We start from the raw sequence: 115,343 nt of genomic DNA, 5'->3' as shown, positions 1-115,343 counted from the left end.
CCGTGCACGCTGCGCTCCAGGACCGGCTCGCAGAGTCGGACCGCTGAGCACCGTCGTGGCCCGCATCGACGTTGAGCTGGTACGTCGCGGCCTGGCACGGTCCCGCGGCGAGGCCGGCCAGCTGATCGCGGCCGGTCGGGTGCGGCTTGACGGATCACCCGTCGTGCGTCCTTCGGCTGCCGTGGACGCCGAGCGCGAGCTCGTCGTGGACCCCGACCCCGAGGATCCCGGATACGCGTCACGCGCAGGCCACAAGCTGGCAGGTGCACTCGACGTGTGGCAGTCGCGCGGCCTCGTCGTCGCCGGACGACGGTGCCTGGACGCGGGGGCGAGCACCGGCGGTTTCACCGACGTCTTGCTGCGGAGGGGGGCGGCATCGGTCGTCGCCGTGGACGTGGGGCACGGTCAGCTGCGGCCGGAGCTGCGTGCCGACCCGCGCGTCGAGGTGCGCGAGGGCGTCAACGTCCGTGACCTCGCTGCCGGCGACGTGCAGCCGCCGCCGCAGCTGGTGGTCGCAGACCTGTCGTTCATCTCGCTCCGCCTCGTCGTGGCGCCGCTGACGGCCGTCGCCGCACGTGGCGCCGATCTGGTGCTGCTGGTGAAGCCGCAGTTCGAGGTGGGGCGCGAGCGGCTCGGGTCCGGCGGCGTGGTGCGCAGCCGGTCGCTGCACAGGGACGCGTTGCTCGGTGTGCTGGAGGCCGCCGATGCGGTGGGGCTGGTCCCCGTGGACCTGCTCCGGAGCGTGCTCCCAGGGCCGAGCGGCAACGTGGAGTACCTGCTGCGGCTCGTCGCGCCCGGAGCTGCCCGACCGGTCGAACCGATGCAGGCGGACCGCGTCGACGCGGTCGTCCTGGAGGAGGACGCATGACACGTCGTGCACTGGTGGTGACCCACCGCGGCCGACCGGAGGCCGTGGCCGCGACGCTCGTCGTGGTGCGGGAGCTGGAGCGCGCCGGTGTGGAGCCGGTCACCGCCGAGGAGGACGCGACGGCGGCCGACCTGCCGGCGTTCGACCTCGCCGTGGTTCTCGGGGGCGACGGCACGATCCTGCGCGCTGCGGAGCTCACCCGCGGGACCGGTGTGCCGATGCTCGGCGTCAACCTCGGCCATGTCGGCTTCCTGGCGGAGATCGAGCCGGACAACGTCACCGCGGCCGTCCGGAGACTGACGAGCGGTGACTTCGTCGTCGAGGAGCGCAGCACGCTCGAGGTGCGGGTCATCGGCCCGGACGGCGAGGAGCGCACGGGCTGGGCGCTCAACGACGCCGCGCTCCAGAAGACCGAGGCGGCCAAGATGATCGAGGTGATCACGGAGGTCGACGACCGGCCGCTCGCCTCGTTCGGCACGGACGGGATCGTCGTCGCGACGGCGACCGGGTCCACGGCCCACGCCTTCTCCGGCGGGGGGCCCGTGGTCTGGCCCGACGTCGAGGGCCTCATCGTCGTCCCGCTGGCGGCGCACGCGCTGTTCGCCCGCCCCCTGGTGATCGGTCCGCACAGCGTCGTCGCGGTCGAGATCCTCGAACGGTCACCCTCGGGTGCGGTGCTGACCAACGACGGACGGCGCCGGCTCGACGCGCCCCCCGGGTCCCGGCTGGAGGTGTGGCTCAGCGACGTGCCGGTGCGGATGGCCCGCCTGACGCCGGCGCCGTTCACCACCCGGCTCGTGAACAAGTTCGGGTTGTCGGTCCAGGGGTGGCGCGGGCACTCGGCGGTCGTCCGACCACGCAGGGGTCGAGCTGTCGCGGCAGCCGAGACGGTCGCCCGGCCGGCTCGCCCTGAGCAGCAGGCGGAGACGCCCGCGGAGGACGTGCCGTGATCGAGGAGATCCGGATCAGCGACCTGGGCGTGATCGGCCAGGCTCAGATGGCATTGGGACCGGGCCTGACGGTGCTGACCGGCGAGACCGGGGCCGGCAAGACGATGGTGCTGACCGCGCTCTCGCTGCTGCTGGGGGGCAAGGCGGACCCTGCGACCGTGCGCGTGGGCGCACCGGCGGCCGCCGTCGAGGGACGGGTGCACCTCGACGGCCACCCGGACGCGATCGCGCGCGTCACCGACGCGGGCGCGGAGCTGGACGACGACGGCTCGCTGGTTCTGCTCCGGACCGTGACGGCCGCCGGACCGGACAGCGTGGGTCGGTCCCGCGCCCACCTCGGCGGTCGGTCCGTCCCCCAGGGGGTCCTGGCGGAGATCGCGGACGCGTTGGTGACGGTGCACGGGCAGGCCGACCAGCTGCGCCTGCGGACCCCGGCGGCCCAGCGCGAGGCGCTCGACGAGTTCGTCGGACCGGAGCACCGGGATCGTCTGGCGGCCTACCGAGCGGCATGGACCACCCGCGCCCAGGTGGACGCCGAGCTGACCGAGCTCGTGGAGCGGGCGCAGGACCGCTCGCGCGAGGCGGAGCTCCTGCGCCTCGGACTCGTCGAGGTGGAGCGGATCGACCCCCAGCCCGAGGAGGACGTCGCGCTCGCCGACGAGGCGGAGCGCCTGACTCACGCCGAGGACCTGCGGTCTGCCGCGAGCGAGGCGCACGGCGCGCTCGCGGGTGAGGACGAGGCCGGTGAGGCCCCCGCAGCGACGCTCCTCGTGGACGCCGCGCGGCGCCTGCTGGACCAGGCGGGCGCGCACGACCCGACCTTGGCCGCCCTGGCGACGCGCGTGGCCGAGGCGGGATACCTGCTGGCGGACGTCGCGACGGACCTCGCCGGGTACCTGCAGGACCTGCAGGCGGACCCGGCACGCCTCGAGGCCGTGCAGTCCCGGCGTGCCGAGCTGGCCACCCTGACCCGGAGCCACGGCGGCGATGTCGCCGGTGTGCTGGCCTGGGCCCAGCAGGCGGGCCTGCGGCTGCTGGAGCTCGAGGACGACGGCGGCCGGATCGAGGCGCTGCGGACCCGCCGCGCCGAGCTCGACGCCGAGGTCCAGGCGCTGGCCGCCGAGATCGGCGTGGCCCGGCGCGCGGCCGCGACCAGGCTGGCAGAGAGCGTCACGGCCGAGCTCGCGGGTCTCGCCATGGCGGGCGCGCGCCTCGAGGTGGCGGTCGAGGACGCGGACGAGCCCTCGGTGCACGGGGCGGACCGGGTGGAGCTGCTGCTGGTGCCGCACGCCGGCGCGCCGGCGCGGCCGCTCGGCAAGGGGGCGTCCGGTGGCGAGCTGTCGCGGGTGATGCTCGCGATCGAGGTGTCGTTGGCGACGGCGGGCGGCACTCGGGCGCAGACCCCGGGCACCTTCGTGTTCGACGAGGTGGACGCCGGCGTGGGCGGCAAGGCCGCGGTCGAGGTCGGGCGACGCCTGGCGCAGCTCGCCCGGTCGGCGCAGGTGCTCGTCGTCACCCACCTGGCGCAGGTCGCCGCGTTCGCGGACACGCATCTCGTCGTGACGAAGTCCACGGCGGGTGGGCACGACGTGGTCACCGAGTCGGACGTCCGATCGGTCGCGGGCGAGGACCGGGTCCGTGAGCTGGCACGCATGCTGGCTGGTCAGGAGGACTCCGAGGCGGCTCGCGCACACGCGGCGGAGCTCCTGGAGCAGTCGGGCGTGGGACGATGAACCGCGATGAAACTCTCCCTGCGCAGGCACGGTCAGACGGCCGGCGCCGACGAGGTCGTGGGCCCTGCCCGGGTCGACCGCCGCACGAAGGCCCTGACCAAACGTCTACGGCCCGGTGACGTCGCGGTCATCGACCACCTCGACCTCGACCGCGTCGCAGCGGAAGCCCTGGTCGCCTGCCGTCCCGCCGCGGTGCTCAACGCCGCTCGCTCGACGTCCGGCCGGTACCCGAACCTGGGCCCCGAGATCCTGGTGGCGGCGGGGGTCCCGCTGGTCGACGACCTCGGCCCGGACGTCATGTCGGTGTCCGACGGACGGGTGATCCGGGTCGCGGACGGCGCGGTGTTCGACCAGGACCGCCTGATCGCCGAGGGGGACCTGCAGACGGTGGAGTCCGTCGCTGCCTCGATGGAGGCGGCGCGTGCGGGCCTCTCGGTGCAGCTCGAGTCGTTCGCCGCCAACACGATGGACTACCTGCGGCGGGAGCGGGAGCTGCTGCTCGACGGCGTCGGCGTGCCCGACGTCCGCACGCCCATCGAGGGTCGTCAGGTGCTCGTCGTGGTGCGGGGTTACCACTACAAGGAGGACCTGGTCGCGCTCCGCCCGTACATCCGGGAGTTCCACCCCGTGCTGATCGGGGTGGACGGCGGGGCGGACGCGATCCTCGAGGCCGGTGCGCGGCCCGACCTCATCGTCGGCGACATGGACTCCGTCTCCGACCGCGCCCTGCGGTGCGGTGCCGAGGTGGTGGTGCACGCCTATCGCGACGGGCGGGCGCCCGGCCTCGCGCGGGTCGAGGCGCTCGGCATCCCGTACGTGGTGTTCCCGGCGACGGGGACCAGCGAAGACGTGGCGATGCTGCTCGCGGACGACAAGGGCGCGGAGCTGATCGTGGCGCTCGGCACGCACGCGACGTTGGTGGAGTTCCTCGACAAGGGCCGTTCCGGCATGGCCAGCACGTTCCTGACCCGCCTCCGGGTGGGCGGCAAGCTGGTGGACGCCAAGGGGGTGTCGCAGCTGTACCGGCACGGCATCTCCAACCTCCAACTGGTGCTGCTGATCGCCGCAGGCCTGTTCGCGTTGGGCGTCGCGCTCGCGTCGACCGCCGGCGGTCAGGCGCTGTACGGGCTGCTCGGCGCTCGTCTGGACGACGTCGTCTCGTGGGTGCGCGGCTTGTTCGGGGGCCTGCCGTGACGTCCGACCCGCCTGCCCGTCCCGACCTCGACCGAGAGCGCGTCCAGTGATCGACTTCCGGTACCACCTCGTCTCCCTGATCTCCGTCTTCCTCGCGCTCGCCGTGGGCATCGCCCTCGGTGCCGGCCCGTTGAAGCAGACGCTGGGCGACACCCTCACGGGCCAGGTGCAGCAGCTCCGCACGGAGAAGGCGCAGCTGCGCAGCCAGCTCGACGACACGGCGGGACAGCTGAAGAACAGCGATGCCTACCTGGACGCGGTGAGCGGCCAGCTGGTGCAGGGGACCCTGAAGGACCGGCGCGTCGCTGTCGTGGCGCTCGGTGCCGTGCCGCAGGACGAGCGCACCGCCGTCGACGCCAGGCTCACGCAGGCGGGGGCGACGATCAGCGCCCACGTGACCCTGACCGACGCGTGGTCGTCGACCGACCAGCGCAGCTTCCGGCAGGGGCTGGTCGGCTACCTCCTTGGCTACCTGAACCCGGCACCCGACCAGGGGGCGGGTGTGCAGGCCCAGCTGGCGCAGGCGCTGGTGCAGGGCCTGGTCCGGGCCGAGTCCGGCAAGCCCGACACCCTGACGCAGGACTCGACGGTGCTGCTGCAGCTGCTGTCCTCGGGGCAGACGCCGCTGATCACGCTCGCCAACCCCGTCACGGCGCCGGCCGACGCCGTCGTGGTGCTGGCCGTCCCGGTCGCGACGACGAGCGCGGCGACCCCGGCACCGACCCCGGCGCAGGACGCGACCAGCTCGGCGCTCGCGGTGGTCGGCGCCGCACAGTCGTTCTCGCACGGCGCCGTGCTGGTGGACGGGTCGGTCGCGGCGGGTTCGCTGGTGTCGGCCGTGCTGGCCGACAAGTCGCTCAACGGTGCGGTGACCACGGTGTCCGGCGCGGACACGATCACAGGCCAGGTCACCGTGCCGCTCGCCCTCGCGGCGCGCATCGCGGGGACCAACGGCCACTACGGCTTCGGCAGCGGTCTGTCCCCGATGCCGGCGCGCACGGCGGTGCCGACGACCGCCGGCACCCGGACCGCCGGGTGAGCGTCGGGCTGCTGCGCCGCGCCCTCACCGGTCTCGCGGCGGCCGCGACCACCTCGGTGGTCCGCGGCGCGCTGGACTGGCAGCCCCCCGGCGGCCCGGCCCGGTGGACGCGCCGGAACCATGCCGGCGAGCCGGTCAGCCTGCTTGAGGGACCGGCCGTGACCGTCGGTGTGCTCACTGGGGCGCTGAGCGGTGCGACGACCGCTCAGGGAGGGCTCGCCGCGGCGGTGGCCGTGCTGGGCGCCGGCGGCTTCGGACTGCTCGACGACCTGGGTGAAGGCGGTGCGGAGCCGACCAAGGGACTGCGTGGGCACCTGGGTGCACTGGCGCGGGGCCGGCTGACCACGGGCGGGCTGAAGGTGCTGGGGATCGGCGCCTCGGCAGTGCTGGCGGCGGCGCTGCTGCCCCGCGTGGGCCCGCGCGGACGGCGCACCGCCGACGTGCTGGTGGACGCTGCGATCATCGCCGGGACGGCGAACCTGGTGAACCTGCTCGACCTGCGTCCGGGTCGGGCGCTGAAGGCCGCCGCGGCCGTCGCCGGACCGGTGGCGCTGGCGGCCGGGCCCGGTGCGGTGCCGGCGAGCGCGGTGCTCGGCGCCGCGGTGGCGGCCTCCGAGCAGGATCTGGCCGAGACCGACATGCTCGGGGACTGCGGCGCGAACGCGCTCGGGGCGGCCCTCGGCACGGCCATCGCGCAGAGCGGCCCGCGGGCCGTCCGCATCGCGTGGCTGGTGACCGTCGGTGCCCTCACGGTGGTGAGCGAACGGGTCAGCTTCACTGCCGTGATCGAGCGGACGCCGGCGCTCGCGGCCGTCGACGCCTGGGGCCGGCGTCGTCGGCCGGGCCGGGGGTGAGTCCCGCGCGCCGCCGGCTGCTCGGCGGGCTGGCGGGCGCCGCGGCGATGATCGCCGTCGTCACCGCGCTGTCCCGCGTGCTGGGCTTCGTCCGCTACCTGGTCGGCGCGGGCACCGTCGGGATGGGTGGGGTGGCCGACGCCTACAACTCCGCCAACGTGCTGCCGAACGTGCTGTTCGAGGTGGCGGCCGGCGGAGCCCTCGCCGGTGCGCTCGTGCCGCTGCTGGCGGCACCGGTGCTGCGCCGCGACGCGGCGGAGGTGGACCGGATCGTCGGCGCCGCGCTCGGCTGGACCCTGCTGGTCCTCGCCCCGCTCGGGCTGCTGCTGGCGGCCGTGTCCGGTCCGGTGGCCCGCCTCGTCGCGGGCGACCGGGGTGCGGGGGCGGTCGAGGTCCTGCGCTTCTTCGTCGTCGTCTTCGCGGTGCAGGTGCCGATGTACGGGTTGACGGTGCTGCTGTACGCGGTGCTGCAGGCGCACCGGCGGTTCTTCTGGCCGGCCTTCGCGCCCGTGATGTCGTCCCTGGTGGTCGTCGCGACCTTCCTCGGGTACGGGTTGCTGGCGCACGGCCAGCGGGACGACCCGGCCGCGGTCCCCGGCGTCGCCCTGCAGGTGCTGGCCTGGGGGACCACGGCGGGCGTGGCGTCCATGTGCTTCCCGATGCTCGTCCCGGTACGTCGGCTCGGGGTCGCGGTCCGCCCGACGCTGCGGTTCCCCCCGGGGGTGGCTCGGCGGTTCAGGGCGCTCGCGTTCGCGGGTGTCGGGGCCGTCGCCGCGCAGCAGCTCTCGGTGCTGGTGGTGCTGCAGCTCGCGGTGACCCGCGGCACGAGCGGCTCGTACACGACGTTCGTCTACGGGCAGCAGGTGTACCTGCTGCCCTACGCGATCCTCGTCGTGCCCCTGGCGACGTCGACCTTCCCGCGGGTCGCGGCCCGGGTCGCCGCGGCGGACCAGGACGGGTTCGCCCGGCTGTCCGCGCTCACCACCCGCGCCGTGCTGGCCGCCGCGGCCGCCGGAGCCGCAGCGCTGCTGGCGGCCGCACCGGCGGTGGCGCGGGTGTTCGCGGCGCTGTCGCACAGTCCTTCCGTGCAGCCCGACATGACGGCCCTGCTCACCTGGATGCTGCCCGGGGTGGTCGGTTTCGCGGCGATGTTCCACGTGTCCCGGACGCTGTACGCCCTCGAGCGGGCGCGTTCGGCCGTCGTGAGCGCCGCCGTCGGCTGGGGCACGGTGGCGGTCGTCGCGGTGGTGGCCGCCGTCGCGCTGACGTCGCACGGACCCGACCGTGCCGCCGTGCTGACCGCGCTCGGCCTCGCCACGACGGCCGGGATGACGGCCGGGGGCGGCGCGACACTCGTGGCGCTGCGACGCGCGGCGGGTCCGGCGGCGCTGGACGGACTGACCCGCACGCTGCTCGTCCTGGGCGGTTCCGGCGCGGTGGCAGCCGTCGCGGGCCGGTGGGTGGCGGACGCGGTGTCGCGCGTCGCCGGCACGGGCGCGTGGACCGCGCTCGGGGCGGCGGCCGGCGCCGGGCTCGTCGCGCTGCTCGTGGTGGTCGGGGCGGTGCTGGGCCTGGACCGCGAGACCGTGCACGGCATGCTGCGAGCGGAGCACGAACCGGCCCGGAGCTGACCGACGGCAGTCGTGCGGCCCCGGGCCGGCGGGCGCCGCGACGGGGCACGGGAGCGCTCGGCGGTCGGACCGGTCGGGCGCCTCGGGACGGCCCGGCGGCGCCGCGGGGGCGCGCCGCGGCCCCGGGGAGGTCGGGCCGTCCGGTAGGGTGGAAGCCCGTGATGGATCGCGCGCACCGACTCTCCGGGCGGTCGGATTCTCTGACCCGGCACATCTTCGTCACCGGAGGCGTCGCCTCTTCTCTGGGCAAGGGCCTGACGGCCAGCAGCCTCGGGCGCCTCCTGCGCTCGCGCGGTCTGCGGGTCACCATGCAGAAGCTCGACCCCTACCTCAACGTGGACCCGGGCACCATGAACCCGTTCCAGCACGGTGAGGTGTTCGTCACGGACGACGGTGCGGAGACGGACCTCGACGTCGGCCACTACGAGCGGTTCCTCGACGTGAACCTGGTCGGCTCGGCCAACGTGACCACCGGCCAGATCTACTCGTCGGTGATCGCCCGCGAGCGGCGCGGGGAGTACCTGGGCGACACCGTGCAGGTGATCCCGCACATCACGGACGAGATCAAGGCGCGGATGCGCGCGCAGGCCGGTGACGACGTCGACGTGATCATCACCGAGATCGGTGGCACCGTCGGCGACATCGAGTCGCTGCCGTTCCTCGAGGCGGCCCGTCAGGTGCGGCACGACGTCGGCCGCGCCAACGTCTTCTTCCTGCACGTGTCGCTGGTGCCGTACATCGGCCCCTCGGGGGAGCTGAAGACCAAGCCGACCCAGCACTCGGTCGCCGCACTGCGGAGCATCGGCATCCAGCCGGACGCCATCGTGCTGCGCGCCGACCGGGAGGTGCCGGAGTCCACGAAGCGCAAGATCGCGCTGATGTGCGACGTCGACGTCGAGGGCGTGGTGACGGCCGCCGACGCCCCGAGCATCTACGAGATCCCGCGCGTGCTGCACTCGGAGGGCCTCGACGCGTACGTGGTGCAGCGGCTCGCGCTGCCCTTCCGGGACGTCGACTGGAGCGGCTGGGACGCGCTGCTCCAGCGCGTGCACCGCCCGGCGCACCAGGTCGAGATCGCGCTCGTCGGCAAGTACATCGACCTGCCGGACGCCTACCTGTCCGTCACGGAGGCGCTGCGCGCCGGTGGCTTCCACCACGACGCCCGGGTGAAGATCCGCTGGGTCACCTCGGACGACTGCCAGACGCTGGACGGTGCGGCAGCCGCGCTCGAGGGCGTGGACGGTGTGGTGATCCCCGGCGGTTTCGGGGTTCGCGGCATCGAGGGCAAGGTCGGCGCGCTGCGCTGGGCCCGCGAGAACAAGGTCCCGACGCTGGGCCTGTGCCTCGGCCTGCAGTGCATGGTGATCGAGTACTCCCGCAACGTGCTGGGGCTGGACGGGGCCTCGTCCTCGGAGTTCGACCCGGACACGCCGCACGCCGTGATCGCGACGATGGCGGAGCAGCTGGCGATCGTCGGCGGCGAGGGCGACCTGGGTGGCACCATGCGGCTCGGCGCCTACGAGGCCGTGCTGACCCCGGGCTCGCTGGTCGCGGAGCTCTACGGCGCCGACAAGGTGTCCGAGCGGCACCGCCACCGGTACGAGGTTAACAACGCCTACCGGGACAAGCTCGAGGAGGCCGGTCTGGTCATCTCCGGCGTCTCCCCGGACACGTCGCTGGTGGAGTTCGTGGAGCTCCCGCGCGAGGAGCACCCCTACTTCGTCGCGACGCAGGCGCACCCGGAGTTCAAGTCGCGTCCGACCCGGGCGCACCCGCTGTTCGCAGGGCTGGTCGGGGCGGCGCTGGCGCGGCGCTCCGCATGACGACCCGGCCCGCCACCCCGGGACCGACCGACACGGTCGCGAGCCGTCCGGTCGTGCAGCACCGCGTGCTGCACGACGGGAAGGTGTTCGACGTGGTCGCCGACCACGTCGACCTGGGTGGCGAGCCGGTGCTGCGCGAGTACACGGCGCACCCCGGTGCGGTCGGTGTGATCGCGCTGGACGACGACGACCGGGTGCTGCTGCTGTCCCAGTACCGGCACCCGGTCCGTCGGGAGCTGTGGGAGCCGCCGGCCGGGCTCCTGGACGTCGAGGGGGAGGACCCCGTCGCGGCGGCAGCGCGCGAGCTCGCCGAGGAGGCCGACCTGCGGGCGGGCTCGTGGTGGCGGCTGGTCGACTTCTTCACCTCACCGGGCAGCTCGGACGAGTCGATCACGGTCTACCTCGCGCGGGACCTCTCACCGGTGCCGCACGGCGAGCGCCACGAGCGCATCGACGAGGAGGCGACCATGGTCGCCTCCTGGCTGCCGCTCGACGAGGCCGTCGCCTCGGTGCTGGGTGGACGGCTGCACAACCCGACGGCCGTGGTGGGCATTCTCGCGGCGGCGGCCGCTCGCTCTGCCGGGTGGTCCACGCTCGAGGCAGTCACGGCGTAGCGCGACCACCGTCGTCGCGGCCTCGCGAGGGCGGGGCGGCGTGCCGCCGTCGGCCGTTCAGGCCGCGCGGGCCGCTGCCGCGGGCTGCGGACCCGGTGCCGGGAGAGCAGGTACCGGACCGCGCGTGCGGAGCGTGCCGGCCAGCAGGACGACCGCGACGACGAGCGCTGCAGCGCCCAGCATGTGCAGGTCGACCAGTGCGATGGGCAGCCCGGTGAACAGCTGGACGTACCCGATGAGCGCCTGCGCCGCGGTGACGGCGAGGAGCAGCCAGGCGGCTCGTCGGGCGGTGGGCGGTCCGGTACGACGCAGCCGCAGCAGGACGGCGACGAGCAGCGCGACGAAGAGCCAGACGGTCAGCGAGTGCACGCGCGCCATCTGGAACGGGTCGACGGCGAACCGGTAGCCGACCCGGTCGTCGCCCGAGTGGGGGCCGGCCCCCGTCACCACGACGCCGAGGGCGACGACCGCGACGGCCGCGGCACCGAGCCCGGCGACCAGCCGGCGCGTGACCCCGTCGACCACGGGCACCGACGGTGCGTCGCTCTCCCGCGATCGGACCACCAGCCACGTCGACACGGCGACGAGCACCATCGACAGGAGCATGTGGCCGCTGACGACGGCCGGCGGCAGCTGGTACAGGACCGCCATCCCCCCGACGACGGCCTGGACGACGACGCCGACGAGCGGCACCCACGCCATCGTCCGGTAGGACGCCGAGCGACGACGGTCGAGGCCGACGAGGAGCGCGACCGCGAGCGAGACGACGACGAGGACGCCGGTGATGGTGCGGTTGCCGAACTCGATGAACGGGTGGTAGCTGGTCGCGTCGTGCACGGTCGGCGTGAAGTGCCCCGGCTCGCAGCTGGGCCACGACGAGCAGCCGAGGCCGGAGGCCGTCAGGCGCACCAGACCGCCGGTGACGATGATCAGCACCTGCGCGACGAGGTTGGCCACCACCGCGCGCCAGCGCCAGACGTCGAGGCGGTCGCGGACGGGAGGTGCGGAGGCCGCTGCGCTGGTCACGGTCACCAGGGTAGATCGCCGCGGGAACCGGTCCCGGCGGGCTACGACCAGCGGAACCAGCGGGCGGCCGCCGCGGACAGCGCGGCCGCCCACACGGCGAGGACCACCAGCGGCCCCGCGGCCCAGGTGCCGTGCAGCAGCGCGGCGCGCAGCCCCTCGCCGAGCGCGCCCGACGGGAGCCACCCGACGACGTGGGCGAGCCCGGCGGGCAGCACGCTCGCGGGCAGCACCACCCCGCCGAAGGCCAGGATCACCAGCACGAGGTTCGCCAGCGCGATCACCGCCTCGGCGCGGACCCGCCCCGCGGCGAGCAGGGCCGCGGCGCCCCAGGCCGTCGTGCCGAGCAGCCACGCGACGACCGCCGGCAGGATGCCACCCGGGTCGGGCCGCCAGCCGAGCGCGACGGCCGCACCGCCGATCACCACGACCTGCATCACCTGGACGGCCAGCACCGCAGCGAGCTTGCCGACGAGCAGCCCGGTGGGGCCGAGCGGCGTGGTCGCCATCAGGCGCAGCACCCCGTTGCGCCGGTCGAACGCCGTGGTGATCGCCGGTGAGGTGAAGGCCGAGCTCATCAGCGCGAACGCGAGCACGCCCGGTGCGACCAGGTCGATGCGGGTCGCGCCGCCGGTGTCCAGCGCGACGAAGGTGGCCCGGGCGAGGCCGCCCAGCAGGATCAGCGGCAGCAGGACCGTCACCATCACCTGCTCGCCGTTGCGGAGCACCGCGCGCAGCTCGAAGGCGCTCTGCGCGGCGATCCGCCGGGAGGCGGGGGCGGCGGTGGTCATCGCAGGCTCCGCCCGGTCAGGTCGAGGAAGACGTCCTCGAGCGTGCGGCGGCCGAGCTCCAGGCGGGTGACCTGCACGTCCGCATCGGCGAGCGTCGCGGTGACGGTGGCGACCGACCTGGGGTCGACAGGTCCGGCGACGCTGCAGGCCGTGCGGCCGGCGGCCTCGACCGTGAACGCCGATCCCAGCGCCGCGGCCAGCACCGCCGGGTCGAGGGGCTGAGCGGCCTCGACGCGCAGCGTGGTGGTGCCCCCCGAGGCGACGAGGTCGGCGACCGTGCCGGAGGCGATCGCACGGCCGTGGTCGACGATCACGACGTGGTCGGCGAGGGCCTCCGCCTCGGCCATGAAGTGCGTGGTGAGCACCACGGACACCCCGTCGGCGGACAGCTCGCCGACGAGGTCCCACACGGCGCGGCGCGCCTGGGGGTCCAGCCCCGCGCTCGGCTCGTCGAGGAAGACCAGGCGGGGACGTCCGACGAGCGCCACCGCCAGCGCGAGCCGCTGCCTCTCTCCGCCGGACAGCCGTCGCACGGAGGTGCGCGCGAACGTGCGCAGCCCGAGGCGTTCCGTGAGCTCGCCGGTGTCGACCGGGTCGGCGTACATGCGCGCGACGTGCTCCAGGACGTCGCCCGCGCGCTGCGTGTTCGGCAGGCCCCCGTCCTGGAGCATCACGCCGACCAGCGGCCGTAGGGCCGTGGCGTCGTGCGCGGGGTCGAGCCCCAGCACCCGCACGTCGCCGCCGTCGCGATGCCGCAGACCCTCGCAGATCTCGACGGTCGTGGTCTTGCCGGCGCCGTTGGGGCCGAGCACCGCGGTGACCTGTCCGGACTCCGCGACCAGGTCGAGCCCCTCGACGGCGACGTCCGTGCCGTAGCGCTTGAGCAGCCCCGTCACCTCGACGGCTGGGGAGAGCGGCACGGGCGCGACTCTATCCCGGCGCCCTGAGGCCTCCGCCACGGGCGGTGGCGGACCGCGCGCCGCGTGGGTGGTGTGCGGCAGGGTGGTCGCGTGCTGCTCCTGGTCACCCGGCGCTCCGACGGGACGACCGCACGCGTGCGCCGGGTGGACGAGCAGGTGCCGCACGGCCTCGTCGGCCGCGAGTCGGCGCCGCGCTGGGTGTGGAGCGACACGTCGGCCCTGTACCCCGGGCTGCTGGCCGACGGGGTGCGGGTCGAACGCTGCCTGGACCTGCGGCTCGCACATCGCGTCCTGCGGCTCGCACCGGCAGCCGCGACCTCGCCGCTGGCGACCGCCGCCGCCGGCCCGTTCGACGCGCCGGCTCCGGCCGAGCCCGAGCCTTCCACCGGGACGCTCTTCGAGGAGGGCCGGGCCGAGCGGCCGATCGACGAGGAGACCTGCCTGGCCGAGCTCACCGCGCAGGACGACGCCGTGGGGTCCGCCGCCCCACCGGCACGGTTGCGGCTGCTGCTGGCTGCCGAGTCGGCCGGTGCGCTGGCCGCGGCGGAGATGCGCCATGCCGGTGTGCCGTGGGACCCGGGGGTGCACGACGAGGTGCTCCGCTCGCTCCTGGGGCCACGTCCGCGTGCCGGCGAGCGTCCCCGTCGTCTCGAGCAGCTCGCGCAGCAGCTGCGGTCGGAGCTGGACGCACCGGCGCTGAACCCCGACTCGCAGCCGGACCTGCTCCGTGCGCTGCGCCGCGTCGGGCTGCCCGTGACCTCCACCCGGAAGTGGGAGCTCGAGGGCCTTGACCACGCGGCTGTCGCACCGCTGGTGGAGTACAAGCGGCTGTCGCGCCTGCACACCGCCAACGGCTGGGCGTGGCTGGACAGCTGGGTGCACGACGGTCGGTTCCGCCCCGAGTACGTGGTCGGAGGGGTGGTCACCGGCCGGTGGGGGAGCAGCGGCGGCGGTGCGCTGCAGCTGCCGCGTCACCTGCGGGGAGCCGTGCGTGCCGACGAGGGGTGGAGCCTGGTGGTCGCTGATGCGGCGCAGCTGGAGCCGCGGGTGCTGGCCGGGCTGGCGCACGACGAGCAGCTCGCCGCAGCCGGCCGGGGCCACGACCTCTACGCCGCCATGGTGGCGGCCGGGGTGGTGCCGGAGCGGGCGCTGGCGAAGGTCGGCATGCTGGGCGCGCTCTACGGCGGCACCACGGGCGCGAGCGCGGCGGTGCTGCCGCGGATCGCCCGGGCGTACCCGGACGCCCTGGCGTACGTCGAGGCGGCCGCTCGCGCGGGCGAGCGCGGGGAGGTGGTCACCACCCTGCTGGGGCGCGGCTCGCCGCGCCCCGGGGAGGCCTGGGCCCGGTCCCAGGTCGAGGCGCTGTCCGACGAAGCCGGTGCGGGGGAGGAGTCCCGGGCGCGCGCGGTGAGCCGGGGCTGGGGCCGGTTCACCAGGAACTTCGTCGTGCAGGGCACGGCAGCGGAGTGGGCGCTGGCGTGGATCGCCGAGACCCGACGCAGGTTGTGGGCGATGGGCCAGACGGCTGTGGTCGGCCGCGCGGCGGAGCCGTTCGCCGCGCGTCCGCACCTCGTCTACTTCCTGCACGACGAGCTGGTGGTCCACACGCCTACGGCCCTGGCGCCCGCGGTGCTCGAGGAGGTCCGCGCGGCCGCGGTGGCCGCCGGGCGGCTGCTGTTCGGCGACTTCCCGGTCGAGTTCCCGCTCTCCGTCGGCGTCGCTGCGTCGTACGGCGACGCCAAGGGCGCCTGACCTGCGCGGTCGTGCGCGCGGTCGGCCGCTGGGCGGTCGCATCGCGGACGAGGAAGGTGAGCCTTGCTTGCCGGGATGTATTTTGGCAACAACGATGTTGCCGATATCGGGAGCGACGAACCCGCCGCTCCGGACGTCCCGCCCGGCGCCGTGCGCGCCGGAGCGGTGCGAGTCTCCCCTGGAGGTGTGCGCATGAGCAGCCTGCTGCCCGTCGCTGCGCCCGTCGACGGTGCGCCCAGCCGCGCCGTGGACGACCTGGAGACCCGGACCCGTCAGCGGGTACTCGAGCTGATCGCGACGGACGGCCCGATCAGCGCCGCGGAGCTCGCGGCGTCCCTCGACCTCACTGCAGCTGGGGTGCGTCGCCACCTCACGGCGCTCGAGCAGCGCGGGCAGATCGCCCCGCACACCGCGGCGGGGACCGCCCCGGCACGGCGCGGTCGCCCGGCCCGCCGATTCGTCGTCGCCTCTCGCGGTCAGCACGACCTGGAGCACCGGTACGCCGAGATCGCCGCCGAGGCGCTCGCGTTCCTGGCCAGCGCGGCGGGGGCGCAGGCGGTCGAGCAGTTCGCGGCCGAGCGGGTGGGCGACCTCGAACGGCAGATCGCCCCCGCCGTGGATGCCGCGGGGACCGACGTCGCGGCCCGTGCGGAGGCGCTCGCGCGCGCCCTGGACGACCATGGCTACGCGGCGTCGGCACGACCGGTGCCCGGGACGGAGGCCGTGCAGCTGTGCCAGGGCCACTGCCCCGTGCAGGACGTCGCGGCCCAGTTCCCCCAGCTGTGCGAGGCGGAGACCCGCGCGTTCGGCCACCTGCTGGGCGTGCACGTCCAGCGTCTGGCCACCCTCACCTCCGGCGGCCACGTCTGCACCACCAGCATCCCCACCGGCACCCGCCGGGTCCCAGCAGCACCGACCACCCCCGTGATCGCGACGGAAGGACCGACAGCATGAGCGCACCCACGGAGCCGATCACCACGCCTTCGACCCAGCTGACGCAGGACGAGGCCATCGCCTCGATCGGCACCTACGGCTACGGCTGGCACGACAAGGACGTGGCCGGCGCGAGCGCGCGCCGCGGCCTGTCGGAGGACGTGGTCCGCGACATCTCCCGGCTGAAGAACGAGCCGGAGTGGATGCTCAAGACGCGGCTGAAGGCCCTGCGCCTGTTCGACAAGAAGCCGATGCCCGCCTGGGGCGCCGACCTCTCCGGCATCCACTTCGACAACATCAAGTACTTCGTCCGGTCGACGGAGAAGCAGGCCGCCAGCTGGGAGGACCTGCCCGAGGACATCAAGAACACGTACGACCGGCTCGGCATCCCGGAGGCGGAGAAGCAGCGCCTGGTCGCCGGCGTCGCCGCGCAGTACGAGTCCGAGGTGGTGTACCACCAGATCCAGGAGGAGCTGGAGAAGCAGGGTGTCGTCTTCCTCGACACCGACACCGGCCTCAAGGAGTACCCCGAGATCTTCGAGCAGTACTTCGGCTCGGTGATCCCGCCGGGGGACAACAAGTTCGCGTCGCTGAACACGTCGGTGTGGTCGGGAGGCTCGTTCGTCTACGTGCCGCCGGGCGTGCACGTCGACATCCCGCTGCAGGCCTACTTCCGGATCAACACCGAGAACATGGGCCAGTTCGAGCGGACGCTGATCATCGCGGACGAGGGCTCGTACGTGCACTACGTCGAGGGCTGCACGGCGCCGATCTACCAGAGCGACTCGCTGCACTCCGCGGTGGTCGAGATCATCGTGAAGAAGAACGCCCGCGTGCGGTACACGACCATCCAGAACTGGTCGACCAACGTGTACAACCTGGTCACCAAGCGGGCGACGGTCGCCGAGGGCGGCACGATGGAGTGGGTCGACGGCAACATCGGCTCCAAGGTCACCATGAAGTACCCGGCGGTCTACCTGATGGGCGAGCACGCCAGCGGCGAGACGCTGTCGATCGCATTCGCCGGCGAGGGCCAGCACCAGGACACCGGCTCGAAGATGGTGCACGCCGCGCCGAACACGTCCAGCCACATCATCAGCAAGTCGGTGGCACGCGGCGGTGGCCGCTGCTCGTACCGCGGCCTGGTGCAGATCCTCGAGGGGGCCGAGGCCTCCCGGTCCTCGGTGCTGTGCGACGCGCTGCTGGTGGACCAGATCTCGCGGTCGGACACCTACCCGTACGTCGACGTCCGCGAGGACGACGTGACGATGGGCCACGAGGCGACGGTCTCCCGCGTCAGCGAGGACCAGCTGTTCTACCTGATGTCCCGAGGCCTGCCCGAGCAGGAGGCCGTGGCGACCATCGTGCGCGGGTTCGTCGAGCCCATCGCCCGTGAGCTGCCCATGGAGTACGCGCTCGAGCTCAACCGCCTCATCGAGCTCCAGATGGAAGGTGCCGTCGGCTGATGACGACCACGACGAACGAGCCCGCCGGGCTGTCGACCGACCACTCGCGGGCGGTCGCCGACCAGGCGCACAGCCACGGTGTGGCGACCGTCCCCGAGACGAGCCGCGCCGCCCGGCGCACCAGCTTCGACGTCGCCGACTTCCCCGTGCCGACCGGCCGCGAGGAGGAGTGGCGGTTCTCGCCGATGGACCGCCTGGCCCCCCTCGTCGCGGCCGACGGCGGGGTGCTGACCGGCCACGGCGTGCTCACCACCGTGGTGGAGAGCCCCGAGGTGCGGGTCGAGATCGTCGAGCGTGACGACGAGCGGCTGGGCCGCGCAGGCCGCCCCGGCGACCGGATCGCGGCCGCCTCGTGGGCGTCCTTCCCCCGCTCGACGGTGGTGACGCTGCCGCGGGAGGCCGTGGCGTCCCAGGTCACCTCGGTGGTGCTCGAGGGCTCGTCCACGGACCCGACGGCGGCGCACCTGCTGGTGCACGCCGAGCCGATGTCCCAGGGCACCGTGGTGATCGACCACGTCGGTCAGGCAGCGCTCGCGGAGACCGTCGAGATCGTCGCCGACGAGGGTGCGCACCTCACCGTCGTGTCGCTGCAGGACTGGGCGCCGGGCTCGGTGCACGACGCCGCCCACCGGCTGCGCATCGGTCGCGACGCGACCGTGCGGCACATCGTCGTCACGCTCGGCGGGGACGTCGTCCGGATCACCCCCGACGCGGAGTTCGTCGGCGAGGGCGGTGACGTCACGGCGCTCGGCCTGTACTTCGCCGACGCCGGCCAGCACCAGGAGCACCGGCTGTTCATCGACCACGCGGTGCCGTCGTGCCGCTCGCGCGTGACCTACAAGGGCGCCCTGCAGGGCGAGGGCGCGCACGCCGTGTGGGTCGGCGACGTGCTGATCCAGGCGCAGGCAGAGGGCACCGACACGTACGAGCTCAACCGCAACCTGGTGCTCACGGACGGCGCGCGTGCCGACTCGGTACCCAACCTCGAGATCGAGACCGGTCTGATCGAGGGTGCGGGCCACGCCAGCGCGACCGGTCGGTTCGACGACGAGCAGCTGTTCTACCTGCGCTCGCGCGGCATCCACGAGGTCGATGCGCGACGTCTGGTCGTGCTCGGCTTCTTCGCGGAGGTGCTGCACCAGATCGGCGTCCCCGAGATCGAGGACCGCCTGCTCGCCTCGATCGAGCGCGAGCTGGCGGCGTCCGGTGCGGTCGTCCTCGAGGCGGCCGCCGAGGCGGAGCAGGCATGAGCGCTCAGCGCGTCTGCCTGGCCTCGGACGTGCCCGTCGCCGGCACCCTGCGGGTGGAGCTCGAGGGCGCCGACGGCACGGTCGAGGTGGCCGTCGTCCGTGACGAGGACGGCGAGCTGCACGCCATCAGCGACATCTGCTCGCACGGCCAGGTCTCGCTGTCCGACGGCGAGGTCGAGGGCGCCACGATCGAGTGCTGGCTGCACGGCTCACGCTTCGACCTGCGCACCGGCAAGCCGCTGTCCCCGCCGGCCGTCCGGCCCGTCCCCGTCTACCCCCTGACCGTCGAGGGCGAGCAGGTGCTCGTCGACGTCGACGCCCCGCTCTGAGAACGAGGAGAACCATGTCCACCCTGCAGATCTCCGACCTGCACGTCAGCGTCGAGACCAAGGAAGGGCCCAAGCCCATCCTCCGTGGCGTCGACCTCACCGTGAACAGCGGTGAGACCCACGCGATCATGGGGCCGAACGGCTCCGGCAAGTCCACGCTCGCGTACTCGCTGGCCGGTCACCCGAAGTACCACGTCACCTCGGGCTCCGTGACGCTGGACGGCCAGGACGTCCTCGCGATGAAGGTCGACGAGCGCGCCCGCGCCGGCCTCTTCCTGGCCATGCAGTACCCGGTCGAGGTGCCGGGGGTCTCGGTGTCGAACTTCCTGCGCACGGCCAAGACGGCCGTCTCCGGTCAGGCTCCGGCGCTGCGCACGTGGGTCAAGGACGTGCGGACCGCGATGGACAACCTGCGCATGGACCCGGCGTTCTCCGAGCGCTCGGTGAACGAGGGCTTCTCCGGCGGCGAGAAGAAGCGCCACGAGATCCTGCAGATGGAGCTCCTGGCACCGAAGTTCGCGATCCTCGACGAGACGGACTCCGGTCTCGACGTCGACGCGCTGCGCATCGTGTCCGAGGGCGTGAACCGCGTGGCGAGCAAGACGGACGTCGGCGTGCTGCTGATCACGCACTACACCCGGATCCTGCGGTACATCCGCCCCGACTTCGTGCACGTCTTCGTCGACGGGCGCATCGCCGAGGAGGGCGGCTCCGACCTGGCCGACCGGCTCGAGGACGAGGGCTACGACCGCTTCACCCAGGGCGCCCCGCTCGTCTGAGCCCGGCCTGCACCTGCCTACCCAGCCGACCGTCCGAGCGGAGGACCGATGACCAGCACGCTGGACGCCACCCGCACGCTGAGCCCCGAGGAGCTCGCCGCGGTGCGGGCGGACTTCCCGCTGCTGTCCCGCACCCTGCGCGACGGGCGGCCGCTGGTGTACCTCGACTCGGGTGCCACCTCGCAGAAGCCCGAGGTGGTGCTCGACGCCGAGGAGGACTTCTACACGCAGCGGAACGCCGCCGTGCACCGCGGTGCGCACCAGCTCGCCGAGGAGGCGACCGAGGCGTTCGAGAACGCCCGGTCGCGCGTCGCGACGTTCGTCGGCGTGGCGGCCGACGAGCTCGTGTGGACGTCCAACGCGACCGCGGGGATCAACCTCGTCGCGTACGCGATGTCCAACGCGAGCCTCGGCCGCGGCGGGGCGGCGGCACGGCGCTTCGCGCTCGGCCCGGGCGACGAGATCGTGGTCACCGAGGCCGAGCACCACGCCAACCTCGTGCCGTGGCAGGAGCTCGCGGCGCGGACCGGGGCGACCCTGCGCTGGCTCGGCGTGGACGACGACGGCCGCATCCGGCTCGACGACCTCGCGACGGTGGTCGGGGAGCGCACGCGGGTGCTGGCGTTCACGCACGCCTCGAACGTCACCGGGGCGATCACGCCGGTCGAGGCGTTCGTCGCCCGCGCGCGTGAGGTCGGTGCGTTCACGGTCCTGGACGCGTGCCAGTCCGTCCCGCACCTGCCGGTGGACCTGCATGCGCTCGGGGTGGACTTCGCCGCCTTCTCCGGTCACAAGATGCTCGGCCCCACCGGTGTCGGCGCCCTGTACGGGCGCCGCGAGCTGCTGGCGGACCTGCCGCCGTTCCTCACCGGCGGGTCGATGGTCGAGGTGGTCACCATGGAGCAGACGACCTTCGCGCCGCCGCCGCAGCGGTTCGAGGCCGGCACCCAGATGGTCGCCCAGGCCGTCGGCATGGGGGTCGCGGCGGACTACCTGGCGGAGCTCGGCATGGATGCGGTGGCGGCGCACGAGCGGCAGCTCGCCGGGCTGCTGCTGGACGCGGTCGCCTCGGTGCCCGGCGCGCGGGTGATCGGCCCGACGGAGAACCGGGACCGGCTCGCCACGGTGTCGTTCGTGGTGGACGGCGTGCACGCGCACGACGTCGGGCAGGTGCTGGACGACGCCGGCGTCGCCGTGCGCGTCGGTCACCACTGCGCCCAGCCGCTGCACCGCCGCTTCGGCGTGGCCGCGACGGCGCGCGCCACCGCGTCGGTGTACACCACCGAGGCGGAGATCGAGGTGTTCCGGGAAGCGCTGGCGGGGGTCCGGGCGTTCTTCGGTGCGGACGACGACGCGCGCGTCCACCGACACGGAGGTGACCAGTGAGCTCCGGCTCGATGGAACAGCTGTACCAGCAGGTGATCCTGGACCACGCGAAGTACCCGCACGGGCGCGGTCTGCCCGAGGGGTCGGGCACCGTCGCGGTGGCGATCGCCGAGCACGCCGACGCCTGTGGGGTGTCCCACCAGGTCAACCCGACCTGCGGCGACGAGCTGACGGTCCGGGTCGACGTGGACACCAGCGGCCCCGTTCCGGTGGTGCGCGACCTGCGCTGGGACGGCCAGGGCTGCTCGATCTCGCAGGCGTCGGCGTCCGTGCTGCACGACCTCGTCGTCGGCCAGGACCTGCGCACGGTGGACGCGCTGCACGACTCGTTCCGTGCGCTGATGCAGTCCCGCGGCGCGGGCCTGGACGACGAGGCCGCCGAGGAGGCGCTGGGCGACGCCGCGGCGTTCACCGGCGTTTCCCGCTACTCCGCCCGCGTCAAGTGCGCCCTGCTCGGCTGGGTCGCCATGTCCGACGCCCTCATCCTGTCCGGCGCCCGTACCCAGGAGGACGCATGAGCATCGACCAGAACCCCGGCGCCCGTACGGAGCCGGCCACCGCAGCCGACGTCGAGGAGGCCATGCGCGACGTGATCGACCCCGAGCTCGGCGTGAACGTCGTCGACCTCGGGCTGGTGTACGGCGTGCTGGTGGACCAGACCAACACCGCGACGATCGACATGACGCTGACGTCGGCGGCCTGCCCGCTGACCGACATGATCGAGGACCAGACGGCCCAGGTGCTCGACGGCATCGTCGACGCCTTCCGCATCAACTGGGTGTGGATGCCGCCGTGGGGCCCGGAGAAGATCACCGAGGACGGGCGCGAGCAGATGCGGGCCATCGGCTTCAACATCTGACACCGCCGCGTCGGCACGCCCCTGCGACGCCGGTCGTGGGGGCGTCGTCGTCCCCGCGTGACCGTGCGCCTCTCTGCATCCCGGCGCGTCAGGGTGCTGTCAGAGGTGCTGTCAGAGGCTCGGCGCCGAGAAGGTGTCGCACGCGGCCAGGGTGCCCTTCTGGTACCCGGTGGTGAACCACCTCTCGCGCTGGGCACTCGATCCGTGGGTCCACGTGTCCGGGTCGACCCCGCCGTCGGACTGCTGCTGGATGTGGTCGTCGCCCACGGCCTGCGCCGCGGCCAGCGCGTTCGACAGCTGCTGCGGCGTGACGGGGTCGAGGAAGACCACCCCCGTCTGGGGGTCCTTGGTCGTCGCGGCGTGGCCGATCCAGATGCCGGCGTAGCAGTCGGCCTGCAGCTCGAGCTTGACCGAGTCGGACGTCGCGCCGGTGCCCTGGTGGTCGGTCCTGCCCATCGTGCCGAGCAGGTTCTGCACGTGGTGCCCGTACTCGTGGGCCGTGACGTACATCTCCGCGAGCGGTCCGTCCTCGGCCCCGAACTGGCTCTGCAGCTGGTCGTAGAAGCCGAGGTCGAGGTACACCGTCCGGTCCGTCGGGCAGTAGAACGGCCCCGTGGCGCTGGAGGCGGTGCCGCAGCCGGTGCTGGTCTGCGAGGTGAACGAGACCACCGGCGGCTGGCTGAACGGCGTGCCCTGGGCGGCCAGCGTCTGCTGCCAGTAGGCGTCCAGGCCCTGCACGGTCGCGGAGAGCCGGCAGTCACGCTGGGTGTTCGCCTGCTCCGCCGAGCAGCGCTGGATGGTGGTGCCCTGGGACGTGCCGCCGGACTGCGACCCACCGCCCACCGCGTCCAGCACGTCGCCGAGGTTGCCGCCGTTGAGCAGCGTCACCAGCACCACGACCACCAGTCCGGTGATGCCGCCGCCGATCTCGATCCCGCGTCCGGGTCCGCGGCTCTGCACCCGGCCACCCTCGAAGTCGCCGCCCTCGTGGAACGTCACGCGGGGACGCTAACCCGGCACCCGTCCTCCGGCCACCGGATGATCCGCCGCCGGTGCCGACCGACTCAGTCGTCCGGCAGCCCGCGAGCGGCGAGCGCCTCGCCGACCCGTCGGGCGTGCGCGACGGTGCGCACCCCGGCCGGCACCACGAGCGCGCGTGGTGACCGGTCGAGCCCGCGGGCGCGGGCGGCGTCGGCCGACTCGCCGAGCACGGTGACCAGGACCGGGACGGAGCGCAGCATGACCGCGACCCCGAGGCCGACCGATCCGGGCCGCACTCCGAACCGCTTCAGGTGCGTGGTGGCCCCGGCCACGGTGCTCACCAGCTCGTCCGCCGGGGTGGTCGCCGCGAGCACGACGCCGGCGAGCACCACGGCGAGCAGGTCCAGCGCCCCCGCGACGCCGGCTGCTGCGCCGCCGGTCCACCAGCGTCCCAGGCCGACGAACGCCGCCGCGACCAGGCCGGGCCTCAGGCCGAGCACCAGCCGCCGCCACGGCAGCTGGGCGACCGCGGCGGCGCCGCACGCAACGAGCACCCCGGTCACCGCGGCCGGCACACCGGGCACCAGCACGACCGCCGCGGTGAACACCGCGGTGCCGAGCAGGGACGCCCACACCGGCAGACGGTGCAGCGGGCTGGTGCCGGGGACGTACAGGCCGAGCGGTCCCGTCCAGCCGTCCCGTCGGCCGCGCCTCACGGCGCGTGCGCCGCGGCGGGCCGCGGCACCCCGCTCATCAGCGCCCGGTACGCCGCCAGGGCGGTGGCGGGCGGACCGTCGTGCACCAGCTGCCCCTCGTCGACCACCAGCACGCGGTCGGCGCGGGCGGCCGCCTCGAGGTCGTGGGTGACCAGCACCACCTGCTGCTCCAGGGCGTCGAGGAGCTGGTCCACGACGCGCCGCCACCGCAGGTCGAGCAGCGTGGTCGGCTCGTCGCACACCAGCACCGCGGGTTGCGTGGCCAGCACCGCGGCCAGCGCCAGCAGCTGCCGCTGGCCGGCGGACAGCACGTGAACCGGCAGGTCGGCGTGGGCCGCGAGGCCGAACCGGTCGAGCCAGGCGCGCGCTGCCGAGCGGCTCTCCGCGGTGCTGCCCACCGTCCGGCGCAACGAGAGCGCCACGTCCTCCGCGGGCGTCGGCATCACCACCTGGGCGTCGGGGTCGGTGAACAGGAAGCCGACCCGGCGGCGCACCGCCGCGCCGTCGTGCGCGGTGTCGAGACCGTCGACCCGCACCGTGCCGGCGGAGGGGAGCACCAGCCCGTCGATCAGACGGGCCAGGGTGGACTTCCCGGAGCCGTTCGCACCCACCACAGCCACCCTGCGCTCGGCCAGCGACAGCGTCACCGGACCGAGGATCCGCACGGTGCGGTCGCGACCGCTGACCGGATCGGGGCTCCAGACGGTCACCTCCGCCCGGTCGAGCTCGATCACCGCCGGTCGCGCAGCAGGTCCGGGAACGCCCGCAGCGCCGCCGCGGCGACGGCCGCCGCCAGCAGGCACTTGATCAGGTCACCGGGCCAGAAGCGCAGGTCGACGACGAACGCCGCCCGCACCGACATGCCGGTGCGCCAGGCGAGGCCGGCGATGCCGAGCGGCCGGACGACCAGCCAGGTGGCGGCCACCCCGGCCGCGGCGAGCACCAGGAACCGGCTCGCCGGTCGGGCCTTGCGCGCCGCTCCGGCGAACCACCCCGTCAGCGCGGTGGCGGGCACGAACGCCGCCAGGTAGCCGACCGTCGGACCAGCCAGCACGCCGATGCCCCCGGTGCCACCGGCCAGCACCGGGACGCCCGCCAGGCCCACCACGAGGTAGAGCGCGACCGCCAGTGCACCTCGACGCGCACCCAGCAGCAGTCCCGCGAGGGTGATGGCGAACGTCTGGAGCGTGATCGGCACGGCCGTTCCCGTGGGGATCGGCGGCAGCACCGCACAGGCCGCGATGAACGCCGCGAGCACCCCGACCAGGGCGACGTCACCGGCGGGGGAGCGTCGCGCGACAGGCGCCGGCAGGAGGGCCTCGCGCGGCCCGCCGAGGGCGGTCAGCCCGTCCGCGGCCCGACCTCCGGTCGCGGCGTCGTCGGGCGTCGGGCTGGGGAATCCGCTGGACATCGGCTGCTCCGGTCGTCAGGGTCGGGTGGTCGGACGCGTCGAGCGTCCGGCAGTCGTGGTCCGGGCCTGGTCCGGTCGGTGGCACCGGCGGGGGAGGCTGTTCGGACCTCGGTCACGCTAGCCGGTCGTAGACTGGCGGGCGTTTGTGCCCCGGCCCAAGGCCCGAGCGCCCGTCGTCGGAGGAACCCACCAGTGATCGTCGCCCAGGGCGTGGAGCTGCGCATCGGCGCCCGCGTCCTTCTCGAGCCCACCAGCTTCCGCGTCGCCGCCGGTGACCGGATCGGCCTCGTCGGCCGCAACGGCGCGGGCAAGACCACCCTGACCCGCGTGCTCGCCGGTCAGGGGCAGCCCACGGGTGGTCAGGTGACCCGCGGCGGTGAGATCGGCTACCTGCCGCAGGACCCGAGCACGGGGGACGCCGACCAGCTGGCGCTGCACCGTGTGCTGTCCGCCCGCGGGCTGGACGAGGTGGTGCGGGCGATGCGGGAGACCGAGGGCGCGATGGCCAGCGCCGACGACGCCACCCGCGAGACCGCGATGGAGCGGTACTCCCGCCTCGAGGCCCGGTTCACCGCCGCGGGCGGGTACGCCGCGGAGAGCGAGGCCCACCGGATCACCTCGAACCTGGGCCTGGACGACCGGGTGCTGTCGCAGCACCTCGGCACGCTCTCGGGCGGCCAGCGGCGCCGCGTCGAGCTGGCCCGCATCCTGTTCTCCGGTGCGCAGACGCTCCTCCTCGACGAGCCGACCAACCACCTCGACGCCGACTCGATCGCCTGGCTGCGCGACTGGCTCAAGGCCTACTCCGGCGGGTTCGTCGTCATCAGCCACGACGCCGAGCTGCTGCGCGCCTGCGTCAACAAGGTGTTCCACCTCGATGCGAACCGCGGCGTGATCGACCAGTACGCGCTCGGCTGGGACGCCTACCTGACGCAGCGGGAGACGGACGAGAAGCGCCGCCGCCGGGAGCGCGCCAACGCCGAGAAGAAGGCGGCGGTACTCCTGGCGCAGGCCGACAAGATGCGCGCGAAGGCGACCAAGGCGGTCGCCGCGCAGAACATGGCCAAGCGTGCGGAGCGGCTCCTGTCCGGCCTCGAGCAGGTGCGTGCGTCCGACAAGGTGGCGCACCTGCGCTTCCCCGACCCGGCGCCGTGCGGCAAGACCCCGCTGACGGCGGAGGGCCTGTCGAAGTCGTACGGGTCGCTCGAGGTGTTCACCGACGTCGACCTGGCGATCGACCGCGGGTCCAAGGTGGTCGTGCTCGGTCTGAACGGCGCGGGCAAGACGACGCTGCTGCGGATCCTCGGCGGCCTCGAGCCGAGCGACACCGGCGAGGTCCGCCCTGGTCACGGCCTCAAGCTCGGCTACTACGCCCAGGAGCACGAGACCCTGGACCTGTCCCGCACCGTGGTGGAGAACCTCCGCTCGGCGGCTCCCGACCTGACCGACACGCAGGTGCGCTCGGTGCTGGGCTCGTTCCTCTTCTCGGGGGACGACGCCGACAAACCGGCGAACGTGCTCTCCGGCGGGGAGAAGACACGGCTCGCGCTCGCGGCCCTGGTGGTCTCGAGCGCCAACGTGCTCCTGCTGGACGAGCCGACCAACAACCTGGACCCGGCGTCACGCGAGGAGATCCTCGCGGCGCTGCGCGGCTACGCGGGCGCGGTCGTGCTCGTCAGCCACGACGAGGGTGCCGTCGCGGCGCTGAACCCGGAGCGGGTGCTGCTGCTGCCGGACGGTGCCGAGGACCTGTGGGGACCGGACTACCTGGACCTGATCGCCCTGGCCTGACGCCGGACGCGCGGTACCTGCGGCGCGACCGACGCCATCGGACCCTGGGCCGCCGCTCAGCGTGCTGCGGCGTCCTCCGGACGGCCGGACGCCCCGCTTGGCGACCCGCCGCCGAGCTGCGCGTCCACCAACGCGTCCTCGGCGAGCTCGTCACGCCCGGGCCGGCGCCGTGGCCGCTTGTGCGACGACCCGGCCGCAGCACGGCCCACGTCGGCCGCACCGGAGCCCTTCGCCGGTGGCGTCACCGGCCCGGGCGTCTCGTCCCGTCGCGCGTCGTCGCCCACGGACGCGCTCGTGGTCGCGGCCGCGAGGCTGTCCCCCTCGTCGAGACGTCGTGCCGGTGCGGCGCCCCGCTCCTGGCGCTCGTCCAGCAGCTCGCGCCGGGCGGACCACACGCAGGCGGCGAACCCGCCCAGGGCGAACACCCACCACTGGAACGCGTACGAGAGGTGCGGACCGGGGTCCGTGTCCGGCGGGTCCAGGGCGCCCAGCGCCTGCGCCGGAGCGGGGTCCTCGGTCGAGACCGCCACGTAGAACGGGTACGCGGTGCCGGCCGGGGCGGCGGGTCCGGCCGCTGCGAGCACCTGCGGGACGTCGATCGACTGCACCTGACCGGGAGGCGCCCCTCGGGTCGATGCGGTCTCCGGCATACGCACGCGGCCGACCAGGGTGGTCGTGCCGGCCGGTGGCGCGGCAGGTGTCGGCGCGGTCGACCCGTTGCTGCCGATCGGCACCCAGCCGCGGTCGACCACCAGCACGGACCCGTCCTGCGTCACGAACGGCACCAGCACGTGGTAGGCCGAGTGGCTGGCCACCGGCCGGTTGCGCAGCAGCACCGTGGCGGAGGGCACGTAGTGACCCTCCGCACGGACGGAGCGCCACTCCGACGCCGGCGTCAGGCCGGTCCCGGACGGCGCGAGGGTGCTCAACGGAACCGGGGCCGCCGCCCAGTTCGCCTGGACGACGGCGATCAGCCGGTCCTTCACCACGTGCCGGTGCCACTGCCACCGACCGAGGAAGGTGCAGGTCACCGCCACGACGACACCGATCAGCACCAGCCCGACGGCCCGGCGAACCGCCGGCCTCACGGTGTGGGCCCGCCCTGGTCCGACTGCACCAGCTCGTCGACCGGCACGACGTCCCGAAGGAACGCCCGCACCTGCAGGTACTCCGACAGCGAGCCGCGGTGCTCCTCGCACGCGAGCCAGACCTTGCGCCGGTCCGGGGTGTGCAGGCGAGGGTTGTTCCACAGCAGCCCCCAGGCCGCCGGCTGACGGCAGCCGCGCCCGCTGCAGACCAGCTCGCCGACCGTGTCCGGCACGGCCGTGCCCCGGTCCGCCTCGCTCATCGCTCTCCTCCGGCCTGCCGTCGCCGTTCTTCGGACGTCGCACGGGACGCCGCGCCGTCGGCCGTGGTGCCGGTGTCGCCGCGGTCTGCCGGGGCCGCCCGCCCGTCCGGTCGCGACGAGCTGCCGATCAGCCGCGGGTCGAGGAAGGACGCGTCGCGGGCCTGCCGCTCACGACCCGCGTTGGCCACCAGCACCGCCGTGTACGGGAGCACCACGGCGCCGATCACCAGCAGGACGGTCACCAGCACCGGCACCCGGTGGAACGTGGCCACCGCCCCGACGAAGCACACCACCCGGATGCCCATCTGGATCAGGTAGCTGCGCTGCCGGCGGGACTGGTCGGCCGACAACGAGGGTGGTGCGGTGGTGATGCGGTGCACCGGAGGCTGCTCCGGCGGCAGCCCGCTCGGCGTGCTCACCCACAGATCCTAGGTCGGCGGTCCCTTGTGGACCTTCCACAACAGCGGACCGCCGGACGTTAGCCGTGCCCTCCGGCGTCCGGCCGTCGTCGTCGGCTAGCGTCGTGACCCGTGCCTGCCTCCGACGAGACCCAGCCCCAGCCGGCCCGTGCCCCCCGCAGCGTCCTCGTGACCGGCGCCGGACGAGGCATCGGCCGCACCATCGCCGAGCGCTTCCTCGCCCTGGGCGACAAGGTCGCCACCCTGGACCGGACGGCCGACTCGCCGGCGGGTGCGCTGGCCGTCGTCGGGGACGTGCGCGACACCGCGTCGGTCGACGCGGCCTTCAGCGAGGTCGAGGCGGCTCACGGACCCGTCGAGGTGCTCGTCGCGAACGCGGGCATCACGCGCGACCAGCTGCTGCTGCGGATGACGGACCAGGAGTTCGACGATGTGCTGGACGTCAACCTCGCCGGAGCGTTCCGGGTGGTGCGACGTGCCTCCAAGGGCATGATCCGGATGCGCCGTGGGCGGATCGTGCTGATGGGGTCGGTCGTCGGCCTGTACGGCGGCCCCGGCCAGGTGAACTACTCCGCCTCGAAGGCGGCCCTTGTCGGCATGGCTCGCTCGGTCACCCGAGAGCTCGGCGGCCGCGGCATCACCGCCAACGTCGTCGCGCCCGGCTTCATCGACACCGCGATGACCCAGGCGCTCCCGCAGGAGCGGCAGCAGGCGTACCTCGCCGCGATCCCCGCCGGCCGCTTCGGCGACGTGGACGACATCGCCGGTGTGGTGGAGTTCCTCGCCTCACCGCTCGCCTCGTACATCAGCGGCGCCGTCATCCCGGTGGACGGCGGCCTCGGCATGGGCCACTGACCCCCACCTCGCGACCTCCTGAACCTGACGCATCCGATCGACGAAGGGTCCCCCCATGGCTCTGCTGGACGGCAAGTCGCTGCTGATCACCGGGGTGCTCACCGACACCTCGATCGCGTTCCACGTCGCCCGCCTGGCCCAGCAGGAGGGCGCCGACGTGGTGCTCACCTCGTTCGGCCGTCAGTTCCGGCTGACCGAGGTGATCGCGCGGCGGCTCCCCAAGCCGGTGCCGGTCGTCCAGCTCGACGCGACCAGCGAGGACGACCTCGCGGCGCTCGCCGACCGGCTGCGCGAGCACACCGACCACCTGGACGGCGTGGTGCACTCGATCGGGTTCGCACCGCAGTCCGTGATGGGCGGCAACTTCCTCGCCGGCCAGTGGGACGACGTGGCGACCGCCCTGCACGTGTCCGCGTTCTCGCTCAAGTCCCTCGCGGTGGCGGCCCAGCCCCTCCTCGTGCGCGGCTCGGCCGTCGTCGGCCTCACCTTCGACGCCCGCTACGCCTGGCCGGTCTACGACTGGATGGGCGTCGCCAAGGCGGCGTTCGAGTCCACGGCCCGGTACCTCGCCCGCGACCTGGGCCCTTCCGGGGTGCGGGTGAACCTGGTGTCCGCCGGGCCGATCCGCACGACCGCGGCCAAGTCGATTCCGGGGTTCGAGGCGATGGAGGGCGGCTGGCCGAACCGGGCGCCGCTGGGCTGGGACGTCCACGACCCCGAGCCGACGGCACGTGCGGTCGCTGCGCTCCTGTCGGACTGGTTTCCCGCGACGACGGGTGAGATCGTGCACGTCGACGGTGGCGTGCACGCGATGGGCCAGTAGCCCGCGGGCCGCCGTGGGGGAGGGCGACCCAGGTGGCCGACGACGAGACCGACGCGGTGCAGCCAGGTGCTGCGCCGCCGACGCGCACGTTGCTGCTCCTCCGGCACGCCAAGGCGGACCGGCCGCACGGCGTGGTCGACCACGAACGTCCGCTGTCGCTGGAGGGGCGCCGTCAGGCGGCGCAGGTCGGTGCCCGGTGGGCGGCAGCGGGGCTGCTGCCTGACGTCGTCTGGTGCTCGTCCGCCCTGCGGACCCGTCAGACGTGGGAGCTGGTCGCTCGGTCCTCCGGCGCCGAAGCCCGGCTGCTGCTGAGCGACGACGTGTACGACGCGGGGGCGGCCGACCTCGTGGAGCTGTTGCGCACCACCCCCGCGGATGCGCGGACGGTCGCCGTGGTCGGCCACGAGCCGTCCATCTCGACGGTGTCGGCGGTCCTCGCCGCGCTGGGGTCGGACCCGGCCGCCGTGGCGCAGGTGCGCGCCGGTGTGCCGACCGCGGCCTGGAGCGTGCTGCGACCGTACGACGGCTGGTCGGAGCTGGGCCGTGGCCGCGCCCGGCTCCTCGCGGTGCACCGACCCTGAGGGGCCCGGCTACCGGAGGCGAGGCACCAGCAGCGGAGGGAGCTCCAGGACGGCGTCGAGGCGGCCCGTGACGGCGGCGTCCGCCTGCGCCGCCACCACCGGCTTGGCGTTGAACGCCACGGAGAACCCCGCCGTCGCCATCATCTCCAGGTCGTTGGCCCCGTCGCCGATCGCCACCGTCCGGTCCAGCGGCACGCGCAGCTCCGTCGCCCACTCGCGCAGCGCTGCGGCCTTCGCAGCCCGGTCGACGACCGCCCCCGCGACTCGACCCGTCAGGTAGCCGCCCGCCACCTCGAGCCGGTTCGCCCGGCGCCGCTCGATCCCGAGCCGCTCGGCCAGCGGGCCGACCACCTCGATGAACCCGCCGGACACGAGTCCGAGCGGCCAGCCGCGCTCCCGCAGCCCGGCGACGAGCTCCTCGGCTCCCGGGGTCAGCTCCACCTCGTCGAGGACCTCGCTGAGCACCCGCAACGGCAGCCCGGCGAGCGTGGCGACACGCTCCCGCAGCGACGCGGCGAAGTCGAGCTCACCGCGCATCGCACGGTCGGTGATCGCCGCGACCCGCTCCCGGCTGCCCGCGTGCGCGGCCAGCATCTCGATCACCTCACCGGTGATGAGCGTGGAGTCCACGTCCATCACCACCAGCCGGTCCGGGCGGGCCGCGAAGGGCATGGTGGTCACGCGCGCAGGCTAGCGGGCCGGCGCGGGGGAGCGTCCTGTGGTGTCAGTCCGCGATGACGGTGCCCTTGGGGACGACGGTGACGCCGCTCTCCGTGATGGTGAACCCGCGAGCCAGGTCGTGCTCGTGGTCCAGGCCCACCCGGGCGCGCTCGGGGACGATGACGTTCTTGTCGAGGATCGCCCGGTGCACCTGCGCGTACCGGTTCACCTGCACGCCGTCCATCAGCACCGAGTCCGTCACCTGTGCCCAGGAGTGCAGCCGTACACCGGGGGACAGCACGGAACCGGCGACGGTCGCACCGGACACGAGCACCCCCGGGGACACGATGGAGTCGGCGGCGTGCCCGAGACGTCCCGGGCCGGCGTGCACGAACTTCGCCGGCGGCAGCCCGATGTAGCCCGTGTAGAGCGGCCAGTCGTCGTTGTAGAGGTTGAACACGGGCTCGATGGAGATCAGGTCCTGGTTCGCCTCGTAGTACGCGTCGATCGTGCCGACGTCGCGCCAGTAGTCGCGGTCGCGGTCGGTGGAGCCCGGCACGTCGTTGCGGATGAAGTCGTAGACGCCCGCCGTCCCCTGCGAGACGAAGTACGGCACGATGTCGCCGCCCATGTCGTGGCGCGAGTTGACGTCCTCTGCGTCCAGCGTGACCGCCCGGACCAGGGCGTCGGCGTTGGCCACGTAGTTGCCCATCGAGGCGAGGATCTCGCCGGGGGAGTCGGGCAGGCCGACGGGGTCGCTCGGCTTCTCGCGGAAGGCGGCGATCCGCGTCGGGTCGTCCGTCGCCGTCTCGATGACGCCGAACTGGTCCGCCCAGCTGATCGGCTGGCGGATGCCGGCCACCGTCAGCTCCGCTCCCGAGTCGATGTGCGAGTCGACCATCTGGGAGAAGTCCATGCGGTAGACGTGGTCGGCGCCGACGACCACCACGATGTCGGGACGCTCGTCGTCGATGATGTTCAGGCACTGGTAGATCGCGTCCGCGCTGCCGAGGTACCAGTGCTTGCCGACCCGCTGCTGCGCCGGCACCGCGGCGACGTAGTTGCCGAGCAGCTGGGACATCCGCCACGTCTGCGCCACGTGCCGGTCCAGGCTGTGCGACTTGTACTGCGTCAGCACGATGACGTGCAGGTACCGCGAGTTGATCACGTTGGACAGCGCGAAGTCGACGAGACGGTAGATCCCGCCGAAGGGCACCGCTGGCTTGGCGCGGTGGGCGGTGAGCGGCATCAGCCGCTTGCCCTCCCCACCTGCGAGGACGATAGCGAGGACGCGCGGCGTTGCCATGGCACGAACCCTAGGCCCACGCGGCAGCCCCAGCGAGGCGGCTCCCGTCAGGCGCGCTAGCGTGTCGCCCGTGGCCCCGCGGGGGCCGGGCGAGGAGGCCTGACGTGCGCGTCGATCTGCTGACCCGGGAGTACCCCCCGCACGTGTACGGCGGTGCCGGCGTGCACGTCGCCGGGCTGACCGGCGTGCTGCGCGACGTGGTCGACGTGCAGGTGCACTGCTTCGACGGGCCGCGTGACGACCCGGGCGTGCACGGCTACGACGTCCCCGCCGAGCTGAGCGACGCGAACGCGGCCCTGCAGACCTTCGGCGTGGACCTGGCCATGGTCGCCGGCATCACCGCCGGTACCGACCTGGTGCACTCGCACACCTGGTACGCCAACCTCGCCGGCCACCTGGCGGGGCTCCTGCACGGCGTGCCCCACGTGGTGACGGCGCACAGCCTCGAACCGCTGCGCCCCTGGAAGGCCGAGCAGCTCGGTGGCGGCTACGCCCTCTCGAGCTGGGCGGAGAAGACGGCGTACGAGGCGGCCGCCGCGGTGATCGCGGTCAGCGGCGGCATGCGGGCCGACATCCTGCGCTCGTACCCGGCGGTCGACCCGGCGAAGGTGCACGTGGTCCACAACGGCATCGACCTGGACTCCTGGCGGCGACCCACCTCGGAGGCGGACCTGGCGCGTGACGAGCAGACGGTGCGCGAGCTGGGCATCGACCCGAGCCGCCCGTCGGTCGTGTTCGTCGGGCGCATCACCCGGCAGAAGGGCCTGCCCTACCTGCTGCGTGCCGCCGAGCTGCTGCCGCCGGACGTGCAGCTGGTGCTCTGCGCCGGTGCGCCGGACACCCCGGAGATCCTCGCCGAGGTCAGCGGTCTCGTGGAGCGGTTGCGCGAGCGGCGCACGGGCGTGGTGTGGATCGAGCGGATGCTGCCGCGCGCCGAGCTGGTGGCCGTGCTGTCGCACGGGACGGTGTTCGCCTGCCCGTCGGTGTACGAGCCGCTCGGGATCGTCAACCTCGAGGCGATGGCGGTCGACCTGCCGGTGGTCGGCACGGCGACGGGCGGCATCCCCGAGGTGGTCGACGACGGCGTCACCGGTCGGCTGGTGCCCATCGACCAGGTGCAGGACGGGACGGGGACCCCCACCGATCCGGACCGGTTCGTGCGGGACCTGGCGGCCGCACTCACCGAAGTGGTGTCCGACCCGGTGCGCGCCGCGCAGTGGGGTCGCGCGGCCCGGCAGCGGGTGGAGGACCACTTCTCGTGGTCCGCCATCGGGGAGCGGACGCTCGAGGTGTACCGGTCCGTTCTCGCCTGACGAGGGCGCGGGGACGCGGGGACGCCCGGGCGGGCCATCGAGCAGCGGACGTCGCGCGGGGTCAGGCGTCCAGCGTCGTCGCCGCCGCGGCGAGCGCCCGACGTGCCACCCGATCCACCTCGCGCAGCGCGGTGGACCGCTGGTCGGCCTGCCACAGGTTCACCGCGCCGCCGTCGTCCTGCGTCGCCAGGCGGACGATCGCGCGCAGCCGCGCGGCGCTCGCGAGCACCCGGACGCGACGACCCTCGATGCCCACCGGCAGTCGGGACGCCGGCAGCACCGCGTCCCGGACCGCACCGATCTGCGCTGCGGCCTCCGGCCGCCACCGGGCCACGTCCAGGTCGACCAGCGCCTCGGTGGCCGTCGCGAGGCCCTCGCGCAGCTCCCGCTCGGCGTCCGCCAGCGATCCGAGGTGCGCCAGCACGCCAGGACGCCAGTCGCCCGTCTCCACCACCGTCCACGTGACCAGGTGGCCGAAGTCGATCGCGGAGCCGAACCGCTGGATGTGCGGCACCAGCGCGCGGCAGCCTCCGTCGGCCGTCCGGAGCAGCACCGCCTCGCCGGCCACCGTGGCGGCCTCCGTCACCTCGCGCGGCGCCGATGCGGGGTCACCGGGCACCGGCAGCACGGCGGCGGCCTGCGCGACGGGGCGGACCGTGGCCGCGAGGAGGCCGCGCAGGTCGGGCGGCTCGACGCCAGGCACGGTGTGCGGCTCGTCCTCGTCCTCCACCGCGGCGCTGGCGGTCGTCGCGTCCGCCCGGACCGCCAGCCACAGCGCGAGCACCACCGAACGGGGCAGCTCGAGGGTGGACGGGGTGTGCACGGTCAGCCGATCGCGTGCACCGGGGCGGCGAGGGGAGTGCCCGAGCCGTCACGGCGCTCGTCGAGAGCCGGCAGCGCGACGGCTTGACCGCCGGAACCGGTGGCACGGGCCGGTGCCGGGCCGACCCAGGCCTGCAGCAGCGTGTCCTCGCCCTTCAGGAACCGCTGGGACCGGACGCCGCCGGTCGCTCGGCCCTTCGCCGGGTACAGGTTGAACGGCGTCACCTTCGCGGTACCCGCCTGGGTGCCGGGCAGTGCGTCCGCGCTGCCCGCGACGGTCGCGACCACGGAGTCGTCCGCCGCGCCGGCCGGCACGACGGCGAAGGCCACGACCCGTCGGCCGGCGGCGAGGTTGATCCCCGCCATGCCACCGGCGGCCCTGCCCTGCGGGCGGACCGCAGCGGCTCCGAAGCGCAGCAGCGACGAGTCGGAGGAGATCAGCACCAGCTCGGCGTCGTCGGGGCCCGCGGCCGCGCCGACCACCGTGTCGCCCTCCTTGAGGCTGATCACCTCCCACGAGTCCCGGTTGCCCGGGGCATCACCCGGCAGCACCCGCTTGACGGTGCCCTGCGCGGTGGCGAGGGCGAGCGGGGGCGCGTCGGCCGCGAGGGAGGCGAGTGCGACGACGTGCTCGCCGCGCTCCAGACCGATCACCTCGCCCACCGGCACACCGCCCGACAAGGACGGTGCTCCGTCGGTGGGCGGCAGCCCCGGCAGGTCGACCACCGGGACCCGGACCACCCGACCCCGGTCGGTGACGGCACCGACCTCGGACCGCGCGGTGGTCGGTACGGCGGACGTGAGGGCGTCGTGCCGGTGGCGCTGACCGTCGGCCCCACGGGACGGGACCTCGTCGGAGGCCGTGCGGGCCAGCAGGCCGGTGGCGGACAGCAGCACCCAGCACGGGGAGTCCGCGATCTGCAGCGGCGCGGCACCGGCCGCAGAGGTGCGCGCAGCCGGAGCGCCGCTGAGGGAGGGACCGCCGGCCGACTCCAGCAGGATCGTGCGTCGTGGAGTGCCGTACGCGGCGGCGACCTTGGCCATCTCGTCGGACACCTGGGTGCGCAGCAGGGCGTCGTCCGCCAGCAGCGCCTGGAGCTGGGCGATCTCGGCCGTCAGCTCGGCCTGCTCGCGCTCCAGCTCGATGCGCGAGAAGCGCGTCAGCCGCCGCAGCCGCAGCTCGAGGATGTACTCGGCCTGCGGCTCCGACAGGTCGAACACCGTCCGCAGGCGTGCGCGTGCGGCCTCCGCGTCGTCCGACGAGCGGATGACCTGGATCACCTCGTCGATGTCGAGGATCGCGATCAGCAGGCCCTCGACCAGGTGCAGGCGTTCCTGCCGACGGGCCAGCCGGTACGCCGACCGGCGGCGCACCACGCTCACCCGGTGGTCGACCCAGACCTGCAGCAGCTCGCGCAGGCCCAGGGTGCGCGGCTGACCGTCCACCAGCGCGACGTTGTTGATCGCGAACGACTCCTCGAGAGGCGTGAGCCGGTACAGCTGCTCGAGCACTGCGTCGGGGTCGAAGCCCGACTTGACCTCCACCACCAGCCGCAGGCCGTGCGTGCCGTCGGTGAGGTCGACGGCGTCGTTGATGCCCGAGATGCGCTTGGCCTTGACGCCTTCGGAGATCTTCTCGATCACCTTCTCCGGCCCGACGCCGAAGGGCAGCTCCGTGAACACGATGCCCTTGCGCTTGGGCGTGACGCTCTCGATGCGCGCCGTCGCGCGGGTGCGGAACGCGCCCCGCCCCGTGCGGTACGCCTCGCGCACGCCGTCCAGGCCGACGATCTTGCCGCCACCGGGGAGATCGGGCCCGGGCACGAACCGCATGAGGTCCTCGAGGCTCGCCTCCGGGTGCAGCACCAGGTGCCGGGCGGCGGCGATCACCTCGACCAGGTTGTGCGGGGCCATGTTGGTCGCCATGCCGACGGCGATCCCGGTCGCGCCGTTGACCAGGAGGTTCGGGATCGCGGCCGGCAGCACCGACGGCTGCATCAGCTTGTTGTCGTAGTTCGGGACGAAGTCGACCTCGTCCTCGTCGACACCCTGCGTCATCGCCAGGGCGGCCGGAGCCAGGCGCGCCTCGGTGTACCGGGGTGCGGCCGGACCGGCGTCGAGGGAGCCGAAGTTGCCGTGCCCGTCCACCAGGGGCAGTCGCAGGGAGAACGGCTGGGCGAGACGCACCATCGCGTCGTAGATCGCCGAGTCGCCGTGCGGGTGCAGCTTGCCCATCACGTCGCCCACCACCCGGGCGGACTTCACGTACGGCCGGTCGGGGCGCAGGCCCATCTCGCCCATCTGGAACAGGATGCGGCGCTGCACCGGCTTGAGCCCGTCCCGTGCGTCCGGCAGGGCCCGGGCGTAGATCACCGAGTACGCGTACTCGAGGAACGAGCCCTCCATCTCGTTCGCGACGTCGATGTCGACGATGTGCTCGACGAGGTCGTCGGGAGGCAGCGAGGGGGTGGCCGGGCGGCGCGCCATGCGGGCGGGACTCCTGTCAGAGGGGGTGGATCGCGACCATTGTCGCCGCCGACCGGCGTCGCACCCGCACGGCACGCCCGCACCGGCTCGTCGTGAGGGTGGCCCGATAGCCTCGGACCATGTCGTACCCCGACGCCACGGCCGCCGACGGCCCGGCGGGCTACCCCGCCGCCTGGGAGGCGGACGTGGTGCTGCACGACGGCTCGACGGCGCGGGTGCGCCCCATCCGTCCGCAGGACGCGGACGCGCTCCAGGCCTTCCACGTCGGCCAGTCGGAGCGCTCCACCTACCTGCGGTTCTTCGCGCCGCTCGGCCGCCTGTCCGACCGCGACCTCGAGCGGCTGGTCACCGTGGACCATCGCGACCGGGTGGCCCTGGTCGCCCTGGCGGGGTCGGCCGGCGAGGAGCGGATCATCGGCGTCGCGCGGTACGACCGGATCGACCCGGACACCGCCGAGGTCGCGTTCAACATCGCGGACGCCCGGCAGGGCCTCGGCCTGGCGTCCGTGCTGCTCGAGCACCTCGCCGCGGCGGCGAGAGAGCGCGGGGTGCGCCGGTTCGTCGCCGAGGTCCTGCCGCAGAACGGCCGGATGATCTCGGTGTTCCGGGAGGCCGGCTACGAGGTGCGGCAACGGACCGAGGACGGTGTCGTCGCCGTGTCGTTCGGCATCGACCCGACCGACCGCTCGCAGGAGGTGATGGCCGACCGTGAGCACCGGGCCGAGGCGCGGTCGATGCGCGCGCTGCTCGAGTCGAGGTCCGTCGTCGTCGTCGGACCCGGGACCGACGACCCGCGGCCCCTGCACGTCGGCATGGTCACGCGCGTGCTCGCCGGGCTGGCCGCGGCGGCGACCAGCGGGGCGGTCGTCGTCCACGCCACCGGTGTCCCCCCGGAGTCGCTCGCCGGCACCGGTGCCACCTGGTGGCCGGACCTCGAGTCGGTACCGGGTCCGGTGGACCTCGCGGCGGTCGCCGTGGCGGGGGAACGGGCCGAACCGGTGGTCCGGGCGCTGTCCCGGCTGTCGGTGCGAGCGGTCGTGCTGCTGTCCTCAGGATTCGCCGAGGACGGGGCCGCGGGCCTGGAGCGGCAGCGTCGGCTGCTGCGGACCGCGCACGGTGCGGGCATGCGGATGGTCGGCCCGGCGTCGTACGGGGTGCTCGCCACGGGCCCGGACGGCACGCTGGACGTGTCCCTGGCGCGCAGCGTGCCCGTGCCCGGTGGGATCGGGCTGTTCTGCCAGTCGGCACCGTTCTCGGTCGCCCTCCTGTCGGCGCTCGAGCACCGCAACCTCGGCCTGTCGCAGTTCGTCTCTGCCGGCCACCGCGCGGACGTGTCCGGCAACGACCTCATGCAGTTCTGGGCCGAGGACGAGCAGACCGTCGCCGTGGGCCTGCACATGGAGTCGGTCGGCAACCCGCGCAAGTTCTCCCGGGTCGCGCGCCGGCTCGCGGCGGTGAAGCCGGTCGTCGTGATGACGGCGGGCCGCTCCGGACAGGTGGTGCCGCCCGGCCACGCCGTGCGGGCCACCCAGGCGCCGGCGCGGGTGCTCAGCCAGGTGATGCGCCAGTCCGGGGTGATCCGGGTGGACAACACCCACCAGATGTTCGACGTGCTGCAGCTGGTGGCGCACCAGCCGCTGCCCTCGGGACGCCGCACCGGCATCCTGGCCAGCTCCGCGTCGGCGGCGACGCTGGTCGCCGAGCTCGCCGCGACGCACGGGCTCCGGATCGGCCGGCACGTGTCCCTCGTCCCGGAGGACGCGGCACCGGAGGTGCTCGAGCAGGCGGTGCACGAGCTGTACGACGAGCCGGACCTCGACGCCGTGATCGCCGTGCGGATCCCCGTGGTCGGGGAGCTCGACCCGACGGTGGCGCGGGCCGTCGCCGAGGCAGCGGTGCGCACGGGACGTCCGACGGTGGCGGTGATGGGCGGTCTGCACGGCGTGACCGACGAGCTGACGGCGCCCGGTCCCGACGGCGAGCCCCGCACGGTGCCGGCGTACGCCACGCCGGCCGACGCGGTGCTGGCGCTGGGCCACGCCGCTCGCTACGCCCGGTGGCGCGCAGCGGACCGCGGTGCCCCGTTGCACCCCGAGGGCTTCGACCTGCGCGCCGCGCGCCGCCTCGTCGACGAGTGGCTGCCCGCCGACGCGGGACCAGAGGTGCGGCTCGAGCCGGACCGGACCGCACAGCTGCTCGCCTGCGCCGGTATCGGTGTGCAGCGGACCATCGGGGTCCACGACGCGGACTCCGCCGTGGCCGCGGCGGACGAGCTCGGGTGGCCGGTCGCGGTCAAGACGACCGTCCCGGCCCTGCGGCACCGTGCCGACCTGGGCGGGGTGCGGCTCGACGTGGGCGACGAGGCCGAGCTGCGGGCCGACGTGGCCGAGGTGCTCGAGCTGGCGGCCTCGCTCGGACCGCCGCCCGCGGGCCACCCCCTGGAGGTCCAGTCGATGGCGCCGCACGGCTCCGCGTGCGTGATCCGCTCGGCGGAGGACCCCCTGTTCGGTCCCGTGATCAGCTTCGGGCTCGCCGGCGACGCCACGGACCTGCTGGGGGACACCGCGTACGGCGTGCCGCCGCTGACGGACGTCGACGTCGGCCAGCTGGTGCGGACGCCTCGCACCGCACCGCGGCTCTTCGGCTACCGCGGGCTGCCCGCCCTCGACGTCGTGGCGCTGGAGGACGTGGTCGCGCGCGTCTCGGTGCTCGCGGACGGGCTCCCGGAGCTGCGTCGCCTCGAGCTGAACCCGGTCGTGGTCGCCGAGCACGGTGCGGTGGTGCTCGCGGCGGCCGCGACCCTCGCGCACGCCGACCGCTCGGACGCCACCCGCCGCCTGCCGCGCACGTGACCTGCAGCGCCGCCCGGCGGGGTGGGAGGATGGTCCGGTGCCTGCCGTGACACCCCTGGACAAGGACCTGCACCGCGACCTGCACCGCGCGGGGTACTACCCCGAGCTGGTGGCCGACGTGCTCGACGTCGCGCTGGCGGGCGAGCCGGTCGAGGCGCACCTCGTGCACCCCGAGACCACGTTCGACGACGCGGAGGTCCGCCGTCACGTGACCGTCCTGGTGCTCACACCGACGCGCCTCGTGGTCGCCCACGTGGACGACCACGCGCCGGACGCCGAGCACCCGTCGGCCTCGGCATCGGCCACCACCGAGGCCGTGCCGCTGCGGGAGCTCCGGTCGGTGGCGCTCACCCACGTGGTCGACGACCCGCAGCGGCACCGCCAGGGCCACGGTGCGCTGGAGCTGACGATGGTGATCGGGTGGGGCGCCGTGTCCCGCGTGGACCTCGAGCCGGCCACCTGCGGGGACCCGGAGTGCGAGGCCGACCACGGCCTGACCGGCACCCTGGCCCCGGACGACGTCGTGCTCCGGGTGAGCTCGGTCGCGGACGGTGCCGAGGCCGTGCGTGCGGCTCAGACGTTCGCCCGCAGGCTGTCCGCGGCCACCGCGGCGACGCGGTGACGCACCTCGTCGGTGGTGGCCGCACTCCCGCACCTGGCGCCGACGACGAGCTGATCGAGCCGGACCTGCTCGGACGGTCGCTCGGACAGGTGCTCCCCGCCGTGGCCGGTGCCCTCGGCGTCGACCTGCCCGGCGCCGACGCCGCCCGCGCGCTGCTCGGCCTGCCGGCGGCCGAGCGGGTGTGCGTCGTGCTGGTGGACGGCCTCGGCCACACCAACCTCTCGCAGCGGTCGGGCCACGCGCCGTTCCTGCGGTCGCTCCTCGTCGGTTCGGCGCCCCTGACGACCACGTTCCCGTCGACGACCGCCACCGCCATGGGGACCTTCGGCACCGGACTGCCGCCGGGTCGTACCGCGATGCTGGGCTACACCGTCCGCGACCCGGCGACGGGTCTGCTGGGGAACCTCGTCTCGTGGACGGACCTGCCCCCCGCGGAGACGTGGCAGCCGGAGCGCAGCGTGCTGGGCAGGCTGGCGGACGTCGGCGTGCGGGTGCTCAGCGTCGGGCCGGCGCGCTTCCAGGGGTCGGGGCTCACCCGGGCGGCGCTCTCCGGTGCGGCGTACCGGCCCGCCGAGTCGCTCGACCAGCGCGTCGACGTGGCCGCCCGTGAGCTGCGCCGGCCCGGGGTGGCCTACCTCTACTGGGGCGACGTCGACAAGGTCGGCCACCACGCGGGCTGTGACTCGTGGGAGTGGGGAGACGCGCTCGAGGCCCTCGACGCCCAGCTCGCCCGCCTCGCTCGGCTGCTGCCGTCGGGCACGCTGCTCCTGGTCACCGCCGACCACGGCATGGTGGACGTCGACCCGTCGCTCCGCTGGGACGTCGCGCGCACACCGGCCCTCGCCGAGGGCGTCGCGCTCGTGGCGGGGGAGCCGCGCGCGTTGCACCTCCACCTCGACCCGGCCGCCGAGGCCGCCGACGTGGTCCGGCGCTGGCAGGACGTGCTGGGAGACGGGGCCGTCGTGCGGACCCGCGAGGAGGCCGTCGCCACGGGGTGGTTCGGGATCGTGGCGGACCGCGTGCGGCCGGTGATCGGCGACGTCGTCGTCGCCACCACCGGACGGGTCACGGTGGTGGACTCCCGCACGCAGACGCCCGCGTCGCTGGGCCTGGTCGGGGTGCACGGGTCGCTGACCCGGCAGGAGATGCTGGTGCCCTGCCTCGTCACGCAGGTGTGAGAGAGCTTCGAGGGAGACGCGGATGGCCGAGCTGGTGTTCTTCTCCGGCACCATGGACTGCGGGAAGTCGACGCTGGCGCTGCAGATGCACCACAACCACGCCGCACGCGGGCGCGACGGTGTGCTGTTCACCCGGCACGACCGCGCGGGCACCGCGACCATCTCCTCGCGCCTCGGCCTGGCACGGCGCGCGAACGAGGTCGACGACGACACCGACTTCTGGGCGGAGGTGGTGCACCGCCGCACGCACGGCCGCCCGGTGGACTACCTGATCGCGGACGAGGCGCAGTTCTATACCGCCGCGCAGGTGGACCAGCTGGCACGGGTCGTCGACGAGCTGGCGGTCGACGTGTTCGCGTTCGGGATCAGCACCGACTTCCGTGCCCGGCTGTTCCCGGGGTCGGCGCGGCTCGTCGAGCTCGCCGATCGCGTCGAGGTGCTGCAGGTACGTGCCCTGTGCTGGTGCGGGCAGCGCGCCACGCACAACGCCCGCACGGTGGACGGTGTGATGGTGGTCGAGGGGGAGCAGGTGGTCGTCGGCGACGTCGCGGGCACCGCCGAGGTCGCCTACGAGGTGCTCTGTCGTCGGCACCACATGCGCCGGATGACGGCGGCGACCGCACGTGCCGCCGCCCCGACCGCTCAGACCTTGCTGACGGCCACCACCGGCCAGCCCGCCGAGGCCTGAGCGCGGCGGTTCACTCGGGCTTGGCGCCGAAGACGATCTCGTCCCAGCTCGGCACCTTGGCCCGGCCCCGCCGGCTGCGCGGACGGTCCGCCGCGGGTGCCGGCTCGTCGGGCGGCCCTGCAGGGGCGGGCACCGTCGCGACCGGCGGTGTCTCGCCGGCCGCGTCCTCGGTCTCGCCGGGGCCGGCCGCGTGCAGGTGCGCCACCGACAGCACCCGGGCCTCGGCGACGGGGTCGGCGTCGACGGGGTGCGCGCCGGGCACCTGCTGCTCGAACGTGCCGAGGTCGAACGCCCGCTGCGGTCCGAATCCCTCGAACCGCTCTCCGTCGTCCTCGTCGTCCTCGACGTCCAGGCCCTGACGGACGCCCCGGCGGCTGCGCAGGTCGTCCAGCAGGGCGGCCGTCCGTTCGACCGGGTCCGCGACCGGCTCGTCGTCCTCGCTGTCGAGCGGTGCCGGATCCGAGCGGAAGTCGAAGACGACGTCGCGCACCGCCGCCAGGTGGCGCCGTCCCACGGGCTCGTCGAGCTCGGTCTCGGACAGCCACCGTGCCTCGTCGTCGAGCGCGACGAGGGCGTGCGAGGCGGCGTCGAAACTCCACCTGGCCTCACGCGGCTCACCCCCGACGACGAAGTGCGCCAGCACCGTCCAGGGCGATGAGCCGTCACGGGCCGCGTCCCAGCCCAGCGTGCTGACGTCGACCCCGCGGGCGGCCAGACGGTCGGTCACCAGGTCGCCCAGCGCGGGGGAGCCGTTCTCGTGCCCGACGTGCGCCGACCGCGCCTGCTCGGCGATGTACTCCCGCTCGGCGAGCACCGGACCGTCGTAGCGACGCACGGCCTCGACGGGCAGGCCCGCGGAGTCCGCGACCTCCTGCGCCGTTGCACCCGCCCGGATCCGCGCCTGGATCTCCCGGGGGCTGAGAGTGCCCGCGCGCTCCGAGCGCAGCTGTTCCAGCTGCGGACGGTCCCGGCGGACGGCAGCCCGCAGCGGCTCGTCGATGCGCAACCGGAACCGCTGTCCGTCGGGGCCGGACAGCACCAGGTGCTCCCCGTCCTCGTGCAGTCCCACCAGCTCGAGCTCGCCCATGGCCTCTCGCCTCCCTTCCGGCGCCCAGGTTGCCACCCATCCGGCCCAGCGCGGCGCACCTCGGCCGGTGAGCCGCGAGCCCTGCGGCAGGATGGAGGTGTGAGCCAGCACCGCACCCCGACGGACCCCGACGTCGTCGCAGAGCTCCGCTCCGTCGCCGAGGCGGTGGCGCGGGAGGCGGGAGCGCTGGTCGGCGACGGACGCCCGGACCGGGTCACGGTCGCCGCGACCAAGTCGAGCCCGCAGGACGTGGTGACCGCCATGGACCTCGCCTCCGAGGCGCTGCTGCGGCGCAGGCTCGCGGAGCTGCGGCCCGGGGACGCGGTGCTCGGCGAGGAGGGCGGCTTCGAGCCGGGCAGCACGGGCATCACCTGGGTCGTGGACCCGATCGACGGGACGGTGAACTACCTGTACGGCCTGCCGTCGTACTCCGTCTCCGTCGCGGCGGTCACGTCTCCCGACCCCGCCGTGGCGCCGTCGCCGCACACGTGGACGGTGCTGGCGGGCTGCGTCCACGCCCCGACGATCGGGATCACGTACACCGCGGGACGCGGTTCCGGTGCGTGGCTCGACGGCCGACCGCTGCACGTGCCGCCCGCACCCGCGCTGCCGGACGCCCTGCTCAGCACGGGTTTCGGCTACGTCGCGCAGCGCCGACGCGCACAGGCCCGCGTGGTGGCCGACCTCCTGCCGCGCGTGCGGGACATCCGCCGCATCGGGTCGGCCGCGCTCGACCTCTGCTCGGTGGCGGCGGGCACCCTCGACCTGCACTACGAACGGGGTCTGCAGCCGTGGGACATGGCGGCGGCCTCCCTGATCGCGGAGGAGGCCGGAGCCGTCGTGACGGGGCTCCGCGGTCGCCCCGCGGACGCCGAGATGACGGTGGCCGGGGCGCCCGTCCTCGTCGCCGAGGTGGTGGCTCTCCTCGAGGCGCTGGGCGCCGACTCGGACGAGTGACGTCACGCTCGACGAGGTGCTCGGCGAGACCTGGTCGCGCCGCGTTCGCATCCCCTCGGGATGTGGTGCACAATCCCCTCCGCGCGGGGAACAAACCGCGCCCGCTGAGCATTGAGCACCCGTACCCCAGACCAGTCCACGGAATGTGAGCCCCCATGGCGACCGACTACGACGCGCCGCGCAAGACGGAGGAGGACCTCAGCGAGGACTCGCTGCAGGAGCTCCAGGCCCGGCGCTCGGACAAGAACTCGGGCGTGGTCGACGAGGACGAGACCGAAGCAGCCGAAGGCTTCGAGCTGCCCGGCGCCGACCTGTCCGGCGAGGAGCTGTCGGTGCGCGTGCTGCCTCGGCAGGCCGACGAGTTCACCTGCTCCCGCTGCTTCCTGGTGCACCACCGCAGCCAGCTCGCCTACGAGCGCGACGGCCAGCCCGTCTGCTCGGAGTGCGCCGCCTGAGCTGTCCCGCAGCGCGTACCCGTTCCACCGACGGCCGGTCCCCCCGGGGCCGGCCGTCGTCGTGCCCAGGGACTCACGCCCCGGTCGGCGTGGACGTACGAGCGCCTGCCGCCTCGAGCGCGGCGACCAACCGGTCGGGTCGGCGCGTGCTGACCACCCAGTACGGGGTGGGGTCCTGCGGGTCGTGCAGCTCGATCCGCACGGCCCGGTGCACCCAGCCCCGCAGGCAGAGGTACGCCCGGGCGTCCAGCGCCGGGCCGAGCTCCGTGCGCAGCGCCTCGCCCTCCAGCGCCGCCGCCGGGCCGACCAGACGGGCCGGGATCCGCGCCGCGCCGGCGCGCAGGATGCCTCGGCTCACCTCGACGCGCGGTGTGGTCAGCACGGCGACCAGCACGCCGCCCGCCACCCCGAGCACGGCCACCACCAGGGCCAACGTGTCGTTCACCGGCAGGAGGGCGATGCCGAGCAGGACGCCGAACACGACGACGAGCAGCCACCCGAGCGGGCCCGGCCACAGCCGTTCGGCGTACGAGGTGCCAGCAGGCGACCCGGTCGCCCCGTCCGCAGGTCTGCTGTCGGCCATGGCGACAGCATCGCACCCGTCGAGCGGACTGTAGGGTCGGCACCCGTGACCGAGCCGACCGTCGAGGTGCTGCTGCTGAGGCTGGACCCGGAGCTGCCGGTGCCGTCCTACGCGCACCCCGGCGACGCCGGTGCCGACCTGGTGACCCGGGTCGACGTGACCGTGCCCGCTCAGGGTCGGGTCACGGTGCCGACCGGGGTGGCGATCGCGCTGCCCGATGGCTACGCCGCCTTCGTGCACCCCCGGTCCGGTCTGGCGTCCCGGCACGGGCTGACCATCGTGAACGCCCCGGGCACCGTCGACGCCGGCTACCGCGGCGAGATCTTGGTCACCCTGCTCAACACGGACACCGAGCACGACCTGGTGCTGCACCGCGGGGACCGCGTCGCCCAGCTCGTGGTGCAGCGCGTCGAGCGGGCACGGTTCGTCGAGGCGGAGCGGCTGCCGGGCTCGCACCGCGGTGACGGCGGGTTCGGCTCGAGCGGGGGCTGGAAGTCGGCCGGCGGAGCGGGCGATCGCACGTCCACGTCGCAGAAGAGCGACACTGGAGCCTGAGACCGACGTGCACGCGCACGGCGGGGAGGAGATGGAGTGGCACTGTTCCGGCGCGGCAGCAAGAGTGCTGCCGCCGACGACGCCGTCCCGCAGGACGAGAACGTGACGACCCCCGAGACGTCGTCCCCGCAGTCCGCGCCCACCACGGGGCCGTGGGACGTCGAGGACGCCCCCGGCGACGTGCCGCGGGTCGACCTCGGTGCCGTGCAGCTGCCGGGCATCGAGGGCATGGAGCTGCGGATGGAGATCGACGAGGCCAGCCGCACCGTGTCCGGCGTGTCGGTCGCCCTCGACGGCTCGATCATGCAGGTCCAGGCCTTCGCCGCACCGCGGACCGAGGGCATCTGGGACGAGATCCGCACCGAGATCGCCGCGTCGATCACGCAGCAGGGCGGCACCGTCGACGACCTGCCCGGCCCGTTCGGCCGCGAGCTGCTGGCCCGCATGCCCGTGCGGACACCGGAGGGCCGCACCGGACACCGCCCCGCGCGGTTCATCGGCGCCGACGGCCCCCGCTGGTTCCTGCGCGGCGTGCTGACCGGCAGGGCCGCCGTCGAACCGGAGGCGGCGTCGGCGCTCGAGCAGGTGTTTGCCCAGATCGTCGTCGTGCGAGGCACCGACGCCCGCCCCCCGCGCGACCTGCTGCCGCTGCGTCTCCCGGACCAGAGCGGGCCGGCACCTGCCGGTCCGGAGGGCGGTGCCGAGCCGGACTTCGACCCGCTGCGGCGCGGCCCCGAGATCACCGAGATCAGATGAGGACCCGATGAGCCTGAAGTCACGGCTGCACCACCTGCTCGCCTCCCAGGCCGAGCTCGAGGCCGACGAGGAGCGCGACCAGGTGCGTCGGATGGGCGGCTGCACGCCTGTCGAGAAGGTGGGGGACCGCACCCGCGCGCGGGTGTCCGGCGTCCTCCGCTCGGTCACCCTGCGCCCTCGGGAGAACGTGGCCGCCCTCGAGGCGGAGCTGTACGACGGCAGCGGCACCCTCGACCTCGTCTGGTTGGGCCGACGCGAGATCGCCGGCATCACCCCGGGACGGCGTCTGCGTGCCGAGGGTCTCGTGTGCGTGGTCGACGGGCGCCGGACCGTCTTCAACCCCCGGTACGAGCTCCAGCCCCGACCCGGTGAGTGAGCAGCATGGCGCGTCCGCGCGTGGCCTGCGGGCGCTGACCGGCGAGGAGTTCTCCGCGACGGAGGCGCTCGGCGGCGTCCGCGGCGTGGTGGAGTCGGTGGCGCCGGGCCTGCTGTTCGTCGTGGTGTACCTCGCGGCGGGGGAGCGGCTGCGGCCGGCGCTGATCGCGGCGGTGGCCGGGGCGGTGCTTGCCGTGGCGGCGCGTCTGGTGCAGCGGACGCCGGTGACGCAGGCGTTCTCGGGGCTGCTCGGTGTGGCCGTCGGCGTCGTGTGGGCCTGGCGGTCCGGTGCTGCGAGCAACTACTTCCTCGTCGGGCTGCTGACCAACGGTGCCTACCTCGTCGGGACCGCGCTGACGATCGTCCTCGGCTTCCCGCTGGTCGGTCTGGTCGTCGGGCTCTTCGCCAAGGAGGGCCCTCTGTCGGGCGGCCCCTGGTCCGCGGTGCTCGCCTGGCGCGGCGACCGGTCGCGGCGCCGTGCGTACGCCCTGGCCACGTGGCCGTGGGTCGGCATGTTCGCGGTCCGGCTGGCCGTCCAGGTCCCGCTCTACCTGCGGTCGGACGTCGCGTGGCTCGGGACCGCCAAGCTGGCGATGGGCCTGCCCCTGACCGCGCTGGTGCTCGGGGTCAGCTGGCGGATGGTCCGTGCAGCAGAAGGTCCTCCAGCTGTTGCTCCTGAGCATCCCGCCCGGTGACGAACAGCAGCTCGTCGCGACCCTCGAGGGTGTCGTCCGCGCTCGGTGCCAGCGGTCGCGTGTCGCGCACGATCGCGGCGAGCACCGTGTCTGCCGGCCACACGATCTCGCCGACACGCACGCCGACCAGCGGCGAGTCCGACGGGAGCGTGAGCTCGAGGATGTCCGCGCGCGACTGATGGAAGGTGAAGATCTTCACCAGGTCGCCGACGGCGACGGCCTCCTCGACCATCGCCGTCATGATCCGCGGCGTCGAGACGGCGACGTCCACGCCCCACGCCTCGTCGAACATCCACTCGTTCTTCGGGTTGTTCACCCGGGCGACCGTGCGCGGCACGCCGAACTCCGTCTTCGCCAGCAGCGCGACGACCAGGTTCGCCTTGTCGTCACCGGTCGCGGCGACCATCACGTCGCACTCGTCGGCCTTGACCTCGCGCAGGGTCGGCAGCTCGCAGGCGTCCGCCAGCAACCACTCGGCATCCGGCACCTGGGCGACCCGCATGGCGGACGGCTGCCGGTCGATCAGCGTCACCTGGTGCTCGTGCGCGAGCAGCTCGCGCGCGATCGACCGGCCGACGGACCCCGCGCCCGCGATCACGACCCTCACTCCGTCACCCCCGGTGCGGTGCCGAGCACGCGCTCGACGGCGTCCATGTCCTCGACGCGCTGCAGCACGTGCAGCACGTCGTTCTCCTGCAGCACCGTGTCGGCGGCCGGGAGGATGCCGTCCCCGTACCGGGTGACGTAGGCGACCCGGGCGCCGGTGGCAGCCTCGATCGCGCGCAGCGGCCGGCCGATCCAGCCGGCGTGGACGTCGACCTGCGCCAGGCTGATGTGCCCGGAGGCGTCGCGGTACTGGTCCTGCGCCCCCATCGGGAGCATGCGGCGCAGCACCTGGTCGGCCGTCCAGCGCACGGTCGCCACGGTGGGGATGCCCAGGCGCTGGTAGATCTCGGCACGGTGCGGGTCGTAGATGCGGGCGACGACGTTCTGCACCCCGAACGTCTCGCGGACCACCCGCGCCGCGAGGATGTTCGAGTTGTCACCGTCCGAGACGGCGGCGAAGGCGAACGCCTCCTCGATGCCGGCACCCGTCAGCGTGTCGCGGTCGAACCCGAGGCCCGTGACCTTCTTTCCCTCGAAGCTGGCGTCGAGCCGACGGAACGCCTCGGGGTTCTGGTCGATCACCGCGACGGAGTGACCACGGCCCTCCAGGGAGAGCGCGAGCGTCGCGCCGACGCGGCCGCAGCCCATGATGACGAAGTGCACAGGCGGTCACGCTACAGCCTCGTCCCGCGGGGCGCGGTGCGGCCGCGGCCTTGCGGACCGCGGGCAGTCGACCGTCGCGACGGCCTCCGGGGGCACGTCCGTGCGCCGGCTGGTGAGGCTGTGCGTGGTGCACCCGGGGCATACGATCTGGCCTCGTGTCCGAGATCGCCGATGCGGCCAAGCGGCTCCTGCTGGGCCGCCCCATGCGCAGCGACCGCCTCGGTCACACGCTGCTCCCGAAACGCATCGCCCTGCCGGTGTTCGCGTCCGACGCGCTCTCGTCGGTGGCGTACGCCCCCGACGAGATCCTGCTGACGCTGTCCATCGCCGGGGTGGCCGCGCTGGCGATCTCGCCGTGGATCGGTGTCGCCGTGGTCGTCGTCATGGTGACCGTGGTCGCCTCCTACCGGCAGAACGTGCACGCGTACCCGTCCGGGGGCGGCGACTACGAGGTCGCGACCGTGAACCTCGGACCGAACGCGGGCGTCACCGTCGCCAGCGCGCTGCTGGTCGACTACGTGCTGACGGTGGCGGTGTCCATCTCGTCGGGCGCCCAGTACGCGGCGACGGCGATCCCCGCGCTGCAAGGTCACGAGCGCGACTTCGCCGTCGGCCTGGTCGTCGTGCTCATGCTGATCAACCTGCGTGGGGTCAAGGAGTCCGGGACCGCGTTCGCCATCCCGGTGTACTGCTTCATGGGAGTGATCGGCCTGCTGGCGGTCGTCGGCGCGATCCGCTACGTGACCGGCCACCTCCCGCTGGCCGAGAGTGCCGGCTTCACGCTCACGCCCGAGGCGGGCTACCAGACCGGGGTCACGGGCCTCGGGGGCGCCTTCCTGGTGCTGCGCGCCTTCGCGTCCGGGTCGGCGGCGCTGACCGGCGTCGAGGCGATCTCGAACGGCGTCCCGGCGTTCCGCAAGCCGAAGTCGAAGAACGCCGCCACCACCCTGGCGATGCTCGGCGGCATCTCGATCACCATGATCATGTCGATCCTGCTGCTGTCGCGCGCCACCGGGATCACGTTCGCCGACCGGCCCGCCGAGCAGCTGCTGCGCCACGGGGTCCCGGTCGGGGACTCCTACGTGCAGCACCCGGTGATCAGCCAGCTCGCCGCGTCGGTGTTCCACGGCGCCGGCTGGATGTTCGCCATCACGGCAGTGGTGACCGGCCTGATCCTGACGCTGGCCGCGAACACCGCGTTCAACGGGTTCCCGGTGCTGGGCTCGATCCTCGCCCGCGACGGCTACCTGCCCCGGCAGCTGCACACGCGCGGCGACCGGTTGGCGTTCTCCAACGGCATCGTCACCCTCGCGGCCGGCGCCGTCGTCCTCATCTGGGCGTTCGACGCGCAGGTCACCCGGCTGATCCAGCTGTACATCGTGGGCGTGTTCGTCTCCTTCACGCTGAGCCAGCTCGGCATGACGCGGCACTGGACCCGCGAGCTGCGCACCGAGCAGGACGCGGCTCGGCGGTCGGCGATGAAGCGGTCACGGGTGATCAACACGTTCGGCTTCCTCATGACCTCGGCCGTGCTCCTGGTGGTCCTCATCACCAAGTTCGTGCGCGGCGCGTACATCGCCATCCTCGCGATGGCGGCGGTGTTCCTGCTCATGCAGGCGATCCACAAGCACTACACGCGGGTGCGCCGCGAGCTGGCGCTGCAGGACGTCGGCGCCGCGAAGGCGCTGCCGAGCCGCGTGCACGCCATCGTGCTCGTCTCCCACCTGCACCGGCCGACCATGCGTGCACTGTCCTACGCCCGGGCGTCCCGGCCGCAGGTGCTCGAGGCGGTCACCGTCGGCGTGGAGCCGGACGAGGTGGCGGCGCTGCAGGCCGCGTGGGAACGGCTCGAGGTGCCCGTCCCGCTGAAGGTGCTGGACTCGCCGTTCCGCGAGATCACCCGGCCGGTGGTCGCCTACGTCCGGTCGATCCACCGCGAGAGCCCGCGCGACCTGGTCGTGGTGTACATCCCCGAGTACGTGGTCGGGCACTGGTGGGAGGCGCTGCTGCACAACCAGAGCGCCCTGCGGCTCAAGGGACGCCTGCTGTTCACGCCGGGAGTCGTGGTCGCGTCGGTGCCCTGGCAGCTGGCGTCCAGCGAGGGCCAGACCGGTCTCGAGGAGCGCACCCCGGGGACCGTGCCACGTGCCTGGTGAGTCGTTGGTCGAGCTCGAGGTGGGTCCGGTCGCGCACGGGGGACACTGCGTCGCCCGTCTGCACGGCCGCGTGGTGTTCGTGCGGCACAGCCTGCCCGGCGAGCGGGTGCGCGCCCGGCTGACCGAGTCGGGCGAGGGGCGCCGGTTCTGGCGCGCCGACGCCGTCGAGGTGCTGGAGGCCTCCCCGGACCGGGTGCCGTCCGTCTGGCCGGCGGCGGGCCCCGGCGGAGTGGGCGGCGGCGAGCTCGCTCACGTGGCGCTGCACGCGCAGCGCGCGTGGAAGGCAGCCGTGCTCGACGAGCAGCTGCGCCGACTGGCTCACGTCGAGCTGGATGTGCCCGTGCTGGCCGCACCGGGGGACGAGGACCGTGACGGGCTGGGCTACCGCACCCGCATCGACCTCGTGGCCGACGGCTCGGGCCGCGCCGGTATGCGCCGCTTCCGGTCGCACGACGTCCAGGCGCTCGACTCCATGCCGCTCGCCACCGAGGCGATCGCCGGGCTCGGCCTGTTCGAGCGGCGCTGGCCCGCCGGCGCGCGGATCGAGGCGGTCGCCCCCGCCGGTGGTGACGAGCCGCTGGTGCTGCTCGACGGTGTCCCGTTCGACCTGCGCCGCGGCCGCCCGGACACCCGTCCCAACGCGCGTTCCTCCGTCCACGAGCGAGTCGGCGACCACCTCTACCGCGTGTCCGCGGCCGGCTTCTGGCAGGTGCACCGAGAGGCTCCGGCCGTGCTGGTCGACGCGGTCGTGACCGGCGTCGGCGACGTCGTGGGGGCCACGGTGGCGGACCTGTACTCCGGCGCCGGCCTGTTCACCGTGCCGCTGGCCGGGGCGGTCGGGCCGACCGGGTCCGTGGTGAGCGTCGAGGGTGACGAGCGCGCCGTGCGCGATGCCCGTCGGACGCTGCACGACCGAGACAACGTCGCCCTGCACCACGGGGACGTGGCACAGGTGCTGAACGGTGCGGACGACGTGGTGCACGCCGACGTCGTCGTGCTCGACCCGCCACGGACCGGTGCCGGACGGGTGGTCGTCGGCGCCGTTGCGGCGCTGCGCCCGGACCGCGTCGTCTACGTGGCGTGCGACCCCGCCGCGCTCGCCCGCGACATCGGGTTGCTCGGCGACGCCGGCTACCGGCTCACGGGGCTGCAGGGCTTCGACCTGTTCCCGCACACCCACCATCTCGAGGCGGTCGCGGTCCTCGAGCGCTGACCCGTCCGCCGCCGGCCTGACGTGCTGGCGGGCGGCCTCGCCTGGGGGGTCGGCACGCTGCTGCGCCGGTCGGGCGACGCCCGGACGCGGCCTGGGTGACCTGGTCCGGGGCCGGTGCGGGCAGCCCGGTGCGCGCCTAGGGTGGTTGTGACAGCGGTCACCTCGCCGAGGAGGGAGCACGGCAGTGAGCGAGGAGAGGGAGGTCGCCACCCAGCGCCTGGCCGAGGCCAAGCGGGCGGTGACGGAGGAGCTGTTCAAGCAGGGCACGCCGGACTACGACCCCCGTACCTACGAGCGTCTGGTCGAGGCCGAGCGCAAGGCCGCCGAGGCGGTCGAGCACCGGGACACACCTGCCGGCTGAGGTGCCGGTCGGGAGCCGGGCAGGGTAAGGTATCTCGACGTCGAGATAAATCGGACCTGCCCGGCTCCTGACCGCGCGGGGCCGACCCGTCCAGCGAAGGAGCACCTCGTGAGTGTCGACAGCTTCGGATCCCGGGGCACCATCGAGGTGGGCGGCACCTCGTACGAGGTGTTCCGGCTCGCCGCCGTACCGGGCGTCGAGCGACTGCCCTACAGCCTGAAGGTTCTTGCCGAGAACCTGCTCCGCACGGAGGACGGCGCCAACATCACCGCGGACCACGTGCGCGCGCTAGCCGCGTGGGACGCCGACGCCCAGCCGGACACCGAGATCCAGTTCACGCCGGCGCGCGTGATCATGCAGGACTTTACCGGCGTGCCCTGCGTCGTCGACCTGGCGACGATGCGGGAGGCCGTCGTCGAGCTCGGTGGCGACCCGTCCCGGATCAACCCGCTGGCACCGGCCGAGCTGGTGATCGACCACTCGGTGCAGATCGACGTCGCCGGTCGTCGGGACGCCTTCGAGCGCAACGTCGAGCTGGAGTACCAGCGCAACCACGAGCGGTACCAGTTCCTGCGCTGGGGGCAGACGGCGTTCGACGACTTCAAGGTCGTCCCGCCGGGCACCGGCATCGTGCACCAGGTCAACATCGAGTACCTGGCCCGCGTCGTGATGACGCGCGAGGTGGACGGTGTGCTGCGCGCCTACCCGGACACCTGCGTCGGCACCGACTCGCACACCACGATGGTCAACGGGCTCGGCGTGCTGGGATGGGGCGTCGGCGGCATCGAGGCCGAGGCCGCCATGCTGGGCCAGCCGGTGTCGATGCTGATCCCGCGCGTGGTCGGCTTCAAGCTGACCGGTTCCATCCCGTCCGGGGTCACGGCGACGGACGTGGTGCTGACGATCACGCAGATGCTCCGGGCGCACGGCGTGGTGGGCAAGTTCGTCGAGTTCTACGGTGCCGGCGTGGCTGCGGTGCCGCTGGCCAACCGGGCGACCATCGGGAACATGAGCCCCGAGTTCGGCTCCACCGCGGCGATCTTCCCGATCGACGACGTCACGCTGGACTACCTGCGGCTGACCGGCCGCAGCGACCAGCAGGTGGCGCTGGTCGAGGCGTACGCCCGCGAGCAGGGGCTGTGGCACGACCCCGACGTCGAGCCGGTGTACTCGGAGTACCTCGAGCTGGACCTCGGGTCCGTCGTGCCGTCGATCGCCGGTCCCAAGCGCCCGCAGGACCGCATCGAGCTGCGGCAGGCGAAGGCCGCGTTCGAGCGGGACCTGCCGACGTACGCCTCCGACGTGCTCGATGCCGTCGACCAGGCGGAGGAGGAGTCGTTCCCGGCCTCCGACTCGCCCGCCGTGGGCGGCCGGTCGCTGCGCACCGTGCCGGTGACCGACAGCAACGGCAAGCAGTTCGACCTGTTCCACGGCGCGGTGGCGATCGCCTCGATCACGTCGTGCACCAACACCTCCAACCCGTCGGTGATGCTCGCGGCCGGCCTGCTGGCCAAGAAGGCCGTCGAGCACGGCCTGACCGCCAAGCCGTGGGTGAAGACCTCGATGGCGCCCGGCTCCCAGGTGGTGACCAACTACTACGAGAAGGCCGGCCTGTGGCCGTACCTCGAGAAGCTCGGGTTCCACCTGGTCGGCTACGGCTGCGGCACCTGCATCGGCAACTCGGGCCCGCTCGACGAGCAGGTGTCCGCCGCGGTGAACGAGCACGACCTCGCGGTCGTCTCCGTGCTGTCCGGCAACCGGAACTTCGAGGGCCGGATCAACCCCGACGTCAAGATGAACTACCTGGCCAGCCCGCCGCTGGTGATCGCCTACGCCCTGGCCGGCACGATGGACTTCGACTTCGAGCACGAGCCGCTCGGGCGGTCGGAGGAGGGGCACCCGGTGTTCCTGCGGGACATCTGGCCGTCGCCCCAGGAAGTCCAGGACGCCATCGACGCGTCGATCGACCGCGCCATGTTCACCGCGGACTACGCCGACGTGTTCGCGGGCGACGACAGGTGGCGCTCGCTGCCGACCCCGGAGGGTGACGTGTTCGCGTGGGACGCGGAGTCGACCTACGTCCGCAAGCCTCCGTACTTCGAGGGGATGACGGCGACCCCGGCGCCGGTCCAGGACATCAGCGGCGCGCGCGTGCTCGCCAAGCTGGGCGACTCGGTCACCACGGACCACATCAGCCCGGCGGGGTCGATCAAGGCGGACAGCCCGGCAGGCCGGTACCTGGCCGAGCACGGCATCGAGCGCAAGGACTTCAACTCCTACGGCTCGCGCCGCGGCAACCACGAGGTGATGATCCGCGGCACGTTCGCCAACATCCGGCTGCGCAACCAGCTGGTGCCGGGCGTCGAGGGCGGCTACACGGTCAACTTCCTCACCGGCGAGCAGCAGGCGATCTACGACGCATCGACGGCCTACCAGGCGGCCGGCGTGCCGCTCGTCGTCCTCGGCGGCAAGGAGTACGGGTCGGGGTCCTCCCGTGACTGGGCGGCCAAGGGCACGGCGCTGCTCGGCGTCCGCGCGGTGATCGCCGAGAGCTTCGAGCGCATCCACCGCTCCAACCTCATCGGGATGGGGGTGCTGCCGCTGCAGTTCCCGGAGGGTGAGTCGGCCGACTCGCTGGGGCTGGACGGCACCGAGACGTTCGACGTCAGCGGGGTCACGGAGCTGAACGAGGGCAGCACGCCCCGGACGGTCCACGTGCGGGCGACGAAGCAGGACGGCAGCGTCGTCGAGCTCGACGCGGTGGTCCGCATCGACACCCCCGGAGAGGCGGACTACTACCGCAACGGCGGGATCCTGCAGTACGTGCTGCGGCAGGTCGCCGGCGTCGCCTGACGCCGAAGCACGAGGCCGCCTCGACCTGGTCCGGTTCCGGACAGGTGGGGCGGCCTCGTCGTCGGGGCGCCTGCCCGGGTGCGCGTCCCGCAGGTTAGGGCAGCTCGATGCGGCGTGAGGCGTCCCAGGGCCGGGTCCAGCCGAGAGCGTCGAACATGCCGGAGAGCACCAGGGCGGTGAAGCCCCAGACGACCACGCCGGCCACGTCGAAGGCCGGCGTGCTGACCGCCGGCGCGCGGCGCACACGCACCGTGCCGCGGTTCGCCGGGTCCAGCAGGTCGGCGACGGGGATGCGGAACACGTCCACCGTCTCGCCGTGGTCGACGGCCGCCACCCGGGACGGACGTGCCCACCACGCCGGGACCGGCGTGACCACATGGCGGCTGACCGGCAGCGGCAGCGCCGGGAGGGAACCGAGCACCTCGACACCGGCCGGGTCGAGACCCGTCTCCTCGACCGCCTCGCGGACCGCGGCCTGCTCAGGCGTCTCGCCCGCCTCCAGCCGTCCGCCCGGGAAGGCGATCTGGCCGGGATGGTGCCCGAGGGTCGCCGCACGGCGTTGCAGCAGCACGTCGAGATCGGTGGAGACCGGCGCGCCCGCGGCCGCACGCGCCGGGACCGCGTCCAGCACGCCGAACAGCACGAGGACGGCGGCGGCACGCGAGCCGGGTACCGCCACGGAGCGGACGCTGTCGAGCCGCCACGGCGGAGCCGCCGCGACGAGCGCGGACAGCTCGGCGCGCGCGTCCTTGCTCACCCGCGGCTGCGCACCTGGTCGGCGAAGGCGTCGACCACGGAGGTGCCGGCGACCGTCAGGGCGGGCAGGTGCGCCGCGGCCGCCGCGCGCAGGGCGGCCACCTCGTCCTCGTCGAGCTCGCCGACCATCTCGGGCGTCGCCAGCCACAGCTCGAGCTGGTCCGCGCCGACCTCGAGGTGGAACTGGATGCCCAGCGCCGAACCGGCCCGGAAGGCCTGCACCGGCGTCACCTCGGACCGCGCCAGCAGGGTGGCGCCGTCCGGCAGCTCGACGGCATCGGAGTGCCAGTGCAGCACCGTGGGCGCGCTGCCGACCGCACCGAGCGCCGACAGCACCGGGTCGTCGGCCACGAGCTCGACGGGGCCGAAGCCGAGCTCGGACCCGGCCCGCCGACGGAGCGGTGCGCCGAGGGCGAGACCCAGCAGCTGCATGCCGAGGCACACGCCCAGCACCGGGACGCCGGCACGGACCGCGGCGGCGATCAGCTCACGCTCGGCGGCCAGACCCGGATGACCGGCGACGTCGTCGGCGTCCATCGGTCCGCCCATCACGACCAGCCCGGACAGCGCGTCGACCTCAGGCAGCCGCGGTGCCGGGTCGTCCAGCACGGTGCGCACCCGGTAGGGCGCGTCGAGAGCCGGGCCGATCAGCCCCGGACCCTCGTGCGGCGCGTGCGTCAGGATCAGCGCAGGGCGCACCGGCTCACCAGCCGTCCGGCAGCGGGCGACCCTCGTCGTACCCGGCGGCGGACTGCAGGCCGACCACCGCGCGCTCGTGCAGCTCCTCGAGGGTGCTCGCGCCGACGTAGGTGGCGGCGGAGCGGACGCCGGCCGTGATGGAGTCGATCAGGTCCTCGACACCCGGACGCCGCGGGTCGAGGTACATCCGCGAGGACGAGATGCCCTCCTCGTAGAGCCCCTTGCGCGCACGCTCGAACGGCGAGCCGCCGCGCGTGCGAGCGGCGACGGCGCGGGCCGACGCCATGCCGAAGCTCTCCTTGTACAGCCGCCCGTCGGGATCCGTGTGCAGGTCGCCGGGCGACTCGTGGGTCCCGGCGAACCATGACCCGATCATCACCTGCGCCGCACCGGCGGACAGCGCCAGCGCGACGTCGCGCGGGTACCGGACGCCGCCGTCGGCCCAGACGCTGCGGCCGAGCCGGCGCGCCTCCTGCGCGCACTCCAGGACGGCCGAGAACTGCGGCCGGCCGACGGCGGTCATCATGCGCGTGGTGCACATCGCGCCCGGACCCACGCCGACCTTGACGATGTCGGCGCCCGCCTCGACGAGGTCCCGCGTGCCCTGCGCGGTGACGACGTTCCCGGCGACCACCGGGACCTGCGGGTCGAGCGAGCGGACCGCCGCCAGCGCGTCCAGCATCTTGCGCTGGTGCCCGTGCGCCGTGTCGACCACCAGCACGTCCACCTCGGCCTCGAGCAGGCTCGCCGCCTTCGCCCTCACGTCGCCGTTGATGCCCACCGCCGCGCCGACGCGCAGCCGGCCTCGTCCGTCGAGGGCAGGCGTGTAGATCGAGGACCGCAGGGCGCCGACCTGGGTCAGCACCCCGACCAGCAGGCCGTCCCGTACGACCGGGGCGAACCGGCGCCGCGAGGCGTGCAGGCGCTCGTACGCGTCCTCGAGGCCGGCGGTCCCGCGCTGCTCCAGCACGTGCAGGTCGAGCGTCGTCGGGTTCTGCGCCATCACCTCGGCCACCTGGGTGAACCGGTCGACGTCGCGACAGTCGGCCTCGGTGACGACGCCGACCGGGCGGCCCTCGTCCACCACCACGGCCGCGCCGTGCGAGCGCTTGCCGATCAGGGTGACCGCGGTCTGCACGGTGTCGTGCGGGCTGACCACCACGGCGGTCTCGACGACGGGGTGCCGGGACTTGACGGACTCGACCACCTCGGCCACCACGTCCGTCGGGGTGTCCTGAGGCAGCACCGCGAGGCCGCCGCGGCGGGCGACCGTCTCGGCCATCCGTCGCCCCGCGACGGCGGTCATGTTCGCGACGACGACCGGGATGGTCGTCCCGGTGCCGTCACCGGTGGTGAGGTCGACGTCGAACCGGGAGACGACCTCCGACCGGGACGGCACGAGGAAGACGTCGCCGTAGGTCAGGTCGCCGGAGGCCGTGTGGCCGGGCAGGAAGCGCATGGGAGTTTCCCCTTTCCGACACAGCCTACCGGGGGCCGCACGACAGCCCTCGGGTCGCTCGAGCGCGCACACGCGAACGAGCGGCGGTCCATGGGCCGCGCGTCGCCGCACCGCGCTGGTGAGCGCGACGGTCCGGGGTCGGCGGCCATACAGTGTCCTTCGGCCTTCGTGCGGTGCGGCGGTCGAGCGGCGGCCGGAGGGAGGGCAGCGTGGGTCTCCTCGAGCACATCTCGTCGCCCGCGGACGTCCGGCGGCTGAGCCCCCGCGAGGTGGACGAGCTCGCCGGCGAGATCCGGCACTTCCTGGTGGAGTCCGTGTCCCGCACGGGTGGGCACCTCGGGCCGAACCTCGGCGTCGTCGAGCTGACGATCGCGCTGCACCGGGTGTTCCGTTCCCCGCACGACACCCTGGTGTTCGACACGGGTCACCAGGCGTACGTGCACAAGCTGCTGACCGGTCGGTCCGACTTCACGCAGCTGCGGCGCCGTGGCGGCCTGTCCGGGTACCCCAGTCGCAGCGAGTCCGAGCACGACGTGGTGGAGAACTCGCACGCGTCGACGGCCCTGAGCTGGGCCGACGGCATCGCCAAGGCCTACGAGCTGCGCGGCGAGCCGGACCGGCACGTCGTCGCGGTGATCGGTGACGGGGCGTTGACCGGAGGCATGGCCTGGGAGGCGCTCAACAACATCGCCGCGGGGGAGGACCGCCGCCTCGTCGTGGTCGTGAACGACAACGGCCGCAGCTACGCCCCGACGATCGGCGGCCTCGCGCGGCACCTCGACACGCTCCGCACCACGCAGGGGTACGAGAGCGTCCTCAGCTGGGGCAAGGCGACGCTGCGCCGGTCCGGTCCGCCGGGACGCCTGGCGTACGACGCGCTGCACGGCCTGAAGAAGGGCCTGAAGGACGTCGTCGCGCCTCAGGGCATGTTCGAGGACCTGGGCCTGAAGTACATCGGCCCCGTCGACGGCCACGACGAGCGCGAGGTCGAGCGGGCGCTGCGCCGGGCGCGCGCCTACGGCGGTCCGGTGATCGTGCACGTGATCACCGAGAAGGGCCGCGGCTACACCCCCGCCGAGCAGGACGTCGCCGACCGCTTCCACGCGGTGGGCCAGATCCACCCGGAGACCGGTCTGCCCCTGGCGCCCTCGCGCTTCGGCTGGACGAGCGTGTTCGCGGACGAGATCGTCCGCATCGGCCGTCGGCGCCGTGACGTCGTCGCGGTCACGGCCGCGATGCTCCAGCCGGTCGGGCTGGCGCCCTTCGCGGCCGAGTTCCCCGAGCGCGTGTTCGACGTCGGCATCGCCGAGCAGCACGCCGCGACGTCCGCCGCCGGGATGGCCTTCGCCGGGCTGCATCCCGTCGTGGCGGTGTACGCGACCTTCCTCAACCGCGCCTTCGACCAGGTGCTGATGGACGTGGCGCTGCACCGTGCCGGTGTGACGTTCGTCCTCGACCGCGCCGGCATCACCGGGGACGACGGCGCCAGCCACAACGGCATGTGGGACCTCTCGTTGCTCTCGCTGGTGCCGGGGCTGCGCCTGGCAGCGCCGCGTGACGAGGCGACGCTGCGCACGGCGCTGCGCACCGCCGTCGACGTCGACGACGCTCCCACGGTCGTGCGGTACCCGAAGGGTGCGCTGCCTGAGCCCGTGCCCGCGTTCGAGCACCTCGACGGCGTCGACGTGCTCGCCCGGCACGTGGTGAAGGACCGCACTGCGGCCGCACGCGTGCTGGTCGTCGGGGTCGGTGCGATGGTGCCGACCGCCCTGGCGGTCGGCGACCTGCTCGCCGCGCACGGTCTCGCCGTGACGGTGGTCGACCCGTTGTGGCCGGTGCCGGTCCCACCGACGCTGGTGAAGCTGGTCGGTGAGCACGACCACGTGGTCACGCTCGAGGACGGCCTGGTCGACGGAGGTGTCGGGTCGCTCCTCGCGCAGCGGTGCGTCGAGCAGGGGCTGCGCGGGGCCGTGCAGTCGTTCGGCATCCCGCGCGCGTTCCTGGGTCATGCCACGCGTGAGCAGCTGGTGGACCAGCTCCGGCTCGGCGCGGCGGACGTGGCGGCGGACGTGCTGACGGCGCTCGGCACGCCCGACTGACCTGCGTCCGCCCTGCTTGACCTGGGGACGAACGTCCCGAGACATCCTATGAATTGGGTCATAACGTCGTCGTAGACCCGATACCAGGAGCTCTGGATGCCTCTGACCGCCGCCTCCCTCCGTCGCGACAGCGCGCTGCCGCGCGCGTGGGAGGGCTTCGTCCCCGGACCCTGGGCGGACCGCATCGACGTCCGGGACTTCGTCCAGCGCAACTACACGCCGTACACCGGCGACGGTGCGTTCCTCGCCGGTCCGACGCCGCGCACCCTGGCGGTCTGGGACGAGCTGACCCCCATGTTCGCCGTCGAGCGCGAGAAGGGTGTCTACGACGTCGACGCCGCCACGCCGTCCACCATCACCTCGCACCGGCCGGGCTGGATCGACAGGGAGCGCGAGCTGATCGTCGGCCTGCAGACCGACGCGCCGCTCAAGCGCGCGATCATGCCGAACGGCGGCTGGCGGATGGTGGAGCAGGCGCTGGCCACGTACGGCTACGCCGCACCGCGCGAGATCGTCGACGTGTTCACCAGGTACCGCAAGACCCACAACGACGGCGTGTTCGACGTCTACCCGCCCGCGGTGCGGGCGGCGCGCTCCAGCCACCTGATCACCGGCCTGCCCGACGGGTACGGCCGCGGCCGGATCATCGGCGACTACCGGCGCGTCGCGCTGTACGGCGTGGATGCCCTGATCGAGGGCAAGCGCCTCGAGAAGGCATCCCTGGACATGGAGCGGTCGACGGAGGACGTGATCCGCGACCGCGAGGAGCTCGCGGAGCAGATCCGGGCGCTGGGCGAGCTGGCGCAGATGGCGTCGTCGTACGGCCTCGACATCAGCCGGCCGGCGCGTACCGCGCACGAGGCGGTGCAGTGGCTGTACCTCGCCTACCTCGGCGCCGTGAAGGAGCAGAACGGCGCGGCGATGTCGCTGGGCCGCACCTCGACCTTCCTCGACGTGTACCTGCAGCGCGACCTCGAGGCGGGGGTGCTGACGGAGGAGCAGGCGCAGGAGCTGGTCGACGACTTCGTCATCAAGCTCCGCATCGTGCGGTTCCTGCGGACGCCGGAGTACGACGCGCTGTTCTCCGGCGACCCGACGTGGGTCACCGAGACGATCGGCGGCATGGGCGAGGACGGGCGCACGCTGGTGACCCGGACGTCGTTCCGCTACCTGCAGACGCTGCGCAACCTCGGTCCGGCCCCGGAGCCGAACCTGACGGTGCTCTGGAGCGAGCGGCTGCCCGAGGGTTTCAAGCGGTTCTGCGCCGAGATCTCGATCGACAGCTCGGCGATCCAGTACGAGTCCGACGAGCTGATCCGCTCCTCGTGGGGCGACGACGCGGCGATCGCGTGCTGCGTGTCCCCGATGCGGGTCGGCAAGCAGATGCAGTTCTTCGGTGCTCGGGTGAACCTCGCCAAGGCTCTGCTGTACGCGATCAACGGCGGCCGGGACGAGATGACGGGCCGGCAGGTCGGCCCGGTGACGGCGCCGGTCGAGGGCGAGGTGCTCGACTACGACGACGTGGTGGCCAAGTTCGACCGGATGCTCGACTGGTTGGCCCAGACCTACGTCGACGCCCTGAACTGCGTGCACTACATGCACGACAAGTACGCGTACGAGCGCCTGGAGATGGCGCTGCACGACCGCACGGTGCTGCGCACCCTCGCGTGCGGCATCGCCGGCCTGTCCGTCGTCGCCGACTCGTTGTCCGCCATCAAGCACACGACGGTGCGCGCGCTGCGCACCACCGACGGCCTGGTCACCGAGTACGCCGTGGAGGGGGAGTACCCCACCTTCGGCAACGACGACGACCGGGTGGACGACATCGCCGCCTGGGTGGTGCGCACGTTCATGGCCAAGCTCCGGCAGCAGCCGACGTACCGCAACGCGCTGCACACGCAGTCGGTGCTGACCATCACCTCGAACGTCGTCTACGGCAAGGCGACCGGGTCCACCCCGGACGGTCGTCGCTACGGCGAGCCGTTCGCGCCGGGAGCCAACCCGATGAACGGCCGGGACACGCACGGCATGCTCGCCTCGGCGCTGTCGGTCGCCAAGCTGCCGTACTCGGAGGCGCAGGACGGCATCTCGCTGACCAGCTCCGTGCTGCCCTCCGGTCTGGGTCGCACCCGGGCGGAGCAGGTGGCCAACCTGGTCGGTCTGCTGGACGCGTACACGCTGTCCACGGGCTACCACATGAACGTCAACGTGCTCGACCGGACCACGCTGCTCGACGCGATGGAGCACCCGGAGAGCTACCCGCAGCTGACCGTCCGGGTCTCGGGGTACGCCGTGAACTTCGTCCGGCTGACGCGCGAGCAGCAGCTCGACGTGCTGTCCCGCACCTTCCACGGTGCCGTATGAGCGGCGAGGTCGGCACCAACACCGGCGGCACCGGCACGCTGGTCGCCGAGCCGGCGGGTGCGCCCGTCGTCGAGCTCGGGCTGCCTCTCGTCGGCGGGTCGAACGTGCGGGCGCAGGGCGCCGGCACCTCGGGCCTCGAGACGCAGGAGCACGAGCGAGCCGAACGGCTGGCGCAGGTGCGCACGGGCGAGCTCGGCTCCGTGCACTCGTGGGAGCTGGTGACCGCGGTCGACGGACCGGGTACCCGGATGACCGTCTTCCTGTCCGGCTGCCCGCTGCAGTGCCTGTACTGCCACAACCCCGACACGTGGGAGATGCGCCGCGGCACCAGCGTGACGGCAGACGAGCTGCTGCGGAGGATCGGCCGGTACCGACGGGTGTTCGCCGCGACGGGCGGCGGCCTGACGATCTCCGGCGGTGAGCCGCTGATGCAGCCGGCCTTCGTGCGGCGGTTGCTGCGCGGCGCCAGGTCGATGGGCATCCACACCACGATCGACACGTCCGGGTACCTCGGCCGCGCCTGCACCGACGAGATGCTCGACGACCTCGACCTGGTGCTGCTGGACATCAAGTCCGGTGACGAGGAGACGTACAAGCGGGTCACCGGCCGAGAGCTCGCCCCGACGCTGGAGTTCGGTCGTCGGCTGGCGGAGCACGGCACGCCGATGTGGATCCGGTTCGTCCTGGTGCCGGGCCTGACGGACTCCGTCGAGAACGTCGAGAAGGTCGCCGACCACGTGCAGGCGCTCTCCACGGTCGAGCGAGTCGAGGTGCTGCCCTTCCACCAGATGGGCCGCGACAAGTGGGCCGAGCTGGGGATGAGGTACGAGCTCGACGGCGTGCGCGCACCGTCGCCGGAGCTCGTCGAGCGGGTGCGCGACCAGTTCCGCGCCCGCGGTCTCACGGTGATGTGAGCGGCGCCACAGCGCTGTGACGGAGGCCACAGGTCTCTGGCCTGGGCCCCAACTCATCCCAGGACCTATGACCCGAGTCGTCCCATGACTTCGCTCCTAGGGTGGTCAACGACCCCCCAAGGAGGAAGGCGTCCCATGTCGACTACCGCGACACCGGTCTCGACCGCAACACCCGCTGAGTGGACCGGCTTCGTGCCGGGGCCCTGGACCGACACGATCGACGTCCGGGACTTCATCCAGCGCAACTACACGCCGTACACCGGCGACGCAGCGTTCCTGGCAGGCCCCACGGCGAAGACGCTGGGCATCTGGGACACGCTGGAGAAGAAGTTCCTCTCCGTCGAGCGCGCCAAGCGCGTCTACGACGTCGACACCCACACGCCGGCCGACATCGACGCGTTCCCCGCCGGCTACATCAGCGAGGACGACGACGTGATCGTCGGCCTGCAGACGGACGTGCCGCTGAAGCGGGCGATGATGCCCAACGGCGGCTGGCGCATGGTCGAGACGGCCATCAAGGAGGCCGGCCTCGAGCCCGACCCGGAGATCAAGCGGATCTTCACCGAGTTCCGCAAGACCCACAACGACGCGGTGTTCGACATCTACACCCCGCGCATCCGCGCCGCCCGCAGCTCGCACATCGTCACCGGCCTGCCGGACGCCTACGGCCGCGGCCGCATCATCGGCGACTACCGCCGCGTGGCGCTGTACGGCGTCGACGCGCTGATCGCCGCCAAGCAGAAGGACAAGGACTCGGTCGCCGACCAGCCGTTCTCCGAGAGCTGGGCGCGGTACCGCGAGGAGCACTCCGAGCAGATCAAGGCGCTGAAGAAGCTCAAGCGGCTCGGCGAGCAGTACGGGTTCGACCTGGGCCGGCCGGCGCAGACGTTCCAGGAGGCCGTCCAGTGGACGTACTTCGGGTACCTCGCCTCGGTGAAGAGCCAGGACGGCGCCGCCATGAGCATCGGCCGCCTGTCCTCCTTCTTCGACGTGTACGCCGAGCGTGACCTGGCGGCGGGGATCATCACCGAGGAGGACGCGCAGGAGGTCATCGACGCGCTGGTCCTCAAGCTCCGCATCGTCCGCTTCCTGCGGACCATCGACTACGACCAGATCTTCTCCGGCGACCCGTACTGGGCGACCTGGTCGGACGGCGGGTTCGGCGAGGACGGGCGCGCGCTGGTCACCAAGACCTCGTTCCGCCTGCTGCAGACGCTGCGCAACCTGGGCCCGGCCCCGGAGCCGAACATCACCATCTTCTGGGACCCGGCGCTGCCCGACGGCTACAAGGACTTCTGCGCCGCGATCTCGATCGAGACCTCGGCGATCCAGTACGAGTCCGACGAGCAGATCCGCTGCCACTGGGGTGACGACGCCGCGATCGCGTGCTGCGTGTCCCCGATGACCATCGGCAAGCAGATGCAGTTCTTCGGTGCCCGCGTCAACGCGGCCAAGTCGCTGCTCTACGCGATCAACGGCGGCCGCGACGAGATGTCCGGCAAGCTGATCGTGCCGGGCTACGAGGCCGTGCAGGGTGACGGTCCGCTGGACTTCGACGAGGTCTGGGCGAAGTACGACCAGATGCTCGACTGGGTCACCGCGACCTACGTCGAGGCGCTGAACATCATCCACTACAGCCACGACAAGTACGCCTACGAGTCGATCGAGATGGCGCTGCACGACGACGAGATCGTGCGCACCCTCGGCTGCGGCATCGCCGGCCTGTCGATCGTCGCGGACAGCCTCTCGGCCATCAAGTACGCGAAGGTCACGCCGGTGCGCGACGAGACCGGCCTGGTGGTCGACTACGTCACCGAGGGCGACTTCCCGGTGTACGGCAACGACGACGACCGTGCCGACGAGCTGGCCCAGCTGGTGGTCAAGACCGTCATGGACAAGATCCGCAAGCTGCCGACGTACCGCGACGCGGTGCCGACGCAGTCGGTGCTGACCATCACGTCGAACGTGGTCTACGGCAAGGCGACCGGGTCGTTCCCGTCCGGCCACCAGAAGGGCACGCCGTTCGCGCCGGGCGCCAACCCCGAGAACGGGATGGACACGCACGGGATGGTCGCGTCCATGCTCTCGGTGGGCAAGCTCGACTACAACGACGCGCTGGACGGCATCTCGCTGACCAACACGATCACCCCGTCCGGCCTCGGCCGTGACAAGGACGAGCAGGTCGGCAACCTGGTCGGCATCCTCGACGCCGGCATGGGCGAGGGCCTGTACCACGCCAACATCAACGTGCTCTCCCGCGAGACCCTCGAGGACGCGATCGAGCACCCGGAGAAGTACCCGAACCTGACCGTGCGGGTGTCCGGCTACGCGGTGAACTTCGTCAAGCTCACCAAGGAGCAGCAGCTGGACGTGCTGTCCCGCACGTTCCACACGACCGCGTGAGGTCGTAGCGACGCACCGACGGGCCTGGTGCGGCGGATCACTCCCGCCGCACCGGGCCCGTCGTCGTCCCCGGGGTGCACCGTCCCGCGCCGAGGGGCGGCCCGGTCGGTGCAGCGGGTGCCCGGGTCAGTCCCGCGGCACGTCGGCTGTTCCCGGCGGGAGCAACCGACGTCCCAGGACTCGTTCGCTGTAGCCGGTGCGGTCCAGCAGCGGTGTCAGGCCTCCCAGGTGCGACGGCCAGCCGGCGCCGAGGATCATGCACAGGTCCACCTGGTCGGCGGAGGGCACGACGTGCTCGTCGAGCAGGTGGCCGACCTCGACGGTCAGCGCCGTCAGTACCGCGTCGAGCAGCCCGGGGCCGTCCAGCGGGATGTCCCGGCGCGGGTGCTCGCGTGCGGCGTCGAAGACCGCCTGGATCGCCGGGTCGACGCGCCGCGGCAGACCCGGGGCGGGGCGCGGCAGCACCACGGCCGTGCCGTCCGCGACCAGCCGCTCGAGGCCGGGGGAGCGCGGGAAGCGTTCCCCGAGATCGGCGCGCAGCGAGGTGAGGACGTGCAGGCCGACCGCTGGGCCGACCAGGTCGAACAGCTCGAACGGCGGCATCGGCAGGCCCAGACGGTCGAGCGCGTGGTCGGCGACCTCGACCGGTGTGCCGTCCTCGATGGCGCCGACCACCACGCCGAGCAGCAGCACGAGCAGGCGGTTCACCACGAAGCCCGGGCGGTCCAGCACCGGGACGGCCGTCTTGCCCAGACGCGCCACCACGTCGAGGCCGGTGGCGATCGCGGCGTCGTCCGTCTCCTGCGCGCGGACCACCTCCACGAGGGGCATCGCGGCGACCGGGTTGAAGAAGTGCAGGCCGACGACGCGTTCCGGATGGGCGAGCCCCGACGCCATCGCCGTGACCGAGAGCGCCGACGTGTTGGTCGCCAGGACGGTGTCCGGGCCGACCACCTGCTCGAGCTCGGCGAACACCCGCTGCTTGACGGGCAGCAGCTCCGTGACCGCCTCGATGACCAGGTCGCACCCGGCGAGCGCCGACAGCTCCGTGCTGCCGGTGACGGACCCGACCACGCGCGCGCCGGCGTCGGCGGACATGCGTCCCGAGGCGACCATCCGCTCCACGGAGGAGCGGACCGCAGCCAGTCCGTGGGCCACGCGCTCCTCGTCGAGATCGCGCATCACCACCGGGACCTTCAGCCGGCGGGCGAACAGCGTGGCGATCTGCGCGGCCATCAGCCCGGCGCCGACCACACCGACCCGGGTCACGGGCCGCGCCAGCGCCGCGTCGGGCGCGTGCTGATGCTTCGCGCCGCTGACCAGGCCGAACGCGTAGACGCTGGCACGCATCTCGTCGGTCATCACCAGATCGGCGAGGGCGTCGTCCTCGGCCGCGAACGCCGCCGCGCGGTCCGTGTCGCGTGCGGCAGCCAGCAGCTCCAGCGCGCGGTACGGGGCCGGACGGGAACCGGCGACCGTCGCGTCGAGCACCTCACGGGCATGTGCGACGGCGCGGTCCCACGCGCCCTCGTCGTCCAGCGGGCGGCGTTCGACGTGCACCGTGCCGTCCAGCACGTCGGCCGCCCAGCGCACCGACTGCTCCAGGAAGTCGGCCGCATCCAGCACGACGTCCACCAGGCCGATGCGGGCGGCCTCCGCGGCGCCGTACGGCTTGTTCGCCGCGGGGCGGGTCAGCACCACCTCGAGCGCTCGTTCGATACCGACGAGGCGGGGGACGAGGTATGCGCCGCCCCAGCCCGGCACCAGCCCCAGCCCGGTCTCGGGCAGCCCGAGCGCCCGCACGTCCGCCGACACGGCGCGGTACGTGCAGCTCAGGGCCAGCTCGAGGCCCCCGCCGAGGGCGACGCCGTTGACGAACGCGAAGGTCGGCACGCCCATCGTGTGCAGCAGCTCGTACGCCGCGTGGCCGTTGCGACCCAGGGCCAGCGCCTGGTCCCTGGTGCGGACGGCGGTCACCTGCGTGAGGTCGGCGCCCGCCGCGAAGACCCACGGCTTGCCGGTCACCGCGACGGCCGCGAGCTCGCCGCCCCGCACACGGGCCTGCACCGCCTGGAGCGCCTCGGTCAGCTCCGCGACACCGGCCGGGCCGAGCGTGGTGGGCTTGGTGTGGTCCAGCCCGTTGTCGACCGTGACCAGGGCGAGCGTGCCCAGGTGGCGGGGGAGGGTCACGTCCCGCACGTGCGCGTGCGCGACCCGTTCGGGGTGAGGTGCGGTGCTCATCGTGCGCTCCCGGTGTGGTTCGGGTTCTCCCAGATCACGGCGCCGCCCTGGCCCAGCCCGACGCACATGGCGGTCAGGCCGTACCGGACGTCGGGACGCTCGGCGAACTGGCGGGCGAGCTGGATCATCAGCCGCACGCCGGAGGACGCCAGCGGGTGGCCGACGGCGATCGCGCCGCCGTACGGGTTGACGCGCGGGTCGTCGTCGGCGATGCCGAACGCGTCGAGGAACGACAGGACCTGGACCGCGAACGCCTCGTTCAGCTCGAACAGGCCGATGTCGTCGATGGTCAGACCGGCGCGCCGCAGGGCGCGCTCCGTCGCGGGCACCGGACCGAGACCCATCACCTCCGGGTCGACGCCCGCGTAGCCGAAGCCGACCATCCGCATCCGCACGGGCAGGCCGAGCTCGGTGGCGACGTCCTCGGCGACCAGCAGGCACGAGGCGGCGCCGTCCGTGAGCGGTGCGGAGGTCGCGGCCGTCACCCTGCCGCCTGGCCGGAAGGGCGTGGGCAGGTCGGCGACGCCCTCCAGCGTGGTGCCTGGGCGCGGAGGCTCGTCCGCCGTTGCCAGACCCCAGCCGCGCTCGCGGTCGTAGACGGCCACCGGTACCAGGTCCGGCTCGATCTGCCCGGCGGCGAGCGCGGCGGCGTACCGCGCCTGGCTCGCTACGCCGAAGGCGTCGGCACGCGCCCGCGTCAGCGCGGGGAACCGGTCGTGCAGGTTCTCCGCCGTCGCACCCATGCTGAGCGCCTCGCCGTCGACCAGTCGCTCGACGACGAAGCGGGGGTTCGGCTCGGCCCCGGACCCCATGGGGTGGTGGCCCATGTGCTCCACGCCGCCGGCCAGCGCGACGTCCTGCGCGCCGACCGCGATGGCCGACGCGGTCGCCGTCACCGCGGTCATCGCGCCGGCGCACATCCGGTCCACGGCGAAGCCCGGCACCGTGCGGGGCAGGCCGGCCAGCAGGCTGACGGTCCGGCCGAGGGTGAGGCCCTGGTCGCCGCTCTGCGTCGCAGCGGCGATCGCCACGTCGTCGATCCGGTCCAGCGGGAGCTGCGGGTGCCGGCGCACCAGCTCCCGGACGGTGCGGACCGCGAGGTCGTCGGCGCGGGTGCCGGCGTAGAGGCCGTCCGGCCGGGCGCGGCCGAACGGTGTGCGCACACCGTCGACGAAGGCGACGGAACGAACGGTGCGGGCGGGCGAGGTCGGCATCGGGCCTCCTGGGACGGCAGTGTCCGGGTGCCTCGGCAGCTAGGACCTAGGTCCCAGATGCAGAAGGCTACCGAAGAGTAACACCGCGTCGGTCAGCTGGCCGTGACACCGATCGTCGGCGTCAGCAGCGGTGCCATCAGGTCCACCTGCCACGGGCGTGCACCACCGGCGAGCAGCGCAGCCCGCACCGCCTCCAGGTCCGGCGGCACGGGCGGTGACCAGCACAGACGCCGCAGCAGGTCCGGCTGCAGCAGGTTCTCCGCCGGCACGTTCCAGGCCTGCGAGGTCGCGGCGACGACCGCGCGCGCGGCTGCCAGCCTTGCGGCGGCGTCGGGGTCGCGGTCGGCCCAGGCGCGTGGTGGCGGCGGCGCGTCCGACCGTGGCCCGCGCACGCTCGGCAGCTCCCGCTCGGGCAGCGCCAGCGCTCGGTCGATCGCCGACTGCCAGAGGGTCGCGCGGCGCCGGGTGCCCTTCCCGGCGAACTGCGGGAGCGCGACGAGCTGGGGAACGGTCCGCGGCAGCGCCTGAGCGGCCGCCACGATCGCGTGGTCGGGCAGCACCCGTCCCGGCGAGATGTCCCGCTGCCGGGCGTTCGCGTCGCGGGTCTCCCACAGCTCGCGCACCACGGCGAGCCGGCGGGCGTCGCGCACGGCGTGCAGGCCGGACACGCGGCGCCAGGGCTCCACGCGAGGTGCCGGTGGTGCGGCTGTGCGCTCCGCCTCGAACTCCTGCGCGGCCCACTCCGCCTTGCCGGCCGCGGCCAGCCGCTCGGCGAGGATCTCCCGCACCGGCACCAGCAGCTCGACGTCGAGGGCGGCGTAGCGGAGCCACTCCAGGGGGAGCGGTCGGGTGGACCAGTCCACCGCCGAGTGCTCCTTCGCGAGGCCCAGGCCGAGCGTCTCCGCGACGACCGCGGCGAGCCCGACCCGCTCCATGCCGAGCAGCCGCGCCGCCAGCTCGGTGTCGAACACCCGCGAGGCGCGCAGGCCCTGCTCGGCGAGCCCGGGGAGGTCCTGGGAGGCCGCGTGCAGCACCCACTCGACGCCGACGAGCGCATCGGACAACGCCGAGAGGTCCGGCAGTGCGACGGGGTCGATCAGCGCCGTACCGGCGCCCTCCCGCCGGAGCTGGACGAGATAGGTGCGCTGCCCGTAGCGGTAGCCCGACGCGCGCTCGGCGTCGACGGCCACCGGGCCCGTGCCGTTGCCGAAGGCCTCGACGACCTCGGCCAGCGCCTCGGCGGTGTCCACCACGGGGGGTACGCCGTCGGCGGGCTCGGTGAGGGGGACGACCTCGACGGCGGCCGGGCCCTCGTCGTCGGCAGCGGGACCGCCGACGACGTCCAGCTCGTCGCGCTCGTCCGTCACGAGGCCACCGTAGGCGAGTCCGGCCCCCGCTCCGCGCACCGGACCCGCGTGCCGCCCAGGTGCGACGGCCACCCCAGCACGTCGGCGCGACCTGCGGTCAGTCGAGGAGCCCGCCGCGCAGGGCGATCGCGACGAGCTGCGCGCGGTCGCCGGTGCCCAGCTTGCGGGAGATCCGGGCCAGGTGGCTCTTCACGGTCAGCGCCGACAGCCCGAGCAGGTCACCGACCTCCCGGTTGGAGCAACCCTGCGCCACGTGCCGCAGCACACCGATCTCGCGCACGGACAGGTCGGGTGCTGACGCCGGTGCCGTTCGGTTCTCCTGCGGCGGCTGCGTCGCCACGACGGCCCCGCGGGCTCCGTGGCTGAGCAGCGAGCTGACCTCTGCGGCCTCGGCCCGTTGCGCGAGGACGACGACCGTCCCTAGGTCGCGCCCGCGCAGCGCCTCGAGGGCGCCCACGGCGGCTCCGCCCAGCTCGTCCACCACGACGCAGGACGAGGCGCGCTTGGGTGCCGGGATGACCCCGGGCCGGGACCGGGGCACGGCCGGCAGCCGCGGGTCTCGGCGCAGCGGCTGGATGCTCACACCCGGGCATCGGCACCCGGCCGTGACGGCTTGAGCCCGAGCCTGCCTACGTCACCGACGCGGGCTCAGCGACACCACACCGTCGGGCAGCGGCTCGAGGCCGGCAGCCGTGCAGAGCAACCGGGTCCACGCCAGGAGGTGGGGACGCAGGTCCTCGTCCGTCGCCGTCCACGAGGCGCGGATCTCCAGGTCGCTGCTCTCCTCCCGTGGGCCGAGCGAGCCGAAGCTCTGCGACAGCACGCGCGTGACGGTGCCACCCGCGGCATGGGGCGGGACGCCCGCCTCCGCGAGCGAGTCCAGGAACCACGACCACGCCACCTCCGCGAGCAGCGGGTCGGCACCGAGCTCGTGGTCCAGGCCGGCGCGCACCAGGGTCACCAGCCGGAACTGTCCCTCCCAGGCCTCCTGACCCTCGGGGTCGTGCAGCACGACGAACCGGCCCGAGGCGAGCTCGTCGGCCGCGACGGACCGCCGGGCCGAGCGGACCTCCGCCGTCAGTGCCGCGGTGTACGGCGCGATCCGGGCCGGACCGGGCACCTCGTCGAGCACCACCTCGGGGCGGACGGGGACGCCGCGCAGCGAACGCAGCGCGCGGACGAACACCGCGGGCACGTCGTCCGGGGCAGCCACGTCGGCAGCGTACGCACCGGGGGCGGCGTCCAGCGCCCGGCACGCCGCGGGCCTGCTCAGGGGCCCGCACTAGGCTGACCGGCGGCACATCGCGACCTGAAGGAGCGCTCGTATGTCCGTCAGCAGCACCTCGACAGCGACCCCCACCGCGCAGATCGGTGTGACGGGTCTGGCCGTGATGGGCCGCAACCTCGCGCGGAACCTCGCCCGCCACGGCTACACCGTCGCCCTGCACAACCGGTCGCAGGCGCGGACCGACTCGCTGGTCGCCGAGCACGGGGACGAGGGCACGTTCGTACCGTCCACCTCGATGGAGGAGTTCGTCGGCAGCCTGGTCCGGCCGCGGACCGTCATCGTGATGGTCAAGGCGGGTGCGCCGACCGACGCCGTGATCGACGAGCTGGTGCCGCTGCTCGAGCCTGGCGACATCGTGGTGGACGCCGGCAACGCGCACTTCCCGGACACCGTGCGGCGCGAGGCGGCGCTGCGCGAGAAGGGGCTGCACTTCGTCGGCACGGGCGTGTCCGGCGGCGAGGAGGGCGCGCTGAACGGGCCGTCGATCATGCCCGGCGGTACCGCGGAGGCATACGCGACCCTCGGCCCGATGCTCGAGGCGATCTCGGCGCACGTGGACGGCGAGCCGTGCTGCACGCACGTCGGGCCCGGCGGTGCCGGCCACTTCGTCAAGATGGTGCACAACGGCATCGAGTACGCCGACATGCAGCTGATCGCGGAGGCGTACGACCTGCTGCGGCAGGGCCTGGGCGCATCGGCGGCGGCGATCGGCGACGTCTTCGCCACCTGGAACAGCGGGGACCTCGAGTCGTACCTGATCGAGATCACCGCGGACGTGCTGCACCACGTCGACGCCGAGACGGGAGCCGCGTTCGTCGACGTCGTGGCCGACCGTGCGGAGCAGAAGGGCACCGGGCGTTGGACGGTGCAGAACGCCCTCGACCTCGGGGTGCCGATCACCGGGATCGCCGAGGCGACCTTCGCGCGGGCTCTGTCCGGCGGGGTGGCGCAGCGCGACGCGGCCCGCGGCGTGCTGCCGGCTGCCGTCGAGCCGTGGGCCGTCGAGGACGCCGAGGCGTTCGTCGACGACGTGCGCGCCGCGCTCTACGCCTCGAAGGTCGTCGCCTACTCGCAGGGGTTCGACCAGATCGCCGCCGCCTCGGCGCTGTACGGCTGGGACGTCGACCGCGGCGCGATGGCCCGCATCTGGCGTGGCGGCTGCATCATCCGCGCCCGCTTCCTGGGCCGGATCACCGAGGCGTACGAGCGGGACGCCGACCTGCCGCTGCTGATCGCCGACCCGTACTTCGCCGGCGTGATCGGTGACGGTCTCGCGGCGTGGCGGCGCGTCGTGGCGGCCGCGGCGCTGCACGGCGTCCCGACGCCGGCGTTCGCGTCGTCGCTGGCCTACTACGACGGCGTGCGCGCCGAGCGTCTGCCGGCGGCCCTGATCCAGGCGCAGCGCGACTTCTTCGGTGCGCACACCTACCAGCGGGTCGACAAGGACGGCTACTTCCACACCGGCTGGTCGGAGGACCGCTCGGAGCAGCCCGCCTGATCGCTCCCCGGTACGAGGCCGGCCGCATCGCCCGTGGGCGGCGCGGCCGGCCTCGCGGCCGTCGGGGGGAGGGTCCCCGTCCGGAGGTCAGTGCCGTTGCAGCGTCCGGAGCACGCGCTTCGCCAGCGGGACCGCCTGCACCCACAGCCGGTACAGGGCCGAGAACGGCACGTCCACGGTGCCGACGAGCTGGTCCTCGTGCTTGGCGAACGACCGCTTGAAGGTCGACACGCCGTCGTTGAGCAGGCCGTTCACGTCGTAGCGCAGCAGACCTGCGTCCTGCGCCAGGCGCACCGCGAACCACTTGACCGGCGCGTTCGCGCGCGCCTTGCGTCCGGCCTCGTTCACGCCGCCGTAGAGCTCGAAGGCGGTGGTGCCGGACATCACGTCCCAGACGAACGAGCACGGCCGGCCCTCGTGGAACGCCGCGACCACCACCGAGGCGTCGCCGAGCTCGCGGTGGATGGACAGGTAGTACTCCGGGCTGTGCAGCGCGAAGCCGGCGTGCTGGGCGGTCTCGCGGTACACCTCGAGCACCGCGCGGACCTCCGCCTCCTCGGTGACCCGGCGGATCTCCACCTCACGGCCGCCGTTGCGCACGTCCGCACGGGTGGTGCGGCTCATCGCCGCCATCAGCTCGTCCGCGCTCCTGGTCAGGTCCAGCACGATGGTGCTGGCCAGGAGGATCGGCTGCTCGCCGGTGACGGCGCCGGTCAGCGGCAGCGAGGTGCCTTCCGGCCAGTCGGGCTCGAAGGAGACGCCGACCCCTCCGACGTTCGCGCGGCACCACGCCGCGACGGCCTGGGCCACGGCGGACCGCATCGCCTCGTCGCCGACCCCGTACCCGACGGCCGAGGTGGGGTCGGTCGGCGCGACCGCCGGCCCGCGCGGGACGTAGGAGAGCGCCCGGAAGGGGAAGGGCAGCCGGCGCACGAGCACCTGGGCGACGCCGACGGTGCGCTCGGCCGCGGTGACGTGCAACCGGTGCGCCCGCCACGGACCCGTGGCCTTCACCTCGCCCCAGCCCCACAGCTGCAGCGGGTGACCGCCGAGCTGACGGACCAGGCCGTCCCACGCCGCCCTGTCGTGGACGGGCGTGACGACGAGCGGCGAAGGGGTGGTGGGCACGACGGGCATCCTATCGACGGGGCTCGTGGCGGCCTCTCGGGCGAGGACCGCCCCGGCACGGCCGACTGGGCCGGCCGATAGGCTGACCGGGCCCCGCCGGGCACTGCCGCGCTGCTCGACAGCCCCAGAGCGCCGCCACCCCCCGAGCCTTCGGAGCCCGATGTCCCCGACCACCGGCACGACCACCGACGCCGTGGCGGCGATGCTCGCCACCCGGACCGGTACGCAGCCCGACGACTGGTTCCTGGTGCACAAGGCGCGCTACGGCATGGAGGTCGTCTTCCGCACCCTGGCCGACCTGCGCGGCGTGGGCGACGTGGTCACGCAGGTGTTCACCTGCTGCACCGCGGTCGACCCGGTGCTGGTCGGCGGGCTGCGTCCCGTCTACAGCGAGGTCTCGCCGGAGTCGATCGCGATCGACCCCGAGCGTCTGGTGCTGGGCGGTGGGACCCGCGCCGTCGTGCTGCAGAACACGTTCGGCATCGTGGACGACGCCGGGGCGGTCCGGCTGCGCAGGCTCGCGCACGACGTGGGCGCGCTGCTGGTCGAGGACAGCGCGCACTGCGTCGGGACCCTCGCCCGCGACGACGACGGCGAGCCGGTGGCGGACGTGTCGATCCACTCGTTCGGTGCCGAGAAGATGCTGCCGACCCGGTTCGGGGGAGCGGTCTGGGTCAACCCCCGGCTGCGCGACGGTGCGCTGCGGGACCGGTTGGTCGACGACCTCACCGCCTTGCCTCCCGCAGGCGCCCGGCAGGATCTGGCGGCTCGCCTGTACGTGAACGAGCTCCGTGTGCTGAACCGCCTGCCGAAGGGTGTCTCCGGTCCGGTCCGCGACGCGTTGACTGCCGCCGGCGCCTTCGACCCGCCGGTCGCACCGGTCGAGCGCCGTGGCGGCCTGTCGGCACGGGCGAGCGGTCCGTCGCCGTGGGTCACCGCGCAGATGGGCGCCGTCCTTCCGTCGCTCGAGGACGTCGAGGCGCGCCGAGCCGCGGCGGTGCGCGAGTACGTCCGCGCGCTGGCCGGCGTCGTGCAGGTGCCCGCAGGCGTCGGAGAAGGCCGCCCCCTGGTCCGGTTCCCGTTCTTCGCCTCCGATGCGGCCGCGGCCGAGCGCGTCTTCACCGCCGTCTCCCGGGCAGGCTTCTACGCCGGCCGCTGGTACCGGCCCGCGCTGTTCCCCGGGGTGGAGGACCCCGCCGTCTACGGCTACACGCCGGGCGACGGCTCCCTGGCGACGACGGAGGACCTGATCGCGCGCGTGGTGAACCTGCCGACCGGGGTCGACGTCGCGGACGCGCGGCGCATCGCCGACGTGGTGCTCGCGGCTATCGGTTGAGGCGGTTGCGCGCGTAGCGGACGTTGTCCAGCGTGTGGCGCAGGTCGATCCGCAGCACGTCGACCTGACGGGCCAGGCTCCGGTCGGGCGCGTACCGCAGCGTGTGGGTCACGCCTCGGCGGGCGGCCGCGCGCACCTGTCCGCGCAGGGACGGCGGGGTGTAGGCCAGCACCACCGGGTACGGGACGTTGATCCACAGCCGCTCGTCCGTGGTGATCACCTCGGGCAGGTCCTGCTCGTAGACCAGGTCGTCGACGAAGCAGCGGGTGAGGTTCCCACCGGCAGCCATCGTGTAGTAGCTGGTGGCGCCCTGCCGCAGGTTGATCTCCAGCACCTTGCTGGTGCCGGTCCGGCGGTCGTGCATCAGGTCGAAGTTGGCCGAGCCGACGTAGCCGACGCTGTCGAGCAGCCGGCGCAGGGACTCGGTCAGCTCCGCGTCCGCCATGCTGACGATCGCGTTGTTGTTGCCGACCATCGCCGGGTCGTACTCGGTCAGCACCACCTGGCCCAGGGACGCGAAGCGCATCAGCCCGTGCCGGTCGGAGTACGTGTTGGCCACCCGCATCACGGACTCGTCGCCCGCGATGTACTCCTGGACCAGCAGGTCACCGACGTAGCCGGCGGAGAAGACCCGGTCCACCAGCACCCGGAGCTCGGCGGCGTCCTGCACCAGGTACACCTTCTGCTTGCCCTCGAACCGCAGGCGTGGGTAGGTGTCGGTGTCCGACGGCTTGAGGATCACCGGGTACGGGAAGGGCAGGTCCGTGCCGAGGGTGGCGTCGCCGGCCTGGTCCGGACGGACGACGACGGTCTCCGGGTGCGGGACGCCCAGCTCGGCGCACGTGCGGTAGAAGTCCGTCTTGTCCATCAGCCGGTCGGCGAGCGGCTTGTGCACCAGCGGGACGATGAAGTCGTCCTCGAGCTCGGCGCGGTGCTCGATGAGGATGTTCGTGTAGAACTCGATGTTCGCCAGCAGCAGCCGCTTGCGGCCGGGGAACTCGGCGGCCAGCTTCTTCAGCGTCGCGACGACGAACTCCGGCGAGCCGAACTCGCGGTACGCCCGCACGTCGATGATCGACGAGTGCGCCGTCTCACGCAGCGCGGCGCGGCCGAGGGCCAACGAGCGGATGCCGAACGCCTCGTGCAGCGACCGGGCCTGGTTGTAGGCGTTGACGCTGGTCCCCAGGATGATGGGGAGGAAGTCGTCGTTCCCGTACGTGGTCCCGGCTGCGTCCGTCATCCCGGCGGGTTCTCCGTTCCTGCACGCCCGGCCGCGGCGGTCCGGTGCGCGGTCATCCTATGGGCGGCCTCCCGGCGCCCGGGCATGCCGAGGGCGGCCTGGCCGCACGCCGGCGGCACGACCCATCGACCGGGTCCGCTCAGCCGAGCTCGCTGGTGCCTCGGTACAGGTGCAGCACCGGCAGCTTCAGCTCCTCCCGTGCCCGCGAGGCCCAGTCCCGGTGGAACGTGTCCTCCAGCAGGTGCGGGTCCGTGACCACCGCGACCTCCCGCACGTCGCCCTCGGCCACGGCGGCCCGCAGCGCGGGGATCGGGTCGTCGGAGACCACCGTCCCGACGGCGTGCCGACCGGCGGCCTCGAACGCGGCCAGCGTGCCGGCCAGCTGCTCGGCCGCCGTCGCCCTGGCCTGCGGCTCCGTCGGCTCCTTGCCGACCGCACGGTCCCACGCCTCGCGCAGCTCGCCGAGGCTCAGGGAGTCCACGATCCAGGGCACCAGCGGCCGCTCCGTGTCGGCCGGCACCAGGACCCGGTACTGCAGCACCTCGTCGGCGTGCAGGGCGGTCAGCTTGTCGACGTCCGCGCGGGACAGGGTGTCCTCGATGAGGACGACGATCGTGTCGGTCACGCGACGAGCCTAGGTGGTCCGGCGTGCAGGCGGTCGGTCGCCGCACGTGGCGCGCCGCCGTGCCGGACGTAGGGTGGGCGACCGTGACCGACTCCGCCGCCGCCGTGCGCGGCGCCGGCAGCCTGGTCGGGCGCAACCCCGCACCGCCGCCGCAGCGGCTCCTCGCCGAGCTGGTCCCGCCCCGGCACTTCGCCGCCGAGACGTTCGACACCTACCGGCCGGACCCCGAGCACCCGTCCCAGGCCGCCGCGCTCCACCGGCTGCGCGAGGCCGCGGAGACGGTCGGTGGCATCGACCGCGGCAACGGCTGGCTCCGCAGACGGAGGCGGGGGCGGCCACCGGCGCTGTACCTCGACGGTGGCTTCGGGGTCGGCAAGACCCACCTGCTGGCGGCGCTCGCCCACGCGGTGGGGCGCGAGGGCACGGCGTACGGCACCTTCGTGGAGTACACGAACCTGGTCGGTGCGCTCGGCTTCCGTGCGACGGTCGAGGCGCTGGCGGCGCACCGGCTGGTGTGCATGGACGAGTTCGAGCTGGACGACCCCGGCGACACCGTCCTGATGTCGCGGCTGCTGCGCGAGCTCGCCGACCGTGGGGTGGCACTGGCGGCGACGTCGAACACCCTGCCGGAGTCCCTCGGTGAGGGCCGGTTCGCCGCCGAGGACTTCCTGCGGGAGATCCAGGCGCTCGCCGAGCGGTTCGAGGTGCTGCGGATCGACGGCGACGACTACCGGCACCGGCGCCCCGTCACCGACCGCACGGGGCTGCCTGACGAGGCCGTCCGGGCGGCGCTCGCCGGCCGCGACGACGCGACTGTCGACGACTTCGGCGACCTGCTGGAGCACCTCGCCCACGTGCACCCCAGCCGGTACGGCGCCCTGCTGGACGGGGTGGCCGTGGTGGGCCTCACCGGTGTGCGGCCGGTGCTCCGGCAGGACGTCGCACTGCGGCTGGTCGTCCTGGTGGACCGGCTGTACGACAGGGACGTGCCCGTGCTGCTCGGCGGCTCCGGCGAGCGGGGGTTGTTCTCGGCCGAGATGCTGCACGGCGGCTACCGCAAGAAGTACTACCGAGCCTTGTCCCGGCTCGGCGCACTGGCCGCGGACGGCGCCGCCATCGTCTGACCGACCGCACGCGGTCGTGGGAACCGGTCGGTGCGGTGGCCCGGGCCGGCCGACCCGCGGGGGTCAGGCGAGGACGACGACGCTCCGAGCCGGGACGCGCACGGGGAGCACCCCGCCCTCGACGGTGCCGACCTGCGTCCCGGGCGCCCAGGCGGCGCGGACCGACACGGGCTCCTGCGGGGCCGCGACCGGCACGTCGAGCGTTCGTTCGGCCAGGTTGACCACCACCCGGACGGCTCCTCGGCCGACCACCAGCCACCCGTCGTACGGGCCGCGGGGGTCCGACGGCGGGAGGAACGCGAGGCTGGTCGCGGACCGGTCACCGCTGCGCAGGTCCGGGACGGCCCGGCGCAGGGCGATCAGCTGGCGGTACCAGTCGAGCAGCCGGGCGTGGTCGGGCCGGCCCGGTTCTGACCAGTCCAGCTTGCTGACCAGGAACGTCCGGGGGTCCTGGGGGTCGGGCACGTCGACCGGGCCGCCGTACAGGTCCAGGTGCCCGTGGCCGGCGAACTCCGCCCGTCGACCGTCGCGAACCGCGGCCCCCAGCCCGGCGTCGGCATAGTCCGTGAAGTACCGGAACGGGGTGCTCGCGCCCCACTCCTCGCCCATGAAGACCATCGGGCTGAAGGGCGACAGCAGGATGAGCGCGGCCTCCGCGGCCAGACCGCCGCCGTCCAGGTGCGCCGACGGGCGGTCGCCCAGCGCGCGGTTGCCCACCTGGTCGTGCGTGCTCGCCGCGACGACGAAGCGACGGCCGTCCACGTCGTCCGGCACCGGACGGCCCCAGCGCCGCTGCCGGAAGGTCGACCACCCGCCCGTGTGCCGGAACGCCCCGGTGAGCACCTGCTCGAGCTCGGCCGGCGTGCCGAAGTCGACGTAGTAGCCCTGCCGCTCGCCCGTCACCAGGGCGTGGACGGCGTGGTGCACGTCGTCGTCCCACTGCCCGGTGAGCCCCCAGCCGCCGGAGGCGACGGGTTGGAGGGTGACCACGTCGTCGAGGTCGGACTCCGCGACCAGCGAGAGGGGCCGGCCGAGGCGGTCCGCCAGGCGCGCCACCTCGGTGGACAGCTGGGCCAGGACGTGCACGGGCGAACCGTCCTGCAGGGCGTGGACGGCGTCGAGCCGGAGGGCGTCGACGTGGAAGTCGGTGAACCACCGCAGGGCGTTGTCGCAGATCCAGCGGCGGACGTGCGGCGAGCCGGGCCCGTCGAGGTTGATCGCGTCGCCCCACGGGGTGCTGTGCCGGTCCGTGAAGTACGGGGCGAACTGCGACAGGTAGTTGCCCGACGGACCGAGGTGGTTGTAGACGACGTCGAGGCAGACGCCCACACCGGCGCCGTGGGCGGCGTCGACGAACGCCTGCAGCGCCGCGGGGCCGCCGTAGGCCTCGTGCACCGCGTACGGGGCGACGCCGTCGTACCCCCAGCCGTGCTGACCGTCGAACGCCGCCAGCGGCATGAGCTCGACTAGGTCGACGCCCAGGTCCACCAGGTGCTCCAGCCGGGACGCCGCCGCCCCCAGGGTTCCCTCGGGGGTGAACGTCCCGACGTGCAGCTCGTACGTGACGGCTCCGCGTGCGTCGACGCCGGACCAGCCCGTGTCGTGCCAGCGGTGGCGCCGGCTGTCGAACACCCGCGACAGGCCGTGCACCCCGTTCGGCTGCCACGCCGAGCGCGGATCCGGCCGGGCGGGGCCGCCGTCGAGGCGGTAGCCGTAGTCCGTCCCGTCCGGCAGGTCGACCTCGGCCGTCCACCACGCGTCCGCCGAGCGGTGCAACGCACCGAGCTGGCCGCCGTCGGCACCGACCAGCTCGACAGCGGCCGGGTTCGGCGCCCACACGCGCGGGATCACACGGCCCCCGCGACGAGCAGAGCCACCGGCAGCCGGTCGAGCAGGGGACCGACGGGCTGCACACCGCCCGGCACCTCGCGGTCCGTCAGCACGTCGTGCCACGTCCCCTCCGGCAGGGCCACCGTGTGGTCCGCCCAGCCGTCGAGCCGCTCCACGGCGGCACCGAGCCGCGTGGCCACCACGACCACCCGGGCCTCGCCGGCGACCGTGCGGGCGTACGTCAGGCTGTGGCCGGACGAGTGCGCCAGCGGCACGAAGCCCGCCTCCGGGCCGGTGAACGCCTCGGTGACGTCGCGGCGGACCCGCAGCGCGCGGGACGTCACCAGGAGCTTCTCGTCCGTCAGGGTGCGGGGGGCCGCCCCGCTGTCGAGCCGGTCGAGCCGCGCGGCCAGGTCCTCGGTGTCCACCGGCCGCCGGTTGTCCGGGTCGACGAGCGTCACCGCCGGCACCTCCGTGCCCTGGTAGACGTCGGCGACGCCCGGCAGGGTCAGCTGCACCAGCTTGGTCCCGAGCGTCGCCGCCCGAACCGCCGGACGGGTGCGCAGCTCCCACCCGGTGAGCAGCTCGACCACGGCGGGGTCCTCGAGGGCGTGGCGCGCGAGCGAGACGACGGCCTGCTCGTACGCGTCGTCGGGGCTCGCCCAGGACGTGTGCGACTTCGCCTCGCGCACCGCCTTGACCAGGTAGTCCACCAACCGGTCCGCCTCGATCGGACCCTGGGAGGTCCAGGTCCCGGCGAGCGTCTGCCACAGGAGGTTCTCCGCGCGGCCGTCGACCAGGGCGCTGCGGAAGGGCGCGCTGGTGCGGTGCAGGCCGTCGACGAGCGCGGACCACTCGTGCGGCAGCTCGGACAGCACGCCGAGGCGCGCCCGGGTGTCCTCACCGCGCTTGGTGTCGTGCGTGGACAGCGTCGTCATCGCCAGCGGCGCCACCACCTGGGCCCGGGCCGCCCACGCGGCCAGGTCGGTGGGGGTCAGGGCGAAGCGCTCCGGCTCACCGCCGACCTCGCAGAGCGCCGTCAGCTGCGTCCAGCGGTAGTACGCCGTGTCCTCGACGCCCTTCGCCTGGACCGCCCCGCACGTCTGCTGGAACCGCACCACCAGCTCGTCGCGCCGCGGGTCGCGGGTCCGCCCGGCGCTGCCTGCCTCGCGGCCGAGCAGCAGGTCGACGACCACGTCCATCGTCTCGGCGCGCTCCTCGCTCAACCGGCGGCGCGCCCGTGCCGCAGCGGACTGCAGCGCCTCCACCGCCTCAGGGTGCGGTGCCGTCCCGGGGACGACGTACGCGCGGTACCGGTCCAGCTCGACGAGCAGCCCGACGAGGCACTCGTGCAGCGCGCGCCAGGTGTGGTCGCGCAACCGGACGTCGTCGTGACAGATTCCTGCCGCCAGCTCGGTGAGCCGGTGCACCTCCGCGTACAGCGTGCCCTCGACCACCTCGGACTTCGCTCGCGCGACGATCCCGGGGAACGCGTCCGAGGTGTCGCCGGCGAGCCGGTGCATCACCGACCCCAGCAGCGCGGCACCGCCCGGGTCGACGAAGGTCTGCTGGACGCGCCACAGCGCGTCGTAGCCCGTGGTGCCCGCCGTCCACCAGTCGCCGGGCACCTGCTCGTCGCCGGCCAGGATCTTCTCGACCACCACCCAGGCGCCGTCGGTCGCCTCGCGCAGCCGTTCCAGGTAGCCGGCCGGGTCCGCCAGGCCGTCGGGGTGGTCGATGCGCAGCCCGTCGATCGTGCCCTCGCGCAGCAGCTGCAGCACGAGCGCGTGCGTGGCGTCGAAGACGACCGGGTCCTCGACCCGGACGGCGACCAGCGTGTCGACGTCGAAGAAGCGCCGGTAGTTCAGCTCCTCGTCGGCGACCCGCCAGTAGGCCAGCCGGTAGTGCTGCCGCTCCAGCAGCTCGGCGAGCGGCAGCGACTCCGTGCCCGTGCGCACCGGGAACACGTGCTCGTGGTAGCGCAGCACCGGGCGAGCACCGCCGCCGAGCACGTCCTCCTGCTCGAGCGTCAGCTCACCGCGCGCCAGCACCGTCCCGATCCGGTCGCCCAGCACGGGGATCAGGAGCGCACCGTCGCCCCCCGACCAGTCGACGTCGAACCAGGAGGCGTAGGGGCTGTCCGGCCCCTCGGCCAGCACCGACCACAGGGGCCGGTTGTGCCAGACGGGGGTGGGCACCGCCATGTGGTTCGGCACGATGTCGAGCACCAGACCGAGGCCGGCGTCGTGCGCCGTCCCGGCCAGCCGGTGCAGACCGTCGAGACCGCCCAGCACGGGGGAGACCTCGTCGTGCGCCACCACGTCGTAGCCGTGGGTGGACCCGGGCGCCGCCCGCAGCACGGGAGACAGGTACAGATGGCTCACACCCAGGCTGGCGTAGTACGGCACCCGCGCGGCGACGTCGTCGAACGACAGGTCCGGTCCGAGCTGCAGGCGGTACGTCGACACGGGGACCGGCCGGCCGGGGGAGACCAGCCGCCGCGCCGGCGTCGAGCGCTCGCTCACGAGGCCTGCCGGGGGACGGCGGGCGTCCGTCTGACCTTGGCGGCCTCCCGTGCCGCTGCCTCGGCGGCACCGGAACCGGACGCCACCGGTGCGGGTGCGGCAGGCGGACGGGTCAGCAGCACCAGGGAGCGCTGCGCCAGCGTCAGCCGCGCCCGCGGGCGCAGCACCTTGCCGGCCGGCACCTGCGAGTCGGTGTCCAGCACAGCCGTCCACTGCTCGCCGTAGTCCCGCTTCGGCAGCGTGAACGTCGTCTTCTCGAAGTGGCCGTTGAACAGCATGAGGAAGCTGTCGTCGATGATGGGCTCGCCTCGCCCGTCCGGCTCGACGATCGCCTCGCCGTTGAGGAACACCATGACCGACCTGGCCTGGTCGTTGTTCCAGGCCGAGTCCTCCATGTGCTGGCCCGCGGGCGTGAACCAGGCGATGTCCCGCAGGTCCGACTCGCCGCCGTGGTCCGGCCGGCCGGCGAAGAACCGCCGGCGGCGGAACACCGCGTGGTCGGACCGCAGCTGGATCACCCGGCGCGCGAACTCCAGCAGCTCCTCACGGTCCTGGTCGAGGTCCCAGTCCACCCAGGCGATCTCGTTGTCCTGGCAGTAGACGTTGTTGTTGCCCAGCTGCGTGCGCCCCAGCTCGTCGCCGTGCGCGAGCATCGGCACGCCCTGCGAGAGCAGCAGGGTGGCGAGGAAGTTGCGCCGCTGCCGGTTGCGCAGCGTGCGGATCCCCGGATCGTCCGTCGGTCCCTCCGCGCCGCAGTTCCACGACCGGTTGAAGCTCTCGCCGTCCCGGTTGTCCTCGCCGTTGGCCTCGTTGTGCTTGTCGTTGTACGAGACGAGGTCGGTCAGGGTGAACCCGTCGTGCGCCGTGACGAAGTTGATGCTGGCCAGCGGCCGCCGGCCGGTGTGCTCGTACAGGTCGGAGGAGCCGGACAGCCGGCTGGCGAACTCGCCCAGGGTCGACGGCTCACCGCGCCAGAAGTCGCGCACGGTGTCGCGGTACTTGCCGTTCCACTCCGTCCACAGCGGAGGGAAGCCGCCCACCTGGTAGCCGCCGTCGCCGAGGTCCCACGGCTCCGCGATGAGCTTGACCTGGGAGACCACCGGGTCCTGCTGCACGATGTCGAAGAACGCCGACAGCCGGTCCACCTCGTGGAACTGACGGGCCAGGGTGGCGGCGAGGTCGAAGCGGAACCCGTCGACGTGCATCTCCTGCACCCAGTAGCGCAGCGAGTCCATGATCAGCTGCAGCACGTGCGGGGAGCGCATGAGCAGCGAGTTGCCCGTGCCCGTCGTGTCGAAGTAGTGCTCCTGGTCGTCGTCGACCAGCCGGTAGTAGTTGGCGTTGTCGATGCCGCGGAAGCTCAGGGTGGGGCCCAGGTGGTTGCCCTCGGCGGTGTGGTTGTAGACGACGTCGAGCAGCACCTCGATGTTCGCCTCGTGCAGCGCCTTGACCATCGCCTTGAACTCCTGCACCTGCTGCCCCGAGCGGGCGAAGGCGGAGTACCCGTTGTGCGGGGCGAAGAAGCCGATGGTGTTGTAGCCCCAGTAGTTGGACAGGCCGCGCTCCGTGAGCGACGGGTCCTGGACGAACTGGTGGACCGGCATCAGCTCGACCGCGGTGACCCCCAGCGACGACAGGTGCTCGATCACCGCAGGGTGCCCCAGCGCCGAGTAGGTGCCGCGCAGCTCCTCCGGGACGGCCGGGTGCAGCTTGGTCAGGCCCTTCACGTGGGCCTCGTAGATCACCGACTCGTGGTACTCGTGCTGCGGCGGCCGGTCGTGGCCCCAGTCGAAGAACGGGTTCACCACGATGCCCGTCATCGTGTGCGGCGCCGAGTCGAGGACGTTGCGCTGCGCCGGGTCGGAGAAGCGGTACGAGTACAGCGACTCGTGCCCGTCGATCTGCCCGTCCACGGCCTTCGCGTAGGGGTCGAGCAGCAGCTTCGACGGGTCGCACCGGTGGCCGTGCGTCGGGTCGTACGGTCCGTGCACCCGATATCCGTACCGCTGCCCCGGCGCGACGGCGGGGAGGTAGCCGTGCCAGACGAACGCGTCGACCTCCGGCAGGTCCACCCGCCGCTCCGTGCCGTCGGCGTCGATGAGGCACAGCTCGACTCGCTCCGCCACCTCGGAGAACAGGGCGAAGTTGGTGCCGGCGCCGTCGTACGTCGCGCCGAGGGGATAGGGGTGTCCGGGCCAGATGACCATGGGCTCAGCGTGCCAGGCCGGGCCGACAGCGGCCCGGTGGACGGGGGCGAGGAGCGTCACACCGGCCCGGAGGTGCGGCCTACCGCGGGTCGTGGACCAGGGGGTGCGCGGCGCCCGACGGGACGGCCTCCGGCACGCGCGCGCGGGCCACCAGGATCGAGCCGACGAGCACGAGCAGGAACGCGGCCACGGCCGTGGGCGCATGCCCTCGAAGGGCGTGGTCCCCGGCCAGCAGCACGCCGAGCACGGCCGACACGCACGTCTCGGTGGTGACGCTCACGGCCGTCACGGCGACCACTCCCGCCCGACCGAGCGCGAGCACCTGCAGCGCCAGGCCGCACACCCCGGCCGTCATCGCCGCCCACACCAGCGGGTGCGTGAGCACCGCCGGTCCGGTGACCGGTCCGGCGAGCCGGGCACCGACCGCCAGCAGGGCGAACCCGCAGCCGGCCAGCGCGGCGAGCACCAGACCGGCGCCGCGCGACGGCCGCACCACGCTCACGAGCCACCCGGTGGCGACCAGCGCCACCGCGACGCCGACGGCGGCCAGGCCGACGGTCGAGCCGGCCGCGGCGGCCGGCTGCGCCCCGACCGACGTCGCGAGCAGCACCAGCCCCGTGGACACCAGGCCGATGCCGCACCACTCCGGCGCTCGCAGCCGCGCGCCGAGCACGGGGATCGCGAGCAGGGCGGCCACCACCAGGTTCGCGGCGCGGACGGACTGCACGACGAAGAGCGGCAGACGCTGCAGCGCGACGACGGCGAGCAGGAAGCCCCCCGCCGTCAGCAGCAGCGCGACCAGGTACGTCGGCGCCCGGAGCAGGCGACCGACGAGCCCCAGGTCCAGGTGCGCACCCGCGGGCAGCCGCCGGGCGGCGACTGCCTGCAGCACCTGGCCGGCGCCGGACAGGACGGCAGCGCCCGCAGCACCCGCGAGAGCCAGCACCATCATCGCGACCGCACGGTGCGCCAGCTCAGCGCTGCACGTCCACGACCAGCCGCGCCGGTGCGGTCAGGGCGAACACGCGGAACGGGGCGCCGGCCCGGGCGACGCCGACGAACGCCTGGGTCTGCCCCTCGAACACCCCGCGCAGCTGGACCTCCTGCACCACGGGCAGGCCGGGGTGCAGCGGGCTGCCGGTCCACTCCTTCTGGCCGGTGTCGGTCGGGTAGCCGGTGCCGCTGATGATCACCTGCAGCACGCCGGCTCCCTGCACCTGCACCGGCTGCCCGCTCGGGTCGTCGACCGCCTTGTCCACGTACCCGACGCGCCATCCCGGTGCCCCGGTGCCGCCGAGCTCGAACACGACCCGGTCGTAGCCGTCGTGCGTCGCCGTCCGGACGTCGGTCACGGTCAGGGCCGCATCCTTCGACGGGTCGGCCGTGACGGTGTCCACCGAGGTCGGGAACGGCGCCCCGGTCTCGGTCTCCGTCGCGGACGGCTCCGGCGACGAGCCGCCGGTCGCGGTGGGCGACGGGGACGTGGCGGCAGTCGCCGCGGCCGTCGTCGTCGTGCCGCCGCTCGTCGAGCCGGGCGTGGGCCCGGCGCACGCCGCGACGGCGAGGACGCCGAGCGCGGTCAGCGTGAGCAGACCGGTGCGCAGGGTGCCGGTACGCGCCGCAGCGCCTGAGCCGAGCCGCATGGTGACCACCCTCGGATGCTAGGCGCTGACGGGCGCGTCCGACCGTCTGCGATCGCGACGCGCCGCCATCGGGTGACGTGCCCGCGCACGGCCGCGCGCGGTCCTCCGGGTGGTGGCCGCGGTCCGGTCCGGCCACGATGTCGCCGGGAGCGCAGGCGACGAGGCCGCGCCCGGTCGGAAGGGGACGTCCATGGCCGCAGGGTTCCCGCTCGCGGGACGGCGCGTGCTGGTCACCGGCGGAGCCAGCGGCATCGGTCGACGGCTGGTGCTGGGCGCCGCGCGACGGGGTGCCGACGTGGCGGTCTGGGACCTGGACGGCGAGGCGGCCGAGCGTGCGGCGGCCGACGTGCGCGGGCACGGCACCGTGGCGCACGCCTGGCAGGTCGACGTGACGGACCGTGCCGCCGTGCATGCCGCGGCGGCCGAGGTCACGGCGGCGATGGGCGGTGTCGACGTGCTGGTCAACGACGCCGGTGTGGTCTCCGGCAGGCCGTTCCTCGAGCTGACCGAGGCCCAGGTGCGCCGGACGTTCGAGGTGAACACCCTCGCGCCGTACTGGGTGACCGGCGCGTTCCTGCCGGGGATGCTCGAGCGTGACATGGGCCGGCTGGTCACCGTGGCGAGCGCCGCGGGCCTGGTCGGGGTGCCGCGGCAGGCGGACTACGCGGCGAGCAAGCACGCCGCGGTCGGCTTCGACGAGTCGCTCCGGTTCGAGCTCCGCCGGGCCGGGTCGGCGGTCACCACCCTGGTCGTGTGCCCGTTCTACGTCGACACGGGGATGTTCGCCGGGGCGCGCACCCGCGTGCCCTGGCTGCTGCCGATCCTGCGCGAGGCGGACGTCGCCGGGCGGATCCTCGACGCCGTGGAGTCCGGCCGGGGACGCCTCGCCCTGCCGGCCGTGGTGGCGGTGGTCCCGGCGCTGCGCCTGTTGCCGACGAGGGCGTTCGACGCCCTGATGGACCTGCTCGGCGTCACGGGCTCGATGGACGAGTTCACGGGGCGGCGCGCTCGCCGCTGACCACCGTCGGACCGCGGCGCACCGGTGGTCAGTCGGCCGCTCCCGCTCAGTGCAGCAGCTGGTGCCAGTTCTCCGGCACGCGGCCGGCCGGTCCGGGGGAGTCCTGCTCGACTGGCCGGTGCGTCGGCGGGGCGAGCTCGGGACCCTCGGCGTAGCTCTCGGCGGCGTAGTCCCACCACCAGCTCTCGCCGGGCTCGAACGAGCGCATGTACCGGTGCCCCGTCGCCCGCCAGTGCGCGGTGGCGTGCTGGCCGGGGGAGCTGTCGCAGCAGCCGACGTGGCCACAGGCGGCGCACCGACGCAGCTTGAGCCACCAGCCGCCCGTCGCGTCGCACTCCGCGCAGCCGGTGCCGCTCGGCGGCACGGCGGGGTCGACCAGGGGCGCGGGCTGCTCGGTCACGGGTGCTCCTCGGTGCTCAGCGGCCAGCGCACCAGCCGGGGGATGCCGGCCGGCGCGGCCGCGGCGAGCGCGATGAACCGCGCCTCCGCGCGGTGCAGGCGGATGTGCTCGTCGAGCGACCAGGTCGGGCCGTTGGTCAGCGTCATGCCGCACGCGCACGCGATGGTGACCGTGCCGTCGGAGGCTGTCCGCACCAGGCCGACCGTCGTGTGCTCGGTCGCGGCCTGCACCTTCGCCCGGCGCATCACCGCGCTGACCGCCTCGGTGGGCGGCTCCGGGTCCGCCGTGCCCGCACCGCGCCCGACATCCGTCGTCGTCACCGAAGAACAGTAACGGCGAGCGTGCGGCGCAGGGGTGCGCACCGTGCCGCGGACCGGTACAACGGGGACATGAGCGGCCGCGACCACGACCTGACCTCCGACCCGTCGGCGGAGCGCATCGCGGACCGGGTACCCGACGAGGCGCAGCTGGCGGCAGCCGACGCGTTGACCGGTGGGGAACCCGGGCGGGCGCCCCGTTCGCTGCAGTCGGCCGAGCTGGAGCCCGACGACGAGGACCTCGCCGCCGGCGAGGAGTGGGACGACCCCGAGCTGCTGTAGGTCGGGACGCCGAGGCGGCTGCGCGGTCAGCGTCGGTCCTCCTGGTCGCCGGTCATCGGTCCCGGGCGCCGTTGCGGCAGCACCCCGACCGCCTCGAGCCTGCGCGCGAGCGCGTCGCCGTCCCCGCCACGGACCACCGGCACACCCTCGTGCGCTGCGTCCTGCTGGGCGCGACGGCCGCCGGGCGGCGCGGTCGGTTCGCCGCTGGCCAGCAGGTGCTCGGCGGGGGTGAGCTCGCGCAGCGCGATCGCGCGCACGTGCGCCGGCAGCCGGCCGGCCGCGCCCGCGTACACCTGCGGGTCGCGCTGGCCGTCGTCGCCGACCAGCACCCAGCGCACCTCGGGGAACTCGCGGAACAGCCGGCGCAGCTGGGCGACCTTGTGCGCCGGTCCGGAGCGGAACCAGCCGGTGTTGGTCGGTCCCCAGTCGGTGAGCAGCATGGTGCCCGGCGGGTAGCGGTGCCGGTGCAGGAAGCGGCCGATCGCCGGCGCGGCGTTCCAGGCGCCGGTGGACAGGTACACGACGGGCGCGCCGGGCTCCGTCGCGACCAGCCGCCGGTAGAGCTCCGCCATGCCCGGCACGGCCTCACGGGCGTTCTCGTCGCGCACCAGGACGTTCCAGGCGGCGACCAGCGGACGGGGCAGGTGCGTCACCATCACGGTGTCGTCGACGTCGCTGACCAGCCCGAGCCGCGCCGAGGGGTCGACCACCTGGACCGGAGCGACCGCCGTGACGCCGTCCTGCGTGCGCAGCGTCACCTCGTGCCACCCGGCCGGGAGGTCGCACGCCACCACCTGGTCCACGTAGCCGCCACGGTCGGTCTGCAGCCGGTGGACCTGGTCGCCGACCACCACCTCGATCGCCGCACCGGCCACCGGCACCGTGAGGTACGACCGCCAACCGCGCACCGCGGGCTGGCGCGTCACAGGGACCGCGCCGGCACCCGCGCCGGCCTGCACGGCCCCGGTGCCCGGCAGGTCGCGGTCCGGCACCACGGGTGCCGCCAGGAGGGTGCGGGCCATGATCCGCAGCCACCCCGGCGCGCCGTACCCGGGGTACGGCTCGATCCGGACCGTCCAGCCGCGGTACCGCAGCAGCCGCGCCAGCCGACGGTCGAGCGCGTCCTCGAGCCTCGCGGCGACGTGCGGCCGGTGCGCGCCGGCCAGCGGGTGCTGACTGCCCGTCCGACCGTCGGGACGAGCCGTCCGCAGGCCGTCGTCCGTGCCGGCGCGCCGGGCTGCACCGTCCCGCTCGGGGGCCGGTGCCCCGCGGGCGGGACGGTGGGTGCTCACCGCGACGCGGCCTTCTTCGCGCCCTGCTCGGCGGCGCCGGCCGAGTCCTGCTCGGTGCTGGTGCCCTCGGTGCTCAGCTCGCCGCCGGCGGACTCGAGGTGCGCCCGCACGAACCACTGGAACAGCTCGAGGTCGTGCAGGTGGCCCACCAGCAGGTCGTTGGTGACGGTGTCGAGCTCCTCGGTGTCGGCAGCGGCCTTGCGGTGGCCGCTGATCACACCCTCGTACACGCGGTCCAGCGCGCCGAGGTGCTCGATCGCGCCGGCGCGCCCCAGGGAGTAGTCGTCCCAGCTGCGGCTGGCGACCAGCGCTCCGGGCGTGCCGACGGGGGAGACGCCCAGCGTGGCGATCCGCTCGGCGACCTCGTCCGCCTGGGCACGAACCGCGTCGACCTGCGGGTCGAGCATCAGGTGCACGGCGATGAAGTGCGGGCCGACCACGTTCCAGTGGATGTGCTTGAGGGTCAGGTGCAGGTCGGTGAGCGAGTTCAGCCGGTCCTGGAGGATGGCCGCCACGGTGGCGCCGTCCTCCGGCGTGAGCGTCGGCACCGTGTAGTGCGGGAGCTGCTTGCGTGCCATGTCGGGCCTCCTCGAGCGTGGTGTGACGGACTGCCCGTCCGTCCGTCTCGACACTGCCGCAGGGCGCGGGACGTCGCCATCGGAGGAGCGGTCAGGCGAACGGGTCGCCGTCCTCCCGCAGGCGGCGGACCACCTCCTCCATGCGCAGCTGCCTCAGGCCGGGCCCGATCTCGTCCCACCAGCGCGGCGCCGCGACGGTCGGCGCGTCGCGGCCGCGCAGGGAGTACGGCGTGATCGTCGTCTTCGCCGGGTGGTTCTGCGACCAGTCGATCAGCACCTTGCCGGGCCGCAGCGACCGGCGCATCACGGCGACCACGAGGTTCGGGTGCTCGGCCGCCACGGCCGTCGCGAGGTCACGGGCGTACGCCCGCACCTGCGTGGCGGGCCGTCGACCGGGCAGCGGCGCGTACAGCTGCATGCCCTTGCTGCCGGAGGTCACCGGGACGGTGCTGGTGAGCCCATCGGCGGCGAGCCGCTCGGCGACCAGGTGCGCCACCGTCGCGCACTCGTCGAGCCCCGCGGGTGGTCCGGGGTCGAGGTCGACGACGAGCCGGTCCGGCGGCCGCACGGCTCCACGGGCTCCGACGCGCCACTGCGGGGTGTGCAGCTCCAGGGCGGCGCCGTTGGCCGCCCAGACCAGTGCCGGCAGCCCGTCGAGGAAGGGCAGGTCCAGCCGGGTGCCCTCGTCGACCTCACCGGGTGACGCCGGCAGCACGCGGTGCCGCAGCCAGTCGGGGGCGCCCCGCGGCACGTTCTTCTCGACGAACCGGTCGGCGCCCGTGCCCTCCGGCCACCGCATCCGGGTGACGGGGCGGTCGCGCAGCTGTGCCAGCAGGGCGGGTGCGACCTGCACCAGGTAGTCGATCACGGCGGCCTTGGTGGTCCCGGTGCCGGGGTAGAGCACCTTGTCGAGGTGGGTGACCCGGACGTGCGTGCCGTCCACGTCCAGGACCTGGCCGTTCACTCCTGCTCCCAGGGGTCCGGGCCGGTGTCGGTGCGCACCCCGCGGACCACCGGCTGGCGCAGCCGGCCGCCCGGTGTGCGGGACAGGTACAGGGTGTCGACCACCACGAGGGGTTCGCACCAGTGGGTGCCGCGCGCGTCGGTCGCCGGCACGGGGTCGTCGAACGGCGAGGTCGCGCGCGCGTGCTCGGCCAGCGCACCCCGCACCGCGGTCGCCAGCGGACCGGCGAGGCCGCTGCCGGCACGGCCGAGGTACCGCAGCGCGCCACCGTCGTCGCGCGCCCCGAGCAGCACCGCGCCGAGCCTGCCGGTGCCGGCCGACTCCTCGCGCCACCCGCCAACCAGCGCTGTCCGGTTGCGCCGGTGCGGCAGCTTCACCCAGTCCCGGGAGCGCCGGCCCGGCTGGTACGTGGACGTCCGGAGCTTGGCGACGACTCCCTCGAGGCCGTGGTCACGGGTCACCTGCCACAGCGTGTCGCCGTCGGGGTAGACGGGCGAGGGCTGCACCTGGTCGACGAGCGGCAGCAGGTCCAGCACGGCGCGGCGCTCGTCGTACGTCCGGCCGGTGACGTCGCGGCCCTGCCACGTCAGCACGTCGAACACCACGAACGTCACGGGCTGCGACCGGGCCAGCGCCGCAGCGCGGGCGGCGTCCCGCACGTGCATGCGCGCCGCGAGCGCGGCGAAGGACGGCACCCCGGCCGCCATGGCGACGATCTCGCCGTCGACCACCGCGTCGGGCAGTGCGCCGAGGCCGCCGAGCTCCGGGTACGCCGCGGTGACGTCGTTGCCGTTGCGGCTCCACAGGCGCAGCCGGCCCCCGGTGGTGTCCGCGAGCGCCCGGACGCCGTCCCACTTGATCTCGTACGCCCACTGCGGGCCGCGCGGGAGCTCGGCGAGGCTGGGCGCCGGGCTGGCGAGCATGGGCTGCAGCACGGGTCCATCCTGCCCGCCGCCCGTGCGACGTACCTGGTGAGGGCCGGTGCGGGCTGCCGTCAGGCGTCCGGCAGCAGGGCGCTCGCCTCCGCGTACCGGTCGAGCACGATCTCGACCAGACGCGGGTCCGGGGCGAGCGGGGCCGTCACGACGTCGGCACCCGCGGCCGAGACCCGGTCGTGGAAGAACCCCGGAGCGAGCAGGTAGGAGGCCGCCACCACGCGGGCCGCGCCCGCTCGGCGCGCCTGCTCGACGGCGTCGGCGATCCGGGGCAGCGAGGCCGAGCCGTACCCGACCGTCACGGGGCCGTCCTGCCAGGCGCGGCGCAGGGCCTCGACCGACTGCTCGACCATGGCGGCCGCCAGCGGGTCGGAGGATCCGGCTGCGGCCAGCACGACCGCGTCCCCGGCACCGGCCCCCGCCTGCCGCAGGCGGTCGAGGAGGATCTGCACCAGGCGGTCGTCGGGGCCCAGGGTGCGGGAGGCAGCCGCACGCCGGCCCTGCACCGCCGCGGCGATGTCCACGCGGGCGTGGAACCCGGTCGACATCAGCAGCGGCACCACCACGGCCGCGCCACCGCCGGTCGTCGCCGCGGCGATGACGTCGGCCACCTCGGGCTGCTGCACGTCGACGAACGCCTCGCGGACGTCGAGCCCGGGTCGGGCTGCCCGCACGCCGTCGAGGATCGACCGGATCGCCGCCCGTCCCGCGACGCTGTCGGTGCCGTGGGAGCAGCCGACCAGGACCGGGGCGGGCGGCACGGCGCCGTCCGGGACGACGCCCGTCACCGGTCCTCCTGGCCGTCGACCACGGCGAGACGGTAGCCGCGCTTGACCACCGTGCGCACCAGCTCGCGGCTGCCGGTGGCCTGGCGCAGCCGGGCGATCGCCACCTCGGCGGCGTGCACGTCGGTGGACTCGCCGGGCAGCTGCTGGAGCACCTGCGCCGGGGTGACCACGTCGCCACGGGCGTCGGCCAGCAGCCGCAGCAGCTCGATGCCGGTGGGGGACAGGGCCAGCACGCGGCCGTCCAGCACCGCCGCGCGCCGCCGCATCTGCAGGCGCCCGGCCGCCGTCTCGAGCGTCTGGACGCCGCCGTAGTGGTCCACGATCGTGCGGACCAGCGCGCCGAGCCGCCCGCGGGAGGGGACCAGCGGTTCGACTCCGCGGTCGAGCAGAGGCCGCGCGGTGATCGGGCCCACCGCGGCGGCGACCAGCGCACGCGCGTCGAACTGCGCCAGCAGCGCGTCGTCCACCCCGGCGGCGTCGGCGGCGGCGAGCCAGGCCGCGCAGCCGGGTGCCGAGGTGAACACCACCGTGTCGAGCTCACCGGCCGCCGCCGCACGGACCGAGGCCTCGAGAGCGGCCGGGTCGGGCGGCGGACCCCAGCGGTAGACGACCAGGCTCTGCACGTGGGCACCGGCGGCGGTGAACGCCTCGTCCAGACCGTCGGCACCGGATCCGTGGTGCTGCACCGCGATGCGCAGCCCCGCGACGCCCTCGTCGAGCAGCACCTCGGCGATCTCCGCCGAGGTCTCCGACTCGGCCACCCAGTCCGCCTGAAGCCCCGCGGCCTGGATCGCGCCGCGTGCCTTGGGCCCGCGCGCGACGATGCGCGCGCGCCGCAGCGTCGCCAGCAGGGGCTCGGCCAGCCCGATCGCGTCCGCCGCCTCGACCCAGGCGCGGAAGCCGATGCCGGTGGTCACCACGGCGATGTCCGGCGGCGCCGCGAGCAGCTCGCGCGTCGCGGCGACGAGCAGCGCGTCGCTGTCGTTGGGCACCATGCTCAGCGCCGGGGCGTAGCGGACGGTCGCACCGCGGCGCTGGAGGGCGCCGCCCAGCTCGCCGGCCCGCCGGTCGGCCGTGACCAGCATCGTGCACCCGGCCAGGGTCGGGTCGAGGTGGTCGGTCACGCGCCCAGTGTCTCGTCGGAGCCGGGCTCGCGGCGAACGCCGGCGTCGCGCCCACCTGCGGCGTCGAGCAGACCGGGTGCGGCGACGGCGCCGACGACGATGACGGCCGGCGCTCGCACGCCCACGGCCCGCGCTCGCCCGGCGATCGCGTCGAGCCGGTCCCGGGTCACGCGCTGCCGCGCCGTGGTGCCCTCCTCGACGATCGCGACCGGCGTGCCGGGGTCGACACCGGCGGCCAGGGCCGTCCCGACCAGCTCGGCCAGCACCGACACGCCCATCAGCACCACCAGGGTGGCCGAGCGCTCGCGCAGCACGGTCAGCGCCGCCCCGTCGAGACCCGCGTGGCCGTTCACCACGTGGAAGGCCGCCGTCGTCCCGCGGTGGGTCACGGGGATGCCCGCCGCGGCCGGTGTCGCGAGGGCGCTGCTCACGCCGGGCACCACCTCGACCGGTACGCCGGCCTGACGGCACGCGAGCACCTCCTCGCCACCGCGGCCGAAGACGAACGGGTCGCCGCCCTTGAGCCGCACCACCGTCCGCCCGCGCTGCGCCTGCTCGACGAGGATCCGGTTGATCTCGTGCTGCGGCACGGCGTGGTGCCCTGGGGTCTTGCCGACGTCGATCACCTCCACGTCGGGCGGCAGCTCGTCGAGCACCGGCGTCGGTCCGAGCCGGTCCGCCACCACCACGTCCGCCTCGGCGAGCGCCTCCCGGCCGCGCAGGGTCAGCAGGTCGACGGCACCCGGTCCACCGCCGACGAGCACCACGCGGCCCGTGCCCGTGGGCCGGCGGCGCCGCCGCAGGTCCGCCGCGCCCGTGCGCAGGTGGTGCGCCAGGGCGTCCCGTACCGCGGCCGTCCGGCCCGGGTCCGGGGACCCGGTCGAGACGACGCCGACCAGCACCTCACCGCTGGCGGCGAGGGCCGGGGTGCGCGCCGAGCCGCGAGCCGTGTCGCCGGCGTTCACGCACCAGATGCGGCGCGCAGCCGCCCACTCGGCGACCTCGGCATCGGCCGCAGGGCTCCCGGTCGCCGTGTGCACCAGCCACATCCCGTCGAGGTCCGGCTCGCGGACCTCCCGCGCCTCCCACTGGACGTCGTCCAGGAGCGCGACGACGTCCTCGCACACCGCAGGTGCCACCACGGTGATGCGCGCGCCCTCGTCCCGCAGGTGTGCGAGGCGGCGTGCAGCCACCGGGCCGCCGCCGACCACCAGCACGGGACGGTCGGTCAGGTCGATGCCGAGCAGGGTGGTCACGGTGCCTCCGTCGTCTCGAGGGCGGCGGGTGCGGCGAGAGGCGCGACGAGGACCTCGACCGGCGCGCCGCCGCTGCCCACCAGCACCACGTCGCCCTCCACCCGCACCGACCAGGTGCGCAGGTGCTGCGGCTCCTTGCCCACCGGGTCGAGGCACGCGCCGGTGCGCAGGTCGAACACCTGCTTGTACATGGGCGAGGCGACGGTGAGGGCCCCGGCCCGTGAGCCGACGATGCCGCGGGACATCACGTGCGCGCCGCTGTACGGGTCCAGCTGCTGCACCGCGAGCACCTCCCGGTCGCCGACCCGGAACAGGGCGACCTGCTCTCCGTCGACGAGGGCGGCGGCACCGCGCTCGGGCACCAGGTCGGACAGCTGGCACACCACCGTCCAGCCGGGCTGCGGGCGGCTCATGACCGCACCGCCAGCGTGGTGCCGGCGATCAGCACGGCGGGATCGGCACGTTCGTCGGGCGTGGCCGGGCGCGGCTGACCCCGCTCGGCCACGTAGGCGAGGGACGGGTCCGCGGTGGTCGGCGCGTTGACGAAGGACGCGAAGCGGCGCAGCTTCTCCGGATCGTCGAGCGTCGCCTTCCACTCGTCCTCGTAGACCTCGACGTGCCGCGCCATCGCCTCGTCCAGGTCGGCCGCGATGCCCAGGCTGTCCTCGAGCACCACCGACCGCACACCGTCCAGCCCGCCGTCGACCTCGTCGATCCACGGCGCCGTCCGCTGCAGCCGGTCGGCGGTGCGGATGTAGTACATGAGGAACCGGTCCACGGTGCGCACCAGGGTGTCGGTGTCCAGGTCCTCCGCCAGCAGCCGGGCGTGCCGGGGGGTGAACCCGCCGTTGCCGCCCACGTAGAGGTTCCAGCCGCGGTCGGTGGCCACCACGCCGACGTCCTTGGCGCGGGCCTCGGCGCACTCGCGGGCGCAGCCGGAGACGCCCAGCTTGAGCTTGTGCGGCGAGCGCAGCCCGCGGTACCGCAGCTCGAGCAGCACCGCGAGGGACACCGCGTCCTGCACGCCGTAGCGGCACCACGCGGACCCGACGCACGACTTCACGGTGCGGACGGACTTGCCGTACGCGTGCCCGGACTCGAAGCCCGCGTCGACCAGCCGCCGCCAGATCTGCGGCAGCTGCTCGAGCCGGGCGCCGAACAGGTCGATCCGCTGCCCGCCGGTGATCTTGGTGTACAGCCCGTAGTCCTTGGCCACCTGGCCGATCACCAGCAGCCCCTCCGGGGTGACCTCGCCACCCGGGATCCGCGGCACCACCGAGTACGAGCCGTCCTTCTGCAGGTTGGCCATCACGTGGTCGTTGGTGTCCTGCAGGGCGGCGCGCTCGTCGTCGAGCACGTGACCGTCGTCCAGCGACGCGAGGATCGACGCGACCACCGGCTTGCAGATGTCGCAGCCGCGGCCGGCGACGGCGGTGCCGTGCCGCTGCATGATCTCGCTGAAGGTGCGCAGGCCGGTGATGCGCACCGCGTCGAACAGCTGCGCCCGGGACAGCGCCACGTGCTCGCAGAGGCCGTTGCTCACGGCGACACCGGCCTTGGTCAGCTGCTCGCCGACCAGCCGCTTGACCAGCGGCACGCACGACCCGCAGCTGGTGCCGGCGCGCGTGCAGGCCTTGACCCCCGCCACGTCCGTGCAGCCGTGCTCGGTGACCGCCGCGCGGACCGTGCCGGCGGACACGTTGTTGCACGAGCAGACGGTGGCGTCGTCGGGCAGGTCGCCGCCGGCGGGCGCGGAGCCGCCGGCGGGCAGCAGGTACGCCGAGGCGTCGGCGCCGAGCGGACGGCCCACCATCGGGCGCAGGCTCGCGTAGGCGGAGGCGTCGCCCACCAGCACGCCTCCGAGGAGGGTGCGCGCGTCGTCGGACACGACGAGCTTCTTGTAGACGCCGGTGGCGGGGTCGGAGTGCACCACCTCCAGCGCCCCGGGGGTCCGGGCGAAGGCGTCGCCGAAGCTCGCGACGTCCACACCCGACAGCTTGAGCTTGGTCGCCGTGTCGGCACCGGGGAACACTGCCGACCCGCCGAGCAGGCGGTCGACCACCACCTCGGCCATCGCGTAGCCGGGGGCGACCAGGCCGATGCAGGCGCCGTCGATGCACGCGACCTCGCCGACCGCCGAGACGCGCGGGTCCTGCGTGCGGCACGCCTCGTCGACCACCACGCCCCCGCGGGTGCCGACCGGAAGACCCGCGGCGCGTCCCAGCTCGTCCCGGGGCGTCACCCCGGTAGCCAGCACGACGACGTCCACGCCGAGCCGACCGCCGTCGGCGAACTCCAGCCGGCCGGCGTTGCCCCGCTCGTCGGGCCGGATGCGCGAGGTCGCCGTGTCCACCCGCACCTGCACGCCGAGCGCCTCGATCAGCCGGCGCAGCACCTGCCCGCCGCCCAGGTCGATCTGCGCCGACATCAGGTGCGTGCCGAACTGCACGACCGTGGTGCGCGCCCCCAGCGCCTGCAGCGCTCCGGCAGCCTCGAGGCCCAGCAGGCCACCGCCGATGACAGCGCCCCGCACAGGGCGCCCGCGGCGGTCGGCCTCCTGCTCGACCCAGCCGCGCAGGGCGGCCACGTCGTCGAGCGTGCGGTACACGAACACGCCGGGCAGGTCCGCACCGGCGATCGCGGGCACGGCGGCCCGCGACCCGGTCGCCAGCACCAGGTGGTCGTAGCCGAACGTGCGGCCGTCGGCGGTCCGCACCGTGCGGGCGTCCCGGTCGACGTCCGTCACGGTGGTGCCACGCAGCAGGGTCACCAGCGGGTCGGCCCACAGCTGCGACGCGCCGAGGGCGAGGCTCTCCGGGTCGCGCCCGGAGAAGTACGACGTCAGCGCCACCCGGTCGTACGGTGCTCGCGGCTCCTCGGCGAGCACGGTGACCTGCCAGGTGCCGTCCTCGTCGCGGGCACGCACCGCCTCGACCAGGCGCTGGGCGACCATGCCGCCGCCGACCACGACGAGCTGGCTGGGGTTGCGGGACATGTGCACCTCGGTCCGTCTCCGGGCGGCCCCGGCAGGCCGCTGTGGGCTGCGACCGTACGAACGGCATGTTTCGCGGGGCGTCCCGGGCTCGTTTCACGCGTGGAACCTTTCGCGCACACCGCGGCCGCCGCGTCTGTGAGGCGCAGCAGGAACCGACCGGACGGGTCGACGGGGACCGTCGCCGACCGCCACCAGACCCGGGCGGGCCGGCGCCGAGTTCTCACGGCGGCGCCGGCGCGACCGTGCGTTCTTCTTTCCCCGGAGGTAACAGGCCGGCCACCGCTCCGGAAACACGGCGTTCCTAGCGTCCACCGCACCCAGCGGGCCCCGACGACGCACAGGAGACGACATGACGACGCCCGAGACCCTCGCCGCACCCGGCCACCTGCCCACCACCACCGCCCCGGCGCGGGACGCGCCGTCGACCACGTCCCGTCGCGGCCGCTGGATCGACCGCTGGGACCCGGAGGACCCCGTCTTCTGGCGGACCACCGGACGGCGCGTGGCGCGCCGCAACCTCTACCCGTCGATCTTCGCCGAGTTCCTCGGCTTCTCCGTGTGGGCGTCGTGGAGCATCGTGGTGCCGCAGCTCGCCGCGGCGGGCTTCCACCTGTCGGTGGACCAGCAGTTCTGGCTGATCGCCCTGCCGAGCCTGGTGGGGGCCACCCTGCGCATCCCGTACACGTTCGCGGTCCCGCTGTTCGGTGGCCGGAACTGGACGGTCGTGTCCGCCCTGCTCCTGCTGCTGCCGGCCGGTGCGCTCGCGCTGGTGGTCCGCCACCCCGGCACCTCGTTCGGCACCCTGCTGCTGGTCGCGGCGCTGGCCGGACTGGGCGGCGGCAACTTCGCCTCGTCGATGTCGAACATCTCGTTCTTCTACCCGGAGGCGGAGAAGGGCCGGGCGCTGGGCATGAACGCGGCCGGCGGCAACCTCGGCACCGCAGCGGTGCAGCTGACCGTGCCGCTGGTGATCGTGACGGCGGCGGGCGTCCGGCTGGACCGCGCGGGCCTGATGTTCGTGCCGCTGATCCTGGTGGCGGCGGTCCTGGCGTGGCGGTTGATGGATAACCTGACGGTCGCGAAGGGTGCGCCGAGGACCGTCGGGGCGGCCGTGCGGAACCGGCACACCTGGATCATCTCGGTGCTCTACATCGGCACCTTCGGCTCGTTCATCGGCTACGCGGGGGTGTTCCCGACGCTGCTGAAGTCGTCGTTCCCGCACGTCACGGTCAACATCGCGTTCCTCGGCGCGCTGGTGGGCTCGGTGGCGCGGCCGTGGGGCGGTGTCCTCGCGGACCGCTGGGGCGGTGCGCGCACCACCATCGCGTCGTTCGCCGTGATGGCTGCGGCGACCACGACCGCCGTGCTGGCCCTGCGCACCGCCGACTTCGCGCTGTTCCTCGGCTCGTTCCTCGTCCTGTTCGTGGCCAGCGGTGCGGGCAACGGCGCGACCTACCGGATGATCCCGGCGGTCTTCCGCGTCGGTGCGACGACGGCCGACGAGACGGTGGCTGCCCGCAGGGCCGCCGCGGGGTGCATCGGCATCGCGGGTGCCGTCGGTGCGTTCGGCGGCTTCCTCATCCCGCGCGGCTTCGCCCTGTCGCACAGCCTCGCCGGCAGCCTGGAGCCGGCGCTGTGGGCGTTCGTGCTGGTGTACGTGGTGCTCGGCCTGACCACCTGGGCGGTGTACCGGCGGCGCGGCGCCGCACTGAGCGCGGCCGCGATCTGAGATGCCGGCACCCACCCAGGCCGACGTGACGGCCGCCCGCAGCGCCGCCCAGGACCGGAGCCCCGCGGGGACGGACACCCACTGCCCGTACTGCGCGCTGCAGTGCGCCATGTCGCTGACCCCCCCGGCGCCTTCGGAGCGGTCGACGGCCGCGGACGCAGCCGAGGCGCCGCCCGTCACCGTCACCGGCCGGCCGTTCCCCACCAACCGCGGCGGCCTGTGCCAGAAGGGCTGGACGAGCGCGCAGGTGCTGCGGGCGCCGGACCGCCTCACCACCCCGCTCCTGCGCGGAGCCGACGGTGAGCTGCACCCGGTCGGCTGGGACGAGGCCCTGGACCACGTGGCCCGGCGGCTGCGGGAGCTGCAGGAGGCGCACGGTCGGGACTCGGTCGCCGTGTTCGGCGGGGGAGGGTTGACCAACGAGAAGGCGTACCTGCTCGGCAAGTTCGCCCGCGTGGTGCTCCGCACGCCCTTCATCGACTACAACGGCCGGTTCTGCATGGCCAGCGCCGCGGCAGCCGCCAACCGGGCGCTCGGCGTGGACCGCGGACTGCCGTTCCCGTTGGAGGACCTGGGTGGTGCGCAGGCGGTGCTGCTGCTCGGCAGCAACCTGGCCGAGACGATGCCGCCGGCGACCGCGCACCTGGCCCGGGCGCGTGCCGCGGGCGGCCTCGTCGTGGTGGACCCGCGCCACTCGGCGACGGCGGCGCTGACCGACGGCGGCCACGGGGTGCACCTGCAGCCCGTGCCGGGCACCGACCTGGTGGTGCTGCTGGCCCTGCTGCACGTCCTGTGGGCCGAGCGGCTGGTGGACCGGTCCTACCTCGACGACCGCGTCACGGGTGCGGAGCAGGTGCGCCGCAGCGTCGCCCGCTGGTGGCCGGAACGGGCGGAGCAGGTCTGCGGTGTCCCGGCGGTGGACCTGCGAGCGACGGCACGGCTGCTCGCCTCGGCGGCCCCCGTGCACGGGGGCGCGGGACTGGCGATCCTCACCGGGCGCGGGGTCGAGCAGAGCACCCAGGGCACCGCCACCGTCAGCGGCGCCATCAACCTGGCCCTCGCGCTGGGGCTGCCTGGTCGGCCCAGCAGCGGGTACGGCGCGATCACCGGACAGGGCAACGGTCAGGGCGGTCGCGAGCACGGTCAGAAGGCCGACCAGCTGCCCGGCTACCGACGGATCGACGACCCGGCGGCCCGGGCCCACGTCGCCGCGGTGTGGGGCGTCGACCCCGACGCGCTGCCCGGGCCCGGGGTGCCGGCCGTCGAGCTGCTGCGCCGGTGCGGGCGCCCCGGCGGCCCGCGGGCGCTGCTGGTGCACGGCAGCAACCTCCTGGTCAGCGCCCCGGACGCCGACCGCGTCCGCGAGCGGCTGCAGGCGCTGGACCTGCTGGTCGTGTGCGACGTCGTCCCGTCGGAGACCGCGCTGCTGGCCGACGTCGTGCTCCCCGTCACGCAGTGGGCGGAGGAGGAGGGGACCATGACGTCGCTGGAGGGTCGCGTGCTGCGGCGCAGGCGTGCCGTCAGCCCGCCGGACGGGGTGCGCACGGAGCTCGAGGTGCTGCACGCGCTCGCGGACCGGCTGGGCGTGCCGGACGGCTTCCCCACGGACCCGGCCCAGGTGTTCGACGAGCTCGCGAGAGCCAGCGCCGGCGGGGTCGCCGACTACAGCGGGCTGAGCCACGCCCGGATCGACGCGGACACCGACGGCCTGTTCTGGCCGTGCCCCGCCGTGCCGGAGGGGAGTGCTCCGCACCCCGGCACGCCGCGGCTGTTCACCGCCGGGTTCCCCACACCGGACGGCCGCGCCCGCATGGTCGTCGTGGACCACCACGGCCCGGCGGACGACCTGCGTCCCGACGCCCCGCTCTACCTGGTGACCGGCCGGGTGCTGCAGCACTACCAGTCGGGCGCCCAGACCCACCGGGTGCCGGCGCTGGAGAAAGCGCAGCCCGAGCCCTACGCGGAGCTGCACCCGCTGCTCGCCGACCGGATCGGGGTCGAGGACGGGGAGCTGGTGGAGGTCACGTCCGCCCGCGGCACCGCCGTGCTCTCCGCCCACGTCACCGGCCGGGTCCGGCCCGAGGTGGTGTTCGTGCCCTTCCACTGGTCGGGTGCCGGCAGTGCAAACCGTCTGACGGTCGACGCCACCGACCCGGTGTCGGGCATGCCGGAGTTCAAGGTCTGCGCGGTCGACGTCCGCCCGGCCGGTCGGACCGTCGCAGCACCGGGAGGGGTCGTCTGATGCACGTGGTGGTGGTGGGCAACGGCATGGTCGGCTCCCGGTTCGTCGAGGAGCTGCTGGACCGGCGCGCGGACGTCCGGGTCACCGTGCTCGGCGCGGAGCGGCACGAGCCGTACAACCGGGTGCTGCTCAGCGAGGTCGTCGCCGGTCGTGCGGAGCTGTCGTCGCTCGGCCTCGCAGCCGCACCGGGCGAGCGCGCGACGGTGCGCACCGGTGTCGCCGCCGCGGCCGTCGACCGCGCGTCGCGCACCGTCACCACGAGCGACGGCGGTGCGGTCGGCTACGACGTGCTGGTGCTGGCGACCGGGGCCCGGGCCCGGATCCCGGACGTGCCCGGCCTGGCGGAGCGACCCGCTGGTGCGCACCCGCTGCGCACGTTCGACGACGCCACCGCGATCGTCGGGGCGGCCGTTCCCGGCGCCGCCGCGGTGGTGCTCGGAGCGGGTGTGCTCGGCCTCGAGGTCGCCTGCGGCCTGGCCGACCGCGGCCTCACCGTGACCCTGGTGCACGCCGGCGGGCACCTGATGGACCGCCAGCTCGACGAGCCCGCCTCGCACGCGGTCGAGCACGGCCTGCGCCGTCGTGGCATCGCCGTGCGTACCGGGCGGTCCCCCGAGCAGGTGCTGGTGCACGACGGCCGGGTGACAGGGCTGCGGTTCGGGGCGGAGGAGGTGCTGCCGGCCGAGCTGATGGTGCTGGCCACGGGGACCGTCCCGGAGACGGGCCTCGCCGCCGGGGCCGGGTTGGCGGTGGGCCGAGGGATCGTCGTGGACGCCGACGGCCGCACCGACGACCCGTCCGTGTACGCCATCGGCGACTGCGCCCAGCCGCCGGAGGGGTCCACCGGCCTGATCGCGCAGGGCTGGGACCAGGCGCGTCGCCTCGCGTCGGTGCTCGCCGAGCAGCGCGGCCCCGTCGACACGGCTGGACCCGCACGCGGACGGACGACCCCCACGGACCCGTCCGCCCCGCCCGTGCCGACCGACGTCGTGCGCGTCAAGGCGCACGGCATCGAGGTGGTGACGATGGGCACCGCTTCGCTCGCCGCCGGCCGCCCGGCGCACCGCGCCGTCCGCCTCAGCGACCCCAGCACCGGTCGGCACGTCGAGGTGGTCGTCGCCGGGGGAGTGGTGGTCGCCGCGACGTGCGTGGGTGCCGGGCCCGTGGCCGCCGACCTGACCACCGCCTACACGCGCCGCACGCCGGTGCCGGCCGACCCCGCACAGCTGCTCCTGCGGCCCGTGCGCGGTGCCGGTGCCGAGCCCGAGCCGTCCGTCACCCTCATGCCGGACCGCGCGACGGTGTGCCGGTGCAACGGCGTGACCAAGGGCGAGCTGACCCGCTCGTGGCGGGAGGGTGCCCGCAACCTCGCCGAGGTCGCCCGTGCCACCAGGGCCACCACCGGGTGCGGCGGGTGCACGGACGCGGTGTGCGGTCTGCTGGAGTGGCTGGCGGACAGCGCGGGGGAGGCGGCACCGCTCCCGGTCGGTGCCGTCGCCGACCGTGCGGGCTGAGGCGGCCTGCCCGCATCCGTGGCATCCTGCACGAACGGGCCCGCACGGCACGCGGCGCTCGTCCCTGCCCGGGCTGCGGGCGGGGTGACGGGCCCGGCTGTCGACACGAGGGCGAGGCGGCGACGTGCGAGCGATCTGGAAGGGCGCGGTGGCCTTCGGCCTCGTCAACGTGCCCGTGCGGCTGTACGCGGCGACGGGCGAGCACGAGGTCGCCCTGCACCAGGTGCACCGGGAGGACGGCGGCCGCATCCGGTACAAGAAGGTCTGCAGCGTGGACGGCGAGACGGTCGAGTGGTCGGACATCGCCAAGGGCTACGAGACCGACGACGGCAAGCTCGTGGTGCTCGAGGACGAGGACTTCGCCGCGCTGCCCCTGACCACCTCCCGCGAGATCGAGGTGCTGGAGTTCGTCCCCGCGGAGCAGGTGGACCCGATCCTGCTCGGGAAGACCTACTACCTCGAGCCGGAGAAGACGGCCGTCAAGCCGTACGCGCTGCTGCGTGGCGCGCTCGAGCAGGCCGACCGCATGGCCGTCGTCACCGTGGCGCTGCGGCAGCGCGAGTCGATGGCGGTGCTGCGGGTGCGCGGTGACGTGATCTGCATGCAGACCCTGCTCTGGCCGGACGAGGTGCGGGAGGCCGACTTCCCGATCCTGGAGACCGACGTGCAGGTCAAGCCGCAGGAGCTGGCGATGGCGTCCACCCTCGTCGACTCCCTGGCGGCCGACTTCGACCCGTCGCAGTACCACGACCGGTACGGCGCCGCCCTGCACGACCTGATCGAGGAGAAGATCGCCAGCGGCGAGACGCGCGTCCCGCCGGCCCCGCCCGCCGCCGAAGGTGCGGAAGGTGGCGAGGTCGTCGACCTGCTCGCGGCCCTGCAGCGCAGCGTCGAGAAGGCACGCGGCGCGCAGCCGCGAGCCGAGGCGCCCGCCCCGGCGGCACGGAGCACCCGCAAGACGGCACGTGCCGCCGACGACAAGGCCGAGGAACCTGCGGGCACGGCTGAGGACAAGCCGCCGGCCCGTCGCACCCGGCGCAAGGCGTCGTGACGGCACGCACGCCGCAGCAGGGGCGCGACGAGGCCGTAGCCGCGCTACGGCGCATCGCCTTCCTCCTCGAACGTGCCCAGGCCAGCTCGTACCGGTCGGAGGCGTTCCGCGCCGCAGCGGGAAGCATCGAGCGCACGCCGCCCGACCAGGTGCTCGCCCTCGCCGCCGCCGGCTCCCTCGACGACCTGCCGGGCGTCGGGGCTCGCACGGCCGAGGTGGTCACCCAGGTGCTGCGCGGCGCGCCCGTCGAGTACCTCGACCGGCTCGAGACCGAGCTCGCGGCTCAGCCCACCGCGGCCGGACCCGCCGCGCAGCTGCGCGCCGCGCTGCGTGGCGACCTGCACGCCCACTCGCAGGCGAGCGACGGCACCACGTCCATCCAGGAGATGGTGCTGGCGGCGCTGGCGCTCGGTCACGACTACCTCGCCATCACCGACCACTCGCCGCGCCTCACCGTGGCCAACGGCCTGTCCCCGGCGCGGCTGAACGCCCAGCTCGAGGAGATCGGGGTGCTGAACGGCGCCGTCGCACCCTTCAGCGTGCTCACCGGCATCGAGGTCGACATCCTCGAGGACGGCACCCTGGACCAGGAGCCGGCGCTGCTGCAGCGGCTCGACGTCGTGGTCGCGTCGGTGCACTCCAAGCTGCGGATGGACCGCGCGGCGATGACCCGGCGGATGCTGGCGGCCGTCGCCGACCCGCACACCGACGTGCTGGGCCACTGCACCGGCCGCCGGTTGACGGGCGGACGGCCTCGCCCGCCGAGCGAGTTCGACGCCCGTGCCGTGTTCGACGCGTGCGCCGAGCACGGCGTCGCCGTCGAGATCAACTGCCGTCCGGACCGCCTGGACCCGCCGCACGAGCTGCTGCAGATCGCCGTCGACGCCGGCTGCCTCTTCACCATCGACACCGACTCGCACGCCCCCGGGCAGCTCGACTGGCTGATCGCCGGCTGCGAGCGCGCCGTGCAGCACGGCATCGGGCCCGACCGGGTGATCACCACCCTGCCCGTCGACCAGCTGGTGCACCGACCCCGCTAGACTGCTGGGAATCACTCTCAACAGGAGCGCGCCCATGGCCGAGCCGCAACGGCACACCAAGCAGCGGGCCGAGATCCTCGACCTGCTGCACGACGTCGAGGAGTTCCGCAGCGCCCAGCAGCTGCACGACCTGCTGCGCCACCGGGGCTCCGGGGTCGGCCTCGCGACCGTCTACCGCACCGTGCAGGCGCTCGCGGACTCCGGTGAGGTGGACACCATGCGCACCGCCGAGGGGGAGGCGGTCTACCGCCGCTGCGCCGAGCGCAGCCACCACCACCACCTCGTGTGCCGCGGCTGCGGCCGGACCGTGGAGATCGACGGGCCGGCGGCGGAGAGCTGGGCCGAGCAGGTCGGTGCGGCCCACGGCTTCACCGACGTGGACCACGTCATCGAGCTGACCGGGACCTGCAGCGCCTGCCGGGCGGCCGCGGCGGACGCTGCGCGCTGAGCCGGTCGGTCAGCGCGGCGGCTGCGGCGGTGGTGCACCGCGTCCCATCAGCCGCGGGACGGTCCACCAGCAGACGGCCAGCAGCAGCGCGACCACGGCGGCGGCGACCCAGCCCGCCCGCCTCGAGACCACGACGTCGAACAGCAGCAGGGGCACCCCCGTCAGCACGACGGCCAGCACACCCAGCCCCGCGAGCGCGAAGACGTTTGCGGCCTTGACCAGCTCCCGTTTCATCCGCCGCCGGAACAGCAGCCGGTGCAGGCTGACCGGCGTGACGATCAGCACGGTCGCCAGCACCGCGAGCGCGACCAGCACCAGGTAGACGCTGCGCTGGTAGTGGTCCAGCTGGGCGAACCTCTGCTGGAACGGCACCGTCAGCAGGAAGCCGACCAGGATCTGCGCACCGGTCTGCGTGACGCGCAGCTCCTGCATCACCTCGTCCCAGTTGCGGTCCATGCGCTCCGCCTCGGTCTCGTGCCGGGTGGCGTCGTGCTGGTCGTCCCGGTCCGCGCCGACGGGCGGCTGCTGCCGGCCGGCCTGCTGCGGCGTCTTCGGTTCGGGCGTCCCCGGGGCTGTCACGGGCGGCCTCCTCGGACGGGATCGACGGGCGTTCGGCCCGATCATCACGCAGGTCGTGCCCGCCCGCTCGCGCTGCCTGCCGGCCCTGCACCGCCGGACCTCGCCGCACGGACGTGTCGCACCGGTGCGCGAGACTGGGGGTCGTGACTGCACTCCACGACCCGTCCCACCACGACTTCGGCTCGGACAACTACGCCGGCGCGCACCCCGAGGTCCTCGCTGCGATCGCCGAGGCGGCGGGCGGGCACGTCCCGGCGTACGGCGCCGACCCGTACACCGCACGGCTGGGTGCTGTGCTGTCGCAGCAGCTGGGCGCCGAGGTCGACGTCTACCCGGTGCTCAACGGGACCGGCGCCAACGTGATCTCGCTCCAGTCGATGCTGCCGCGCTGGGGCGCGGTGATCTGCACCGCGACGGCGCACGTCAACACCGACGAGAACGCCGCGCCGGAGCGGGTCGCGGGCCTGAAGCTGCTGCCGGTCGAGACGCCCGACGGCAAGCTGACGCCCGAGCTCGTCGCCACCCAGCTCGGCGGCCGGGGCGACGCGCACCGCGCCCAGCCCGGGGTGGTGTCCATCACCCAGTCCACGGAGCTCGGCACCGCCTACACGCCCGCGGAGATCCGCGCGATCACCGAGCACGCCCACAGCCAGGGGCTTCGCGTGCACCTCGACGGCTCGCGCCTCTCGAACGCGGCGGCGCACCTGGACGTCCCGCTGCGCGCGCTGACCACCGACGTCGGCGTCGACGTCGTGTCTCTCGGTGGGACCAAGAACGGCGCGCTGCTCGGCGAGGCGATCGTGGTGCTCGACAGGTCGGCCGTGGAGGGCATCGACTACCTGCGCAAGATCGACCTGCAGCTCGCCTCGAAGATGCGCTTCGTCTCCGCACAGCTGCTCGCGCTGTACGAGGGCGACCTCTGGCTGCGCTCGGCGCGGCACGCCAACGCGATGGCGGCCCGGCTGCGCTCCGGCCTGGAGCGGGTCCCGGGCATCGAGCCGACGTACCCGACGGAGGGCAACGCGGTGTTCGTCCGCATGCCGGCGGCGATGGCCGCGGAGCTGCGGCAGACGTACCACTTCTACGACTGGGCGGCGGAGACGGGCGAGGTGCGCCTGATGTGCGCCTTCGACACCGAGCCTCGCGACGTGGACGCCTTCGTCGCCGCGGCGCTGGAGGCCGCGACCGTTCGCGCCTGAGCGCGCCAGCCGCCCCGGCCGGTCCTGCCGGCCGGGGCGACCGCTCAGTGCTGGTGGCCGGTGTGGACGTGCCCGGCAGGACGGCTGGGGCCGTGCGGCGCCCGCGGCCCGCTGTCGAGCCGGATGCGCAGCGGCCGGCCGGCCACCCGCGTCCGGCTCAGCCGCTCCACCACCTCGGGGGTGAGCCCGGCCGGGATGTCCACCAGCGAGAACGACCCGAAGATGTCGATCTTGCCGAGGTCCTTGCCGGTCAGCCCGCCCTCGTTGGTCAGGGCGCCCACCAGCGCGTTCGGCTGCACGCCGTCGCGGTGGCCGACGGCCACGCGGTAGCGGGTGCTGCCGTCGGCCCGGCGGCTGTCCGTCCGACGCCGACCGCCGTCGGACGAGTGCTCCGACCCGCGTCGTTCCGGCCCGTCGACCAGGCGCGCGCGGCTGAGGGCGTCGTCGAGGTCGTCCCCCTGCTCCGGGCGCGGCGCCGGGCCCTCGTCGCCGACGGCCAGCGCGGCGACGACGGCCAGCAGCTCGGCGACGTCGGTACCGGGCCGCTCGGAGAGGTGCGCCGCGATCGCGTCCCGGTACGTCTCCAGCCGTCCGAGCGCGGCCCGCTCGTCGGCACGCGCGAGCAGTGCGCTCACCCGGTGCGCCGACACCTGGGCTGGCGTCGGGATCTGGACCTGCTCCAGCTGCACCCGGGTCGTGCGCTCGATCTGCCGGAGCCGGCTCTGCTCGGCCGGGGTGACGAAGGTGAGCGCCTCACCGGCCCGTCCGGCGCGCCCGGTGCGCCCGATGCGGTGCACGTAGGCCTCCGGCTCGCGGGGCACGTCGAAGTTCACCACCAGCCCGATGCGGTCCACGTCGAGCCCACGGGCGGCGACGTCGGTGGCCACGAGCACGTCCAGCGCCCCGGACCGCAGCCGGTCGACGATCTTCTCGCGCTCGCCCTGCGCGACGTCCCCGGAGATGTACGCGGCGGAGACGCCGCGTTCCACCAGCGCCGAGCCCACCTGCTCGGCGGCCTCACGGGTGCGGACGAAGACGATGCTCGCGTCCGCGTCGGACACGGCGAGCACCCGGGCCAGCGCGCCCGTCTTGTGCCGGAACGGCACCACGGCGTACGTCTGGCGGACCGTCGTGACGGTCGACGACTGCCGGGACACGGTCACCTGCGCCGGGTCGACCAGGTGCTGCTCGGCTACCCGACGGATCGCCGGCGGCATCGTGGCGGAGAACAGGGCCATCTGGCGGCGCTCCGGCGCCGAGCTGAGCACGCGGTCGACGTCCTCGGCGAAGCCCATGCGCAGCATCTCGTCGGCCTCGTCGAGCACCAGGAACCGCAGCTCGTCGAGCACCAGCGTCCGCCGCTCCAGGTGGTCCAGGACGCGGCCGGGCGTGCCGACCACCACCTGAGCGCCACGTGCGAGCGCGCGCTGCTGGGGCAGGTACGGCGCACCGCCGTACACGGCCACCACCGAGACGCCGGGCAGGTGCTGGGCGAACGACTCGATCGCCTCCGCCACCTGGAGCGCGAGCTCACGGGTCGGCGTCAGCACGACGGCCTGCACGGCCCGCAGCTCCGGGTCGATCGCCGCGAGCAGCGGGAGCCCGAAGGCCGCGGTCTTGCCGGTACCCGTCTGGGCGACGCCGACCAGGTCGCGGCCGGCAAGCAGGGCGGGGATCGTCGCTGCCTGGACGGCCGACGGGGTGGTGAAGCCGAGGTCCGCGACAGCGCGGCGCAGCGGTGCGGGCAGGTCGAGGTCGTCGAACGTCGACGTGGCGCCAGCCGGCACCGGGGCGGCCGGCGCCTCGGTGGGCTCGAACCCGGAGGTGGGCATGGTGGCAGCGGGCAGCGTGGTGCTCATGGCGTGCGGAACCGATCGGTCGAGGGTGAGTCCTGAACCGGGCGTACGACGCCCGGCCGGTCACTTCCCCGACACACCTGGCCGCCATGGGCGGCTGCACGACACGAGGGCGGCCCGCGAGGTCCTGCGGGACGCGCCCGGGGGGACGCGACGAACTCTGAACCGGGTCATCCTACCTGTCCCAGGCTGGGGCACCACGAGACGGGTCGGGTGACGTGCACCACGGCGCGGTCAGCGGCGCGGCAGCCCCAGCCGGCGTCCCTCGATGGCCGGGCAGCGGTCCATCACCACGTCGAGCCCGGCCGCCAGCGCCCGTGCGGCCGCGGCCTCGTCCACGACGCCGAGCTGCAACCAGACGGCTCCGGCGCCGGCCTCGATCGCGTGGTCGACCACCGCTCCCGCGTGGGAGCTGTTGACGAACACGTCCACGACGTCGACGGGCGGCGGCACGTCGAGCACCGTCGCGACCCCGGCGGCCCCGTGCACGGTCGGCGCGCTGGGGTGCACCGGCACGATCTCCTGACCCAGCTCCTGCAGGTAGGAGGCCACGGAGTACGCGGCACGGGCGGTGTTCGTCGAGAGCCCGACGACGGCCCAGCGACCAGGGGTCGTCAGCAGCCGGTGGATCACCGCGGGGTCGTTCAGCTCGGGCACGGCACCAGCGTCGCACGCCGTCACGGGCAGTGCCGTCGCGCGGAGCGGCGCGGGTCCGTCCGCAGGTCGCGGCACCTACGATGGGGAACGCCCCCCGAGGGGCGTGAGCGGTGCCGAGCCCCGCCCGACATCGGCCGGGGCGCATCGGCCGCCGCGTGGGGGCGGTCGGGGAGCCGGCGAGGAGCGGGGTGGCGGTGAGCGGGACCGACGACGTGAGCACCCGGGTGCTCACGGTGCCGAACCTGATCAGCTTCGCGCGGCTGCTGCTGGTGCCGGTGTTCGCGGTGCTCCTCGTCAGGCGCCAGGACCTGTGGGCCTTCGCGGTCCTGGCGGTCTCCGGGGCGAGCGACTGGCTCGACGGGGTGCTGGCCCGGCGGCTGGGGCAGGTCAGCCGGCTCGGGCAGCTGCTCGACCCGGCTGCGGACCGGCTCTTCATCCTCGTCACCATCGTGGCGCTCGCCTGGCGCGGCGTCGTGCCGTGGTGGCTGGTCGTCGCCCTCGTGTCCCGTGACGTGGTGCTCGCGCTGATGCTGCTGGTCCTCGCCCGCGTCGGCGAGCCGCCGCTCCCGGTGCACCTGGCGGGGAAGGCCGGAACGTTCGCGCTGCTCTACGCGTTCCCCCTGCTGCTGCTGGCGACCTGGCAGGGTGCGCTCGGGACCGTGGCGACCGTCCTCGGCTGGGCGTTCGCGCTGTGGGGCGTCGGCCTGTACTGGTTCTCGGGCGTGCTGTACCTGGAGCAGGCGCGCCGGGTGCTGCGGGTCCGGACCCGGGCGGCGTGATGGCTCGGCACGACAGCCACGTGCCCGAGAGCGTGCGCGACGCCTCGATGACCCTGCTGACGGAGGTGCAGCGGCGCCCGCTGGACCCCGGCTACGCCGAGGCGGCCCGTCGCCGTGCGCTGGCGGGCGCCCCGCACCGAACCGGTCCGACGGCCGTCTGGCTCGTGGTCGTCGGACTGCTCCTCGGCCTCGGCGTCACCACCGCCACCCTGTCCCTGCGCCAGCCGCAGGCCGGTGCGGTGGCCGCGCGGCGGCTGCTGGAGCAGCAGGTCCGCCAGCACCGCGCGGACGCCGAGTCGCTCGCGGCCCAGAACGCCGATCTCAGTGCCCAGATCGCCGCGCTGCAGAACCAGGCGCTGCGCTCCGACGACCCGGCGCTCCTGGCCCAGCTGCAGCGATGGGCGGTGTCCGCAGCGCTCGTGCCGGTCTCGGGCCCGGGGCTGCGCGTGGTGCTGACGGACGCGCCCACCGACGGCACGACGAAGGACAACCCCGACCTGCGGGTGCAGGACGTGGACCTCCAGGTGCTGGTCAACGGGCTGTGGGCCGCCGGTGCGGAGGCGATCGCGGTCAACGGCCAGCGGCTGACCGCCACCACCGCCATCCGCACCGCCGGCAGCGCGGTGCTGGTCGACCTCGTGCCGCTGGTGAACCCGTACACCGTCGAGGCGATCGGGTCCGCGGCCGACCTGCAGACGTCCCTGGCACGGTCGAGCGCCGGTCAGCACCTGGCGACCCTGCGCGCCACCTACGGGATCGGGGTGACGATGACGTCGCAACGGCGGCTGCAGCTGCCGGGCGCGGGCCCCACGACGCTGCAGCAGGCGTCGACGCCCTCGATGACGGCTTCCCCGTCCGCGACGACGTCGCCGAGCCCGACCGTCTCGCCCACGCCCTCACCGACGCCGAGCTCACGCACCTCCTCCACGCCGACGGCGACGCCGTCCCGGTCGGTTCGTGCAGCGGCGGCTGAGGTTGTGACACAGTCGTCCGTCGTCGCGCCGGGAACGGGAGGGGAGGACCGGTGATCGCCGTCATCGGGCTGGCCATCGGGGTGGTCGTCGGGCTGCTGGTGCACCCGACCGTCCCGGCGGAGCTGCAGCCCTACCTGCCGATCGCGGTGGTCGCGGCGCTCGACGCCCTGTTCGGCGGTCTGCGCGCACTGCTCGACGGCATCTTCGACGACCGGGTGTTCCTCACGTCGTTCCTGTCGAACGTGCTGGTCGCGGCCTTCATCGTGTTCCTCGGCGACCAGCTCGGCGTCGGCACCCAGCTGTCCACCGCCGTGGTCGTCGTGCTCGGCATCCGGATCTTCTCCAACGTCGCGGCCATCCGGCGGCACCTGTTCAAGGCCTGACGTGACCGAGCAGCAGCAGCCGCACGAGGGCGACGAGCCGGAGGGTCCCCCCGACGAACCGCGTGGCGTGGGCACGGGCGTCCAGGAGGGCACCCACGAGGACCCGGCCGCGACCGGTGCGGTCGCGGCCGAGGAGCCGGTCGGCCAGGACGACCAGCGGCCCGACGGGGACCGGATCGACGAGGCCCGGTTCGACGAGGACCTGCTTGGCGACGAGGACACCGTCGTGACCGACGCCGTGCCCGACGCAGCCCCCACGCTCGACACGGCGCCGGACGCCGAGGACGAGGCCGGCGCCGTGCTCCGGGAGTCGCACGCCTGGCAGCTGTCGGCCGAGGCGGTGGCCTCCCTGCCGCCCGAGGTGCCGCCGACCTTCCGGCCGGAGCCGATCGCGGCACAGGCCGGCGGCGATGCCGACGTCGCCGCCGGGCCCGGTTCTCCCGAGCCGTCGGGCGGCCCCGGGCCGAGCAGGCCCACGGGCTGGGCCGCCCTCGGCAGCGCCCTGCGTCCACGCGCCACCCGTGCGCAGGTGCTGGCGGGCGTGCTGTGCGCCGTCCTCGGCTTCGCGATCGTCGTGCAGCTGCGTCAGAACGGGGACTCGGCGCTCTCCCAGCTGCGCCA

At 74.1% G+C, this 115,343-nt stretch carries 106 protein-coding genes (2 of these 106 only partly in view); 58 read left to right on the top strand and 48 right to left on the bottom strand.

What is annotated here, in order from left to right; all coding sequences use genetic code 11:
• The 10 genes from N0B34_RS08675 to N0B34_RS08630 form a co-directional block, all read left to right on the top strand.
• Nucleotides 1-47, top strand: the end of a protein-coding gene (locus tag N0B34_RS08675) for a hypothetical protein (protein ID WP_263730949.1). Its footprint begins 115 nt before the window's first position; the window shows 47 of its 162 coding nt (coding positions 116-162); its start codon lies off the left edge, out of view; the stop codon is at nt 45-47.
• A gap of 8 nt (nt 48-55) precedes the next feature.
• Nucleotides 56-868 (top strand): TlyA family RNA methyltransferase, encoded by an 813-nt coding sequence (locus tag N0B34_RS08670; protein WP_263730948.1) that lies wholly within the window; start codon nt 56-58, stop codon nt 866-868.
• Entirely contained in the window at nt 865-1,818 is a 954-nt protein-coding gene (locus N0B34_RS08665) for an NAD kinase (RefSeq protein WP_263730947.1), read from the top strand. Before N0B34_RS08670 ends, N0B34_RS08665 begins: the two co-directional genes overlap by 4 nt.
• A complete protein-coding gene (gene recN, locus N0B34_RS08660) occupies nt 1,815-3,551 on the top strand; it encodes a DNA repair protein RecN (RefSeq protein WP_263730946.1) in 1,737 nt (578 codons plus the stop codon). Before N0B34_RS08665 ends, recN begins: the two co-directional genes overlap by 4 nt.
• A gap of 6 nt (nt 3,552-3,557) precedes the next feature.
• Nucleotides 3,558-4,745, top strand: a complete 1,188-nt coding sequence (gene steA, locus N0B34_RS08655; protein WP_263730945.1) for a putative cytokinetic ring protein SteA — start codon at nt 3,558-3,560, stop codon at nt 4,743-4,745.
• A gap of 46 nt (nt 4,746-4,791) precedes the next feature.
• A complete protein-coding gene (locus tag N0B34_RS08650; RefSeq protein WP_263730944.1) occupies nt 4,792-5,784 on the top strand; it encodes a copper transporter in 993 nt (330 codons plus the stop codon).
• Entirely contained in the window at nt 5,781-6,638 is an 858-nt protein-coding gene (locus N0B34_RS08645; RefSeq protein ID WP_263730943.1) for a hypothetical protein, read from the top strand. The genes N0B34_RS08650 and N0B34_RS08645 overlap by 4 nt, the downstream gene beginning before the upstream one ends.
• Complete coding sequence (murJ, locus tag N0B34_RS08640; RefSeq protein WP_263730942.1) at nt 6,635-8,269, top strand: murein biosynthesis integral membrane protein MurJ; 1,635 nt, start codon at nt 6,635-6,637, stop codon at nt 8,267-8,269. The genes N0B34_RS08645 and murJ overlap by 4 nt, the downstream gene beginning before the upstream one ends.
• 161 nt (nt 8,270-8,430) lie before the next feature.
• Nucleotides 8,431-10,092, top strand: coding sequence for a CTP synthase (locus tag N0B34_RS08635; RefSeq protein ID WP_318529974.1), 1,662 nt, complete (start codon nt 8,431-8,433; stop codon nt 10,090-10,092).
• Nucleotides 10,089-10,706: an NUDIX domain-containing protein gene (locus N0B34_RS08630; protein WP_263730941.1), complete on the top strand. Its 618-nt coding sequence runs from the start codon at nt 10,089-10,091 to the stop codon at nt 10,704-10,706. Before N0B34_RS08635 ends, N0B34_RS08630 begins: the two co-directional genes overlap by 4 nt.
• Before the next feature lie 57 nt (nt 10,707-10,763).
• Here the strand turns inward: N0B34_RS08630 and N0B34_RS08625 are convergent, their stop codons facing one another.
• The 3 genes from N0B34_RS08625 to N0B34_RS08615 are packed head-to-tail and all read right to left on the bottom strand — an operon-like array spanning nt 10,764 to nt 13,440.
• On the bottom strand, nt 10,764-11,732 hold the full coding sequence (locus N0B34_RS08625) for a COX15/CtaA family protein (protein ID WP_263730940.1): 969 nt from the start codon (nt 11,730-11,732) through the stop codon (nt 10,764-10,766).
• Nucleotides 11,733-11,773: 41 nt separating this feature from the next.
• The gene (locus N0B34_RS08620) at nt 11,774-12,520 is read right to left on the bottom strand and encodes an ABC transporter permease (RefSeq protein WP_263730939.1); all 747 of its coding nucleotides are present in this window, start codon (nt 12,518-12,520) and stop codon (nt 11,774-11,776) included.
• Entirely contained in the window at nt 12,517-13,440 is a 924-nt protein-coding gene (locus tag N0B34_RS08615) for an ABC transporter ATP-binding protein (RefSeq protein WP_263730938.1), read from the bottom strand. The genes N0B34_RS08620 and N0B34_RS08615 overlap by 4 nt, the downstream gene beginning before the upstream one ends.
• A gap of 90 nt (nt 13,441-13,530) precedes the next feature.
• On the opposite strand from N0B34_RS08615, the gene N0B34_RS08610 reads away from it, so the two are divergent.
• From N0B34_RS08610 to N0B34_RS08570, 9 genes are all read left to right on the top strand, one after another.
• Nucleotides 13,531-15,192: a bifunctional 3'-5' exonuclease/DNA polymerase gene (locus N0B34_RS08610; protein ID WP_263730937.1), complete on the top strand. Its 1,662-nt coding sequence runs from the start codon at nt 13,531-13,533 to the stop codon at nt 15,190-15,192.
• Nucleotides 15,193-15,384: 192 nt separating this feature from the next.
• Nucleotides 15,385-16,146, top strand: coding sequence for a helix-turn-helix transcriptional regulator (locus N0B34_RS08605; protein WP_263730936.1), 762 nt, complete (start codon nt 15,385-15,387; stop codon nt 16,144-16,146).
• Nucleotides 16,143-17,591, top strand: a complete 1,449-nt coding sequence (gene sufB / locus N0B34_RS08600) for a Fe-S cluster assembly protein SufB (RefSeq protein WP_263730935.1) — start codon at nt 16,143-16,145, stop codon at nt 17,589-17,591. Before N0B34_RS08605 ends, sufB begins: the two co-directional genes overlap by 4 nt.
• Nucleotides 17,591-18,841, top strand: coding sequence for a Fe-S cluster assembly protein SufD (sufD, locus tag N0B34_RS08595; RefSeq protein ID WP_263730934.1), 1,251 nt, complete (start codon nt 17,591-17,593; stop codon nt 18,839-18,841). The genes sufB and sufD overlap by 1 nt, the downstream gene beginning before the upstream one ends.
• Nucleotides 18,838-19,170, top strand: a complete 333-nt coding sequence (locus N0B34_RS08590) for a non-heme iron oxygenase ferredoxin subunit (protein ID WP_263730933.1) — start codon at nt 18,838-18,840, stop codon at nt 19,168-19,170. The genes sufD and N0B34_RS08590 overlap by 4 nt, the downstream gene beginning before the upstream one ends.
• A 14-nt stretch (nt 19,171-19,184) precedes the next feature.
• A complete protein-coding gene (gene sufC, locus N0B34_RS08585) occupies nt 19,185-19,949 on the top strand; it encodes a Fe-S cluster assembly ATPase SufC (protein WP_263730932.1) in 765 nt (254 codons plus the stop codon).
• A 48-nt stretch (nt 19,950-19,997) separates the two neighbouring features.
• Nucleotides 19,998-21,335, top strand: a complete 1,338-nt coding sequence (locus tag N0B34_RS08580) for a cysteine desulfurase (protein WP_263730931.1) — start codon at nt 19,998-20,000, stop codon at nt 21,333-21,335.
• A gap of 11 nt (nt 21,336-21,346) precedes the next feature.
• Nucleotides 21,347-21,853, top strand: a complete 507-nt coding sequence (sufU, locus tag N0B34_RS08575) for a Fe-S cluster assembly sulfur transfer protein SufU (RefSeq protein WP_263730979.1) — start codon at nt 21,347-21,349, stop codon at nt 21,851-21,853.
• The gene (locus N0B34_RS08570) at nt 21,850-22,194 is read left to right on the top strand and encodes a metal-sulfur cluster assembly factor (protein WP_263730930.1); all 345 of its coding nucleotides are present in this window, start codon (nt 21,850-21,852) and stop codon (nt 22,192-22,194) included. Before sufU ends, N0B34_RS08570 begins: the two co-directional genes overlap by 4 nt.
• A gap of 111 nt (nt 22,195-22,305) precedes the next feature.
• On the opposite strand, the gene N0B34_RS08565 is transcribed toward N0B34_RS08570, so the two are convergent.
• From N0B34_RS08565 to N0B34_RS08550, 4 genes are all read right to left on the bottom strand, one after another.
• Entirely contained in the window at nt 22,306-23,193 is an 888-nt protein-coding gene (locus N0B34_RS08565; protein ID WP_263730929.1) for a neutral zinc metallopeptidase, read from the bottom strand.
• Nucleotides 23,194-23,258: 65 nt separating this feature from the next.
• Nucleotides 23,259-23,891 (bottom strand): energy-coupling factor transporter transmembrane component T family protein, encoded by a 633-nt coding sequence (locus N0B34_RS08560; protein WP_263730928.1) that lies wholly within the window; start codon nt 23,889-23,891, stop codon nt 23,259-23,261.
• Nucleotides 23,888-24,625: an energy-coupling factor ABC transporter ATP-binding protein gene (locus tag N0B34_RS08555; RefSeq protein ID WP_263730927.1), complete on the bottom strand. Its 738-nt coding sequence runs from the start codon at nt 24,623-24,625 to the stop codon at nt 23,888-23,890. Before N0B34_RS08555 ends, N0B34_RS08560 begins: the two co-directional genes overlap by 4 nt.
• Nucleotides 24,622-25,302 carry a biotin transporter BioY gene (locus N0B34_RS08550; RefSeq protein ID WP_263730926.1) on the bottom strand — a complete coding sequence of 227 codons (681 nt, stop codon included), beginning with the start codon at nt 25,300-25,302 and terminating at the stop codon, nt 24,622-24,624. The genes N0B34_RS08555 and N0B34_RS08550 overlap by 4 nt, the downstream gene beginning before the upstream one ends.
• Before the next feature lie 192 nt (nt 25,303-25,494).
• Here N0B34_RS08550 and abc-f point away from each other — a divergent pair, with 192 nt between their 5' ends.
• Nucleotides 25,495-27,093: a ribosomal protection-like ABC-F family protein gene (gene abc-f, locus N0B34_RS08545; RefSeq protein ID WP_263730925.1), complete on the top strand. Its 1,599-nt coding sequence runs from the start codon at nt 25,495-25,497 to the stop codon at nt 27,091-27,093.
• Nucleotides 27,094-27,149: 56 nt separating this feature from the next.
• Here abc-f and N0B34_RS08540 read toward each other — a convergent pair whose 3' ends face one another.
• Genes N0B34_RS08540 through N0B34_RS08530 form a run of 3 tightly spaced genes read right to left on the bottom strand, consistent with a single transcriptional unit; the run spans nt 27,150 to nt 28,860 of the window.
• Entirely contained in the window at nt 27,150-28,181 is a 1,032-nt protein-coding gene (locus N0B34_RS08540; RefSeq protein WP_263730924.1) for an SURF1 family protein, read from the bottom strand.
• Entirely contained in the window at nt 28,178-28,441 is a 264-nt protein-coding gene (locus N0B34_RS08535) for a hypothetical protein (RefSeq protein ID WP_263730923.1), read from the bottom strand. Before N0B34_RS08535 ends, N0B34_RS08540 begins: the two co-directional genes overlap by 4 nt.
• Nucleotides 28,438-28,860, bottom strand: coding sequence for a DUF3099 domain-containing protein (locus N0B34_RS08530; protein WP_263730922.1), 423 nt, complete (start codon nt 28,858-28,860; stop codon nt 28,438-28,440). The genes N0B34_RS08535 and N0B34_RS08530 overlap by 4 nt, the downstream gene beginning before the upstream one ends.
• A gap of 111 nt (nt 28,861-28,971) precedes the next feature.
• Here N0B34_RS08530 and fabG point away from each other — a divergent pair, with 111 nt between their 5' ends.
• The 3 genes from fabG to N0B34_RS08515 are packed head-to-tail and all read left to right on the top strand — an operon-like array spanning nt 28,972 to nt 31,119.
• Entirely contained in the window at nt 28,972-29,715 is a 744-nt protein-coding gene (gene fabG, locus N0B34_RS08525) for a 3-oxoacyl-ACP reductase FabG (protein WP_263730921.1), read from the top strand.
• Nucleotides 29,716-29,770: 55 nt separating this feature from the next.
• Entirely contained in the window at nt 29,771-30,538 is a 768-nt protein-coding gene (fabI, locus tag N0B34_RS08520) for an enoyl-ACP reductase FabI (RefSeq protein ID WP_263730920.1), read from the top strand.
• Between the two features lie 32 nt (nt 30,539-30,570).
• The gene (locus N0B34_RS08515; protein WP_263730919.1) at nt 30,571-31,119 is read left to right on the top strand and encodes a SixA phosphatase family protein; all 549 of its coding nucleotides are present in this window, start codon (nt 30,571-30,573) and stop codon (nt 31,117-31,119) included.
• A 9-nt stretch (nt 31,120-31,128) separates the two neighbouring features.
• Here N0B34_RS08515 and serB read toward each other — a convergent pair whose 3' ends face one another.
• Nucleotides 31,129-31,791, bottom strand: coding sequence for a phosphoserine phosphatase SerB (gene serB / locus N0B34_RS08510; RefSeq protein WP_263730978.1), 663 nt, complete (start codon nt 31,789-31,791; stop codon nt 31,129-31,131).
• Between the two features lie 52 nt (nt 31,792-31,843).
• Nucleotides 31,844-33,085 carry a glucose-1-phosphate adenylyltransferase gene (locus tag N0B34_RS08505; protein ID WP_263730918.1) on the bottom strand — a complete coding sequence of 414 codons (1,242 nt, stop codon included), beginning with the start codon at nt 33,083-33,085 and terminating at the stop codon, nt 31,844-31,846.
• A 104-nt stretch (nt 33,086-33,189) separates the two neighbouring features.
• Here N0B34_RS08505 and glgA point away from each other — a divergent pair, with 104 nt between their 5' ends.
• Complete coding sequence (gene glgA, locus N0B34_RS08500; protein ID WP_263730917.1) at nt 33,190-34,398, top strand: glycogen synthase; 1,209 nt, start codon at nt 33,190-33,192, stop codon at nt 34,396-34,398.
• 61 nt (nt 34,399-34,459) lie between these two features.
• Here glgA and N0B34_RS08495 read toward each other — a convergent pair whose 3' ends face one another.
• Nucleotides 34,460-35,221, bottom strand: a complete 762-nt coding sequence (locus tag N0B34_RS08495; protein WP_263730916.1) for a hypothetical protein — start codon at nt 35,219-35,221, stop codon at nt 34,460-34,462.
• Nucleotides 35,222-35,223: 2 nt separating this feature from the next.
• Nucleotides 35,224-37,707, bottom strand: coding sequence for a DNA topoisomerase (ATP-hydrolyzing) subunit A (locus N0B34_RS08490; RefSeq protein ID WP_263730915.1), 2,484 nt, complete (start codon nt 37,705-37,707; stop codon nt 35,224-35,226).
• 119 nt (nt 37,708-37,826) lie between these two features.
• Here N0B34_RS08490 and N0B34_RS08485 point away from each other — a divergent pair, with 119 nt between their 5' ends.
• The 4 genes from N0B34_RS08485 to N0B34_RS08470 are packed head-to-tail and all read left to right on the top strand — an operon-like array spanning nt 37,827 to nt 43,047.
• The gene (locus tag N0B34_RS08485) at nt 37,827-40,559 is read left to right on the top strand and encodes a GNAT family N-acetyltransferase (RefSeq protein ID WP_263730914.1); all 2,733 of its coding nucleotides are present in this window, start codon (nt 37,827-37,829) and stop codon (nt 40,557-40,559) included.
• Nucleotides 40,560-40,596: 37 nt separating this feature from the next.
• A complete protein-coding gene (locus tag N0B34_RS08480; RefSeq protein ID WP_263730913.1) occupies nt 40,597-41,181 on the top strand; it encodes a DUF5998 family protein in 585 nt (194 codons plus the stop codon).
• Complete coding sequence (locus N0B34_RS08475; RefSeq protein ID WP_412175717.1) at nt 41,178-42,359, top strand: alkaline phosphatase family protein; 1,182 nt, start codon at nt 41,178-41,180, stop codon at nt 42,357-42,359. Before N0B34_RS08480 ends, N0B34_RS08475 begins: the two co-directional genes overlap by 4 nt.
• Before the next feature lie 22 nt (nt 42,360-42,381).
• On the top strand, nt 42,382-43,047 hold the full coding sequence (locus N0B34_RS08470) for a thymidine kinase (protein ID WP_263730912.1): 666 nt from the start codon (nt 42,382-42,384) through the stop codon (nt 43,045-43,047).
• Between the two features lie 10 nt (nt 43,048-43,057).
• On the opposite strand, the gene sepH is transcribed toward N0B34_RS08470, so the two are convergent.
• Complete coding sequence (gene sepH / locus N0B34_RS08465; RefSeq protein ID WP_263730911.1) at nt 43,058-44,134, bottom strand: septation protein SepH; 1,077 nt, start codon at nt 44,132-44,134, stop codon at nt 43,058-43,060.
• A 99-nt stretch (nt 44,135-44,233) separates the two neighbouring features.
• Here sepH and N0B34_RS08460 point away from each other — a divergent pair, with 99 nt between their 5' ends.
• Together N0B34_RS08460 and N0B34_RS08455 are read left to right on the top strand one after the other, a co-directional pair.
• Nucleotides 44,234-45,091 carry an inositol monophosphatase family protein gene (locus N0B34_RS08460; protein ID WP_263730910.1) on the top strand — a complete coding sequence of 286 codons (858 nt, stop codon included), beginning with the start codon at nt 44,234-44,236 and terminating at the stop codon, nt 45,089-45,091.
• Between the two features lie 155 nt (nt 45,092-45,246).
• Nucleotides 45,247-45,546, top strand: coding sequence for a DUF4193 domain-containing protein (locus N0B34_RS08455; RefSeq protein ID WP_263730908.1), 300 nt, complete (start codon nt 45,247-45,249; stop codon nt 45,544-45,546).
• A gap of 73 nt (nt 45,547-45,619) precedes the next feature.
• Here N0B34_RS08455 and N0B34_RS08450 read toward each other — a convergent pair whose 3' ends face one another.
• Nucleotides 45,620-46,129 (bottom strand): DUF3093 domain-containing protein, encoded by a 510-nt coding sequence (locus tag N0B34_RS08450; RefSeq protein ID WP_263730907.1) that lies wholly within the window; start codon nt 46,127-46,129, stop codon nt 45,620-45,622.
• A gap of 45 nt (nt 46,130-46,174) precedes the next feature.
• Here N0B34_RS08450 and dut point away from each other — a divergent pair, with 45 nt between their 5' ends.
• The 4 genes from dut to N0B34_RS08430 are packed head-to-tail and all read left to right on the top strand — an operon-like array spanning nt 46,175 to nt 48,510.
• Nucleotides 46,175-46,684, top strand: a complete 510-nt coding sequence (gene dut, locus N0B34_RS08445) for a dUTP diphosphatase (protein ID WP_263730906.1) — start codon at nt 46,175-46,177, stop codon at nt 46,682-46,684.
• A 36-nt stretch (nt 46,685-46,720) separates the two neighbouring features.
• Complete coding sequence (locus N0B34_RS08440) at nt 46,721-47,440, top strand: DUF3710 domain-containing protein (RefSeq protein ID WP_263730905.1); 720 nt, start codon at nt 46,721-46,723, stop codon at nt 47,438-47,440.
• A 7-nt stretch (nt 47,441-47,447) separates the two neighbouring features.
• Nucleotides 47,448-47,816, top strand: coding sequence for an OB-fold nucleic acid binding domain-containing protein (locus N0B34_RS08435; protein ID WP_263730904.1), 369 nt, complete (start codon nt 47,448-47,450; stop codon nt 47,814-47,816).
• Nucleotides 47,809-48,510: a DUF3159 domain-containing protein gene (locus N0B34_RS08430; protein ID WP_263730903.1), complete on the top strand. Its 702-nt coding sequence runs from the start codon at nt 47,809-47,811 to the stop codon at nt 48,508-48,510. The genes N0B34_RS08435 and N0B34_RS08430 overlap by 8 nt, the downstream gene beginning before the upstream one ends.
• Here the strand turns inward: N0B34_RS08430 and N0B34_RS08425 are convergent.
• A complete protein-coding gene (locus tag N0B34_RS08425) occupies nt 48,443-49,117 on the bottom strand; it encodes a potassium channel family protein (RefSeq protein WP_263730902.1) in 675 nt (224 codons plus the stop codon). The genes N0B34_RS08430 and N0B34_RS08425 overlap by 68 nt on opposite strands.
• Entirely contained in the window at nt 49,114-49,764 is a 651-nt protein-coding gene (locus tag N0B34_RS08420) for a potassium channel family protein (protein ID WP_263730976.1), read from the bottom strand. The genes N0B34_RS08425 and N0B34_RS08420 overlap by 4 nt, the downstream gene beginning before the upstream one ends.
• 170 nt (nt 49,765-49,934) lie before the next feature.
• On the opposite strand from N0B34_RS08420, the gene N0B34_RS08415 reads away from it, so the two are divergent.
• From N0B34_RS08415 to acnA, 4 genes are all read left to right on the top strand, one after another.
• Complete coding sequence (locus tag N0B34_RS08415; RefSeq protein WP_263730901.1) at nt 49,935-51,935, top strand: APC family permease; 2,001 nt, start codon at nt 49,935-49,937, stop codon at nt 51,933-51,935.
• Nucleotides 51,925-53,148 carry a class I SAM-dependent RNA methyltransferase gene (locus tag N0B34_RS08410; RefSeq protein ID WP_263730900.1) on the top strand — a complete coding sequence of 408 codons (1,224 nt, stop codon included), beginning with the start codon at nt 51,925-51,927 and terminating at the stop codon, nt 53,146-53,148. Before N0B34_RS08415 ends, N0B34_RS08410 begins: the two co-directional genes overlap by 11 nt.
• Before the next feature lie 184 nt (nt 53,149-53,332).
• Entirely contained in the window at nt 53,333-53,509 is a 177-nt protein-coding gene (locus N0B34_RS08405) for a translation initiation factor 2 (RefSeq protein WP_263730899.1), read from the top strand.
• 108 nt (nt 53,510-53,617) lie between these two features.
• On the top strand, nt 53,618-56,362 hold the full coding sequence (acnA, locus tag N0B34_RS08400; protein ID WP_263730898.1) for an aconitate hydratase AcnA: 2,745 nt from the start codon (nt 53,618-53,620) through the stop codon (nt 56,360-56,362).
• A gap of 94 nt (nt 56,363-56,456) precedes the next feature.
• Here acnA and N0B34_RS08395 read toward each other — a convergent pair whose 3' ends face one another.
• Genes N0B34_RS08395 through N0B34_RS08385 form a run of 3 tightly spaced genes read right to left on the bottom strand, consistent with a single transcriptional unit; the run spans nt 56,457 to nt 59,276 of the window.
• Entirely contained in the window at nt 56,457-57,119 is a 663-nt protein-coding gene (locus N0B34_RS08395) for a CoA pyrophosphatase (RefSeq protein ID WP_318529973.1), read from the bottom strand.
• Nucleotides 57,116-57,817, bottom strand: a complete 702-nt coding sequence (locus tag N0B34_RS08390; RefSeq protein ID WP_263730897.1) for a type 1 glutamine amidotransferase — start codon at nt 57,815-57,817, stop codon at nt 57,116-57,118. The genes N0B34_RS08395 and N0B34_RS08390 overlap by 4 nt, the downstream gene beginning before the upstream one ends.
• 4 nt (nt 57,818-57,821) lie before the next feature.
• Nucleotides 57,822-59,276 (bottom strand): GuaB1 family IMP dehydrogenase-related protein, encoded by a 1,455-nt coding sequence (locus tag N0B34_RS08385; protein WP_263730896.1) that lies wholly within the window; start codon nt 59,274-59,276, stop codon nt 57,822-57,824.
• A gap of 209 nt (nt 59,277-59,485) precedes the next feature.
• Here N0B34_RS08385 and dxs point away from each other — a divergent pair, with 209 nt between their 5' ends.
• The 4 genes from dxs (at nt 59,486) to pflB (N0B34_RS08365) (ending at nt 67,056) form a co-directional block, all read left to right on the top strand.
• Entirely contained in the window at nt 59,486-61,375 is a 1,890-nt protein-coding gene (gene dxs, locus N0B34_RS08380; RefSeq protein WP_263730895.1) for a 1-deoxy-D-xylulose-5-phosphate synthase, read from the top strand.
• 96 nt (nt 61,376-61,471) lie between these two features.
• On the top strand, nt 61,472-63,739 hold the full coding sequence (pflB, locus tag N0B34_RS08375) for a formate C-acetyltransferase (protein ID WP_263730894.1): 2,268 nt from the start codon (nt 61,472-61,474) through the stop codon (nt 63,737-63,739).
• Nucleotides 63,736-64,653 carry a pyruvate formate-lyase-activating protein gene (gene pflA, locus N0B34_RS08370; RefSeq protein ID WP_263730893.1) on the top strand — a complete coding sequence of 306 codons (918 nt, stop codon included), beginning with the start codon at nt 63,736-63,738 and terminating at the stop codon, nt 64,651-64,653. The genes pflB (N0B34_RS08375) and pflA overlap by 4 nt, the downstream gene beginning before the upstream one ends.
• Nucleotides 64,654-64,788: 135 nt before the next feature.
• The gene (gene pflB / locus N0B34_RS08365; protein ID WP_263730892.1) at nt 64,789-67,056 is read left to right on the top strand and encodes a formate C-acetyltransferase; all 2,268 of its coding nucleotides are present in this window, start codon (nt 64,789-64,791) and stop codon (nt 67,054-67,056) included.
• A 126-nt stretch (nt 67,057-67,182) separates the two neighbouring features.
• Here pflB (N0B34_RS08365) and N0B34_RS08360 read toward each other — a convergent pair whose 3' ends face one another.
• From N0B34_RS08360 to N0B34_RS08340, 5 genes are all read right to left on the bottom strand, one after another.
• Nucleotides 67,183-69,297: a 3-hydroxyacyl-CoA dehydrogenase NAD-binding domain-containing protein gene (locus tag N0B34_RS08360; protein ID WP_263730891.1), complete on the bottom strand. Its 2,115-nt coding sequence runs from the start codon at nt 69,295-69,297 to the stop codon at nt 67,183-67,185.
• Complete coding sequence (locus N0B34_RS08355) at nt 69,294-70,511, bottom strand: thiolase family protein (RefSeq protein ID WP_263730890.1); 1,218 nt, start codon at nt 70,509-70,511, stop codon at nt 69,294-69,296. Before N0B34_RS08355 ends, N0B34_RS08360 begins: the two co-directional genes overlap by 4 nt.
• A 92-nt stretch (nt 70,512-70,603) precedes the next feature.
• On the bottom strand, nt 70,604-71,857 hold the full coding sequence (locus tag N0B34_RS08350; protein ID WP_263730974.1) for an HRDC domain-containing protein: 1,254 nt from the start codon (nt 71,855-71,857) through the stop codon (nt 70,604-70,606).
• Between the two features lie 118 nt (nt 71,858-71,975).
• Entirely contained in the window at nt 71,976-72,461 is a 486-nt protein-coding gene (locus N0B34_RS18100) for a LuxR C-terminal-related transcriptional regulator (protein WP_263730888.1), read from the bottom strand.
• Nucleotides 72,462-72,512: 51 nt separating this feature from the next.
• Complete coding sequence (locus N0B34_RS08340) at nt 72,513-73,091, bottom strand: DUF3000 domain-containing protein (protein WP_263730887.1); 579 nt, start codon at nt 73,089-73,091, stop codon at nt 72,513-72,515.
• A gap of 112 nt (nt 73,092-73,203) precedes the next feature.
• Between N0B34_RS08340 and gndA the strand changes: the two genes are divergently transcribed.
• Nucleotides 73,204-74,664 (top strand): NADP-dependent phosphogluconate dehydrogenase, encoded by a 1,461-nt coding sequence (gndA, locus tag N0B34_RS08335; RefSeq protein ID WP_263730886.1) that lies wholly within the window; start codon nt 73,204-73,206, stop codon nt 74,662-74,664.
• 87 nt (nt 74,665-74,751) lie between these two features.
• On the opposite strand, the gene N0B34_RS08330 is transcribed toward gndA, so the two are convergent.
• Nucleotides 74,752-75,792, bottom strand: a complete 1,041-nt coding sequence (locus N0B34_RS08330) for a lipid II:glycine glycyltransferase FemX (protein WP_412175716.1) — start codon at nt 75,790-75,792, stop codon at nt 74,752-74,754.
• Between the two features lie 160 nt (nt 75,793-75,952).
• On the opposite strand from N0B34_RS08330, the gene N0B34_RS08325 reads away from it, so the two are divergent.
• Nucleotides 75,953-77,128, top strand: a complete 1,176-nt coding sequence (locus N0B34_RS08325) for a DegT/DnrJ/EryC1/StrS family aminotransferase (protein ID WP_263730884.1) — start codon at nt 75,953-75,955, stop codon at nt 77,126-77,128.
• Here N0B34_RS08325 and N0B34_RS08320 read toward each other — a convergent pair.
• Nucleotides 77,118-78,368, bottom strand: a complete 1,251-nt coding sequence (locus tag N0B34_RS08320; protein ID WP_263730883.1) for a hypothetical protein — start codon at nt 78,366-78,368, stop codon at nt 77,118-77,120. The two genes, N0B34_RS08325 and N0B34_RS08320, sit on opposite strands and share 11 nt — an antisense overlap.
• 139 nt (nt 78,369-78,507) lie before the next feature.
• On the bottom strand, nt 78,508-78,993 hold the full coding sequence (locus tag N0B34_RS08315) for a hypothetical protein (protein WP_263730882.1): 486 nt from the start codon (nt 78,991-78,993) through the stop codon (nt 78,508-78,510).
• A gap of 83 nt (nt 78,994-79,076) precedes the next feature.
• On the opposite strand from N0B34_RS08315, the gene zapE reads away from it, so the two are divergent.
• Nucleotides 79,077-80,117 carry a cell division protein ZapE gene (gene zapE, locus N0B34_RS08310; protein WP_412175715.1) on the top strand — a complete coding sequence of 347 codons (1,041 nt, stop codon included), beginning with the start codon at nt 79,077-79,079 and terminating at the stop codon, nt 80,115-80,117.
• 63 nt (nt 80,118-80,180) lie between these two features.
• Here the strand turns inward: zapE and treZ are convergent, their stop codons facing one another.
• The 5 genes from treZ to N0B34_RS08285 all read right to left on the bottom strand — a co-directional run bounded on the left by treZ (nt 80,181) and on the right by N0B34_RS08285 (nt 88,322).
• Nucleotides 80,181-81,968: a malto-oligosyltrehalose trehalohydrolase gene (treZ, locus tag N0B34_RS08305; RefSeq protein WP_263730881.1), complete on the bottom strand. Its 1,788-nt coding sequence runs from the start codon at nt 81,966-81,968 to the stop codon at nt 80,181-80,183.
• On the bottom strand, nt 81,965-84,472 hold the full coding sequence (treY, locus tag N0B34_RS08300; RefSeq protein ID WP_263730880.1) for a malto-oligosyltrehalose synthase: 2,508 nt from the start codon (nt 84,470-84,472) through the stop codon (nt 81,965-81,967). Before treY ends, treZ begins: the two co-directional genes overlap by 4 nt.
• Entirely contained in the window at nt 84,469-86,679 is a 2,211-nt protein-coding gene (gene glgX / locus N0B34_RS08295) for a glycogen debranching protein GlgX (RefSeq protein WP_263730879.1), read from the bottom strand. The genes treY and glgX overlap by 4 nt, the downstream gene beginning before the upstream one ends.
• Nucleotides 86,680-86,758: 79 nt before the next feature.
• A complete protein-coding gene (locus N0B34_RS08290) occupies nt 86,759-87,631 on the bottom strand; it encodes a hypothetical protein (protein ID WP_263730878.1) in 873 nt (290 codons plus the stop codon).
• Between the two features lie 22 nt (nt 87,632-87,653).
• The gene (locus N0B34_RS08285; RefSeq protein ID WP_263730972.1) at nt 87,654-88,322 is read right to left on the bottom strand and encodes a hypothetical protein; all 669 of its coding nucleotides are present in this window, start codon (nt 88,320-88,322) and stop codon (nt 87,654-87,656) included.
• Between the two features lie 190 nt (nt 88,323-88,512).
• Between N0B34_RS08285 and N0B34_RS08280 the strand changes: the two genes are divergently transcribed.
• The gene (locus N0B34_RS08280; protein ID WP_263730877.1) at nt 88,513-89,340 is read left to right on the top strand and encodes an SDR family oxidoreductase; all 828 of its coding nucleotides are present in this window, start codon (nt 88,513-88,515) and stop codon (nt 89,338-89,340) included.
• A gap of 46 nt (nt 89,341-89,386) precedes the next feature.
• On the opposite strand, the gene N0B34_RS08275 is transcribed toward N0B34_RS08280, so the two are convergent.
• Nucleotides 89,387-89,740: a UBP-type zinc finger domain-containing protein gene (locus N0B34_RS08275; RefSeq protein ID WP_263730876.1), complete on the bottom strand. Its 354-nt coding sequence runs from the start codon at nt 89,738-89,740 to the stop codon at nt 89,387-89,389.
• Nucleotides 89,737-90,060 carry a hypothetical protein gene (locus N0B34_RS08270; RefSeq protein ID WP_318529972.1) on the bottom strand — a complete coding sequence of 108 codons (324 nt, stop codon included), beginning with the start codon at nt 90,058-90,060 and terminating at the stop codon, nt 89,737-89,739. The genes N0B34_RS08275 and N0B34_RS08270 overlap by 4 nt, the downstream gene beginning before the upstream one ends.
• A gap of 69 nt (nt 90,061-90,129) precedes the next feature.
• On the opposite strand from N0B34_RS08270, the gene N0B34_RS08265 reads away from it, so the two are divergent.
• A complete protein-coding gene (locus N0B34_RS08265; RefSeq protein WP_263730875.1) occupies nt 90,130-90,339 on the top strand; it encodes a hypothetical protein in 210 nt (69 codons plus the stop codon).
• A 26-nt stretch (nt 90,340-90,365) separates the two neighbouring features.
• Here the strand turns inward: N0B34_RS08265 and N0B34_RS08260 are convergent, their stop codons facing one another.
• From N0B34_RS08260 to nirB, 9 genes are all read right to left on the bottom strand, one after another.
• Nucleotides 90,366-91,631 (bottom strand): App1 family protein, encoded by a 1,266-nt coding sequence (locus tag N0B34_RS08260; RefSeq protein WP_263730874.1) that lies wholly within the window; start codon nt 91,629-91,631, stop codon nt 90,366-90,368.
• Complete coding sequence (locus N0B34_RS08255; protein ID WP_263730873.1) at nt 91,628-92,209, bottom strand: Dps family protein; 582 nt, start codon at nt 92,207-92,209, stop codon at nt 91,628-91,630. The genes N0B34_RS08260 and N0B34_RS08255 overlap by 4 nt, the downstream gene beginning before the upstream one ends.
• A 91-nt stretch (nt 92,210-92,300) precedes the next feature.
• The gene (gene ligD, locus N0B34_RS08250; RefSeq protein WP_263730872.1) at nt 92,301-93,173 is read right to left on the bottom strand and encodes a non-homologous end-joining DNA ligase; all 873 of its coding nucleotides are present in this window, start codon (nt 93,171-93,173) and stop codon (nt 92,301-92,303) included.
• Nucleotides 93,170-94,108 carry a non-homologous end-joining DNA ligase gene (gene ligD / locus N0B34_RS08245; RefSeq protein ID WP_318529971.1) on the bottom strand — a complete coding sequence of 313 codons (939 nt, stop codon included), beginning with the start codon at nt 94,106-94,108 and terminating at the stop codon, nt 93,170-93,172. The genes ligD (N0B34_RS08250) and ligD (N0B34_RS08245) overlap by 4 nt, the downstream gene beginning before the upstream one ends.
• 59 nt (nt 94,109-94,167) lie before the next feature.
• A complete protein-coding gene (locus tag N0B34_RS08240) occupies nt 94,168-94,896 on the bottom strand; it encodes a sirohydrochlorin chelatase (RefSeq protein WP_263730871.1) in 729 nt (242 codons plus the stop codon).
• Nucleotides 94,893-96,020: a uroporphyrinogen-III synthase gene (locus N0B34_RS08235; RefSeq protein WP_263730870.1), complete on the bottom strand. Its 1,128-nt coding sequence runs from the start codon at nt 96,018-96,020 to the stop codon at nt 94,893-94,895. The genes N0B34_RS08240 and N0B34_RS08235 overlap by 4 nt, the downstream gene beginning before the upstream one ends.
• Nucleotides 96,017-97,276 carry a uroporphyrinogen-III C-methyltransferase gene (cobA, locus tag N0B34_RS08230; protein WP_263730869.1) on the bottom strand — a complete coding sequence of 420 codons (1,260 nt, stop codon included), beginning with the start codon at nt 97,274-97,276 and terminating at the stop codon, nt 96,017-96,019. The genes N0B34_RS08235 and cobA overlap by 4 nt, the downstream gene beginning before the upstream one ends.
• The gene (gene nirD / locus N0B34_RS08225) at nt 97,273-97,689 is read right to left on the bottom strand and encodes a nitrite reductase small subunit NirD (RefSeq protein ID WP_263730868.1); all 417 of its coding nucleotides are present in this window, start codon (nt 97,687-97,689) and stop codon (nt 97,273-97,275) included. Before nirD ends, cobA begins: the two co-directional genes overlap by 4 nt.
• On the bottom strand, nt 97,686-100,271 hold the full coding sequence (nirB, locus tag N0B34_RS08220; RefSeq protein WP_263730867.1) for a nitrite reductase large subunit NirB: 2,586 nt from the start codon (nt 100,269-100,271) through the stop codon (nt 97,686-97,688). The genes nirD and nirB overlap by 4 nt, the downstream gene beginning before the upstream one ends.
• Before the next feature lie 349 nt (nt 100,272-100,620).
• On the opposite strand from nirB, the gene N0B34_RS08215 reads away from it, so the two are divergent.
• From N0B34_RS08215 to N0B34_RS08190, 6 genes are all read left to right on the top strand, one after another.
• Nucleotides 100,621-102,000: an MFS transporter gene (locus N0B34_RS08215; protein ID WP_263730866.1), complete on the top strand. Its 1,380-nt coding sequence runs from the start codon at nt 100,621-100,623 to the stop codon at nt 101,998-102,000.
• 1 nt (nt 102,001) lies between these two features.
• Nucleotides 102,002-104,242 carry a molybdopterin oxidoreductase family protein gene (locus N0B34_RS08210; protein ID WP_263730865.1) on the top strand — a complete coding sequence of 747 codons (2,241 nt, stop codon included), beginning with the start codon at nt 102,002-102,004 and terminating at the stop codon, nt 104,240-104,242.
• The gene (locus tag N0B34_RS08205; protein ID WP_263730864.1) at nt 104,242-105,756 is read left to right on the top strand and encodes an FAD-dependent oxidoreductase; all 1,515 of its coding nucleotides are present in this window, start codon (nt 104,242-104,244) and stop codon (nt 105,754-105,756) included. Before N0B34_RS08210 ends, N0B34_RS08205 begins: the two co-directional genes overlap by 1 nt.
• Before the next feature lie 124 nt (nt 105,757-105,880).
• A complete protein-coding gene (locus N0B34_RS08200) occupies nt 105,881-106,807 on the top strand; it encodes a Ku protein (protein WP_263730863.1) in 927 nt (308 codons plus the stop codon).
• Nucleotides 106,804-107,847 carry a PHP domain-containing protein gene (locus N0B34_RS08195; protein WP_263730862.1) on the top strand — a complete coding sequence of 348 codons (1,044 nt, stop codon included), beginning with the start codon at nt 106,804-106,806 and terminating at the stop codon, nt 107,845-107,847. The genes N0B34_RS08200 and N0B34_RS08195 overlap by 4 nt, the downstream gene beginning before the upstream one ends.
• 34 nt (nt 107,848-107,881) lie before the next feature.
• Nucleotides 107,882-108,295 (top strand): Fur family transcriptional regulator, encoded by a 414-nt coding sequence (locus tag N0B34_RS08190; protein WP_263730861.1) that lies wholly within the window; start codon nt 107,882-107,884, stop codon nt 108,293-108,295.
• Nucleotides 108,296-108,304: 9 nt separating this feature from the next.
• Here the strand turns inward: N0B34_RS08190 and N0B34_RS08185 are convergent, their stop codons facing one another.
• Nucleotides 108,305-108,874, bottom strand: a complete 570-nt coding sequence (locus N0B34_RS08185) for a DUF6328 family protein (protein WP_263730860.1) — start codon at nt 108,872-108,874, stop codon at nt 108,305-108,307.
• Nucleotides 108,875-109,017: 143 nt separating this feature from the next.
• Between N0B34_RS08185 and N0B34_RS08180 the strand changes: the two genes are divergently transcribed.
• Nucleotides 109,018-110,073 carry a threonine aldolase family protein gene (locus N0B34_RS08180; RefSeq protein ID WP_263730859.1) on the top strand — a complete coding sequence of 352 codons (1,056 nt, stop codon included), beginning with the start codon at nt 109,018-109,020 and terminating at the stop codon, nt 110,071-110,073.
• A 44-nt stretch (nt 110,074-110,117) separates the two neighbouring features.
• On the opposite strand, the gene N0B34_RS08175 is transcribed toward N0B34_RS08180, so the two are convergent.
• Entirely contained in the window at nt 110,118-111,932 is a 1,815-nt protein-coding gene (locus N0B34_RS08175) for a DEAD/DEAH box helicase (protein ID WP_263730858.1), read from the bottom strand.
• Between the two features lie 231 nt (nt 111,933-112,163).
• Nucleotides 112,164-112,586 (bottom strand): CoA-binding protein, encoded by a 423-nt coding sequence (locus N0B34_RS08170; RefSeq protein WP_263730857.1) that lies wholly within the window; start codon nt 112,584-112,586, stop codon nt 112,164-112,166.
• Between the two features lie 194 nt (nt 112,587-112,780).
• On the opposite strand from N0B34_RS08170, the gene N0B34_RS08165 reads away from it, so the two are divergent.
• The 4 genes in view from N0B34_RS08165 to N0B34_RS08150 are tightly spaced (at most 20 nt apart) and all read left to right on the top strand, a layout consistent with a single transcriptional unit that may run on beyond the window.
• Nucleotides 112,781-113,365, top strand: coding sequence for a CDP-alcohol phosphatidyltransferase family protein (locus N0B34_RS08165; protein ID WP_263730856.1), 585 nt, complete (start codon nt 112,781-112,783; stop codon nt 113,363-113,365).
• Between the two features lie 20 nt (nt 113,366-113,385).
• Entirely contained in the window at nt 113,386-114,393 is a 1,008-nt protein-coding gene (locus tag N0B34_RS08160) for a DUF881 domain-containing protein (RefSeq protein ID WP_263730855.1), read from the top strand.
• Nucleotides 114,390-114,722: a small basic family protein gene (locus tag N0B34_RS08155; protein ID WP_263730854.1), complete on the top strand. Its 333-nt coding sequence runs from the start codon at nt 114,390-114,392 to the stop codon at nt 114,720-114,722. Before N0B34_RS08160 ends, N0B34_RS08155 begins: the two co-directional genes overlap by 4 nt.
• Before the next feature lies 1 nt (nt 114,723).
• Nucleotides 114,724-115,343, top strand: the 5' portion of a protein-coding gene (locus tag N0B34_RS08150) for a DUF881 domain-containing protein (RefSeq protein WP_263730852.1). 574 nt of this gene lie beyond the right edge of the window; only the first 620 of its 1,194 coding nucleotides appear in the window; its start codon is at nt 114,724-114,726; its stop codon lies beyond the right edge, outside the window.

Source organism: Cellulomonas sp. SG140, from assembly GCF_025770785.1.
Taxonomy (GTDB): Bacteria; Actinomycetota; Actinomycetes; order Actinomycetales; family Cellulomonadaceae; genus Cellulomonas.
The sequence above is the reverse complement of the archived record's forward strand: the minus strand, read 5'-3'. Positions and strand labels throughout refer to the sequence as shown.

Bases quoted from the DNA above. Each gene is read 5' to 3' on its own strand.
- N0B34_RS08455 (WP_263730908.1), top strand. From the start codon at position 45,247: ATGGCGACCGACTACGACGCGCCGCGCAAGACGGAGGAGGACCTCAGC.
- pflB (WP_263730892.1), top strand. From the start codon at position 64,789: ATGTCGACTACCGCGACACCGGTCTCGACCGCAACACCCGCTGAGTGG.
- N0B34_RS08285 (WP_263730972.1), bottom strand. From the start codon at position 88,322: ATGCGGCTCGGCTCAGGCGCTGCGGCGCGTACCGGCACCCTGCGCACC.
- N0B34_RS08505 (WP_263730918.1), bottom strand. From the start codon at position 33,085: ATGGCAACGCCGCGCGTCCTCGCTATCGTCCTCGCAGGTGGGGAGGGC.
- N0B34_RS08420 (WP_263730976.1), bottom strand. From the start codon at position 49,764: ATGGGCTGCGGCCGCGTCGGCGCGACGCTCGCGCTCTCCCTGGAGGGC.
- sepH (WP_263730911.1), bottom strand. From the start codon at position 44,134: ATGGGCGAGCTCGAGCTGGTGGGACTGCACGAGGACGGGGAGCACCTG.
- N0B34_RS08620 (WP_263730939.1), bottom strand. From the start codon at position 12,520: ATGACCACCGCCGCCCCCGCCTCCCGGCGGATCGCCGCGCAGAGCGCC.
- N0B34_RS08205 (WP_263730864.1), top strand. From the start codon at position 104,242: ATGCACGTGGTGGTGGTGGGCAACGGCATGGTCGGCTCCCGGTTCGTC.
- N0B34_RS08360 (WP_263730891.1), bottom strand. From the start codon at position 69,297: ATGAGCACCGCACCTCACCCCGAACGGGTCGCGCACGCGCACGTGCGG.
- N0B34_RS08215 (WP_263730866.1), top strand. From the start codon at position 100,621: ATGACGACGCCCGAGACCCTCGCCGCACCCGGCCACCTGCCCACCACC.
- nirB (WP_263730867.1), bottom strand. From the start codon at position 100,271: ATGTCCCGCAACCCCAGCCAGCTCGTCGTGGTCGGCGGCGGCATGGTC.
- gndA (WP_263730886.1), top strand. From the start codon at position 73,204: ATGTCCGTCAGCAGCACCTCGACAGCGACCCCCACCGCGCAGATCGGT.
- pflA (WP_263730893.1), top strand. From the start codon at position 63,736: ATGAGCGGCGAGGTCGGCACCAACACCGGCGGCACCGGCACGCTGGTC.
- sufD (WP_263730934.1), top strand. From the start codon at position 17,591: ATGACGACCACGACGAACGAGCCCGCCGGGCTGTCGACCGACCACTCG.
- sufB (WP_263730935.1), top strand. From the start codon at position 16,143: ATGAGCGCACCCACGGAGCCGATCACCACGCCTTCGACCCAGCTGACG.
- N0B34_RS08635 (WP_318529974.1), top strand. From the start codon at position 8,431: ATGGATCGCGCGCACCGACTCTCCGGGCGGTCGGATTCTCTGACCCGG.
- fabI (WP_263730920.1), top strand. From the start codon at position 29,771: ATGGCTCTGCTGGACGGCAAGTCGCTGCTGATCACCGGGGTGCTCACC.
- N0B34_RS08385 (WP_263730896.1), bottom strand. From the start codon at position 59,276: ATGCGCTTCCTGCCCGGCCACACGGCCTCCGGCGACCTGACCTACGGC.
- N0B34_RS08665 (WP_263730947.1), top strand. From the start codon at position 865: ATGACACGTCGTGCACTGGTGGTGACCCACCGCGGCCGACCGGAGGCC.
- N0B34_RS08190 (WP_263730861.1), top strand. From the start codon at position 107,882: ATGGCCGAGCCGCAACGGCACACCAAGCAGCGGGCCGAGATCCTCGAC.
- N0B34_RS08255 (WP_263730873.1), bottom strand. From the start codon at position 92,209: ATGGCACGCAAGCAGCTCCCGCACTACACGGTGCCGACGCTCACGCCG.
- N0B34_RS08490 (WP_263730915.1), bottom strand. From the start codon at position 37,707: ATGGCGCGCCGCCCGGCCACCCCCTCGCTGCCTCCCGACGACCTCGTC.
- N0B34_RS08470 (WP_263730912.1), top strand. From the start codon at position 42,382: ATGGCCGAGCTGGTGTTCTTCTCCGGCACCATGGACTGCGGGAAGTCG.
- N0B34_RS08290 (WP_263730878.1), bottom strand. From the start codon at position 87,631: ATGATGGTGCTGGCTCTCGCGGGTGCTGCGGGCGCTGCCGTCCTGTCC.
- N0B34_RS08590 (WP_263730933.1), top strand. From the start codon at position 18,838: ATGAGCGCTCAGCGCGTCTGCCTGGCCTCGGACGTGCCCGTCGCCGGC.
- N0B34_RS08485 (WP_263730914.1), top strand. From the start codon at position 37,827: ATGTCGTACCCCGACGCCACGGCCGCCGACGGCCCGGCGGGCTACCCC.
- nirD (WP_263730868.1), bottom strand. From the start codon at position 97,689: ATGAGCCGCCCGCAGCCCGGCTGGACGGTGGTGTGCCAGCTGTCCGAC.
- N0B34_RS08320 (WP_263730883.1), bottom strand. From the start codon at position 78,368: ATGACGGACGCAGCCGGGACCACGTACGGGAACGACGACTTCCTCCCC.
- N0B34_RS08355 (WP_263730890.1), bottom strand. From the start codon at position 70,511: ATGCCGACCTCGCCCGCCCGCACCGTTCGTTCCGTCGCCTTCGTCGAC.
- N0B34_RS08325 (WP_263730884.1), top strand. From the start codon at position 75,953: ATGTCCCCGACCACCGGCACGACCACCGACGCCGTGGCGGCGATGCTC.
- serB (WP_263730978.1), bottom strand. From the start codon at position 31,791: ATGCCCTTCGCGGCCCGCCCGGACCGGCTGGTGGTGATGGACGTGGAC.
- N0B34_RS08605 (WP_263730936.1), top strand. From the start codon at position 15,385: ATGAGCAGCCTGCTGCCCGTCGCTGCGCCCGTCGACGGTGCGCCCAGC.
- N0B34_RS08535 (WP_263730923.1), bottom strand. From the start codon at position 28,441: ATGAGCGAGGCGGACCGGGGCACGGCCGTGCCGGACACGGTCGGCGAG.
- N0B34_RS08175 (WP_263730858.1), bottom strand. From the start codon at position 111,932: ATGAGCACCACGCTGCCCGCTGCCACCATGCCCACCTCCGGGTTCGAG.
- sufU (WP_263730979.1), top strand. From the start codon at position 21,347: ATGGAACAGCTGTACCAGCAGGTGATCCTGGACCACGCGAAGTACCCG.
- N0B34_RS08210 (WP_263730865.1), top strand. From the start codon at position 102,002: ATGCCGGCACCCACCCAGGCCGACGTGACGGCCGCCCGCAGCGCCGCC.
- N0B34_RS08580 (WP_263730931.1), top strand. From the start codon at position 19,998: ATGACCAGCACGCTGGACGCCACCCGCACGCTGAGCCCCGAGGAGCTC.
- N0B34_RS08265 (WP_263730875.1), top strand. From the start codon at position 90,130: ATGAGCGGCCGCGACCACGACCTGACCTCCGACCCGTCGGCGGAGCGC.
- N0B34_RS08435 (WP_263730904.1), top strand. From the start codon at position 47,448: ATGAGCCTGAAGTCACGGCTGCACCACCTGCTCGCCTCCCAGGCCGAG.
- steA (WP_263730945.1), top strand. From the start codon at position 3,558: ATGAAACTCTCCCTGCGCAGGCACGGTCAGACGGCCGGCGCCGACGAG.
- N0B34_RS08630 (WP_263730941.1), top strand. From the start codon at position 10,089: ATGACGACCCGGCCCGCCACCCCGGGACCGACCGACACGGTCGCGAGC.
- pflB (WP_263730894.1), top strand. From the start codon at position 61,472: ATGCCTCTGACCGCCGCCTCCCTCCGTCGCGACAGCGCGCTGCCGCGC.
- N0B34_RS08450 (WP_263730907.1), bottom strand. From the start codon at position 46,129: ATGGCCGACAGCAGACCTGCGGACGGGGCGACCGGGTCGCCTGCTGGC.
- glgX (WP_263730879.1), bottom strand. From the start codon at position 86,679: ATGGTCATCTGGCCCGGACACCCCTATCCCCTCGGCGCGACGTACGAC.
- N0B34_RS08550 (WP_263730926.1), bottom strand. From the start codon at position 25,302: ATGTCCAGCGGATTCCCCAGCCCGACGCCCGACGACGCCGCGACCGGA.
- N0B34_RS08280 (WP_263730877.1), top strand. From the start codon at position 88,513: ATGGCCGCAGGGTTCCCGCTCGCGGGACGGCGCGTGCTGGTCACCGGC.
- sufC (WP_263730932.1), top strand. From the start codon at position 19,185: ATGTCCACCCTGCAGATCTCCGACCTGCACGTCAGCGTCGAGACCAAG.
- N0B34_RS08570 (WP_263730930.1), top strand. From the start codon at position 21,850: ATGAGCATCGACCAGAACCCCGGCGCCCGTACGGAGCCGGCCACCGCA.